Genomic DNA, 103,947 nt, shown 5'->3' with positions numbered 1-103,947 from the left:
AAACGAAGTTCTGGAATTGTGGGCAGCCAAAAAGAAAGCCGTCATTTTCATCACTCATGATCTGGACGAAGCCATTGCGATGAGTGACCGTGTTGCCGACAACACGACAACACGGTCACTCATCGCAATGGCTTCGTCCAGATCATGAGTGATGAAAATGACGGCTTTCTTTTTGGCTGCCCACAATTCCAGAACTTCGTTTTCCATCAACTGCCGAGTCTGGATGTCCAGCGCTGAAAAAGGCTCGTCCATCAGGATGATGTCCGGGTCCAGCGCCAGGACTTGCGCCAAAGCTGTCCGTTTACGCATGCCACCGGACAACTGGTGCGGATAACGGTCGCCAAACTCGCTGAGCCCCACACGGTCCAGCCAGGCCTGGGCCTGATCCCTTGCCTGATCGTCAGGGATGCCCCGGTATTGAAGACCCACCATGACGTTGTCGATGGCGTTGCGCCAGGGCATGAGCGCTTCAGTCTGAAACATGTAGCCAGCGCGTGTGTTGATGCCTTGCAGTGTCTTCCCAAAAACCCTGACGGCTCCCGATGAAGGCTCCAGCAAACCCGCACCGATGTTGAGCAGCGTGGACTTTCCGCAACCGGTGGGGCCGACCACGGAGACAAATTCACCCGCACGTACGCGCAAGGTGGTCTCGCCCACGGCTGTATAACTTGCCCCTGCATCGTCTCGCGATCTGAAGGTGCAGGTTACACCGAGCAGTTCAATGGCGTAGTCGGAAGTGACTGCGGGGTTTTCCACCATGAAAAATCTGCCAGAAGCTCAGCAGGCTGCGGACTCAGGCCTTGTACTTTTCCTTGGCACGCCGTGCAAACTCGTTGGTGTAGGTCTTGGCAAGATTGATCTTGTCTGCCTTGATGCTGGGGTCAAAACTGGCCAGCGCCTTGAGCGCCGTTTTTGCACCCTCCTCAGGAATAAGCCCATCAAGTGCAATTGCATCGCGAACCTTGCTGAACGAGGCCAGGTACAGCGCCCGATCACCCAGCAGATAACTGTCGGGAACGGTTTTGATGAGGTCGCTTGGGCCGGCGGTCTGTAGCCACTTCAACCCGTGCACGATGGCGTTCGTCAGCGCCTGGCAGGTGTTGGGATTTTTCTGGATGAATTCCATAGGGGCGTACAGACATGCTGCGGGCATGGGCCCGCCAAAAACATCAACCGTGCCTTTAAGCGTGCGTGTGTCAGAAATGATTTTCACTTCGCCTTTTTGCTCCAGCATGGTCATCACCGGGTCGGTGTTGCTCATTGCATCGATCTGCCCTGACCGCAGTGCGGCCAACGCGCCGGCTGCTGTGCCCACACCGATAAAACTGACATCGCTGGGTTTGAGCCCGGCGCGGGACAACACCAGATTGGCCATCATGTTGGTTGATGAGCCGGGAGCAGATATGCCGATTCTTTTGCCTTTGAGGTCAGCCACCGTCTTGTAGCCGGGCATGTTTTTGGTGGACACACCAAAAGCGATTTGGGGTGCCCTGCCCTGCAACACAAATGCCTGAAACATCTGGTTTTTGGACTGCAGGTTGATGGTGTGTTCGTAAGCGCCCGAGACCACATCGGCGGAGCCGCCCACCACCGCCTGCAAAGCGCGCGCGCCGCCGGCAAAGTCGCTGATCTCCACTTCCAGGCCCTCAGCCTTGAAGTAACCCAGTTGCTCGCTGATGGTCAGCGGCAGGTAATAAAAGGCAGCCTTGCCCCCGACGGCCAGTGCGACTTTTGTTTTCTCGGGCTTGCCCTGAGCGTGCAGCGCCGGCAAGGCCAGCGCAGAAGCGGCACCCGCGCAGGCAGCAGCAAAAGCTCTACGGGTAAGGTTGCAGGTGGAGGTCATGCTGGGTATTTCGCTGATTTTTATTGATTGAAAACAGCATAGCCAGCGATGAAAAAACCCACATCGGTATCATCCCGTGCGGGTTTGTACGGAACGGATGGGGTAAGGCTTACCGATAGCCCAGAAACAGAATCCCGATGTTGACCAGCAGGGCCAGAAACCAGATCACGCTACGGGTATTGGCCATATCAGCGATGTACATGATGATGTAGGCGATTCGCAAAACAACAAAAACAAAGGCAAACACGTCCAGCCTGATCTGGGAGGCCTGCAGCTGGTGCGCAATAATCACTGCAGCAAAGAAAAATGGAAGCGCTTCGAAAGTATTGGCTTGGGCATGGTTGGCCCGTGCCTTCCATCCGGTCTGCCGTGCAAACCAGTCGCGTGGATTGTTGTTGTCAAAGCTGTCGCGGCGCCCCCCCGGTCCGGCAGACGCGAACTTCGCAATCGCTGCGCAGATGATGGGCAGGAGAGCTGCGACCAGGAGACAGCCGTAAGCCACGGTAAAACGTGCGTAAGTCATTTTTAGTGGCCCTTCAGGCTCTGAGTTGTGAGTAACACCGACCAAATCCTGGCGTCAGCGGCGATCAACCAGCGCATGCGCAATCGTGCCCAGGTCGACATATTCCAGTTCGCTTCCCACGGGTACGCCGCGGGCCAGACGCGTGACCTGCACACCTCTGCTCCGCAAGGCTTGCCCAATCACGTGTGCAGTGGCTTCGCCTTCCGCCGTGAAATTGGTAGCCAAAATAACTTCTTCCACGCCGCGCGCCGCAACAGGCACCGCTGCGCCCTGCGCGTCTTTGGGGAGCACACGGTCAAACAGTTTTTGCAGGCCGATGTCATTGGGGCCGATACCGTCAAGCGGACTGAGCTTGCCCATCAGCACAAAGTAGAGACCGCGGTAGGCCAGCGTGCGCTCAAGGGCGGCCTGGTCGGCGGGCGTTTCGACCACACAGAGCTTGGTCTGGTCGCGGGACGGATTGGCGCAGGTGCTGCACAACTCCAGCTCGGTCAGGGTGTTGCACAGTGTGCAATGTTTAACGCTGTGCACCGCATGCTCCATGGCTCGCGCAATCTGCAAGGCGCCCGGCTTGTCGTGCTGCAGCAGGTGAAACGCCATACGTGCGGCGGATTTGGCGCCCACACCCGGCAATCGGCGCAGCGCCTGAGTCAGGCCTTCAAGCGCGTTGGAGTCAGCCATGGTGGATGTATTTCACCGTTCGGGCTGAGCCTGTCGAAGCCTGCATTTCGACAAGCTCAATGCGAACGGAACTTATCAAAACGGAAGTTTCATGCCACCGGGCAAACCTGGCATGCCGGCTGTGAGCTTGCCCATTTTTTCCTGGCTCAGCTCTTCAGCCTTGCGCACCGCCGCATTGAAAGCTGCAGCCACCAGGTCTTCCAGCATGTCCTTGTCGTCGCCCAGCAAGCTGGGGTCGATCTCGACACGCTTGACATCGTGTTTGCAGGTCATGGTGACTTTGACCATGCCGCCGCCGGACTCCGCCGTGACTTCGATAAATGCCAGCTCGTCCTGCGCTTTTTTTAAGTTGTCCTGCATGGCCTGAGCCTGCTTCATCAGGCCGGCGAGTTGTCCTTTGTTGAACATGATTTCTTTCCTTTAAAACCTGTGGTTGATCATATCGGCTTGCTTGCCACGGGCTTGATGCTGCCCGGCACAATTTTGGCTCCCCAGTCGCGCATCATGTCCTGCACAAACGGGTCGTTGTGAATGGTTTCTTCGGCCACGCGCTGCCTCTCCTGCTGGGCGGCGGCGTTGCGACGGGCAGGTGAATCGGCAACCGGCCCCAGCTCCACAACCAGCCTGATCGGCTGGTCATCCGCTGGTGCCGCCGACTGGAGCGCAAGCTGGAGTTTTTCCCGGGCGGCGGCCTGATTCAACGACTCACGCTCAACTCGCAGCGTCCAGACCCCATCAAGCTGCGAGCGCAGTTCGGACTGCAAGGCCAGCTCGCGCGTGAGTGCCGAAATGGCTTCTGCAGCAACCAGACCATTCACGATGGCTGTCCATGTGTGGCCAAGAGGCCCTGAGAATGCGTCGTCTGTAGCAGGAACTTCCGCCTCAACGCTGGCAGCCGGGGGCAGATTTGCTATTATTTCAGGAGCAACCTTCGCCCGTTCTATTTGGGCAGGAGGCTGATTTGCTTCATTATTTTGGGGAGAGACATGCGCCGGAACCGCAACCGCAACCGCAACCGCAGCAGCAACAGTGGGCAGAGGGCGCACAGCGGGCGTCGGCGGGGCAGCCACCGCGACTGGCCTCTCCTCAGGCTGTGGCTTTTTTGGGGGCTCGACGGCGCTCCCCACGGCTGCAGTCGTCACGTCCGACTTCGCCGCAGGCTTGAACGCCAGCAGGCGCAGCAGCACCATGGTCAACGCTGCGTAGTCATCCGGCGCAAGGCCCAGCTCGGCACGGCCGTGCAGGCAAAGGCTGTAGAGCAATTGTGTTTCGTCCGCGGGCAGGGTTTGCGCCAGGCGGGCCGTCGCTGCGATTTCGGGATCCGAGTCGTCATCACCCGAGGCCAACTCAGGCACTGCCTGCAATACCGCCATGCGCTGCAGGACAGTGGCCATCTCTTCCAGGGTGGATGCCGCGCTCAAGCCGTTGAGACGCAGCACTTCAGACGTCTCGACAACGGCCTTGCCGTCACCACGCGCCAGCGCATCCAGCAGCTGAAAGACATAACTTCGATCCACGCTGCCCAGCATCTGGCGCACGCTGGCTTCCTGCAATTGGCCAGAGCCAAACGCAATGGCCTGGTCCGTGAGCGACAGGGCATCCCGCATGGACCCGCGTGCTGCGCGCGCCAGCAGCCGCAAGGCCTGCGGCTCCGACGCCACGCTTTCGGTCTGCAACACCTGCGTCAAATGTTCGTGAATGGTTTCGGGCGCCATGGGCCGCAGGTTGAACTGCAGGCAGCGCGACAAAACAGTGGCTGGTACTTTTTGCGGGTCCGTGGTGGCCAGCACAAATTTGAGGTACTCAGGAGGCTCCTCCAGCGTCTTGAGCATGGCGTTAAACGCCGTGTTCGTCAGCATGTGAACCTCGTCGATCATGAAGACCTTGAAGCGGCCTACGACCGGTTTGTAAACCGCCTGCTCCAGCAGCTGGGCGATTTCGTCCACCCCTCGATTGGACGCCGCATCGAGCTCGGTGTAGTCCACAAAGCGGCCGCTGTCGATGTCGGTACAGGCCTGGCACACGCCGCAAGGCTGGTCGGTAATGCCGCCCTGCCCGTCCGCGCCCAGGCAATTGAGTGACTTTGCCAGAATGCGAGAAATCGTCGTCTTGCCAACGCCCCGTGTGCCCGTAAACAGGTAGGCATGATGCAGGCGCTGGGTGCGCAGTGCGTTGCCAAGGGCTTGCACCACATGTGACTGCCCGACCATTTCAGAAAAATTTCTGGGGCGGTATTTACGGGCAAGCACGAGATAGGACATGGATCGATTCTAAGGGGCGGTCTTTCGGGTTTTTAAGAGGCTGGGTCTTTAAGTCCTGTCATGCGCCCTTACAATACAAAGCGACGGGCCTTCCCGCATGGTAAAGCGGCCAACCGGGTCAGATGGGGAACCAAGCAGCCCTAACTGTGGAGCCAGTGCCGGGGTCAAGGCTCGTCACCTATTCTTTTAAACAGGGCATCGAGGTATGCCCTGTTTTCGTTTGTGCCTTTATTAGCGGTTGAATGTGGCGCTGGCAGCGCTCCAACATACCTCAACCTTGCAATTTCAGGCGCCGTCTGAATGTTTTGCCGCATCGGGCAAGACCACCAAAGTCAGCCAATACCCGGCGATCTGGCTCACCGCTGTAACGAAGTTATTGAAATCGACCGGTTTCGTGATGTAAGAGTTGCAGCGCAGGCTGTACATGCGCTCAATGTCCTTTGCTTCATGCGAGGTCGTCAGCACGATGACGGGCAGATGTTTCAGCTTTTCGTCCTTGACGATCTCTGCCAACACCTCCCGCCCGTCCATCAAGGGCATGTGCAGATCCAGCAAAATGACATCGGGACTTGGCGCCGCAACGTAGTCACCCTGGTTGCGCAGAAACTTGAGGCACTTCTCCCCATCATTGACATGATGAAGATTCACCCGAAACTTGACAGCTTCGAAGGCCTCGCGGATCAAAAAAACGTCGTCTTCGTTGTCTTCGACGAGTAACACCTCGGCGACTCTGCTTTGAGCGAGCGACTTGTTCATGAAGGGAGCTTTCTGGAGATTTCTGAACGAACATCGCCCAGACGGTTGTAACAAATTCCATGCAAATTCATTTGCCTCTGCATAGACGCGGGGCCGCTCCGGCTAGGCGGGAGCCGGCAAGGCGACCAGGTCAAACCAGTACTCCTTCAGCTCCCTGATCATTTCGACAAAATAATCAAAATCGATTGGCTTAACGAGGTAGGAAGTGCAGCGCATGTCATACATGCTCTGGATGTCAGTCGCAGCACTTGAAGTGGTCAGGACCACCACAGGCAAATTTTTGAGCTTGTTGTCTCGCACGATTTCCCTGAGCACCTCGCGCCCGTCCATCACCGGCATGTTGATGTCCAGCAAAATCAGATCAGGCCGGGGTGCGTCGCCATACGCACCCTGAGCGCGAAGAAACTCCAGACATTTCGCGCCGTTGTCGACGTGATGCAAATTCACGACCTGACCGCCCGCATCAAAGGCTTCACGGGTAAAAAAAGCGTCATTTTCATTGTCTTCAACGAGCAGGACATTGATCGCTTTTTTGTTGGTCACGGCAGGTGTCATCAGGCGCCTTGTTCTGTAGCAATATCGGGGATTGTGAAGCAAAAGGCACTGCCCTGGCCGGATTCCGACTCTATCCAGATCCTGCCCTTGTGTCCCGTCACAATGCGGCGGCAAATTGCCAGCCCGATACCGGTCCCCGCATACTCCTGCTGGGTATGCAAACGCTTGAACGGCTCAAATACACGTTCGTAATGCTTTGGGTCTATGCCGATGCCGTTGTCCTTGACAGAAAAAAGCCAGGCGCCATCGTGTCGCAGCGCAGTCACATGCACCTGAGGGGTCCCAGCACAATATTTAATGCCGTTTCCGATGAGATTGAGCATCAAACGAACCAGTTGTGTTTTGTCGCCCTGAACGGTCGGCAAGGGGCCGGCGGTTACCACGGCATTGACGTTATTCAGCGCGGCGTCCAGCAATTGGAGCACCTCGGCGAAAACCTCCTGAAAATCCACCGGAACAAATGGCTTGGTTTCGGACCCGACCCGGGCGTAGGCCAACAGATCGTCCGTGATTTGCTCAAGTCGCGTTGCTGCGGCAGCCGTACGGCGCACCAGGTCCACCGCTTTGGCGTCAAGCTTGCTCGCGTAGTTTTTTTCCAGCAGCTGTACAAACCCGGCGATCGAACGCAACGGTGTTTTCAAATCATGCGAAGCCACATAGGCAAACTGCTGCAGGTCGGTGTTGCTGCGCTCCAAAGCCTCTTGCGCGCGGACACGGGCTGTGACGTCCCGAATAATCAGGGTATGAAAGACGGAGTCGCCCTCCCTCACACTGGAGTAAGACACCTCCACCGGAAACTCTTCGCCGCCGCTGCGCACGCCAACGGCCACGCCGGCCACACCGTAGGCGTCGGCCGCAGCAGCTTGATCCCGCTGGCGCTTGATATAGGCGGCATGACGTTCATGAAAGCGCTCGGGGATAAACCGCACCAGTGGCTGACCTACCGCGTGTTCTGGTGGACAACCGAACATGCCCGCTGCGGCCGCATTGAACAGCACGATCACCTGCCTGTCGTCGACAGTGATGATGGCGTCCATGGCTGATTGCAGGATACTCCGCATGCGCGTTTCACTGCTGCGCAGCGAGCTGCTGGTTGTTTCCAGCACGGCCGACGTGAGCATCATGGCGCGCCCCACTTCGTTGACCTCTCTGATATTGAGCTCCGGAATGGTGACGGATTTACCCCTCGAGATATCAAAGGCAGGCTCAATCAATTTCCCTATGGCACCCGCAATGCGCCCGCCCATCCACCACGAGCCAAACACGCCCAGGCAGATCAGCAGCAACATGACCGCAAGCAGCAGGGCCATCCCGTGACGTAACTCCCGCGTCAACGAATCCTGAGGAATGCCCACAGCCACACCCCACCCGGTTGCCGCCGAGCGGGAAAAGGAACTCAGGACCTGCACGCCCTCCAGGGTCTTCAAATCAATCGCGCCCTCCTGGGATTCTTTGAGCCCGTCGCTCAAGCCGGGGGCAATCGGTTTTCCAAGAAAACGCTCCAGCTCGTGGGAGCGGGCCACCACTGTGCCAGTCTGGTCAAAAATCACCGATATCCGGTCGGGCGGCAAGCCGTAGCCTGTGAGTAGTTTTTCAAAATGGGCGGGAAGAACAACTGCCGAGAGTACCCGTGTGTGGGTACCCGTTTCCCGGGAAATTACGGGAACCATCACGCTTATCAGTGGCCGCTTCAGAGCAGCGCCCATTACCAAGCCCGAAACCAACGGCTTCCCGGTCTGCAACACACGCGGGACCAGGTCTATCAACGCGGTTTTCGGCAAGGGCTGGCCGTAGGGAACAGCGGTGTTAACCAGCTGCTGCCCCGTCGCATCAATCAGCGCAACATTGTTGATAAGGCCACGCTTGAGGACCTCCTGCGCCTGCCCCCGAAAGGCTACATAGTCGGGCGTCTGCAAAGAGGGGGAAGCGCTGAGGACATTTAGCGACACCTCGGCTGAGCCCAGTTCGCTGTCAATGACCCGGCTCAAATTTCTGACCACACTCACCGACTCCCTGACCAGGTCGTTTTGCTGCTGGCGGTAGCTGTACATCAGCGTCAGTGCCGCCATCAGGAATGCAGGGACCATGCACAAAACTGTCAGCAGGACAAGTTGAGAGCGGATGGTGGGAGCTTGGACTGATTTCAAAAATAGGGCCTTGCAGGTACTCCAAAGTATGCACCCATACTGCTGAGCTTCCAAATGTCAAAGAGGGCGGTCCGAATACTGCAGTTTGGCTATCGACAATACACAGGATTGACCCGCGCCACACCGGGCGCTGCCTCCTAAACTGAACCGGAATTGTTGCCCTGAAATACAGACGCAAAACCCAGTTGAGCCAAAGCGCCGCTGGCGGCCAGGCGACCGCTTGCGAAACTTGCCGTCAACAGGTAGCCACCCGTAGGCGCTTCCCAGTCCAGCATCTCACCTGCGCAAAAAACCGGGTGTTTGAGGCCCTCAGTCGCCTTGATCTGCAAGTGCGCATCCAGCGCTTCAAACATCACGCCTCCCGCACTGCTGATGGCCTCGTCAATCGGCCCGGCGGCCGTGACCCGCAGCGGCAATGCCTTGATGGCTCGGGCCAGCCGCACGGGATCGTTCATCTCTTCCTTGCCCAGCAGCTCATGGAGCATGGCGGCCTTGATGCCATCCAGACTCAATCGGCTTTTGAGGTGACTGGAAAGCGAACGTGAGCCACGCGGATGTCGCACCTCCACCAGCACCTGCTCTGGTGTCTTGTCTGGCAGCAAGTCAAGCATAAACGTAGCACTGCCGTGGGCTGCAATTTCGTCCCGCAGCAAGCTGGACGCGGCGTAAATCAGGCTTCCTTCCACGCCTGTGGCCGTTGCGATGAATTCGCCCTTGCGGCTGAAGCTGCGGCCCTTGGAATCCGTGAAATGGATGGCCACCGACTTGAAAGGCTGGCCTGCAAACCGGGTTGAAAAATGTTCAGTCCAGCCTGGCTTCTGCGAAGGCCCCTGCCCAATCAGCTCACGGAAAAACTCCCGGCGGGTTTCACCCTGCTCTGCGGTGGCGACTGCGTGTGGCTCGCTACCCACGTCAAAGCCGCAATTGGAGGGTTGCAAAGGCGCGACCGCCACGCCGCGCTCAGCCAGCAGTGGCACCCATGCGCCATCCGAGCCCAGCCGCGCCCAGCTTGCCCCGCCGAGCGCCAGCACCACGGCATCGACTTGAATCGACAACTCACCGGTGGGGACGGAAAACTTCAATGCGCCCTGCTCATCCCAGCCCACCCAGCGATGGCGCATGTTGAACTGCACACCAGCTGCGCGCAACCGATGAAGCCAGGCACGCAGCAAGGGCGCCGCCTTCATGTCTTTTGGGAACACCCTTCCCGAGCTGCCGACAAATGTTTCCACGCCCAGCTCGCCGGCCCAGGCGCGAAGCTCAGCCGGGCTAAACGCCGCGAGCATGGGCTGCAGCTGCGCGCTGCGCTCACCGTAGCGGCTGAGAAAAGGCTCAGGCGCTTCGGAGTGCGTGAGGTTGAGCCCGCCCTTGCCAGCCAGCAAAAATTTGCGTCCCACAGAAGGCATGGTGTCGTACAACTGCACCTGCAAGCCGGGCACGCCCGCTGCCGCCAGTACTTCTGCAGCCATCAGGCCTGCGGGCCCGCCGCCAATGACGGCAACGCGCCGGGAGTGACCAGCGGGCGCTGATTGGGACGTGGAAGGAGACATCGAATCGTTCAAAAAAAATTTCCTGAAAAGCGCAGTGCCGGTTTGCGTAGCACCGAACACTATATTTTTGATAGCAAACTATTGCCGTTTTGAAAGGGTTAACAGCCAAAATGGCTTGAAAGATCTTCCAATGACCCGGTTTCAGACCATTATGCGGTCTCGCACGCTCCATCGCTGTCAGACCAGTTCCACCACAGCCCCCTGCGCGGTTAAAAACGCCGCCTTGACGGTTTGCCCTTTGTAGAGTGCCTGCAATGCTGCGCGGTAGCGATGCATCTGGCTCACCAGCTCGGGCTGGTCCTGCGGGGTGCCTGCCGATTTGTAGTCAAGCACCCACCAGTGGCCCTCATGCCCGGCGTCCTGTCTCTGCACCAGCCGGTCCAGGCGCAGGGTTTGGCCCTGGTGAACGAGTTCAACTTCATTACCTTGCCAGGCCAGCACATGTGCGTCCCAGGCCCAGGCGCCCGCACCGGACAGCACGCGCCTGGCCATGTCCGCCGCCTGCCGACCCTGTGCCGGGGTCAATCGAAACTCGCGTTGCACGGCGCGGATTTGCGATTCGGACAAGCTGCCCCACTCCAGCAATCGGTGCATGGCCTTGCCAATGCGCGACTGGTCGGTGTCTGCGTCAACCGCTTTCGCAATAACCGCCAGCTCGGGCGCAGCCGGAGCGGCAGGTAGTTGCAGCAGGCAGTCCTGAACCAGAAACTCGGCACCGGCGAGAACTTGCGACTGGGGAGCTGGCCATTCTTCAAGTTGAGCGGCCAAACGCTGCCACCAGCTTTGCGGTGCTTCGCGGTAGGGTGTGATCGACGACAACACGAGGGTCTGGCGGGCCCGCGTCAGCGCCACATACAGCGCATTAAGCTCCTCCCGCCGGCGCGCCTCCTGCTCGTCCAGCAGCAGCGCCTGCGCGCAGGCGGGCGGCCGGCTTTCGCTGATTAAAAATACAAACTTTTCGGGCGCGGCCGCTTCACCCGGCCAGTTAACCAGTACACCCATGCTGTCCGCGTTGCGCTCCGCTGTGTCGGTGTCAAGCAGCAAAACAGCTTTCGCTTCCAGCCCTTTCGCGCCGTGAACGGTCAACAAGCGCACAGCCTCGCTGTCCACCGTGGCGGGTGCCTGCAGGCCACCGGCTTTCAAGGCCCGCACAAAAGCGTAGGGTGTCGCGTACCTGCCGCCATCCAGGCGCAGTGCAGCTGCCAGCACGGCACGCAGATTGGCCAGGACGCTGGCGCGCTGCGCACCAGGCGCAGCGGCGGCAAAACGTGCCAACACATCGCAGTGGTGATAAATAGCCTGCAGCGCGTCATGCGGTGGCAAGGTGTCCAGCCAGCTCTTGTATTGAATAAAAACGGCACCCAGCCCAATGATCGCGGGAATAGTTTGCTCTGAATTCAGAAGCACCTCATACCAGGATCGCGCGGAGTTTCCCTTCGCCAAAGCGATCTGAACAAGCGCTTCGTCGCCAAGGCCAAACAGCGGTGACTTCAGGGCACGGGCGAGTGACAGGTCATGCTGGGGTGAGACCAGCACGTCCAGCAACGCAACAATGTCCAGCACCTCGCAGCAATCAATCAGCTCTGTTTTTTCACCCACCAGTGCCGGAATGTGCAGCGCGCGCAGCTCGTCCTGCATGGTGAGCAAGCCGGCGCGCTTGCGGGACAGAACCATGATCTCAGCTGGCCTGAGACCTTCGGCAACCTGCGCAGAAATCCAGGCGGCGGACTGGCGGGCCTCCAGCGTGCGCAAGGTTTCCTCTGGCACTTCGCGCGGGGTGGTCAGGCTGTCGCGCCAGCCGCCCAGCGGTACGGCGGCATCCTCATCTACCTCCCGAGATCGCGGAATCGGCGGCAGGCGGCCTGTTGCGCCGCCTTCGTCCACCTCGGTGGTGTGCTGGCGGTAACCCTGATACGCACCGCTGTCTTGCGCGGCGCCCATCACGGCGTTCACGGTGGCAATGACTTGTGGGGCATTTCGCCGCGTGTGGTCACAGCTGAGGATTTCACCATCCAGGCCATCTTTCACAAAAGCCTGTGCGGCCCTGAACACCTGCGGCTCCGCTCGCCGGAAGCGGTAAATGCTTTGCTTGGGGTCGCCCACGATAAACACGCTGGGCGCATGTCCGGCACCGCCGTAAGCGCTGAGCCAGGACAGCAGCGCTTGCCATTGCAGCGGGTTGGTGTCCTGAAATTCGTCTATCAGCAAATGACGGATGCGTGCGTCCAGCCGCTCCTGCACCCAGCCCGACATGACTTCATCGCTCAACAGCGCCTTGGCCGCAAGCTCGATATCGTTCATGTCAACCCAGCCGCGCTCCCGTTTGAGCGCCGTGAACGCGGCGATCAACACGCGGGTCAGGCGGGCCATGCGTTGCTGGTGCAACCAGGCGTCGTGTTGCTGGCGCGCGGCCAGCACGCGCAGCACCAATTCTTGGGCGACGCGCACCTGCTCAATACCGACAATCTTTTCGCTGAATTTGCGGGCCGTGCCTTTTTCAGTCAGCAGCGCGGAAAAAACTGCGCCTATGTCGCCTGCGCTCAGGGCCTGTTCCAGCGCCACGCCGCAGGCTGAGAAACTGGCAGCGCTGGCACGGCCCAGCATCGTTGCAGCACCCTGCAGGGTTTGCCATACAGACTCGTTACCCGTGAGGAGTTCCTCAGGCTCGTCCAGCCCGTCAAACGCCGGAAACTGGGCGGTGAAGTGGGCTACCGACAGATCAACAGCACCCTTCGCGTCTGCCAGCGCAAACTCGGTTCGTTTGTCGAGCGCGGTCTGCAAGGCCTTGTCAGTCAGAAAACGGCCATGCGCAAAAACTTCCGCTTCAAAGTCAGCCTTCAGTTCAGGGTGGGTCAACAAAGCCGCATAAAACCGCCGCCAGACCAACGCCTTGGCTGGCGCGTCGTCTTCAAGCAACTCGTAGTTGAGCGGCAGGCCTTGTTGCTGCAACAAGGCAATCGGCGCGTTGCGCAGCAAGGTGGCAAACCAGCCGTGAAAGGTGCGGATCTGCACAGAGCGGCGCGTCTCCAGCATGCGCAGATACAAATCTGATAGCTGCTTGCGCCCGTCCAAAGCGGACTGGGAGCCATTTTGATATGAAATGCCGCGTATTGACAGCTCTTGGGCCAGCGTGGCGTCATCAGCGTGGGCAAATTTCTCAAGCCACTCGTACAGCCGCTCCCGCATCTCGCCAGCGGCACGTTTGGTGAACGTAATTGCCAAAATTTCGTGCGGCTGCGCGCCCGCCAGCAAGGCCCGCACAATGCGCGAGACCAGCATCCAGGTTTTGCCGGCGCCCGCACAAGCCTCCACCGCCACGCTACGGCGCGGGTCGCAGGCAATGGCGTAAAAGGTCTCGGCCGACACCGGCTGACCGTTGTGTTCGTAGGCTGCCGTCACCAGAAATCCTTTCTGCACAAGCCCCTTGCAGAACAGTACGCACATGCCTTGCCTTCGCCGATAGCCGGCATCGTGGCGCCGTGATCAATGCGCGACATGTCCGTGAGGATGCTATCCAGCAACTCGTCACGCAGAGACACGATGTCCAGCTGCTGATAGGTGCGCGTGGCTTCCTTTTCCCCGAGGTTCACATAGGCGGCGGCCAGCGTGTCGTCTTCCAGCAGTCCCGCGTAGAACGCCAGCTGCGTGTCTTCCTGCGGCTGCTTCAACCGGTCTTTGGTGATACCACTGGCTTCGGTTTTATAGTCAATCACCAAGGTGCCGCCGTCAGGCAACCGGTCGATACGGTCAATTTTCCCGATCAAGGTCAACGTGCCCAAGCCCACCTCTCTGGCAACTTCACCGGCGTCAAATGTTGCCCCTTCGGCCTCATGTTTGCCTAGCCACTCGAGATAAGCCGCCCGCACTCGCGGCCAGCTGGCACTAAAGGGCAAAAATTCGCTGTCGCTGAGGGCTAGCTCTCTCGCAGCCGCCTCTGCAGCCTCGTCTATCAAGGCTATTCGCGCCTGCCAATCGGTGGTGGGCGTGCTTTTTAACGCATCGTGAAAAATCTTGAGCACTGTGTGCAGCCAATTCCCAAAATCACGCTTGCCCAACTCGGTGTCCAGCTCATCGGCCTCTTGCAACTTCAACTGGCGCAGCGCAAAAAAGCGATAAGGGCAACGCCGCAAATCTTCATATGCGCTGGCTGAGAGGCGCTTCACCGGGAGCGCTTCGCCGGTCGGCGCAGGACGCGGCGTGGGTTTCAGCTCCAGCATGCGTTGATCGCGCGGGTCGGGCGCGGCGGTCTCTCGGTGTTGCAGCAAAAGCTCTTGCACAAATCCGCTGGGCATCAGGCGCTCACCGTTTTCACTCGTGCGCCACAACAGGTCCATATGCGTAAACCGCAAGGCATACAGCCAGGCAGCGCGCTCCGCATCCGCCAGAACCTCACGAGACGGCAGGCCCAGCAACTCACGCTGCGCTGGCGTCCACTGGCCAGGAGGCTCCGGCGACACTGGCAGGTGTTGTTCGTCACAACCCGGTAGCACCACCGCCTGCAAGGTCCGGCCCAACAACTGGCTCAGCGGCAAAATGATCACCTGCGCATGATCTGGATGTGGCGGGGAGAAACTGGCCGCTTCAAGCGTCTGATTGACCCAGCTGGTAAATGCGGACAAATCCATACGCCCGTCGGCATCTAAAAACTCAGCTTCTGCGCCTTCCTGCAAACGCAGGGCATCCAGCACGGCCTGGCCTGCGACGTCACGCAGCAGGCCATCCCACTGCCCCGCCGTCTGCAGAACGCCACGCAGGTCGCGCAGCCACGTCATCAGGGCGCGAGGGCGTTGAAGGCCGTCGCGCATATCTTGTACCCGCGTCCCAATAGCAGCGCTTGCTACCAGCGAAGGAGTCAGCCCGCGCCAGTCCCGCACGCCGGCGCGGCGTAATTCTTTTTCTGCAGCGGTCAAGGTCGCCGCATCAAAGGCCGGGGCGTTCTTCAACCAGTCCAGCACAGCGTCTGTGGCCGCGTTCCAGCTCAGGGCGCGCAGCAAACCCATAAGCGTGGCGGCGGCTCGGGTGGTGGATAGCTTCCACCCGGTCTCGTCGCGCAGGGCCACGCCCCTCTCACCCAACAGCGCGCGCACCCGGCGGGTTAGCTCACGGTCTTGCGCAATCAACCCGACCGGGCTTCGCCCCTCGGCCAGATGCGCGAGCACGCAGGCGGCTGCGCGCTCGGCCTCGTCTTCAAAATCCTGCGCTGCATGCAAGGCCGGGATCAACGTTTCGCCGGGTAAGTAGAGAGTCAGTGACACGGCTTTGGAAGCAAACTCCGCTTTGAGTGCTGCGGTCATTGCCTCGGTTTGATAACCTTCAATCGTCACCAGCAAGTCCAGGTGCTCCCCGGCCTGCTGCGAAAACAGAACATCCGAGGGATAACTCGAATTGGCCGCCCATGCCAGCGCGATCTGGCCCAGCGCAGCCTCCAGTCTGAGTAGAGGTGAATCCCCACCCGCGCCGAGCAAGACGCCCATGCGGGCGCCCCAGGACGCACGCTGATCAGGCGGGACGGCTGCCGCCAGCCGCGCCAGTGACCAGGCGGCCTCCACCACCCGGGCTGAGAGCGTATCTTTCTGCGCACCCAGACCGGCTTGCACGATCAGTGAGGTGGCGGTCAGCATGTCACGGGCCGCATCCAGACGGATGTCGGTGTCGGACGCCTCAAAGGCACCCAGGCGGGTAGCCCAGTTCATGGTGGTTTCGAAGCGCGGTACAAAGTGCGCGTCCCCGGCCAGGCTGGTCCAGGCGGCTTTGGCTTCCTGCATCAGCTGTGCATAGGGCAACAAGACAACCGCCCGCGAAGCATGCACCCCGCGCGTTTGCAGCAAGGCAAGGAGCTGGGTGGTGACGTGGTGCCAGCAGATCGCTGCCGGGCCGGACGACCGGTCAATGACATTAACTATGGCTGTCATAGGCAAGTCTGGGGATTTGGTATCCGACGGGGGGACTTGCTTTCTGCCACAATGCCTGCAACTTTAGCCTTCATCGTAAAAATTTCCCGAACCCCTTCCTAAGGACACGCCATGGCCAGCGAACTGATCAAACATACCACCGATGCCACCTTCGAGGCCGACGTACTGCAAGCAACCAAGCCGGTGCTGGTGGACTACTGGGCCGAATGGTGCGGTCCCTGCAAGATGATTGCCCCTATTCTTGACGAAGTTGCCACCGGTTACGACGGCCGCCTGCAAATCGCCAAGATGAACGTGGATGAAAACCGCGACATCCCGGCCAAGTTCGGTATCCGCGGCATCCCGACCCTGATGCTGTTCAAGGACGGCCAGTTGGCCGCCACCAAAGTCGGTGCCATGAGCAAGGCTCAGCTCACCGCATTTATCGACCAGCAACTGGCCTAATTCCGGCCACATGAAGCACGCAAAGAACCCCGCCCCCGGCCAGGTTCTTTGCACCCCAGCTTTTCGAGCCCAAGCCCTGTGGCTTGCACCCGGCACCCCTTGATAAACCCCCTGTTTTTCCTGTCATAATGACCTTGTTCGCTGACTGGCCGCTGCCAGTCGGTTCGAGTTCCCGGTTTGTAAGCCTGCTTTTCTGGCACGGCTTCTTTTCAAACCTCCCCCGTTTCCATCAATGAACTCCGCCAAGGAGTAATTCCATGCACTTAAACGAACTCAAGGCACTGCATGTGTCTGAAGTCCTCAAGCAGGCCGAAGCCCTTGAGATTGAAAACGTTGGCCGGATGCGCAAGCAGGAGCTGATGTTTGCCATCATCAAAAAGCGCTCCAAAACCGGTGAAACCATCGTTGCCGATGGCGTGCTGGAAGTGTTGCCCGACGGCTTTGGTTTCCTCCGTGCGCCGGACTCCAGCTACACCGCTTCGACCGATGACATCTACATCAGCCCAAGCCAGATCCGCCGCTTCAACCTGCACACCGGCGACATGATTGAAGGCGAAGTGCGCACCCCGAAAGACGGCGAGCGCTACTTTGCACTGAACAAGCTCGACAAGGTCAACGACGGCGCGCCTGAAGACAACAAACACAAGGTGATGTTCGAGAACTTGACGCCGCTGTTCCCGCGCGAGCAGTTCAAGCTTGAGCGCGACATCAAGGGTGAAGAGAACCTGACCAGCCGGATTATTGACATCATTGCTCCCATCGGCAAAGGCCAGCGCGCCCTGCTGGTAGCGCCCCCCAAGTCCGGCAAGACCGTGATGATGCAGCACATTGCCCACGCCATCACCGCCAACTATCCAGACGTCGTCATGATGGTTTTGCTGGTGGATGAGCGTCCTGAAGAGGTGACGGAGATGCAGCGCAGCGTACGCGGCGAAGTCATCTCCTCTACCTTTGACGAACCCGCTGCCCGCCACGTACACGTTGCCGAAATGGTGATCGAGCGCGCCAAGCGTCTGGTTGAGCTCGGCAAAGACGTTGTGATTCTGCTGGACTCCATCACACGCCTGGCCCGTGCCTATAACAACGTTTTGCCATCGTCAGGCAAAGTCCTGACCGGTGGTGTTGACGCCAACGCCCTGCAGCGCCCTAAGCGCTTCTTTGGCGCAGCCCGCAAGATTGAAGAAGGCGGCAGCCTGACCATCATCGGCACCGCGCTGGTTGACACCGGCAGCCGCATGGACGAGGTGATTTTTGAGGAATTTAAAGGTACCGGCAATTGCGAAATTCACCTGGATCGACGCCTGTACGAAAAACGCGTGTTCCCCGCGATTCATCTGAACCGCAGCGGCACCCGCAAGGAAGAACTGCTTCTCGCACCCGAAATCCTGCAAAAGTCGCGGATTTTGCGCCAGTTCATGTACAACATGGACGAAATCGAGTCCATGGAGCTGATGCTTAAGAACATGAAAGCCACCAAGAACAACCACGAGTTCTTCGACATGATGCGAAGGGGTGGTTGATCAAGCCCCCACGCTTGTCACTTCGTGTACTGCGCTGCCCCCCGAGGGGGCGCTGCGCCTGCGGCCCGGCGAAGCCGGTTCCGCGGCCCCGGCTGGCATAAAGCCTCCAAAATTGCGCTAAGTGGTTGATTCCATGGCATAATGTAAGGCTTCACGGAAAGTGCTCAGAACTGGTTTGAGTGGCTCCCGAAACGAATAAGGAAAGATCATGAAAGAAGGCATTCACCCCAACTATCGCGAAGTTTGTTTTATGGACTTGTCCAACAACTTCAAGTTCGTCACACGCTCCTGCGTGAACACCAAAGAAATGGTGACCATGGACGACGGTCGCGAACTGCCTCTGTACAAGCTGGACACCTCCAGCGAGTCGCACCCTTTTTATACCGGCACACAGAAATCCGTGGACAACATGGGTGGCCGCGTTGAGAAATTCCGCAACCGCTTCGGCAAGACGACTGCCAAAGAAGCTGCAGCTCCTGCTGCTGCCGAGTGAGCTGAGACACTCTCTGTAGCCACACAGAAAAAGCAGCCTGAAATTCAGGCTGCTTTTTTTTGCCCCAAAATCGGGCATTCTCCCGTTGAGCGTTGATATCCATTGAACAAGCCTTCCCCAGCCATCATTGCCCAGTCTGCGGTTCGCCGGCTACCCCGGCTCGCGCTGCTGCTGTTTTGCCTGGCATACGTGTTGCCCGGCTTTTTGGGCCGCGGTCCGTGGAAAAATGCCGACCTTGCCGCCTTTGGCGAAATGCGGGCGCTGGCCGGCGGGCAAACCAGCTGGCTGCATCCGCAGCTCCTGGGGCAATCCGGGCAATTTGAAGCCCTGGCACCCTTGTGGATGGGTGCATTGGCCATCAAACTTTTCCCCTTTCTGGACCCAGCCCTGGCGGTGCGCATCCCTTTTGTGCTCCTGCTAACGCTGACCTTGCTGGCAACCTGGTACGCCATTTATTACCTGGCCCGCAGCCCACAAGCCCAGCCCGTCGCCTTTGCATTTGGTGGCGAAGCCGATCCGGTGGACTATGCCCGCGCGATTGCAGACGCCGGCCTGCTGGCTTTGATTGCGAGCCTGGGTCTTGCACAGTTGTCGCACGAGACGACGCCCGCGCTGGCGCAGCTGGGGTTCACCGCCCTGGTGTTTTACGCCATGGCGGCCAGTGCTTTTCGCAACGCCTATGCCGTCATCGGGCCGGCGCTCGGCTTGGCAGTGGGACTGGCCGGACTGGCCTTGAGTGGCGCACCCACCGTGGCAGCCCTGTTGGGCACAGGCAGCATCCTGATCGCGCTGAACAATTTGCAAAAGGCCTCCTCCGAAAAAAATCAGGCGCCTGTTTGGCGCTGGGTGCTGCTCACGTCGGCACTCACGATTGGCGTCGCGGCCCTGTCCCATGTACTGGACCTGTGGCGCTGGCGTATAGAGATCCCGGGCCTGGATACGTCCGCAGACCGGAAGGAGTGGCGCAGTCTGGCCCGACTGCTGATCTGGTTTACCTGGCCTACCTGGCCCCTGGCGGCCTGGACGCTTTACCGCTGGCGCCGGCATCTGACCAGCCGGCACGTCGCGCTCCCGCTGTGGTTTGCCCTTGTGGCGCTTGCGGCCACGGTTACCACCATCGCTTCAGACCGCAGTCTGCTGCTCAGTCTGCCGCCTCTTGCCGCTCTGGCCGCTTTTGCTCTGCCCACGCTCAAGCGCAGCGTGGCCTCGCTGATTGACTGGTTCACCCTGATTTTTTTCACCGGCTGCGCGTTCATCATCTGGGTAATCTGGATAGCGATGCAAACCGGTATGCCCCGGCAACCTGCAGCCAACGTCGCAAAGCTGGCGCCAGGTTTTGAGCCCAGCTTTTCATGGCTGGCCTTTTTCGCTGCGGTGCTGGCCACGCTGGCCTGGGCATGGCTGGTCAAATGGCGCGCCGGTCGGCAACGCGCTGCAGTCTGGAAATCAATGGTGCTACCGGCCGGTGGCGCGACCCTCTGCTGGCTGCTGCTGATGACGCTCTGGCTTCCGCTGCTTGACTATGCACGCAGCTACGCGCCTTTGTCGCGGCAGGTTGCTGCACGAGTGGACCCCAAATCCTGTGTTGAGGTCTATGGCTTGAACAGCGCTCAGGTCGCGGCCTTTCAGTACCACGGCAGGCTTGATTTGCGGCAGGCCGGGATCAAGGCGAGTTGCCCGTATCTGGTGGTGGACACCGAGTCTCAAGCAACGCTAAGCAACGCGGTGGACATGCCCGAGTGGGCCTATCTGGCAACCCTGCGTCGGCCAACCGACAAAAACGAAAACGTGGCGCTGTACAAAAGAGTCAGTATTCCCGCTGCTGATTCCACTGCAGCGCCGGCGCGCCCGGGTCGCCAGGCTCCGTGAACGAACTGAAAATCATCGGCCAGCATGCCGGCACAGTGCTGGTCGGCCAGCTGGCCGTGATGGCCTTTGGCGTCTCTGATACCGTTATCGCCGGTCGCTACAGTGACGAGGCCCTGGCAGCCTTGTCGGTGGGTTCCGCCATCTACATCAGCGTGTTTGTAGCGCTTATCGGCATTGTTCAGGCGCTGCTACCCATTTGGGCCGAGCTTCAGGGCGGGCGTCAGCATGCGGCGCTGGGACGCTCGCTGCGGCAAAGCCTGTACCTCTGCGCCTGCATCGCGGCCGTTGGTATCACCGCCCTGCTCTTCCCCGGTCCCTTGCTGCGTTGGGCTCAGGTACCCGCAGTCATGCAAGGAGAGATTCACACCTATCTGGCCGTACTGGCAGCGGCCCTCGTGCCCTCCCTGCTGTTTCGCATCTACAGCAGCTTTAACCAGGCGCTGGGACGCCCCCTGCTGGTCACCTGGCTACAGGTGGCAGCGTTGCTGGTCAAGATTCCCCTGTCGATCTGGTTTGTGGCTGGAGGGGCGGGCCTTCAGCCCATGGGTGTGGCGGGCTGCGCCTGGGCCACCCTGGTGGTCAACTATGGCTTGCTGGCACTGGCTTTGACGATGCTGCGCACACAAGACCTGTATCAACCCTATCAGCTGTGGGTGCGCATGGAGGCACCCAACTGGCGTGAGATCAGGGAGTTTGCACGCCTGGGAATCCCGGGCGGCCTGTCCTACCTGGTGGAAGTCACGTCCTTCACCTTGATGGCGGTCTTCATTGCCAGGCTAGGCACCGTCGCCTCAGCCAGCCACCAGATTGCCGCGAGCGTCACGTCCGTGCTATATATGGTGCCGCTGTCGATCGCCATTGCCTGCAGTGCGCGGGTGTCGTTCTGGATCGGTGCCGGGCATCCTTTGCAGGCGGGGCGCGTGGCCTGGATAGGATTCAGGCTTGCTGCCCTTTCAGCATGCGCGTGTGCAGCTACTGTTTTGATAGCAAGCCACTGGCTGGCGAGTCTGTATTCGCCCAATCCCGCGGTCGTCAGTTTGGGAGCCGCCCTTTTGACATGGGTGGCTTTTTATCACCTTGCCGACGCGATTCAGGCCGTTTCATCTTTTCTGCTGCGTTGCTACCGCATCACACTGGTCCCACTGGTTCTGTATGGCGCGCTGCTCTGGGGCATCGGCCTCTTTGGCGGCTACGGTCTGGCGTATGAAAACTGGACGGGCGAAGGCGCGACCCAATCAGCCGTGAGTTTCTGGACTGCCAGCACGGCGGCCCTTGCGCTCGTCGCCATTTGCTTTTCAGCGCTGCTGTGGAGGGCGGTTCGAAAAGCCGGGCACGAAGGCATGCCGCGAGGTCAGGCCACGCGCGCCTCCGGCTGAGACTGCCTAAGGCGCGTGGCCGGAAAAATGATCGAAAATCGCGAGCCCTGGCCCGGCTGGCTTTCAATTTGCAACTCGGCACCGTGGCGCTGGGTGACGTGTTTGACAATCGCCAGACCCAGACCGGTACCGCCGGTTTCACGCGAGCGGCTCCGGTCGATACGGTAAAAACGCTCCGTCAGGCGCGGAATATGCTCTGGTGCGATGCCGGGCCCTGAGTCCTTGACCGAAAACACTGCCCGCCCATCTGGCAATTTTTGCCACCGGACATCAATCGACTCACCCGCAGGCGTATACCGCACCGCGTTGCTCACAAGATTGGACATGGCGCTGAGCAACTCGGAGTGCGACCCGGCAATCTCGCAATTTCCGACCATGCTGAATCGCAGATCGTGACTTTGGGCGACCAGCATTTTTGACAGATCCCGACCGTCCTGTTCGCACAGGAGCATCAGCTCGGCAGCGGTGACCCACTCTGTCGCGCTGGGTGGAGGACTCCCTTCCAGCTTGGAAAGTGTCAGCAGGTCACTCACCAGCGTCTGCATGCGCCGCGCCTGTTGGGCCATCAGTTCCAGATATCTGGCGCGTTCGTCTTCATTCAACGGGAGGGTTTGCAAGGTTTCAACAAAGCCGCTCATGACCGTGAGCGGCGTGCGAATTTCGTGCGAGACGTTGGCGACAAAATCGCGCCGCATCACATCCGCCTGCTCCATGGAGGTGACGTCGCGCGACAGCAAAAGTTTGCGCCCTTCACCATAGCGATGCAGATGAACCGCCAGCTGAACCGGCCGGCTGGACGTGCTGCGCGCCCCGGGGATGACCAGATCACGTGCATAGTCCTCGCTATTGAGGTAGCCCACAAAGCCCGGATCACGCAGCAGGTTACCTATGTGCTGCAACACATCACGTTGCGGGTCAAAGCCGAAATGATCAGCTGCGGTTTCATTGCACCACTCGATGCAACCCTGCGCGTCGAGCAGCACGACGCCATTGGGTGACGCCTGTATCGCCGCCAAAAACTCATTCAGGCGGCTGCGGCTTTCCTCAATCTTTCGCTCCTGGTTTTTGGTCAAACGCCAGGTCCGGTCGGCGACCTCACCCCACAGGCCACTGGCCCTCACCCGGTTACTCGTATCCCCGGTTTTCAACCAGTTCAACAACACCATCCCGCGCCGCAAATCCAGCAACACCCACAGCGCACTGGCCAGACCAATCCCCAGAAGAACCCCGTGAAAGTGGTTATCCAGGGGCAGGAACCCGCCCAAAAGCGCGCCTGTCAGCTGGAAGAGGAAAAAACGGAAAACTCGCCAGACCATGCAGCGATTGTGCAGGAAAGGGCTGACGCTGAGAGCGTCAGGCCGAAGGATGGGCAGTCATGCGATAACCAGCGCCGCGAACCGTTTCCACCATCGCACCGGCAGCACCCAGGGCCTCCCGCAGGCGTTTGACGTGGACGTCAACCGTACGCTCTTCGATGAAAACATGGTCGCCCCAAACTTTGTCGAGCAGTTGCCCGCGGCTATGAACCCGCTCCGCATGTTTCATGAAATAGTGCAGGAGCTTGAACTCGGTAGGACCCAGTTTCAGGTTCTGACCCTGATACGAGACACGATACGTAGCCGCATCAAGTTCCAGGGCATCCAGCGTCACGCTGTCATTACCCTGCTCTGGTGAGCGCCTGCGCAGAACTGCGCGTATGCGGGCCAGCAGTTCCTGCGTGGAAAACGGCTTGGTGATGTAGTCATCCGCGCCGGCATCAAGACCCGCAATCTTGTCGGGCTCGTCACCACGTGCAGTGATCATCAAAATCGGAACTGGTTTGGTCCGTGCGTGAGCGCGCCATTTTTTGGCAAGCGTCAGCCCGCTCTGACCCGGGAGCATCCAGTCCAGCAAGATGACGTCGGGCAGCACCGCATCCAGCTCACGCTGGGCGGCGTCACCATCGATAGCCCAGATGGGTTGAAAGCCGTTGTGCCGAAGGTTGACAGCAATCAACTCCGCAATGGCTGGCTCATCTTCAACGACGAGGACCCGGGGAACGGTTTTCATTGCAATTATTTCTGGTTAACGAACAACGGACTCAATGGCTTCCATCGAGGTGTGGCGGACATCCGCGCCCTTGACCACATAGATGGTGAACTCGGCAATGTTCTTGGCATGGTCACCAATGCGCTCGATGGCTTTGGCCAGGAAGAGCAGATCAAGGCTTGGAGAAATGGTCCGCGGATCTTCCATCATGTAAGTGATCAGCTTGCGCACAAAGCCGTCAAACTCCTTGTCGATCGCGTTGTCTTCCTTGAGGATGGAAACCGCCGAGTTGGCGTCCAGTCGCGCAAATGCGTCAAGCGCCTTGCGGAGCAAGCCGGAGGCCAGGTCGGCAGCGACGCGCAACTCGGAAGCGGGGAGCGCGCGGGCAGAGCCACTTTCGATGATGGAACGAACCATGCGTGCGATTTTTTCTGCCTCGTCACCAGCACGCTCAAGATTGGCGGTGGTCTTTGAAATGGCGATCAGCAAACGCAGATCCCGTGCCGTCGGTTGACGACGCGCGATGATGGATGAGAGCTCCCGGTCAATATCCACTTCCATGGTGTTGACCCGGGTCTCCATGTCGGTCACCTGGTCAGCAGCCTCGCTGCTGAACTGGGCCAGCGCGTAAACCGCGGTACGAATCTGCGATTCAACCAGGCCGCCCATCTCCATGACGCGCGAAGATACACCGCTCAATTCACTGTCAAACTGACTGGACAAATGTTTATCGGTCATGATTTAGCCAAACCTCCCGGTGATGTAATCTTCAGTTTCCTGGCGCTTGGGCTTCATGAAAATGTCCCCCGTCACGCCGTATTCAACCATCTCACCCAGATACATGTAAGACACGTAGTCGGATACACGGGCTGCTTGCTGCATGTTGTGCGTCACGATCAAAATGGTGACCTGGTTCTTGATTTCGCCAATCAGCTCTTCGATGCTGCCGGTGGCAATCGGATCAAGCGCAGAGGTCGGTTCGTCAAACAGAATGATTTCGGGATCGGTAGCCAGTGAACGGGCAATGCACAGGCGCTGCTGCTGTCCGCCCGACAAATTGGTCGCAGACTCCATCATGCGGTCCTTGACCTCGTTCCAGATTGCGGCAGCTTTCAGAGCCGCCTCTACCTTGTCTTCCAGATAGCTTTCTGACTTTTCCCCACGCACGCGCAGGCCGTAGGCGACATTTTCGAAGATCGACTTTGGGAATGGGTTCGGCTTCTGGAACACCATGGAGATGCGCATGCGCACTTCAATGGGGTCGACGGCGTGGTCAAGAATATCCACGTCATCGGGGTAGAGCTCGATTTTTCCGTCATAGCGGTGACCCGGATACAGGTCGTGCATGCGGTTGAAGCAGCGCAAATAAGTTGACTTACCGCAGCCGCTGGGGCCGATCAGAGCCGTCACCTTGTTTTCGTAAATCGGCATGGTGACGCCCTTGAGGGCTTTGAAGGCACCGTAATAGAAGTCGAGGTTCTTCGACTGGGCCTTGAGCGCAGGCGCGTTGTCGGGAAGCGTAATGGTAGATGGCATGGTGTTTTTGATCTCTTGAAGGATTACCACTTGATATTTTTGCGAAGGCGGTAGCGAAGCCAGATGGCGAGCGCGTTCATTCCAACCGTCAGGAACACCAGCACAAGACTCGCGGCTGCCGCATTGGCATGAAACGCCGGGTCAGGCCGGGAAGTCCAGTTGAAAATCTGGATGGGCATCACAGTGAACGGTGAAAACAGCCAGTCAAACAAACCGGCAGGCGTCTCGCCGGTAAAGGGCATGGGCGGCAGGAACGCAATAAAGGTCAGGGCGCCAATGGTGATGATGGGAGCCGTCTCGCCGATGGCGCGCGACAAACCAATGATCACGCCGGTCAGAATGCCGGGCATGCCATAAGGAACCAGATGGTCGCTGACAACCTGCCACTTGGTGGCACCGCAGGCATAAGCACCTTCACGCACCGTCTGTGGGATCGCCCGCAGCGCTTCGCGGGTGGTCACGATCACAATGGGCAAAATCAGCAGCGCCAAGGTCAAGCCGGCCGACAGAATGCTCTGGCCAAAGCCGAAGGTGTAGACAAACAGGCCCAGAGCCAGCAAGCCGTAGACGATGGAAGGCACACCTGCCAGATTGCTGATGTTGATCTCGATCACGTCCGTGAACCAGTTCTTGCGGGCATATTCCTCAAGATAAATCGCGCTGGCAATCCCCACGGGAATTGCAAACAAGGCGGTCACGATCATGACGAAAAATGATCCGACCCAGGCCGAAAGAATGCCGGCTTGTCCAGCCCGGCGCGAAGGGAAACTGGTGAAAAATTCAGACGTGATACGGGGCGCACCGTCGATGACCATTTCCACGAACAAGGCAACAAGGGTCAGAATCGCCAGGGCGATGGACGCCAGGCCTGCCAGGCCGAAAATGACGTCCCAGCGGCGATGCGACTTGATGATGGCACGGAGCTCTTCCGTGCGTTTTGTGTTGCGGTCCATCAATAAGCCTCCCGATATTTGCGGCGCAGCCAGTGGCCTAGAAGATTGAACATCAGTGTGATCAGCAGCAGCGTCAAACCAGCGGCAAAAATCGTCTGGTAGCCAACACTGCCATGAGGCAAGTCACCCAGTGCGACTTGCACAATGAACGATGTGATCGTCGCTGCAGGTTCCAGCGGATTGAGCGACAGATTCGGTTGCATGCCCGCTGCTACAGCCAGAATCATCGTCTCACCCACCGCGCGTGAAATGCCCAGGATGTAAGCCGAAGCGATTCCGGAAAATGCTGCCGGCACGACGACCCGCGTGGCGGTCTGAAAACGAGTGGCTCCCATGGCGTATGAGCCCTCCCGAAGACTCATGGGCACGGCGCGCATGGCATCTTCTGACAGGGAAGACACGTAAGGGATGATCATGATCCCCATCACGATACCGGCGGACAGCACGTTAAACGTCGGCAAACCGGGATAGATTTTTTGAAGCAATGGCGTGATGACCAGCAACGCAAAGAACCCGTAAATAATCGTCGGTACGCCAGACAGAAGCTCCAGCACCGGCTTCAGAATCTCCCGCAATCTATGCTCGGCGAACTCCGACAGGTAAATGGCGATGATGGTACCCAGCGGTATGGCGATGCACAGGGCCACCAGTGAGCTCGACAAGGTGCCCGACAGCAGCACGATGATGCCGAAATGCGCATCGTCAAACAAGGGAGTCCACTGCGTATCGGTCAGGAATGTCCACAAAGGAACATTGCTGAAGAAGACCAGGGACTCTTTGAGAAGAATGTAAACAATGGCCAGCGTGGTGAATACAGACACACATGCCGCCATGAGAAGGACAAATTCAATGATCCGATCAGTGCGTTTGCGTGCGGCTTTGATGTCCGCCAGTTCGGCAAGGCGGGCTGCGCCCGTCAGTCGCTCGGCAATCACAATGCGATCCGGGGTAGTGGAAGCACTCATTAAGGATTCATTTCTGTAAAAAGCGGCTCAACAAAAAAATCTGCCTGCAACTTCCGACAAGTTTGCAGGCAGACGATGTTCAAGCCTTGATATCTAACAGCTTACAGTTTGGCTTCGCGCTTGACCAGCTCTTCGATGCTGATGCCCACTTCGTTCTTGCCGCCGAAAATTGTGCCTCTTTTGTTGTCAGCAATGTGTTTGACATTGGAGGTGTAAATGGCAGCTGGCAGCGGAACGTATTTGACTTCCTTGGCCATCTTGGCGCCCTGGGTCATGTAGAAATCAACAAACTTCTTGACTTCAGGCTTGGCCAGCGATTTGGCATTGATGTAGATGAAAATCGGGCGAGCCAGTGGCTGGTAGGTGCCGGCGATAACAGTCTCGGCGCTTGGCGACACAGCAGGTTTGCCATCCTTTTCAACGATAGGCAGAGCCTTGAGTTTGCTGGTGTTTTCTGCGTAGTACGCAAAACCGAAGTAGCCGAGGGCATTGACATCGCCGGCAACGCCTTGCACCAGCACATTGTCATCTTCCGATGCCGTGAAGTCGCCGCGGCTAGACTTGGACTTGCCGACAATGGCTTCAGTGAAATAGTCAAACGTACCGGAGTCCGAGCCAGCGCCAAACAGCTTCATTGGCTGGTCAGGCCAGGTTGGGTTGATCTGGTTCCAGCGCATGACTTTGCCCTGCGCGGCTGGTTCCCACATTTTTTTCAACTCAGCCACGGTGGCTTGCTTGAGCCAGGTGTTTTTTGGGTTGATAACAACGGTCAGGGCATCAAATGCAACTGGCAGCTCGAAATACTCAACACCAGTCTTCTTGCAATCAGCCATTTCGGAAGCTGTGATTGGGCGTGATGCATTGGAGATGTCAGTTTCGCCGCGGCAAAACTTTTTGAAACCACCGCCGGTACCAGACACACCAACGGTCACTTTCAGACCCTTGTTGGCTTTCTGGAACTCTTCGGCCACAGCCTCAGTAACAGGGTAAACGGTGCTGGAGCCGTCGATCTTGACGACCTGGGCGAAGCTGGCCACGGGCATGGCGCCCAGGAGCGCCAGCGCTGACGTCGCGAGCAGGGATTTGATTGGGAGAGATTTCATGGAGATTCCTTTCGGATTTATTAACTAACTTGAACTACTTTATGTCATAAATATGACAATTCAATGACACTTAGGCGGGTTTGCAGTTTTGGCCTTCGGCTTTCCCGGAGTGCATCAGGGTGACGCCGCCCGCGCCTTTGGTCATCAACGTGTAACCCTCTCCTTCGTACACGCCATCACTTTTCATGTCGAGCTCTGCGCTGCCATGGTGCCCACGCACGCGAACGGTCTTGCTGTCTTGAGCCGCACGTGCGCTGAAGGTTTTTCCACCTTCGCAGGAGAAGCTGACAAACTTTCCAGCGCTCATTCCGGCAGGCACCGATGGGTTAAAGGCGCAGCCTGCCAAAAGCGTGATAGCGACAAGGGGTGCGGTAAAAACAAATTTCATGTGGAGTTCTCCGACAAAGGTTGATAACAAAATGTAGTTTCGAGGCTGTATGTGACAAGGGAGTGACAAATCCGTGAAATATCAACGCCACGGACTGTTGCACACGGCGCGGCCTTAAACCCCGCCAGCTTTCCCCATGCGCACGACCAGATGCGCCTCGTAACGGTCCCACATCATGGGAATCACAAAAGGCGCTGCTTCAAAGCCGGGTGGGGTCACGCCATCCGTCTGGTTGATGACACGGGGCGGCGAAATATCCATGGCTTCGCCAAAATGGCGACGTGCATAACCAGACATCTGGTTGGTAATTTCGCCCACGATGTCGCGGTGGCTCGCATCGGTGTAGCTGCTCTCGCCCATTTTGAGCAACACGTGGGTCAGCAAACCGCGCGGCGCAGAAAAGGTGACGCTGCCGCGGTAATGCCCACTCAAATCGATTCGACCCTGAAAATCATTCCACACGACGGTCTCAGTACCGTCGAGCATGTATGCCGTGCGTACCGCGGCCTTGTGCCCGGTGGTTTGCGCAAAAAAGGCCATGGCCGCATCCGAAAAGATCTTGATGTCTTCCACTTTCAGTCGGGTCGTGCTCATACCATCAACTCCTGAAGGGATTCGACGAGTTGCTCGTCAGAAAAGGGTTTAAGCAAGAAACCATGGGCGCCCTTCCTCATGGCTTTCAGGGCGGTGGCCCTGTCGCTCAGGGCCGAAACCACCAGAACACGCGCATCGGGCAGGAGAGTGCGCAATGCTTCAAGACAAGCTGGCCCGTCCATCACCGGCATCGTCAGGTCCATCGTGACAAAGTCGGGTTTGTGAACCTTGGCCTGTTGAATGGCCTGCTCTCCGTCTTCGGCCGTTGCGACAACCTTGACGCCCGCCAGACGTTGATCCATGGCCAGACGGGATATCCGGTTGCGGAAGATCATGGAGTCATCCACGACCATCAAGCTTCTTGTCTTCATCACGCCACCCCGAACTTCAGGACGAAATGGGTCGAGATATTGGGCTGCGTCATCACCCGCAATTTCGCGCCGGCTTTTTCGGCTATTTGCCGCACAAGGGACAAGCCCACGCCACGCCCGGCGTGCTCGGTCACTTCCGTGGCAGTTGAAAAATGAGGGTCGAAGATAAATCCAAGCACTTGGGAATCAGTAAATTGCTCAGAGTCGGATCGCAGCTGTGCCATGCGGCGTCTGACTTCTGGCACCACAATGCCCCGTCCGTCGTCGCTTACGGTGACCTCAATCAGGCCGTCAGCGGCTCGGCCAATATCAAGGCGGAGTTCACCCACAGGGGGCTTGCTGAGCTTGGCGCGCTCCGATGGCAGCTCAATGCCATGCACCACGGCGTTTCGTACCAGCTGAGGCAAAGCCTCGCGCAACACGCGCTCCACGTGCTCCGGCAGTGGTTTTTCATCCACATAGGCAGTCAGACGGACCTGCTTGCCAAGAGATTGGGCCACCCGCTCAGACAGGGACCGGAGATTGCCCACCATGGCGTCGAGCTTGCGCGGCTCATCGAGTGACGCGTTTGAAGCGGGGCGACCAATACGTGAGAAAACCCGGAACAGGCGGTCAACCTGATCCTGCACGCGGGACAGCTCAAAAACGATGGGAATCAGGTCCTCCCCGGAAAGATCGCGTCGCTTGAGCAAGGGGGCCAGCGCGTTTTCCATCAAGTGAGCCTGGCGTGCAACAGCTGTCAGGCTGAGGGCCGCGCCCTCGCCCTTGATGCCGTGCACGAGCCTGGCCGCCTCATCAACAAGTGCCTGGTAGGCTTCTGGCCGCCGGCCAACCGAACGCATGGACTGGTTGAGGTCGGAAAGTTTTGCGCGCGCGTCGAGCAGAAAGTCCTGAAGCAACACGGGCTCCTGCTCCAGCACACGAATGAGGTCATCCACGTCGCTTTTGGCCGCTTCCTGTGTGGCGGCCAGTTCGCGCTCCAGCTGCACCTTTTGCGTGACATCAAATACCGTCACCAAGAGCTCCACGACCAGGCCGCCCTCCCGCACCTGCGTCATCTGAAAAGTCACAAATCGCGACTTGGCAGACCCGTCCCCCGGCGCCTTGATCTGCACCTCTCTCAGGGGATCAAGCTGAGCCAGCAGACCTGGCTTGACTTTGGGATCAAACATCAGATCGAGAAAACTGTCCGCCTCTTCAGCCCGCTCTTTTGTCAGCATGCCCTGAAGCAGACCCCGAAAACTCTCTCCGGGCAAAACGTCGCGCATAAAGAGGCGGTGCACAGACGCGGACAACTGACTTCCGATGGTGCCATCCGCCTTGACCAGCAACAGCCCTTCCGAAACTGTCCGCAAAATGTCGTCCGTCTCCTGGCGGGCCACTTCCGCCACACGGTCGCTCGCATTCAAACGCCGCAAAAACTTGAAAACGATGTAAACAAAATTGATCAACGCCAGAACAATGGCGGCGATCTGAATCTGGCGCATTCGTTCGGTTTTGGTATTGGCAGCGGCTTCGACACCCACAGCCAGATCGTTGGTCAGCGCCATCAGGCGGATATTTCGTGCCACCGCTTTGGTGGCTGCAATTTCAATATCCTCCAGCGTTGGTTCGGCTGCAGCAATCACCGGGCGGATAGACTCCTCCAGCGGCACCCACTCGCGCTCCAGTTTCTTGAGCATGTCCCGCAACTCGTCGGGATTCAAACCGAAAACGGTGAACTCTGTGTCCTGGGTCATTGAGCTTTTCAGCGAGCTCAAGCCCTGAACAAATGCGGCTGTACCCTGGTTCAGTTGCGCCATGCTGGTCTGGATCGGCAGTTCGCCCTTCTTCTCGATCTGCAAAGTCAACAGCGACTTGGTGATTTGCTGCGTCAACATGCGCAACTCACCAGATGCATTCATTCGGCTGGCATCACGCTCAAGCTGAATGGACGCGTAAAAATTGAAGAACAAAATCCCGAGATCGAGAACAATAAAAAGCAGGATGGCGAAGAGCAGATCGCGGTATTTGCCCAAGCCCAGAGAAGATTTCATAGTTTGTTGTTGTTCATAAAATTGCAGAACACTATCTTGCAATTCCCACATGACGTGCCTATGACAAGCGGGGAAACCAGAAGAAACATCCCATGTGATGAGCAACAGTGCGTGACTGCTCGGCACGGATGCTATGCTGGGTTTGAAAAAACAATCGCTCGCACATGCAAAATGGAACCCGCCTTGCTGCCGTGGACCTCGGCTCCAACAGCTTTCGCCTCGAAATAGGCCGCCTCGATCACGGGCAGATTCACCGCACCGAATACCTCAAGGAAACTGTCCGACAGGGCAACGGACTCGACAAAGACCGCAACCTGACCCCCGACGCCATGCAACGTGGCTGGGATTGCCTGGCGCGTTTTGGCGAACGCCTGGCTGGATTCAAAAAAGGCGAGGTGCGCGCGGTGGCCACTCAAACGCTGCGTGAAGCCCGCAACCGCGACGCTTTTTTGCGCCGCGCCCATGAGGTATTGGGCTTTCCCATCGACGTGATCTCGGGGCGCGAAGAAGCCCGCTTGATCTACCAGGGGGTCGCCCACATGCTTCCGCAGTCTGATGAGCATCGGCTGGTGGTCGACATCGGCGGGCGGTCCACTGAGATGATTCTGGGCCAGGGCCTTACCGCGCTGACCATGGAGTCCTACCGGGTGGGAAGCGTGGCCTGGTCAATGAAATACTTTCCCGAGGGGCAATTCACCGCCAAGGCCTTCCAGACGGCCGAAGTAGCCGCCAAGGCTGTCCTGGAGGAAGCGACCAACGTCTATCGCGCTGGGAGTTGGGAGGTAGCGTACGGGTCATCGGGCACCATAGGGGCCGTCGGCGACGTGCTTGTGGCTGCAGGCATGCCTGCGGGCCTGGTCACACGTGAGGGGCTGGACTGGCTGCTGGACCGGCTGCTCAAGGCGCAAAGCGTAGACCGGCTCAAGATTGAGGGCATGAAGGACGACCGTCGCGCCGTTATTGGCGGTGGTGTCAGCGTGTTGCGTGCGGTGTTTGAATTACTTGGTATTGAGGAAATGCACGCGGCCCAAGGCGCCCTGCGGCACGGCGTGCTGTATGACCTGCTGGACCGTGAACAGGAAACCACCGACCTGCGCTCGACCACGGTGTTGCGTCTGGCGCAGAAATTTGCCGTGGAAACCGCCCAGGCCCAGCGCGTGAGCAAGATCGCCCGATTTCTTTTTCAACAAATCAGCAGCGGGCTGCTGCCTGTAGACCTGGACCGTTTTCAGCGCAAACTGGATTGGGCAGCACAACTGCATGAGATTGGCAGTCACATCTCGCACAGTGATTATCACAAGCATGGGGCCTACATCCTCGACAACGCTGATGCGCCCGGCTTTGCACTGCCGGAACTGCACCGCCTCGGTCTGCTGGTGTTGGGCCACCGCGGCAAGTTGCGCAAGCTTGACGCTGATTTCGAAGATACCGTTTTTATTCAGCAACTGCTGTGCTTGCGGCTCGCGGTCATCCTCTGCCACGCCCGGCGCGACCCGGAGTTCAAGTCAATTCAGCTTGGCTGTGTGGCAGGCCATCAACGCTTTGTGCTCACCTGCCCGCCAGGCTGGAGCACCGCCTATCCACAGTCGGCGCACCTCCTGCGTGAAGAAGTGCTGGCCTGGCAGAAAACACCGTGGACGCTGGCGCTGACAGGGATCTAGACAGGTTGCGTTGACTCGCGGATGCTAAACGGTATAAACTATATACACCGTTTATTTGAAGAAGGAAATTCTCATGGCAACTGCGACAAAACCAGTGACAACAACACCCCGCAAGTCAGGCACCAGTACCAAAAAAGCTGTGACAAAGCGGCCAACCGCCCCCAGCAAGGCAGCCAAAACCGCGAACAGTGGCACGGCGCCCATCGTGAAAAAAACCGGCGCAAAACCGGTTGCACCAAAGAAGGTCTCTGCCAAACCGGCGGTCAAGCTTGAGAAAGCGCCTAAAGCCAAGAAACCAAAACTGGTTCGCGACAGTTTCACCATTCCGAAGGCCGAATTCGTCGTGCTGGAAGAACTCAAACAGCGTGCTGCCAAGCTGGCCCGCCCCGTCAAAAAAAGTGAGCTGCTGCGCGCGGGCATAAAGGCCATTGCAGCCATGCAGGACGCGGCATTTCTGACTGCCCTCAACAACGTCCCCGCCATCAAGACAGGCCGCCCCACGCTCGCTGGATGAGTCGCGCAGGCTACCCCAAGCAACCGCGTCTCATAAATACCGGCTAGGAAGGGACCGAACGCAGAGGGACTCCCAAATGGCCGGCAATTGCACGGCCAACAAGGTCCTGCTCTTGCGCACTCAAGGTGGTAAGCCTGCGTGGAATGCGCAGCTTGGTTGCGCCACTTGTTGTCACCAGCTCGACGACGCGGCGATCTTCGTCCACGCCGCTCCACGACTGCTGGACTGCGCAAACTCCCGCAAGGTCCAGCGCCGTCGATGAACCTCCCAGCACCGACATGCGCTTGACGCTCACCGCGTTCGTCTGCTGATCGAATGTGTAGTGCTCCCGGCAGGTCATCGCGTAGGCGCACCACCCAAAGGCAACGCCGACCGCACCCAGCAGCACCACAGGCATTTGTCTGGCCTGCGGTACCAGAAGAAACACCGCACCCACAATGATCAGCACAACGAGCAAAAACACCGCAAGCTCGCGCCCGCTCTGGCGCAGCTCCAGTTGAAGCTGACGCGGGTGAAGGCGGTCAGCCCTGACCGTTGCGGTCATGGCACCATATGTGGTCGCGCGGTCAAGGGAGCGTCAAACAGATGAATTACTATGATTTTCATAGCACAAGTCGCCCATTACGAAAGGGAGGGACGCCGGTTTTAATCAAAAAATAGAGTTCTGACACTTCAAAGTACTTCAGGCGACTGCACCGTAACGACCACTGTCTGAGCACCGCCCAAACGCTCGCGGTTACGCAGCCACCAGAGGGCGCCCTTCTTCACAGCACAGTCGCTTTCCTGCAAATTCAGCAACTGGGCGATGACCTGGCCTAGCGTGGGCTGATGGCCAATCACCAGGATGGGCAGCTTATTGGACGGCCACTGGACCAGTTCCAGAAGTTGCGACGGCGGCGCGTCGGGGCCCAGCTCCGCACGAATTTTGTATTTGCGTCCCAGGGCGAGTGCTGTTTGTTCGCAGCGGCGCGCGGGGCTTACCAGGATGCGCGCACCTTCGGGCAATTGCCGGTCCAGCCATACAGCCATGCGCGCGGCCTGCTTTTCGCCGCGTGCGGTGAGGGATCTGTCGAGGTCGCTAACGCCGCTGGCGTCCCCAGGTTGCCAGTCTTCGGCTTCCGCATGACGCCAGAGAATCAGGTCCATCTCAGCGCTCCGTGGTTTCGCTGTTCGCGGTGTAGCGGGCCATCAACGCAATTTGAGCGCTATGGTGTTCACCTGGACCCGAACTGTCAACGCGCAAGTAGCTTCCGTCGGCCTGTAAATCCCAGGCGTCCTTGCCGTCATGCAGGTAGGCAACCAGACATTCGTCGACGATGCGCTGACGGATGACCGGATCGGTTACGGTCCAGGCCAGTTCCACACGCCTGAGCATGTTGCGGTTCATCCAGTCTGCACTGGACAGGTACAGCGTTTCTTCGCCGGCACAGCGAAAGTAGAAAACGCGGGAATGCTCCAGAAAACGGCCAATGATTGAGCGGACGCGGATGTTATCAGTCACCCCCGGAAGCTGGGCTGGCAGCATGCATGCGCCCCGCACCACCAGATCAATCTTCACGCCCCGCTGCCCTGCCCGCACCAGCGCCAGCATCATCGCCTCATCGGTCAGCGCATTCATCTTGGCGACGATGCGCGTGTCTTTGCCCTGCGCAGCCGCTTCACCCAAGGCATCAATCTGTTCAATCAACTTGCGGTGCAATTGAAACGGCGCCATGAGCAGGCGATGCAGCTTGGGCAACTTGCTCTGGCTTGCCAGGTGCACAAACACGTTGTCAATGTCGGCCGTCAATGCAGCATCGGCGGTCAGATAACTCACATCGGTATACAGGCGGGCGGTTCGGGGGTTGTAGTTGCCGGTGGACAAATGCGCGTAACGACGCAGGTGATGCCCCTCCCGCCGGGTGACCAGCAGCATCTTGGCGTGCGTCTTGAGGCCTACTACGCCATAGACCACCTGTGCGCCTATGGATTCCAGCATCTCGGCCCAGTTGATGTTGGCTTCTTCGTCAAACCGGGCTTTCAGCTCCAGCACCACCATGACCTCTTTGCCGCGGCGCACGGCCTCGCGCAGCAGGACCATCAACTCGGAGTCTGACCCGGTACGGTAAATGGTTTGCTTGATGGCCAGCACCTGCGGGTCGTTCACGGCCTCACGCAGAAAATCGAGCACGCCGTCAAAGCTCTCGAACGGTTGATGGACAGAGACATCGCCCTGCTTGAGTCGTTCAAAAAATGATTGGCCAGGCGTCAGCTGGATCGGATAGCAGGCTTTGTAAGGCGGGAACAGCAGCTTGGGATCATTGACCAGGTCTACCAATTGGGTCAGTCGGTACAGGTTGACCGGCCCATGCACCCGGTACAGCGACTCGGGCGGCAGGTTGAACTGCGTGAGCAGAAATCCGGAGAGATGCTCCGAACAACCTGCCGACACCTCAAGCCGCACCGCCTGCCCGTAGTGACGTTGCTCCAGCCCGAGACGCAGGGCCGTGCGGAGATTCTTCACGTCGTCTTCGTCAACTGCCAGGTCCGAGTGGCGCGTCACGCGGAATTGTGAAAACTGCCCCACTTCGCGTCCAGGAAACAGCTCATCCAGATGCGCCCGGATGACGCTGGACAAGGAGACAAAACATCGGAGCTTGCCCGACACCTTTTCCGGCATGCGAATCAGGCGCGGCAATACCCGGGGCACCTTGACGATGGCAATGTCGTTTTCGCGGCCAAATGCATCGCGTCCACCCAGGCGAACGATGAAATTAAGCGACTTGTTGGCCACCTGCGGAAAGGGGTGGGAAGGATCAAGTCCGACAGGAATCAACAAAGGCCTGACCTCCCGTTCAAAGTAGGCCTTGACCCAGGCCCTTTGAGCCGCGTTGCGGTCACCGTGGGAAACAATCTTGATGCCATGCTTCTCAAAAGCGGGCATCAACTCGTCGTTGTAAAGCGAATATTGACGCGCCACGATGTCATGCGTGGCAGCTGACAGCTCCTTGAACGACGCGGCGCTGTAAGAGCCCTTTTGCTCTTCGTTTTGCGCAGCCGTCAAATGCAAGGCGGCACGGACTTCAAAAAACTCATCCAGATTGGACGAAACAATGCAGAGAAACCGAAGGCGCTCCAGCAGCGGCACGTCTGCCCGTTTAGCGCCGTCTAGCACCCTTTCATTGAAGGCGAGGATGCTGTGGTCGCGATCCAGAAACTTGACGTTTGCTGTGTCCGCCGACGTGGGCGCTGAAGAATGGGACATCGATTTGAAATGTATTTGTAATAAAACTGACTTTTAGTATTGCCCAGTTAGATGACAAAACCGTGACAAGCCGATTTGCTAAAGCGCGTTTGCGACGATCAACTTCGAATTGGTTTTTTGCCGGGCGGGCACCAGATGCCCCTCAAACAGCCGGGCCGCATGGGCCCAGCTGAAAGCCAGCGCACGGTTGCGGGCCTCCTGCCGGGGGACGGCCAGTGCACTATAACAAGCGCGCTTCAGGTCGTCGTCCATCACCCCACCGTGACAAGCGCCATCTGGCGTGCCCAGCACCTCCAGCGGCCCGTCCACCGGATAGGCCGCTACGGGCGTACCGGTTGCCATCGCTTCCAGCATCACCAGCCCAAAGGTTTCGGATTTGCTTGGAAAGACAAAGACATCCGCCGAGGCATACACCTTGGCCAGTTCAGACCGGGGAAGCACCCCCAGCCATCGGACCTGCGGAAAACGCGCCTTCAAAGTCTCTTCCAGCGGCCCGACACCGCACACAATCTTGGTCCCCGGAATATCCATCTGCAGAAATGCATCGATGTTTTTTTCGTAAGACACCCGGCCCACGAACAACGACACCGGGCGGGCCAATACGCCCACAGGTGGGTACAGCCGGGGCTGCGCACCGAATGGAAAAAGCTCCGTATCCACGCCATGGGTCCAGCTGCGCAGGTTGCGAAAGCCCCGCTGCTTCAGCATGCCCAGCACACCATTGGTGGGCACCATCACGCCTGACGACGGCTTGTGGAAGTAGCGAAACAGCGCATAGCCCCAGGACAGCGGGATTTTCAACGCAGCGTGCAGGATCTCTGGAAACTTGGTGTGAAAAGCGGTGGTAAAACTCAAGCCCCGCTTCAGGCAATAACTCCTGGCAGCCCAGCCCAGCGGGCCTTCTGTCGCGATATGGATCGCATCCGGTTGCATCTCCGTGAGTCTTTGCGTGAGCACGGCTTTGGGCTTGATGGCCAGGTCAATGCCGGCATACCCGGGGCAAGGCCGTGTTTTAAACAGCCCAGGGTGAATAACGTCAACCTGGTGCCCCAGCTTTTCAAGCTCCAGAACAAGCTCGACCAGGGTTGTGACAACACCATTGATCTGGGGCTTCCATGCGTCGGTAATCAAGGCGATCTTCATGCATTCACCGCGCTGACAGTCGGGGCCCGACCAACAGGGGCGACATCAGGTGCCCAGTGCAACAACTCCAGCGTGCCATCAAAATTTTCAACAAGAGCGGTTCGACTTTCGACCCAGTCACCATCATTGCAATAAAGGGTGCCATTGATGTCGCGCATCTCGGCTCGGTGGATGTGCCCGCAGACCACGCCCTGATGGCCCCTGCGGCGTGCTTCGTTGGCAACAGCCACTTCAAAGTCCGTCACGTAGTTCAGAGCGGTCTTGACCTTTTGTTTGAGGTAAGCCGAAAGCGACCAGTACGGCAGGCCCATGCGTGCACGCAGGCCGTTGAGGTAGCGATTGAGTTTGAGCGTGAATTCATACAGGTTGTCCCCCACGATAGCGAGCCACTTGGCACACTGGACAACTGCATCGAAGTAATCACCATGAATGATCCACAGATTGCGGCCGTCCGCAGTGGTGTGGACCGCTTCCTCCATGACTTCGATGCCGCCGAACTGGTGGCCAATAAATTCACGCGCAAACTCATCATGATTGCCGGGCACGTAGATGATTCGGCAGCCCTTGCGGGCGCGCCGCAGCAGCTTTTGCACCACATCGTTGTGCGACTGCGGCCAGAACCATTTGCGGCGCAACTGCCAGCCGTCCACGATGTCCCCTACCAGATAAAGATGTTCGCTGGGGTGAGCCTTCAAAAAGTCCAGCAACTCGCCGGCCTGACAGCCCGGCGTACCCAGGTGTAGATCAGATATGAAAATGCTGCGATAACGCTTGCGCACATCTGCGTCGTCGTGGTCATCGTCCCCTTGTGATGGGTAGCCGTTGTCCATGGCGCCGAGCTTGTCAAACAGCGTCCGCATCAGTCAGCCTTGGCTGAAAAGTGCTTGCGATAACGCGGCGGCAAGTCTGCAATGCGCATCATCATGGGCAGGTCGGCGGAGTTGAAGTCAGGGTCCCAGGCTGGCGCGCCCAGTACCTTGGCGCCAAGGCGCAGATAACCCTTGATTAGTGCAGGTGGCTCAACATTCAGCGAATCATCAAGGCGGTCGACTGGCAGCGCCAGACGCGGCGTGACGTGGTAATCAATAGGAGCCAGATGCGATTGACGAACCTGGCGCCAGATGCTGGCGGCCGCCTGTCCGCTTGAAGCACCCGTGTGCTGCATCGGAATGCTGGCGCAGCCAATCATGGTGTCCAGTTGGTTGCGCGCCATAAATTCGGCCAGAGCGCCCCACAGGGCCAGAATCACGCCGCCGTGACGATGCTCTGCATGCACACAGCTGCGGCCCAGTTCCACCATGCGCGAGCGTAAAAAGCGCAGTCGTGTGAGGTCAAATTCGGTGTCGCTGTAAGTGCTGCCAGCGCGCTTGGCCTGGGTGGGTGTGAGCACGCGGTAGGTGCCTATGACTTCCTGGCTCTCCTCATCGCGCACCAGCAGATGTTCGCAGTAGTCATCAAACAGATCAATGTCATGACCAGGCAAGGTGTTGGGCAGCGTTGCGCCCATCTCGACCGCAAAAACCTGGTACCTCAGACGCTGCGCTTGCCGGACCTCGTCCTGGTGCCTGGCCCAGCCGACCTGGATTTTCCCCACGGCAGGCCTTTGAACAGCGGCTGGAATGGAAGCATGAGAGCTTTGATGAAGTAACCCCCGTGAAAAATGCGCCGGGGCGACTGGCGACAGATCAAATGTGGGATTGGGCAGTTCTTTCATGATGACTCCTTTGATTTATCTCTTTCGACTGACGAAGCAACGCTGTAAAAAAGCCCCGTTGCAGGGGCTGTTGGAAGACCAAATTTCAGTCACGGGCAGTTGAGTAATTCGCCTGACCGAGCCGTCGCTGCGGGGTGGCCAACATGTCGGCGTCAGGCAGACCATCAAGCCAGGGGCGTGCGCCCGGCCTATACCTCAACCCACCCGGACTTGCAGCCATCGCCCTGGCTGTGCACCGCAAAATTCGTAAACACTGGGCATCAAAATCGTTCTCGCCGACAGGGGCAGTCATTTCAGCAACTTGGGTTTCGATGCCCGCATGGATGTCGGTATCGATGTTGTTGTCGGTAGGGGTGTCTCGGTCGAAATCAAATGCCATTGCGCACTCCAGGTCATGCCATGGCGGTGATTCTGCGCAGCGCAAGTGACGTGGCCATGTCATTTGGAAGGCATTTCCATGACACGGCACCGCACCCTGAAAGCAAGGGAGCCCTCCCTTCTTTGTCACCAATTTGTCACACCCATGCATCAGACTGTCGACGCCTTGACGGCTTGCAGCCCTTCTCTTTTTCCAACCCTTTTGAAATATAAAAAATGACGCAAGAAACCCCACGCCCAATCGATTTCTTCAACAACGAAGACTCCAATACCACCGACAACCCCACGTTTGACTCGGTGCTGGGCGCCCGCCTGAGCCGTCGCAACATGCTGCGCGGCGGTGCCAGCGTTGCGGCATCTGCTGTCCTGGGTGGCGCCGCAGTAACGGGTTGCGCGACGGGCGCGGGCGATGCATCGACTTACTCGATGGCACTGCCTGGCGAAAAACTTCTTGGCTTCCCGGCAGTGGCCAAGAGCCTGGCTGACGTCGTCAGCGTGCCGCCCGGCTACAAAGTGGACATCATTTACGCACTGGGTGACCCGATTCTGGGCAATGCGACGCCTTTCAAAAACGACGGCTCCGATGCGGATTTCGACAAGCGTGCTGGCGACCATCACGACGGCATGGAGTGGTTTGGCCTGAGCGAAAACGGTCAACCTTCACGTACCTCGGTAAACCGCGGCCTGCTGGCCGTCAACCACGAAGCCACGACCGACGAAAAACTCAGCTCGTTTTTCATTCATACCGATGGTGGCAAATCCACCCTGCCGCGCCCTGCCGCTGAAGTGGACAAGGAAACAGCCCTTCACGGTATCTCAGTGGTCGAGGTGCGCAAAACTGGCGACAAATGGGCCTATCTGGCCAACTCGTCATTCAACCGCCGCCTGACACAGCAGAGCGATATTGAAATCGCTGGTCCGGCTCGCGGCAACCGCCTGATGGTCACCAAGTACTCTCCTACCGGAACCAAAACACGCGGCACACTTAACAACTGCGGCACCGGCCTGACACCATGGGGCACATTTTTGACCGGTGAAGAAAACTTTGCGGGCTATTTCCACCGCACCGCTGGTGACGATGCGCGCCGCAACAACGACAAGTCCGCCACGTCGCTCCGCCGTTATGGCCGCGGCCAGGGTGCAGCCTCACGCCACGGCTGGGAAACCGGTGGCACAGAAGACAAATACGCCCGCTGGAACAACAGCAAGATCGGTACGTCGGCCGACGGCAGCGACGACTACCGCAATGAAATGAACGGCCAGGGTTATGTGGTTGAGATGGACGTTTATGACGCCACCAAATTGGCTAAAAAGCGCACCGCATTGGGCCGTTACGCCCATGAAAGCGCGGTGTTCAGCAAGGCAGTAGCCGGCCAGCCACTGGCCGTGTACATGGGCGACGATGCGCGTAACGAGTACATCTACAAATATGTATCCAATGCCAATTGGGATCCAGCTGACGCCAACCCTGCCAACCGCATGAACGCAGGCGACAAGTACCTGGACAACGGCAAGCTATACACCGCCAAGTTCAACGCCGACGGCACCGGTCAGTGGATCGAGCTGTCACTCAACACCCCGGCTGTCAAAAACTACACGACCTATCCTTTTGCAGATCAGGCCGACATCGCCGTCAACACACGCCTGGCCGCTGACGCAGTGGGCGCCACCAAGATGGACAGGCCTGAATGGTGCGCCGTCAACCCGAAAAACGGCGAGGTCTACTTCACGCTGACCAACAACAGCAACCGCAGCCTCACACCCACCGGCTCGTCGCAGCTGCTGCCTGATGCAAGCAATCCGCGCGTGTACACCGACATGAAAGACGGCAAGCCACAAAGCGGCAACCCCAATGGCCACATCCTGCGGCTGCGGGAAGCAGGCAACTCCCCAGCGGCCACCACGCTCACCTGGGATATTTACGTTTTTGGCGCAGAGGCAGGTGCCGCCGCCAATCCAGTCAATCTGTCCAACCTGACCGACGACCAGGACATGTCCAGCCCAGACGGCCTGTGGTTCAGCCCATACACCGGCATCTGCTGGATCCAGACCGACGACGGCGCCTACACCGACAAAACAAATTGCATGATGTTGGCCGCCCTGCCAGGGCAAGTAGGTGATGGCAAACAGGTCACCCTGAACTACCCCGGCGCCAATGGCAATCTGGCCGTTCAGACGCAGATTGGCAAGGCGCCAACCGCCAGTACGCTCAAGCGTTTCCTGGTTGGCCCTGCAGGTTGTGAAATCACCGGCGTGTGTGAAACCCCGGACGGCAAGTCGCTGTTCATCAACATTCAGCACCCCGGGGAAGGCACTGCCATGGCTGCGATTTCGGATCCAGCCAAGTACCAGAGCCAATGGCCTGCCAACGCCGGATACGGCGCTGGCAAGCGCCCACGGTCAGCCACAATCGTGATCACTAAAGCGGACGGCGGCCGGATCGGTACCTGACCGGCCAGGATCGGCGGGCAAATGCTATTGAATAGATAGCTGGCCCTGACGTCCTTATAAGGCCTACGCTACGATCTGCATGCAAGAGCCGGGGGGAACTCGGCACGCCATGGCTTGCAGGTCGTTTCAGGCTTAGTCAACAAAAAAGGCTTCAAAACCGAAGTTCTGAAGCCTTTCTGGCTTGTCTCAGCGCAAGGCTGAGACGGCTGGGATGCAGGGCTTAGTAGCCGCCGCGACCACCGCCGCCGCCGTAGCCGCCGCCACCGGAACGGTCACCGCCGCCACCGTAGCCGCCACCGCCAGAGCGATCGCCACCACCGTAGCCGCCACCACCACCGCCGCCGCCGTAACCACCGCTACGTGGAGGACGTGCCTCCATCGGACGGGCTTCATTCACAGTGATGCTGCGGCCGCCGAGCGACTGACCGTTCATGCCGGCGATTGCGGCTTGAGCTTCGGCATCGTTGCCCATTTCGACAAAGCCGAAACCTTTGGAGCGACCGGTGTCACGTTCCATCATGACTTTGGCACTGGTGACAGAGCCGTACTGGCCGAAAGATTGTTGCAGGTCTTCGTCACGAACCGTGTATGGCAGATTGCCGACGTAAAGTTTATTGCCCATGGGGACTCCTAAAGATACATAAAAACAAAAGCGATGGAGTCCCGAAGCACAACAAATCCAAGAAGTACCGCCGTAGCGCGCGAAACTGACCGATCACCAAACAATATGGGTGAATTAACACCCATATACCCCTATTATGACTCATAGCGCGCGTTGCAAGAGAGATCGCCACCACTCCACCTCCCAAGCTGTAGCGCCAATGCTTGAATTGCTATCAATTCTATAGCTATCAGCGCCCATGTATAAAGGGCCAAAGCCCAATTTCTCCGGCAAACTCACAAGCTACGCTGATTCACCCGCTTCGCCAGCGCCTCCGCACTTTCCTTGCGCTCGCTGTAGCGGTCCACCAGATAAGGCGACACATCGCGTGTCAGCAGCGTGAACTTGACGAGTTCTTCCATCACATCCACCACACGGTCGTAAAACGCAGACGGTTTCATGAGCCCTGCTTCGTCAAACTCAAGGAAGGCCTTGGCAACTGACGATTGATTCGGAATGGTCAGCATGCGCATCCAGCGGCCCAGCACACGCAGCTGGTTGACGGCGTTAAATGACTGCGAGCCGCCGCTGACCTGCATGACGGCCAGAGCTTTGCCCTGCGTCGGACGCACCGCGCCGTCGCTCAGCGGAATCCAGTCGATCTGCGACTTCATGATGCCGGTCATGGCGCCGTGGCGTTCGGGTGAGGTCCAGACCATGCCCTCAGCCCACTGCGCCAGTTGCCGCAGCTCCTGCACCTTGGGATGGCTGTCGGGTGCGTCGTCGGGCAGCGGCAGGCCGCGCGGGTCGAAGGTTTTGGTTTCCGCGCCCATGGCCTGGAGCAGGCGTGCGGCCTCCTCGCTCAGCAATCGGCTGTAGGAGCGCTCGCGCACCGAGCCATACAGCAACAGAATGCGCGGTGCATGGGCAGAGGGGCGGAAGGCCTGCAGCGCGCTGGCGGTTGGCGGCGCAAACAGTTCTTTGTCGAGGTTTGGGAGGTCTTCAAGCGCCGGCAACACGTTCTCCTTTGTCATTGACGACGCGCTCGCCATCTTCCTTGGCGAAAGCGCCCTGCTGCCGCTTGGGAAGGATGTCCAGAACGGCTTCGGATGGCCGGCACAGGCGCGTGCCCAGCGGCGTCACAACGATGGGGCGGTTGATCAGAATGGGATGCGTCAGCATGGCGGCTATCAACTGCTCATCGCTGAGCGCGGGATTGTCGAGCTCGAGTTCGGCATACAGCTTTTCTTTGCTGCGGATCAGCTCACGCAGTGGCTGCCCTGTCTGCGCCGCCAGTTGGTGCAGGGTCTTGCGCGTGGGCGGGGTTTGCAGGTACTCGATGACTTCTGGTTCGACCCCGCTGTTTCGAATCAGCGCCAGGGTGTTGCGCGAGGTTCCGCACTGGGGGTTGTGGTAAATCGTGATGTCGGCCATGGGTTGTTTCCTGGGGTAATTCAAAAACGGAGATTGCTGAGATTGCTTTAATTCGATAATTCAATTATATTTGAATTATGAAATCAACACCTCTTGATGAAACCAGCGCCGTCAAAGCCCTCGCGGCACTGGCCCAGGCGCAGCGCCTGCGCACCTTCCGCGCGCTGGTGGTTGCCGGGCCCGACGGCCTGACGCCCGGCGCGATCGCCGAGCAGCTGGAAGTAGCGCCGAGCGCGCTGTCTTTTCACCTCAAGGAACTGGCGCACTCCGGCCTGGTCAGCAGCGAGCCGCGCGGGCGCAACCTGATTTACCGCGCCAATTTCGCCCACATGGTGGAGCTCATGAACTACTTGACCAAACATTGCTGCCAGGGTGAGGCCTGCGAAGCGGCTGACACGGCTTCCTGCGCAGCCTGCTAAACCGCTCACAAAGCTCGCCATGAACATCGCTGAAACCCTGAATCTGGGGTGCCTTTGCCGCACGCTGGACGCTGGCCGCCTGCAACAGCAGCTGGAAACCGACCCCAGCCTGAAGGGCATGGTCAGCGGTATGACCACCACCCACCCCCACCTGTTTTCCCAAACCGCGGTCTTTCTGGACCCGGCCATTCGCACCGTGCTGGACCAGGCGATTGCTGCCATGGAGCGCGTGCTCGCCCTGCCCGCCTACCGGCAGTACACGTTGCAAAACGCACCCGACATCGCACGCCATGATTTCGGCCCAGCAGGCGTCTTCATGGCTTATGACTTTCATCTGGGTGCAGATGGTCCACGCCTCATCGAAATCAACACCAACGCCGGTGGTGCCCTTCTTAACGGCGCGCTTGCGCGCGCGCATCGCGACTGCTGCACGTCCATGCAGGGCCTGATGGATGCGTCGTTTGATCTGACGCAGCTTGACGAGACTTTTGTGAGCATGTTTCGGTCAGAGTGGAGCGCCCAACGCGGTGAGCAGCCCCTGCGCACGGTGCTGATTGTTGACGACGCGCCCGAGGCGCAATACCTGGCGCCGGAATTTGCGCTGGTCCGCCAGCTGTTGCTGCGCCACGGCGTGACGGCTGCGGTTGCGGACGCGCGCGAGTTGCAATGGAAGGATGGCGCCCTGTGGCATCCTGCCCTGCCCGCCGGCCAGCCGGTAGACCTGGTCTACAACCGGTTGACGGATTTCAGCCTGTCCGAGCCAAGCCATGCCGCACTGAGAAACGCCTACGTTGCCGGGGCAACCGTGGTCACGCCGCACCCTCGAGCACATGCGCTCTACGCAGACAAGCGCAACCTCATCACGCTGGGCGATGTGGCATTGCTTGAAAGCTGGGGCGTCAGCGCCGAAGACCGGAAACTGCTGCAAGCAATCATCCCGCGCACTGAGCTGGTCACCGAAAACCACGCGGACGCGCTGTGGGCCAGACGCAGACAGCTGTTCTTCAAACCCGTTGCGGGTTATGGCGCCAAGGCGGCCTACCGCGGCGACAAACTCACCCGCGGGGTTTGGTCTGACATTCTGGCTGGCGGCTTTGTTGCGCAGGCACTGGTGCCGCCCAGCGAGCGCCTGGTTGATGTGGATGGTGCGCCTACCCTGCTGAAGCTGGACTTGCGCGCCTATACCTATCGCGGCCAGGTGCAGCTGCTGGCGGCACGCACCTACTCAGGCCAGACGACGAATCTCCGCACCGCCGGTGGCGGGTTTTCACCGGTCGTCGTGGTGCCAACGGCGAGCCCCCTCGCGAACGCCTGTCCTGCGGTTCCGGTCCCGGCGCCTGTTCCTGCTCCTGTTGCTGTTCCTCTTGTTGTTCCTGTCTGAAACATCAACCTGGAGTTCGCCGTTGAAACATTTTCATGTTCACATGCACGTTGAAGATCTCGGGAAGAACATTGCGTTTTACTCCGCCATGTTTGACCAGCAACCAACTCGTACCGAATCGGATTACGCCAAGTGGATGCTGGAAGACCCTCCGGTCAACTTTGCGATCTCCACCCGTGGCGCCAGCACCGGCGTGGATCACATGGGCATCCAGGTTGAATGGGGCGGCGAGCTAGCCGCACTCAAGGCCAACGCGCAGCGGGCCGACATGACCTTGGTCGACTACGGCGAGACGAACCGCACCTACGCGCGGAGCGACAAATACTGGCTGACGGATCCCCAAGGGATCCCCTGGGAGCAATTCCATATGCTGGACAGCGTTCCAGTGTTCAGCACGGCAATTGCCAAACCAAAAGCGTCTCTCGCCCAGTCTTGCTGCGCCCTCATTGCTACTAAAAACGTAGCAAACGCGCTGAGACTGCGTGCTGCTTGCGGACGAACATCAATCAAAGCCTGCTGCTGAAAGGAACCACCTTGCCCACCAACCCCATCAACGTTCTCTTTTTGTGCACCCACAATTCAGCGCGCAGCGTCCTCGCTGAAGCCGTGCTCAACCACATTGGCCAGGGCCGCTTCAAGGCTTTTTCGGCCGGCAGCAGCCCCCGCGACAAACAGCAGCCCAATCCGCTGGGTCTGCAGGTACTGACTGAAGCCGGCATTGCCACTGACGGGCTGCGCAGTAAAAGCTGGGACGAGTTTGCAGCAACGGGCGCCCCTCACATGGATTTGATCATCACTGTGTGCGACAACGCCGCCGGCGAGGTCTGCCCCTACTGGCCAGGCCAGCCGGCTACCGCCCACTGGGGTTATGCCGACCCGTCCGAGGGCGACGGGGACGATGCGCAAAAGCTCAAGGCCTTTCGGCAAACCCTGGTCGCCATTCGGCATCGGCTGGAGCTGCTGATCAACCTGCCGGCGGAAAAACTGGAGCGGGCCATGGTTGGACGCTCGGCGCGTGAGTTATCCGCATCCAACTGATTCTTTCTTCCAACTTTTATCTCTATTCATGAAATTCATCATCTCCATTGGACTTTTGCCGGGCGCGCTGCTGGTCAGCGTTGGCAGTTTTCTTTATGCCCGCAGCACCGGAGGCAACCTGGAACCAGCCATTCTTCTCAGCAGCCTCGGTGCGCTCGGCCTGGCCATGCTGCTGGAGCGCTACATGCCGCATCACGCTGAATGGAACGCACCGCGCGGCGACCGGCTAACCGACTGGCTGAGTTTTGGCTTGCTGGCTGGCGTCGTGCAACCCGTGCTGAAGTGGCTGTCGCCCCTGGCCGTGGTTGCCGTGTATGGATGGTTGGAGCCAAGTGGCGAGTGGTTTGGCGGCGATTGGCCATTTCTGGTTCAGGTGTTGGTCGTGACGCTCCTCTCCGAGTTGGGCAAATACTGGGTTCACCGCTGGCACCACACGCAGACGGCTCTGTGGTGGCTGCATGCCTTGCACCATGGCAGCGAGCGGCTGTATTCCATCAACAATTTCCGCGTTCATCCGCTTGAGTACGCACTCAAACACGCCCTGAGCATGCTGCCCTTGATGCTGCTAGGCGCACCCGCAGAGGTCCTGCTGGGCTACATCGCCCTCACCCAGCCGGTGCAGATGCTGCAGCACGTCAATTTGCCGTTGCGCCATGGCTGGATGAACTATGTGTTCAGCACCAATGAGTTGCACCGCTGGCACCACTCAACCCGACCCGAAGAAGGCAACAACAACTACGGCAGCGCGTTGATCGTCTGGGATGTGGTGTTTGGCACTTTTCACTATCCGCGCGGAGCCACAGGGCCTGAATCTATCGGACTGTTTGCCACCAGCAAGTACCCCGCGCGCCGGCCTTACTTGGCGCAGGTGCTGTCGATGTTTGGCCCGGCGTGCTGCAAGGCATGAGCAACTCCAACTCACACATTCCAGCATGGCGCGCCCCATTCGCTGAATTTCTCGGCACGGCTGCGCTGCTGTGCGCGGTCATTGGCTCGGGCATCATGGCCGACCGGCTGAGTGCGGGCAACGCCGGTGTTGCCCTTCTGGCCAACACATTCGCCACGGTGTTTGCGCTCTACGTCCTGATCGAAGTGCTCGGACCGGTCAGCGGAGCGCACTTCAACCCGGTTGTGACCCTGACTTTATGGTCAAAAAGCCATCTAACCCAAGAAGGACGGGCGCAGACAGCTATGTTTTTTATAGCATCCCAGCTGCTGGGTGCAGTGGCGGGCGCCTGGCTGGCACACGCCATGTTTGATTTGAATCTACTGCAGGTCAGCAGCAAACTGCGGGACGGCGCTGGCCAGTGGCTGGCTGAAGGCGTTGCCACAGCCGGACTGATTCTGGTGGTTCTTCGATCACCACCGGGCAAAGCGTCAGCACTGGTAGCCTGCTACATCGGCGCGGCATACTGGTTCACCGCCAGCACCTCGTTTGCCAACCCGGCTGCGGTGCTGGGGCGCATGTTGTCGGACAGCTTTGCGGGCATCGCTCCCAGCAGTGCCCCGGGCTTTGTACTGGCCCAGGTGGCAGGCGCAACACTCGGCGTAGTGCTGGATCGTTGCCTCGGCAAAGACAAAAACCCCGCGTAGCCCGGAGCGCACGCATGAGCTACAGCCGCCGCAGCGGCATCGTAATTCGCCTGGGCCTTGCCCAAACCCTGGCCTGGGCGTCAAGCTACTACCTGCCTGCCATGCTGGCAACATCGATGGCGCGCGACCTCGGCGTCAGCACCCCTACGGTGTTTCTGGCGTTCTCGCTGGCCCTGGTAGTGTGCGCCTTGCTGGGCCCCATCGCGGGCAAAGCCATCGATCTGTATGGTGGCAGGCCTGTGCTCACTGCCTCCAGTTTTATTTTTGCGCTGGGTCTGGCGGTGCTCGCCACAGCGCGCGGGCCAACCGGCCTGTTTTTGGGTTGGGCCATTCTGGGCGTGGCGATGGCCGGAGGACTGTATGAGTCGGCTTTCGCTGCGCTGGTTCATCTGTATGGAAAGGACGCACGCAATGCGATCACGGGCATCACCTTGCTCGCTGGCTTTGCAAGTACTGTGGGCTGGCCCTTGTCTGCATGGCTGGAGCTGCAATGGGGCTGGCGTGCGGCTTGCCTGGTCTGGGCTGGTCTGCATCTGGTCGTAGCATTGCCCTTGAACTGGACGCTTCCGGGCTCGCCAGTTGCTGCGGCATCTTCAGTCCCCGAAGTCGACGCGCTTTCGTCGGCGAAGACCCCCACCAGCGCAGAACCGCAGGTGTCACCTCACAACGCCCTGCGTACTGCGAGCCTGCTCGCATTTGTGTTTGCCATCACCTGGTTCATCAGCACGGCCATGGCGGCACATTTACCGCGCTTGCTGCAGGCCCATGGCGTGCCGCTGGCTGCCGCGCTGGTGTTTGCGGGGCTGGTTGGTCCGGCGCAAGTGGGCGGGCGCTTGCTGGAGTTTGGCTTCCTGCGCAATATCCATCCGCTTGTGTCGGCCAGGATTGCGGGCGGCATGCACACGCTCGGTGCGGTGCTGTTCCTCTTTCTGGGTGTGCCGGCGGGTGCGGCCTTCACCGTCCTGCATGGTGCTGGCAACGGTGTGCTGACGATTGCCAAAGGCACCTTGCCGCTGGCGCTTTTTGGCAGCGCCAACTACGGCCAGCGGCAGGGATTACTGATGGTGCCAGCCCGTTTTGCGCAGGCTTTGGCGCCATGGTTATTTGGCCTGGCTATTGACCGGTTTGGTGCAGACGCCTTGTGGTTTTCAGCAGGGTTGGGTGCCTTGGGCTTTGCCGCGCTGATGCTGCTGCGGATGGAATCAGCCCGCCAACACGCTTGAGTAGATGTGATAAACGGCCCGCTCCGATCGTCGGAGCGGTGTTCGGCAAACGGGGTTACGCATTCGTCAGCGCTGTCCGTTCCGGATCAGCCCGTTCTTACCGCCGTAGCCAGTCGCTCGGCGGTTGCCTGCGCCTGCGCGGCCACACGTGCTTCCACCATCACCCGGAGCAGCGGCTCGGTGCCGCTGGCGCGGATCAAGACGCGTCCCTCGTTGCCAAGCTCTTGCTCAACCGCTTTCGTCTCGGACGTCAACAAGGTGTTGCTCGTCCAGTCCTGTCCGGGTTGCAAGCGCACATTGATGAGGGTTTGGGGAAACAGCGTGACATCTGCCAACAATTGCGACAAAGTCTTCTTGCTGCGTACGCAGGCTTGAAGCACCTGCAGAGCGCTGATCAGGCCATCGCCCGTGGTGTGTTTATCCAGCGCCAGCAAGTGGCCCGAGCCTTCGCCGCCCAGCAGCCAGCCATTTTTCTCAAGCTCTTCCAGCACATAACGGTCGCCGACCTTGGCGCGTACAAATTCAACACCGCGGGCTTTCAAGGCAACTTCCACGGCCATGTTGGTCATCAGGGTGCCAACCGCACCGGGGACTTTCTCACCGCGCTCCAGCCGCTCGGCCACCATCAGATACAGCACTTCATCGCCATTGAACAGACGTCCTTGCGCATCCACCAGCTGCAGGCGGTCAGCATCACCATCCAGGGCCACGCCATAGTCCGCGTCGTAGTCTTTTACCGCCTTGATAAGCGCCTCAGGATGGGTGGCACCCACCTCGTGGTTGATATTCAGACCATCGGGTTTGCAGCCGATGCAGATCACATCTGCACCCAGCTCGTGGAAAACTTCAGGCGCAATGTGATAGGCCGCGCCGTGCGCGGCATCGACCACAATTTTCATTCCCTTGAGCGTCAGATCGTTGGCGTAGGTGCTTTTGCAAAATTCAATGTATCGGCCCGCTGCATCTTCAAGCCGGCGCGTTCGCCCAAGGTTGGGCGAGTCGGCCCACATCGGCGGCTCGTCCAGCGTAGCTTCAACTTCCTTCTCCCACGCATCAGACAGCTTGGTGCCCTGTGAGCTGAAGAACTTGATTCCGTTATCGGCGAACGGGTTGTGGCTCGCGCTGATGACCACACCAAGGCTGGCACGCTGGGTGCGTGTGAGGTAGGCAACGCCTGGTGTTGGCAAGGGACCTAACAGCACAACGTCAACTCCGGCTGAGTTAAAACCGGACTCCAGCGCGCTTTCCAGCATGTAACCCGAGATGCGGGTGTCCTTGCCGATCACCACGGTGGGGCGGGATTCTGTTCTCTTGAGTACGCGGCCAACGGCATGCGCCAGACGCAGTATGAAATCAGGGGTGATAGGCGCCTGGCCCACGGTGCCGCGAATGCCGTCGGTACCAAAATATTGTCGTGTCATGTTTTATTCCCTCGTCTGGCATGCCTGTGGAAAGGCTGATTTTTGTGTCCGGGGAATTCTAAGGCTCGCCAAGGGCAAGCCTTGTAGGCGATCACGCCATCGCAGCAGACCACACTTTAAGAGCCTGGACCGTCTGACGTACATCGTGCACGCGGACCACACGGGCGCCGCGATCTACGGCCATCACGGCAGCCGTGACGCTGGGCACCATGCGGTCCACCACATCAAGCTGCGCAACACTTGCCAGCGAGGTAGCACAAACTGCTGCCAGTGATGATTTTCGCGACCATCCGGCGAGCAAGGGATAGCCCGCCGCAAGCAATTCACGCTGACGCGCCAGCAATGTAAAGTTTTGAGCCACGGTTTTTCCGAAACCAACTCCGGGGTCCAGAACGATGCGGCTGGCGGCAACCCCCTGCCCCTGCAAGCCCCTGGCGATTTGCTGCAGGAAAGCCAGCACCTGCGGCACCACGTCGCCCTCCATGGGTGCAGCCTGCATTGTCTGCGGCTCGCGGTGCATATGCATCAGGCAGACGCCGCAGTTGGGGTGCGCGGCAACCAGCTCTGCGGCACCGGGCTGACGCAAGGCCCAGATGTCGTTGATGATGTCCGCGCCCAGGTCCAGTGCGGCCTGCATGACCTCCGGTTTGTAGGTATCGACTGATACCGGCACACCAAGGGTGACCGCGTGGCGCACCACGGGCAGCACGCGAGCCAGCTCTTCGTCCAGCGGCAGCGGCAAGGCACCGGGGCGTGATGATTCGCCCCCAATATCCAGTATGTCGGCCCCGTCTTTCAGCATCTGTTCACTATGCTCCAGTGCCGCCTGCTGGCCGCCGCCGACAGAGAAGTACCTGCCTCCATCGGAAAACGAGTCCGGTGTGACGTTGACGATACCCATGACACGGGGCTGGTTCAGGTCGATGGAAAAGCGGGAGGTTTGCCAGATCAATCAAATGCTCCTGAAAAGGATGCCGGAATCGGGTTGCTCATAAAAAACCGGGGACAGGCCCCGGTTGTTTTGTGTCAGATTCCCTGATTCTTCAAGCGACGTTTGGCGCCGGGTCAGTGTTGACGGCGGGTGTCCCACCGCTGGAGCCGCCGCCACCGACTGACGAATTACGCGGCGTCCAGTCCTTGGGAGGACGTGGCTCCTTGCCGGCGATGATGTCGTCGAGCTGATCGCCATCAATGGTTTCCCACTCAAGCAGCGCCTTGGCCATGGCGTGAATCTTGTCCTGATTGTCCTCAATCAACTTGCGCGCCACGCCATATTGCTGGTCGATGATGCGGCGCACCTCGGTGTCGACCTTCTGCATGGTGGACTCGCTCACGTTGTTGGTCTTGGTGACCGAACGGCCCAAAAACACTTCGCCTTCGTTCTCGGCATACACCATGGGGCCCAGCGCATCGGTCATGCCGTAACGCGTGACCATGTCACGGGCCAGAGCTGTCGCACGCTCAAAGTCGTTGCTGGCGCCAGTGGTCATCTGGTTCATAAAGACTTCTTCAGCGATCCGGCCACCAAACAACATGCTGATCTGACTCAGCATGTACTCGCGGTCATAGCTGTAGCGGTCTTGGGCCGGCAGGCTCATGGTCACACCGAGGGCGCGGCCACGTGGAATGATGGTGACCTTGTGCACCGGGTCGCACTTGGGAAGCATCTTGCCAAGCAGCGCGTGGCCGGACTCGTGATAGGCCGTGTTGCGGCGCTCTTCTTCGGGCATGACCATGCTCTTGCGCTCGGGGCCCATGAGGATTTTGTCCTTGGCTTTTTCAAAGTCCTGCATCTCGACCGTGCGAGCATTGCGGCGCGCGGCCATCAGGGCAGCTTCGTTGCAAAGGTTGGCCAGGTCGGCGCCGGACATGCCTGGCGTGCCGCGGGCAATCACCATCGGGCTGACGTCCTGGCCCAATGGAACCTTGCGCATGTGCACATTGAGAATCTGCTCGCGGCCGCGAATATCGGGCAGCGTCACGTAAACCTGGCGGTCAAATCGGCCGGGGCGCAGCAAGGCAGCATCGAGGATGTCCGGGCGGTTGGTGGCAGCCACCACGATCACGCCGACGTTGGTTTCAAAACCATCCATCTCGACCAGCATCTGGTTCAGCGTCTGCTCGCGCTCGTCATTGCCACCGCCCAGGCCTGCGCCACGCTGACGGCCTACGGCGTCAATCTCGTCAATAAAGATAATGCAGGGCGCGTTTTTCTTGGCGTTGTCAAACATGTCACGCACACGGGATGCACCCACGCCCACAAACATCTCTACAAAGTCAGAACCGGAGATCGAGAAAAACGGTACCTTGGCTTCGCCGGCTATGCTTTTTGCCAGGAGTGTCTTGCCGGTGCCCGGAGGGCCGACCAGCAGCAGGCCGCGCGGAATGCGCCCGCCCAGCTTCTGGAACTTGCTGGGATCTTTCAGGAAGTCGACGACTTCCTTGACCTCTTCCTTGGCTTCGTCGCAACCGGCCACGTCGGCAAAGGTCACGGGATTGGTGGATTCATCGAGCAGTCTCGCCTTGGACTTGCCGAAGCTGAAAGCCCCGCCCTTGCCGCCGCCCTGCATCTGCCGCATGAAGTAGATCCACACGCCGATCAGCAACAGCATCGGGCCCCAGCTGACCAACAGGGTCATCAGCAGCGAGCCTTCTTCGCGCGGTTTGACGTCAAACTTCACATCGTTGGCGATCAGGTCGCCAACGAGGCCGCGGTCCAGATAAGTCGCTGTGGTGCGAATTTTCCGGTCGTCGGTGGTGGTGGCAACGATTTCCGTGCCTCCCTGACCTTCGGCGATGGTTGCGGACTTGATTCGCTTGCTCTTGACCTCGTCAAGAAACTCGGAGTATCCAAGGTAGCTGCTACCAGCGGCGCCGCGCGTATCAAATTGCTTGAACACGGTGAAGAGCACCATGCCTATAACAAGCCAGATTGCAATTTTGGAAAACCACTGATTGTTCAAGGATGACTCCGTTAGGGGAACAAAAGGCACATGGGCCTGATTTTAGGCGTTTCAAGCGCCGGAACCTCATTTGCCGAAAGGGACATCCCTTGGTTTGCCGGGGATTGAGGTATTTTTACCCGTTTCAGGCGACTTCAACCGGTTTGGCGCCCTGCACTTTCAGACCTCTGCCGATCAAAAAGGTTTCGGACGAGTTTGGCCGTGAAGCTTTTGGCTTGAACGGCTTGACCACCTTGAAGGTCTCCTTGAACAGCTTGACCAGCGGGCTGTAAGCGCCCCCGTGAAAAAGTTTGACCACCAGGGCGCCGTCGGCCTTGAGGTGGTTGACCGAAAACTCAACCGCCAGCTCCACCAGGTGGGCAATGCGGGCCGCGTCGGCCGAGTCAATGCCCGAGAGATTCGGCGCCATGTCAGAAATCACCACATCAACCTTGGTGAAACCCTTGTCTGACGCCAAAGTCTGCTCCAGAACTTGTAGCACGTCCGGCTCCCGGAAGTCACCCAGAATGAAGGCGACCCCCTCCACCGGCTCCATGGGCAAGATGTCCAGGGCCACAATGCGCCCGTTCAGGGCACCGGCAGCCGCGCCCGATGGGGACAACTTGCGGCGCACGTACTGGCTCCAGGCGCCGGGCACACTGCCCAGGTCCACCACGCAATCGCCGGGGCGTATCAATCCAAACGAGTCGTCAATTTCCTTGAGCTTGTAGGCAGCCCTGGCGCGAAAACCCTCTTTTTTGGCCAGCTTTACATAGGTATCGTTCACGTGGTCGTTCAGCCACGCCTTGTTGACCTTTTTGCTTTGGGTTTTTACTTTCATGGCCGTATTGTCCTCTCACCGATAATCGGTACATGGCTCAAATACTACTTACCCCCTCCCAGCGCAAAGACCACCGGGCCGAGGCGCACCATCTGGACGCCGTTGTCATGGTCGGTTCAGACGGTCTGACCGATGCGGTCAAAAAAGAAATAGACGCTGCCCTGAAGGCGCACGGACTCATCAAGGTGCGCGTGCAGTCGGACGACCGCACTGGCCGCGAGGCGATGTTCCAGGCGCTGGCGGACGAACTGAACGCTGCACCCATCCAGCACATCGGCAAGTTGCTGGTTTTCTGGCGGCCAAAGCCCGACAAGGAAAAGAAAATCAACGAAGACCGCATGCCCGGCCCCCGCGACGTGAAAGTGCTGAAAAACAGCTCCCGCTACGGCCAGCGCCCTGAAGTCAAAACCCTGCGCGTGCTGGGCAACCAGCGACTGACGCCGGGCGGCACCGTCAAGCGGGCCAAGAAACCGCGCCTTCAAAGCGTCAAGAAAAGGGCGCAGGACTGAGGGCTTTACACCGGGGGGCCGCCATGGCCCCGCAGGTGCAGGAAATTTTTGCACCGAAATAGATTCGGCCTTTAGATTCACCATCTTCGCCCACAACTGCGTGCCATGACCCAAGCCAACCCTCTCCTCGATTTTTCCGACCTGCCTCTCTTTGACCGCATCACGCCGGACCATGTGGGGCCAGCTGTTGATGAGTTGCTTGCGCGGGCCGAAGCCGCGCTGACACAAGTGACAGAGGCTTCCTTTCCATCGAGTTGGGTCGCCATTGCCGGCGTGCTGGATGTGGCAACGGAGAAACTGAGCCGGGCCTGGGGCTCCGTCAGCCACCTGAACGGCGTGGCGGACACACCCGAGCTGCGCGCAGCCTACAACGCGGCCCTGCCGCGGGTCACCGAATTCTGGACACGCCTGGGCGCCGACGAGCGGCTGTATGCCAAATACAAGGCCATTGATGTGTCCACGCTGAATGCCGAGCAGCGTCAGGCGCATAAAAACGCCGTGCGCAACTTCGTACTGTCTGGCGCCGAGCTGCAGGGCGCCGCCAAAGAACGATTCGCAGCCATTCAGGAGCGTCAGGCAGAACTGAGCCAGAAGTTCAGCGAAAACGCGCTTGATGCGACCGACGCCTGGACGTACTACGCCACCTTTGATGAACTGGCCGGCGTACCCGCCGACGTGATTGAAACCGCACGCGCACTGGCCGAGGCAGAAACCAAAGAAGGCTACAAACTCACGCTGAAAATGCCGAGCTACCTCCCGGTGATGCAGTTTGCAGACAGCTCTGCCCTGCGCGAAACCCTGTACCGGGCGTACAGCACGCGCGCCAGCGACCAGTCGCCCCCAGAGTTCAGCCGGTTTGACAACAGCGCCGTGATGCAGGAAATCCTTGCCCTGCGGCTGGAAGAGGCACAGTTGCTGGGCTACCGAAATTTTGGCGAGGTGTCGGTGGTCGCCAAGATGGCCGACTCGCCCGAGCAGGTGATCAGCTTTCTGCGCGACCTGGGCCAGCGCGCCAGACCTTACGGCGTCAAGGATGTGGCCGACCTGCGCGAATTTGCAGCCAGCCAGTTGGGCCTGAAAGACCTGCAGCCCTGGGACTATGCCTACGTCAGTGAAAAGTTAAAGGAAGCTCGTTACGCCTTCAGCGAGCAGGAAGTCAAACAGTATTTCACCGCGCCCAAGGTGCTGGCCGGCCTGTTCAAGATTGTTGAAACCCTGTTTGAAGTGGCCATACGCCCCGACACCGCGCCGGTGTGGAAGCCAGGCGTGGAGTTTTTCCGCATTGAACGAAACAACGAACTTGTCGGGCAGTTCTACCTGGACCAACCAGCCCGCACCGGCAAACGCGGCGGAGCCTGGATGGACGATGTTCGCGCCCGCTGGCTGCGTCCGGATACGGGCAAGCTGCAGACGCCGATTGCCCATCTGGTGTGCAACTTTGCTGACGGCGTAGGCGGCAAGCCAGCCCTGTTGACGCACGACGACGTGACGACTTTGTTCCATGAGTTTGGCCACGGTTTGCACCACATGCTGACCCAGGTCAACGAGCGCGATGTGTCCGGCATCAGCGGCGTGGAGTGGGACGCGGTAGAGCTGCCCAGCCAGTTCATGGAAAACTTTTGCTGGGAGTGGGATGTACTCAAACACATGACCTCTCATGTGGACACGGGTGAGCCCCTGCCGCGCGCCCTGTTTGACAAGATGCTGGCTGCCAAAAACTTCCAGAGCGGCATGCAGACCCTGCGCCAGATCGAGTTTTCGCTCTTCGACATCCTGCTGCACACGCAATACCGGCCAGGCGACGACGTGATGGCTCTGCTGGGGGAGGTGCGTAAACAGTTTGCAGTGGTGACCCCGCCGCCCTACAGCCGGACCGCACATACATTCAGTCACATTTTTTCTGGCGGCTATGCAGCGGGCTATTACAGCTACAAGTGGGCCGAGGTGCTGTCAGCGGACGCCTATGCCGCCTTCGAGGAAAGCGCCTTCACACGTGCTTCACACGGCACCGGTATAACTACCAGTAACGAAACCGGGACCAGCACCGTTGCAGTAGAAACAGGCAGAAAATACCGCGAGGCTATTCTGGAGGCTGGCGGGAGCCGACCGGCCATGGAATCGTTCAAAGCCTTCAGGGGCCGCGAGCCTTCGATTGATGCATTGCTGCGCCACCAGGGCATGGCTTGAACGTTTGAGATTGAGACTGGAGAAACACATGACTTCGACCACGCTGAAATTTTTGACACTGCCCGCTGGCCTTGTGCTGGCGGCCAGCATGCTCTCAACTGCCAGCCATGCGCAGCAGGTCTACCGTATCGTCGGTCCCGACGGAAAAATAACCTTCTCCGATCAACCGCCACCGGCCGCATCCAATGCCAAAGTCACTGCCGGTTCGTCGGAGTCGGCAAGAGCTGCGTCGAATGCTTCTTTGCCGTTTGAACTGCGCAAAGTCGTGGGTCAATACCCTGTCACCCTGTACACCGGTGAAAATTGTGTCCCCTGCGGCTCAGCCCGTTCCCTGCTCGCTGCGCGCGGCATTCCCTTTTCGGAAAAAACAGTCAGTTCCAACGATGACATTCAGGCCCTGCAACGTCTGAGCGGAGACAGCTCGCTTCCGTTTCTGACGATTGGCGGCCAGCAGCTCAAAGGTTTTTCCGATTCCGAGTGGACGCAATTTCTGGATGCGGCGGGTTATCCCAAAACTTCGGCCCTGCCACCCAACTACCGCCGCGAGCCTGCAACACCGCTGGTTGCCGTCGCGGCCCAGCCTGCACCGGCTGAACGCCCGGCGGCGCGCCCTGCGGCTGCGGCACCAGCGGCCCCCGCCCCTGCCGCCCAGAACCCAGCCGGGATTCGGTTCTAAAGCGCTTCTAAAACCGTTTTTTAGAAAGTCAGCGTCTTCACGCCGCTGGCAGTGCCCAGCAGGCACACGTTGGCTTTTTGCACGGCAAACACGCCGACCGTTACCACGCCGGGCCACTGGCTGACCTGGTTTTCAAAAGCCAGAGGGTCGGTGATTCTCAAGCCGGTCACATCCAGAATGTGCTGACCGTTGTCGGTGATCAGCGGCTGCCCATCCTTCAGGCGTATGGTGGCCAGGCCACCCATGGCGGCAAACTGCCGGATCAGCCGCTGGGTGGCCATGGGGACGACTTCCACAGGCAAGGGAAACTGCCCCAGCGCTTCCACCAATTTGCTCTCGTCCGCAATGCAGACAAATTTGCGTGATTGGGCGGCCACAATTTTTTCGCGGGTGAGGGCCGCGCCGCCGCCCTTGACCATATGCCCCGCGTGATCAATCTCGTCGGCGCCATCGATGTACACCGCGAGCTCTTGCACGTCCCCCGCTTCAAACACCTCAATGCCCAGCGCCTTCAGGCGTTCGGTCGATGCGACCGAGCTGGACACCGCGCCCTTGATCGTGTGTTTGATGGCGGCAAGTGCATCAATAAATTTGTTGACGGTTGAACCGGTGCCCACGCCGACGACGCTGCCTGGCTCCACGTAATGCAAAGCGGCCTGGCCGACCAGTGTTTTAAGTTCGTCTTGGGTCATGATGGTCCGGTGGGTAAGGAAGCGGAGGGCTATGAATGGAGGTTTGCGACAATGAGACGTCGCACAGAACAACCCAAATTATCCAATGTCCCTGCTCCCCTACGCCCTCGCCCGCCCTTTTTTATTTGGTCTTGATGCAGAAACCGCTCACGAAGTGACCATGGCGGCGCTGGCAGGGAGCCAGCGCACGCCGCTGTCGCTGGTGTATTGCTCGGGCCGGGTGGACGACCCGGTTGAGATTGCAGGCCTGACCTTTGCTAACCGGGTAGGCCTTGCCGCAGGGCTGGACAAAAACGCGCGCTGCATCGATGGCCTGGCTGCCATGGGTTTTGGCTTCGTGGAAGTCGGCACAGTGACCCCCAAGGCACAGCCGGGCAACCCCAAACCGCGCATGTTCCGGCTGCCCCAATCAAAGGCCCTCATTAACCGACTTGGCTTCAACAATGACGGCCTCGATGCCTTCCTCACCAACGTCCAGACCTCCAAGTTTCGCCGCCAGCAGGTCAAAAACCCCCTGCTGCTCGGTCTGAACATCGGAAAAAACGCCGCAACGCCGATCGAAAACGCGGTCGATGACTACCTGATCTGCCTGGACGGTGTCTATCCACATGCTGATTACGTCACGGTCAATATTTCCAGCCCCAACACCAAAAATCTGCGCGCGCTGCAAAGCGACGACGCGCTGGATGCTCTTCTGGGCCGCATCGCCGAGCGCCGCGAAACGCTGGTTGCCCAGCACGGCAAACGCGTTCCCCTCTTTGTAAAAATAGCCCCCGATCTGGACGAGGCGCAGGTAGAGGTGATTGCCGCCACCCTTAAACGCCACGGCATGGACGGTGTGGTTGCCACCAACACCACCCTCAGCCGTGAAGCGGTTCAGGGCCAGCCCCACGCTGATGAAGCGGGTGGCCTGAGCGGCGCCCCTGTCTTGCAAGCCAGCAACCGGGTGATCAGCCAGTTGCGTGCGGCTTTGGGCAAGGGCTTTCCCATCATTGGTGTGGGCGGCATCATGAGCGGCGAGGATGCGGTCTCCAAAATCAAGGCTGGTGCAGACCTGGTGCAGATCTACACCGGGCTTATCTATCAGGGGCCGGATTTGGTGCCGCAGGCCGCACTTGCGATCAAAAAGAGTCATTAGCCCAATAAATACGGGCGCAAGAAGCTATTTATTTGATAGCAAACGCGTTTCCAGCCAATCAAAGCCCACCCGCTATCATCCATGCGATGCACGAAGCTGACCGCACTGCCACCGACGCTACTGTTCAAGCCGCCGCTTTTGTAGAACGCTGGCAGGGCGTCACCGCCAGCGAACTGTCCACAGCGCAAAGCTTTGTGCGCGAACTGTGTGACTTGCTCGGTGTTGATGTGCCACACGCCACGCCCGAACAAAACTACATGTTTGAGCGGCCCATCACCTTCCGCCACGGCGACGGCACCAGCAGCGCGGGCCGCATTGACTGCTACCGCCGCGGCCACTTTGTGCTGGAGGCCAAAAAGCTCAGGGCGGCCTCGCACACCAAAGGGTTTGACGACGCCTTGCTGCTCGCCCGCTCCCAGGCCGAAAGCTACGCCCGCGCCTTGCCATCAGAAGAAGGCCGCCCGCCTTTCCTGCTGGTGGTGGATGTTGGCAACGTCATTGAGCTGTATGCCGAGTTCACCCGCAGCGGCGCCACCTACACGCCCTTTCCTGATCCGCGCAGCCACCGCATTGCCCTGAGCAGCCTGCTTGAGCCAGCGGTGCGTCAGCGCCTCCAAAGCATCTGGACCGACCCTGAGAGCCTGAACCCCACGCGCGCCAGTGCCCGCGTCACGCGCCAGGTGGCCACGCAACTGGCCGAGCTGGCCAAGTCACTTGAACAATCGGGCCACCGCGCCGACCATGTGGCGGCGTTCCTTACGCGCTGCCTGTTTTCGATGTTTGCGGAAGACGTGGAGCTGCTGCCCAAGTTTGATGGCAAAGGTGGATTTTTGAACCTGCTGCAAACCCACCGCGAGCACCCGGCCAATTTGCAGCAAATGTTGCGCGTGCTCTGGGCCGACATGGACCGTGGCGGCTTTTCAGCCGCACTGGCCACGCAGGTCCTCAAATTCAATGGGAAATTATTCAAGGAGTCCGGCTCCACCGGCTATTCACTGCTGCTCAATCCCGATCAGATTGAGCGCCTGATCAACGCCGCCAAAGCCAACTGGCGCGAAGTTGAACCAGCCATTTTTGGAACCCTGCTGGAGCGCGCACTTGACCCCACCGAGCGCCACGCGCTGGGCGCGCACTACACGCCGCGCGCCTATGTAGAGCGCCTGGTGCTCCCTACCGTGGTCGAGCCCCTGCGCGCCGACTGGGCCAACGCCCAGGCCGCCGCGCTGGTGCTTGCAAAGGAAGCCGTCGAACTGTCAGGCAAGGCCCATGAGCAGAAGATGGAAGAAGCCAGAGCCGAGGTGCGCAAATTTCACCACCAGCTTTGCACCACACGCGTGCTCGACCCGGCCTGCGGCAGCGGCAATTTTTTGTATGTGACGCTGGAGCATTTGAAGCGCCTGGAAGGCGAGGTGCTGAACCAGCTGAGCGACCTGGGCGAAAACCAGGACAAGCTCGGCTTTGAAGGCGAAACCGTCACCCCGCAGCAACTGCTGGGCATTGAGCTGAACGAGCGCGCCGCCGCGCTGGCCGAGCTGGTGCTGTGGATTGGTTACCTGCAGTGGCACATTCGCACACGCAACAACAAAGCCGTGGCCGAACCGGTGGTGCATGACTACGGCAACATCGAGTGCCGCGACGCCGTGCTGGCCTGGGACGACACCGACCTGGCCTACGACGCGGATGGACAGTTGCTCAGCCGCTGGGATGGCGTGACTTTCAAGGCGCACCCTGTCACCGGTGCACAGGTACCCGACGAAACGGCGCAAGTGCCGGAGTGGAAGTACATCAAACCACGCCAGGCTGAATGGCCCACAACTGATTTCATCGTCGGAAACCCGCCCTTTATTGGCGCCAGCACCATGCGCGCCGCCTTGGGCGACGGCTACGTGCAGGCGCTGCGCGGCGCTTGGCCAGAGGTGCCCGAAAGCGCGGACTTTGTGATGTATTGGTGGAGCCGTGCAGCGCACACCACGCGTGCGGGCCAGGCCAGGCGCTTTGGCTTTATCACCACCAACAGCCTTCGCCAGACATTTAACCGGCGGTTGGTGGAGGCGCACATGTCGCCGCCCATCAAGAAAACAACAACCGAGGCGACGCTGCCAATCAGACTCGTTTTCGCCATCCCCGACCATCCGTGGGTGGACAGCACCAACGGCGCGGCCGTACGAATCGCGATGACTGTCGGGGAAAGCGGCCCCCGCACCTCCCCGGTGACCGCCCCGCTACCCTCCCCCGTTCGGGCTGAGCCTGTCGAAGCCGCCTACGCCTCCCGCCTGCTCACCGTCATGGAAGAACAGACTGGCGAATTCGGTGAAGTGAACGTCAAACTGGCCGAGTATTCCGGCGTCATTCATGCCGATCTGAGTGTGGGCGCGCACGTGGCGTCCGCAAACCCGTTGCAGTCGAATGGGCAGATTTCAAATACAGGCGTAAAACTTCATGGAGCCGGCTTCATTGTCACTCCCAACGAAGCTGCAATGTTGGGGTTGGGCACTCAACCGGGTGTGGAACTTCACATTCGAGCCTATCGAAACGGGCGCGACCTAACCGCGGAACCGCGCGGCGTCATGGTGATTGATTTGGCTGGACTGAGCGCCAATGAAGTGAGGCAGCGTTTCCCGTCTATTTACCAGTGGGTGTGGGATCGCGTTAAGCCTGAGCGGGATTTGAACCGCGAAGAATACCGCCGGACAAATTGGTGGCTTTTCGGTCGAAAGAACACCGAGCTACGCGCCGGACTGCTTGGCCTACCCCGCTACATCGCCACGGTCGAGACGGCTAAGCACCGGACCTTCCAGTTTCTCGACGCCAGCATCCTGCCCGACAACAAGCTCATTGCAATCGCGCTGGGCGACTCCTTCAGTCTGGGAGTCTTGTCCAGTCGTGTTCACGTCGAGTGGTCGCTGGCGACCGGCAGTTGGCTTGGCGTTGGAAATGATCCGGTGTACGTCAAATCCCGCTGCTTCGAAACCTTCCCCTTCCCCGACGAAGACACTGGCCTGACGCCAGAACTGCGCGAGCGCGTCGCCTCGCTCGCCGAGCAAATCGACGCCCACCGCAAGCGCCAGCAAGCAACGCACACAGGCCTGACCCTGACCGGCATGTACAACGTGCTGGAAGCGCTGCGTAATGGGCGCGAGCTGACAGCCAAGGAAAAAACCATTCACACGCAAGGTCTGGTGGCCGTGCTCAAAGACCTGCACGACGAACTGGACGCCGCTGTGCTGCAGGCCTACGGGTGGGATGATTTGGCGCAAGCCCTTCAACAAGCTCAGGGCGAACGGGGTCAAAGCGAAGGGGGTCAGGACGAACTGCTCACGCGCCTGGTCGCGCTGAACGCCCGGCGCGCAGCGGAAGAAAAAGCCGGCCACATCCGCTGGCTGCGCCCGGCCTTTCAAAACCCGGCTGCAAGCACATCGCTATCAAATCAGGAGCTACTGGCGCCCGTGGTTAAAGGGCTACAGGCTGAAATAGCACTTGAATCCGAGCCAACCGCGTCCAAAACCGCAAAAAACGACGGTACTCAGCCCTGGCCAAGTGCTCTGCCCGAGCAGGTACGAGCCCTTGCCCAGGTGCTGGCGGGCCAACCAGGCGCGCTGAGCATTGCCGACATAGAAGCCCGCTTCAAAGGCCGCGGTCCGTGGAAACGAAGCCTGCCCCGGATTCTGGAAACGCTGGAAGCCCTGGGCCGCGCCCGGCGCGAGGGAGAAGGCTGGCGCGGGTGACCGTCTCAGTGCTGGCCACAGGCAAACGACCGGCCCGTTCACAAATCAGCTAACGTTCATGCGTCATAAGGATTAAGCAAATTGGCAACTTTCAAGAACACCTTCGAAGAAACACGTTTCATCATAGAAAAAGTCACTTCCATCCTCGTGTGGGCATCTTCGTCAGCTGTAAAGCGCTTAATCTTGCTCTCTCTTTTGGGCGCTTTTTTGCTAACTGCACAATACCTGTACTTAACTCACCTACTCAACGCAACGAAGAAGAGTGGAGAAAATCGAGCACGAGAAACTGAAAGTCTTTCGAAAGAGCATCGATACAAGGCAGCACTGGATTCGATAACGTTATGCACAGACTCGAAGAAAGAGAAACAACAACTTCAAGTTTGGTACTGTCAAAAAGCTATCGTGGAATACAAGCAAGTATCGACCGAACAGCTACAAGATCACGTGAATGAGGTTGCCAACAAGCTGGCGTATGGCGCTATGAGGAACGATGTCTCTCGCTACATAAGGTATCTTGAATTTGATCGACTTCTTCACTCCCCCGCGACTAAAGAGGAGGAGCTTCTCAATTTATTAATCAGCAAAACAGTCATCGGGCTATGGGTATTCGGGCTAGCGCTGCTCATGACAGGTGCATATTTTCTGCTTTGGATATTGCCGAAGCGCAGAAGTCTCACTCTACTTACGGACCAAGGCACTGCACCACCGGTAGCCGAGACTTCCCTGTAGATGGGTTACCAAGAAAACGCCAGCGCTTCAAATGGTCAGCATGGCTGTTCACGCCGCCTTGGGTTTCTTGCGAACCGGCGCCTTGCGCGCGGCCCCCAGCTCTACCCAGACCGGCGCATGATCGCTGGCGTGTTCTTCGCCTCGCACCCAACTGTGCACGCCCGCAGATTTCAGCCTTGGCGCGAGCTCGGCATTGAGCAGGATGTGATCGATGCGCAGGCCGGCATTGCGCTGCCAGTGCTGGCGAAAATAGTCCCAGAAGGTGTAGATGCGCTCTTCGGGATGTGTGTGCCGCAGGCTGTCTAGCCAGCCCTGCGCCAGCAGCTCCTCATAAGCGCTACGCACCTCCGGCTGTATCAAGGCATCCTTTTGCCATGATTTGGGGTTGTAGACATCCAGGTCGGTCGGAATGACATTGAAGTCCCCCGCCAGCACCACCGGGTGGCCCGAATCAAACAGGCTTTGTGCATGTACGTGCAGCCGCTTGAACCAATCCAGCTTGTAATCAAACTTCGGTCCCGGCCGGGGATTACCGTTGGGCAAATACAGACCGGCCACGATGATGCCGTCCACCGCCGCTTCTATGTACCGGCTCTGCTCATCCGAGGGGTCGCCCGGCAACTCGCGGCGGATTTCGAGTGGTGGCGCCCCTTTTGACAGAATCGCCACGCCATTCCATGAACGCTGGCCCTTCCATATGGCCGAGTAGCCGGCGGCGAGCAACTCCGCCTGAGGAAAAGCTCCGTCCAGGGCTTTGAGCTCCTGCAGACAGACGATATCGGGCGCTTCTTTTTCCAGCCAGGCCAGCAGTTGCGGCAGCCTGGTCTTGATCCCGTTGACGTTAAAAGTTGCCAGCTTCATGGGATGAGTCAGGCCGCTTAATTCTTGCGAGCGCGGAAGGCTTCGGCACCGCCGCTGCCGCCGCCATCGGGAAAATCATGCTGCTTGGGGCCACGTGCTGCACCCGGTTTCACGGGCGCTTCAATCAGGGTGCTGGCAGTGTTCTCCACGTCTTCATGCGGGACCGGGCTGGACCGGTTGGGTTCGGTCGGGCCGTCGCCGGTTTTGGCCTGGGTGGGGCTGTTGCTGTTGCGAGTCATGGCTGGCTTTCGTGAAGCAAAAGGCCAACATAGCAGCGGCGCAAAAGCGGGGCTGTCGGACAAAGCCTCAAAGGCCTGCCCAAGGGCTCCACGTGCCGCTCCAGCCACCGTTTCTTGAACAAATCCGCAGTGCGCCCAGGAATGACGGGCAAGAATTGCTATTCTTTTAATAGCGCCCCGGTTTCAGGGTTTGCCCGAGGCCCCGGTAGAGCTTGTCCCCTAGAGCACCGCGTGGCGCCGCATCTGGCAGCTACCATGCAGGCAGTTTTGACTCTCGGACCTGCCAGTGGCCTACACATCTTCTCCCGAATCGTCCCCTTACCCTCACCTGCTGGCCCCGCTGGACCTGGGTTTCACCACCCTTAAAAACCGGGTGTTGATGGGCAGCATGCACACCGGGCTGGAGGACGGTCGCAAACACTTCCCGGCCATGGCGGCGTATTTTGCTGAACGCGCGCGTGGCGGCGTAGGGCTGATGGTGACGGGCGGCTTTGCGCCCAACATCGCCGGCTGGACCAAACCTTTTGCCGGCATGCTGGCCAGCTCAGGGGCAGCGCGACGCCACAAGCAGGTGACCGATGCCGTGCACATTGAGGGCGGCAAGATCGCGCTGCAAATTTTGCACACCGGCCGCTACGGTTATCACCCGCTGTGTGTTGCGCCCTCTCGCATCCAGAGCCCGATTTCGCCTTTTACCCCGCGCGAACTGAGTGTTGGCGGCATTGAGCGGCAGATCCGTGCCTTTATCCGCTGCGCCAAACTGGCGCGCGACGCGGGTTACGACGGCGTTGAGATCATGGGCAGCGAAGGCTATTTCATCAACCAGTTTCTGGTCACCCACACCAACCAGCGCACGGACGACTGGGGCGGCAGCTACGCCAACCGCATGCGCCTGGCGGTCGAGATTGTGCGGCGCACGCGCGAGGCCGTGGGGCCAGATTTCATCATCATCTACCGCCTGTCCATCATTGACCTGATTCCGGACGGCAGCAGCTGGGAAGAAGTTGTGCTGCTGGCCAAGGCGGTGGAAGCCGCTGGCGCCACCCTGATCAACAGCGGTATCGGATGGCACGAGGCGCGCGTGCCAACCATTGCGACCTCCGTGCCGCGCGGTGCGTTTACGTGGGTGACTAAAAAACTCCGCACCGAGCTGCGCGCAGCCGGCGTGATGATTCCGGTGATCACCAGCAACCGGCTCAACATGCCAGAAGTGGCCGAACAGGTGCTGGCAGATGGCAGCGCCGACATGGTCAGCATGGCCCGGCCCTTTCTGGCCGACCCGGAGTTTGTCAACAAGGCTGCGCAGGGCCGCAGCAAAGAGATCAACACCTGCATCGCCTGCAACCAGGCCTGCCTGGACCACGCCTTCAAGGCCAAGCTGGCCAGTTGCCTGGTCAACCCGCGTGCCGGGCATGAGACCGATCTCGTCATCAAAATCGCTTCTGCGAAAAAACGCGTGGCTGTGATTGGCGCAGGCCCTGCCGGCCTGGCTGCCGCTACCACACTGGCAGAACGCGGCCACACGGTGCATCTGTATGACTCTGCGGACAAGATCGGCGGCCAGTTCAACCTGGCCAAACGTGTGCCCGGCAAGGAAGAGTTTGAGGAGACCCTGCGGTACTTTGGCCAGCGCATCCCGCGCACCGGCGTTACCTTGCACCTGAACACGCGCATCAAGGCCGCTGACCTCATCGGCGGACAATTTGACGAGGTGATTCTGGCCACGGGCGTCACGCCGCGCAATCCGCGCATCCCGGGGCAGGAGCATCCCAAGGTGCTCAGTTACATCGACGTTTTGCTGGGCCGTCAGCCCGTGGGTCAGCGTGTGGCGCTGATAGGCGCGGGTGGCATTGGTTTTGACCTAGCCGAGTTTCTGGTCACGCCCTCGGGGCACTCCACCGCGCTGGATCTGCCCGCGTGGCTGGCCGAATGGGGCGTGGCTGATCCGGGTGAGGTGCGCGGCGGCGTTGTGCGCCCCGTGAGCACCCCGCCTGCGCGCCAGGTCACGCTGCTGCAGCGCAAACCCGGCAAGCTTGGGCACAGCCTGGGCAAAACCACGGGCTGGATTCACCGCGCCGCGCTGAAGATGAAAAACGTGGAGATGCTCTCGGGTGTGAACTATGAACGCATAGGCCCCATGAATGGCGAAGGCTCAGACCTCGGCCTGTTCATCACCTTTGGCGAGAAGCGCCAGAACGGCACCGTGCTGGCCGTCGACAACGTCGTGTTGTGCGCCGGGCAGGAGCCTCTGCGCGAATTGCTGGAGCCGCTGCGCGCGGCAGGTGTGCAGACACATTTGATTGGCGGCGCCGACGAAGCGTCCGAGCTGGACGCCAAGCGGGCCATTGATCAGGGGACACGTCTGGCGGCCAGAATTTAAGCCGAATTGGCCTTCTGCCCTTGTTTGACGGGCGCAAACAGCTATCTTTTTAGTAGCATACTGCTTACCCGCTCGCCTATCGCCAGCGAGCTGGTGAGGCCCGGCGACTCGATGCCAAACAGGTTGACCAGCCCCGGCACGCCGTGATCGGCAGGGCCCTGGATCAAAAAGTCCTTGGCGGATTCGTGCGGTGCCTGGATTTTGGGCCTGATGCCGGCATAGCCGGGAATCAGCGCCCCATCCTGCAGGCCCGGCCAGTACTTGCGGACTTCGGCGTAAAAGGCGTCTCCGCGCGCTGGGTCAACCACCATGTCTTCGGGCGAATCGACCCATTGCACATCGGGGCCAAACTTGGCTTGGCCGCCCAGGTCCAGGGTCAGGTGCACGCCAAGACCTGCCGCCTCGGGCACCGGGTAGATCAACCGTTTGAACGGTGAGCGCCCCGACAAGGTGAAGTAGTTACCCTTGGCATAAAAGCTGGGGGGCACGTGCTGTGGCGCCAAGCCTGCAAAACGCCGCGCAAGCGCCTGCGCCTGCAAACCGGCGGCGTTAACCACCGTCTGCGCGACCAGTTCGGTGCCGTCTTCTGCTACAAGAGTAATAGCAGAACCCGCACATACAGCGTGGGCAAGCGGCGAATTTAATGCCACAAGACCGCCCGCATTCTCCAGATCACCCTGCAAAGCCAGCATCAAGGCGTGGCTGTCCACAATACCCGTGCTGGGCGACAAGACGGCGGCTTCGCAGGCCAGGTTCGGCTCCATGGCCATGGCCTGCTCACGCGTCAGCAGCACCAAATCGTCCACGCCATTGGCCGCCGCCTTGGCGATGATGGCTTGCAACTGGGCGACCTGCGCCGAACTGGTGGCAACAATCAATTTGCCGCAACGGCTGTGGCCTATGCCGCGCTCGGCACAGTAGTCGTACAGCATCTGCTTGCCCTGCACACAGAGCGCAGCTTTCAGCGAGCCCTGCGGGTAATAAATGCCGGCGTGAATCACCTCGCTGTTGCGCGAGCTGGTACCCGTGCCTATGGCGTCGGCTGCTTCCAGCACCATCACCTCACGGCCCTGCAAGGCCAGCGCACGCGCAACGGCCAAGCCAACCACACCGGCCCCGATCACCACCACATCGACGTGCTCCATCACTTGCCCGCCTCGAACCCATCCAGCACTTCGACCGCGTTGATACCCAGGGCCTCGGCCGCGTAACCGCCTTCCAGAACAAACACCGTCGGCAATCCAAGCGCCGTCAAGTGCTGCCCGAGCCGCCGGAAGTCGGCAAGCTTCAGTGCAAAGGTGGAAATCGGGTCATCCTCAAAGGTGTCCAGCCCCAGCGACACCACCAGTGCCTGGGCGCCGTATTGCGTGATGCGTTGACAGGCCTTCTCCAGCGCATGAAACCAGGCGCCGACCGTGGCGCCCGCAGGCAGCGGCAGGTTGAGGTTGAAACCCGCCCCCGCGCCCTCGCCGGTTTCATCGGCATGGCCCAGGTAAAACGGGTATTCGGTACGCGGATCGCCGTGCAGGCTGACAAATAACACGTCAGGCCGGTCATAAAAAATGCTTTGCGTGCCGTTGCCATGGTGGTAGTCAACGTCCAGAACTGCCACGCGCTCAAGACCGTTGTTGCGCAGGGCCTGAGCCGCCACGGCGGCGTTGTTCAAAAAACAGTAGCCGCCCATGAAGTCGGCACCCGCGTGGTGGCCAGGCGGGCGGCTGCAGCAAAAAACAGCACGCGCGCCTTCGCCCAGCAAGGCCGCCGCGCTGGCTGCAGCATCGGCTCCGGCCTTGGCCGCTGCCCAGGTGCCTGCGGACAACGGAGAACCGTTGTCCATCGAATAAAGACCGAGCCGGGCCACAAAGTTGGCGGGCTCCACATCGCTGCGCAATGTGCGCACAGGCCACACCGAGGGGAAAGGCTGCTGCGCAGCATTGCCTGGCGCCAGTGCCAGCCAGTTGCTCCAGGCGCTTTCCAGAAACGCGAGGTAACGCGCGCTGTGCACTTGATTCAATACCGCTTGGCTGTCGACGTGCGGCGGGCGCAACTCGTGGCCGGCTTGTAGCAGGCGCGCTTTCACAAAAGCGGCACGCGCCGGTGTTTCAAAACAGGGCACGCGTTCGCCGCGAAAAAATTCAAAGACCGGGGCGTGGTTTTCGTGAAGGTCGCTGTAGAGAGAAATCATGGGTCAGGGAAAAGATGAACACCAGACAGGCGTCGGAATGTTTTACAACTTCCGTGGATCGGTCTGAAGCAAGCGCTCCACCAGTGACTGCAGGCTTGCTTTCAGCGGCACAAACCCTTCGGTCATCTCCAGCGATGCCTCGTTCATGTACAGCTTGCGGTTGATCTCCAGCTGGATGCTGTGCCGGTCTTTTGCCGGGTCACCGTAGCGGCGCACCAGTTCCACGCCTTTGTACGGGTGGTTGTATGCCACGCTGTAGCCCAGACTTTTCAAATGCTCGCAAATCAGCAGGGCAAGTGGCGCGCTGGATGTGGACTCGTCCCGATTGCCAACCACAAAATCAGCATGTGCCTCGCCCGGAAATTCGGTCGCATGACTCGATGCTATGGCCGGCATGGAGTGGCAGTTGATGTGAATGCTGTAGCCGTGCCGGGCATGGGCTGCATCAATGGCCTGCGCCACCGCAGCGTGGTACGGCTGCCAGCACCGGGCGATGCGCGCCTGCACCTCGGCAACACTCAGCTTGCGGTTGTAAATCAGCACGCCGTCGTCAGTGACCCGCCAGATCAGGCCCTTGCCCAGCCGCACCTTGGACAGCACCCCTGGATCCGTCGCCACAGCATCCGGCCAGGCATCGTCAAACAACCCGACATCAATCTCGGTGGTGTCGCGGTTAACGTCCAGATAGCTGCGCGGAAAGAAGGCCTCTACCCAGCCCACACCCAGCCCGGGCGCAAAGTCGTAAAGCTTGTCGACATGCGTGTCCTCTGCGCGGCGCAGGGTGGGCAGCTCGCACGCGTAGGCAAAGTCATCAGGGTAGGCAGTGCCGCTATGCGGCGAATCAAGCACCAGCGCTGTGGCGCCGGGCAAATAGCGAAAAAGGGAGGTCATGCGCTTATTGTGAACGTGTCAGCCGCCCTGCGCCTGTCCGCCTTGTCCACAAGAGTCACCAACCTTCTGAAAGCGCCAGGCAGCCTTCAGGACTGGCTGCTACGCCCGATCTGCCGCGCTTCTGTCGAGTTGCAAATCGTGGGTCTTCGCCACCACAAAAGTCCCGGTTCCGGCGTGGAAGTCCCAGCGATCTACGCGGCAATGAGCAGCTCCGTTGACCGCATCGACGTGCAAGAGGTTCACCGAGTTGGGCGCCTCCTCGCGAATTCGTGACGATAGTGCCGTGCCGGCCTGCACGCACCATATCCGTCGGCCGATACCCCCTACAAGCCCCGCCAGGTCGCAGACGTAGGGCAGGTGGATATGTCCTCCCATCACCACATCAGCGCCCGCCTCGGACCACGCGCGTACGGCGGTGTGTGAACCACGCAAGCGGTCGTGCTCGTCTTCTTCACGCTGGACATGCACAGGCTGGTGCACCACCACCACGCGCAACTGTTCGGGCCTGGCCTTTTGAAGGTGGGCCACCACGCGCTCGATCTGGTCGCTGGAAACCTCGCCGTTTTTGTGCCGCCAGCGCCTTGTGGTCTTGACACCAATCAGGCTCAGCCAGGGCGTCTCAAGAGAGGTCTCAACCTCCGGGCCAAAAAACTGCAGGTAGCGGCTGTAGGGCTTGAAAGCGCGCTGATACAGGTTGTAGAGCGGTATGTCGTGGTTACCCGGCAAGGTGAGCATGCGGGGAATCTCCAGCCGATCACAAAACGCCCTCGCCTGCCTGAATTGCTCTACCCCCGCCCGCTGGGTAATGTCACCGGACAACACCAGCACTTCAGGGCGTTGCTCTCGCGCCATTTGCACCAGCGCATCCATCACCGGTACTTGCGCGGTGCCAAAGTGCGGGTCTGAAATCTGCAGCAATCGGGTCATGCAACCTCCGCCCGGTCGGCTGGAGCCGGAACCAGCAAGAGCAGGGGTTCATCAGCCACCTGAAAAACCAGAGGCGACTGCATCCATACGATTTCGCCATCGGTTGCAACCTTGACGCGCCGCAGACCACGAGGCGTCACCGTCAGACGCCGGAACGTGAAACTGTCAACATTTTCTGCATCGCCCAGCCGCCCAAGCAGGCCGCGCACCAGCAACCCGAACAGTGCCAGCGTGCCGATAGGCCTGACCGCAACACCCGTCAACCGGCCATGCTCCAACGCGTTGACATGCGCCTCTTCGATCCCGACCCTGTCCAGCTGTAGATGGTTGTTACCGATGAAAAGAGTGGGGGTTTTGAATTCGGCAACCTTGTCACCCGATTCGATGCGCAGGCGAAGCTGCTGCCCCCACTGAAGCAGGGTTGCGATGCCAGAGATAAACGCCACGAAGCGGCTGCGGCCCCACTGCGCCTTCCATGCTTCCCGGTCTTCCAGCAACTGGGGGTAAAGACCGAGACTGGCATTAACGAGAAACGACCGCCCGTTCACCTGTCCGACCTGAACCGGCGAAATACTGGCACCAAGCAGGGCCGTGGCCGCGGCGCGAGCATCCTGCGGAATCGCGTTGGCACGGCCAAAGTAATTAAAGGTTCCCTGCGGCAGCACGCCAAATGGGCAACCGCTTCCGAGCACTGCACCGGCAACGGCGTTGATGGTGCCGTCACCGCCGGCAGCCACCACAACCCCACCACGCGCCCTGGCCAACTCAACAGCGCGATGAGCGACCTGCGTGATCTGGCTCGGGTCCGCGACGGGCAAAAACTCGAACTCGCGTCCGGCTTCTGTGAAAACCTCGGCAATGAGCTTGTGCTCTTCCTGGGCATCTTTGGCACCAGCGCCAGCGTTGTGGACGATAAAAAGCGGTCCACGGCGCGCAGCGGTCTGCGCCTGTTCTTCTGAAGATGTCATGCGTCAAGCATAAAGAGCACGGGCTGCGCGGTATGTCAGTCAAGGTCGCTTTTGCGCCGACCGCGGTGACAACACTGCGCGCTCGCGACTTACCTCATCTGGACTGACCCTGATACGTTGACCAGCACGGTGCTTTTACCTGCTTCAACCGGAATGGAAGAGTCCCCCATTTCAGCCTTGGCCTGCATGGCCATCATGCGGGGACGTGGCGTGTAGCCCTGGTCATTGGCATTGATGGACACTTCACGCAAGGTATAGCTGCCAAAGCCAAAGCTTTTGGAAATTTCGGTCGCCTTGGCCTTGAAGCGCTCGATGGCGATAGCCTGAGCTTCCGCTTCCACCTTGGTGCGTTGCTCGCGGCTCAAGGCAAAACCAACATTACCAAGGGTGAGGGTCTGGATCTTGCCGGCGGCCGCCGTGATGCGCGGGAAATCGCGACCTTCAAGAACCAGCTCTGTTGAGCCCTGCCAGCCGTTGATCTTGCCGTCTTTGCCGTGGCGCGGGTAAAGGCTGAAGTTGCCGGTACGCACGTCCATCAATCCGGGTTGGGCGGTTTTTTTGGCTTCGGCAAGGGCCGCGTCGAGCGCAAGCTTCAGCTGGTTCTGAACAGCGGCCGCGTCGGTTCCGTCGCGTGTGGTGTTCATGGTGATGGACAGCAGATCCTGCTGCGCCTCTACCGAGCCGCTGGCCGAAAGTTGCGCGACGTTTTGCAGCGGCGCGTGCATCGGAACAGCCTGCACGTTCTGCGCCCACAGGCCGTTTGCTGCAAGCATCAAGGTGCAGGCTGCCATCAATTTATAAGTGGTGTTCAAGTCTGGCTTTCGATCATTAAGGTTGAGAAATGCGGGTGGTAAAAACCTCCCAGTGCCGGGCAGCATAGAGAGTCCAGAGCAATCTGTCTGTCCTCCTTAAGCTCGTCCGCTTGTCATCCCAAATCCTCATCCAGCTGCACTGGCCGCTTCGAGCCCTGTCTGCACCCGCAAGTCCTGTAACAGTCTGTCAAAGTGCACAGAAAAACTGGAAATGTCGGTTTTAGCCCTCAAAATTGCTCTGTTACAAATTACGATGGTCCTATGACACAAGCAAGCAACACACCTCGTGCCGACAAAATCCTGATTCTTGACGACGATGCCCGGATCCGGGATCTGCTCCGCCGTTACCTGGCCCAAGAGGGCTTTGAAGTCATTCTGGCGGAAGACAGCAAGGCCCTCAACCGCATCATGATGCGCGACGCGGTGGACCTGATCGTTCTGGACTTGATGATGCCCGGGGAAGACGGCCTTTCAATTTGCCGCCGCCTGCGCGCTGCCAATGACCGCACCCCCATCATCATGCTCACCGCCAAAGGCGAAGATGTGGACCGGATCGTTGGCCTGGAAGTCGGCGCCGATGACTACCTCGCCAAACCCTTTAACCCTCGCGAGTTGCTGGCCCGTATTCACGCCGTGCTGCGGCGCCGCCCTGCCGCCGAGGTGCCGGGTGCGCCATCGAGCGACCAGGAAGTAGTGACTTTCGGACCGTTCAGCTTTGATATGGGACTGCGCACCCTGCAGAAAAACGGTGAAGAATTGCCCCTGACAACGGGCGAGTTCGCCATGCTGAAAACCCTTGTACGCCATCCGCGCCAGCCGCTGTCGCGCGAAAAACTGGCTCAGTTGGCGCGTGGTCGCGAGTTCGAGCCGTTTGACCGCAGCCTGGATGTGCAGGTCTCGCGCCTGCGAAAGCTCATCGAAACAGACGCAGCGGTGCCGCGCTACATCCAGACGGTCTGGGGCATTGGTTACGTGTTTGTTCCGGACGGGACAAACTAGCCTTTCAGGACGGCCCTGCGGGGCCCGATAATCGGTCCGACATCTTGCGGCTCCTCCAGTTAACAGGAGCTGCCAACCAGCCGAGCCGCTTTCGTCATGCAAGGTACCAGCCCCGCCCAATTGGAAACTGCCCCCGCGCCGCTGGAAATGCGGCCGCGCGTGGGCTTAAGCCTGTTCTGGCGGACCTTTCTCTTTCTGGCCATTTTGCTATTGGGCTGCATCGTGGCCTGGTTGCAGACCTTCAGGGCGCTGGAGTTTGAACCCCGCGCGATGCAAAGCGCCCAGCAGCTGGCCTCTCTGGTCAACTTGAGCCGGGCCGCACTCAAATACTCAGATTCCATTACCCGCGTCTGGCTGATCAAGACACTGGCCGACGAGGAAGGCGTGCGTATCTCGCCGCGTGAGCCCAAGGACAAGTTCGAGCTGTTCGTCAACGACCCTTTCAGCGAGCGTATTGGCAACGAACTGACCGCACGCATGGGGCCCGGGACAGTCGTCGCCAAGTCGGTCAATGGCGTCAAAGGGCTGTGGGTGGGATTTGCCATCGACGGCGACTCCTACTGGTTGCTGACCGACCCCTCTCGCCTCGGCTCTTTACAGGGCGGCACCTGGCTGATCTGGCTGATCACGGCGGCCATTTTGTCCTTGCTGGGCGCCGCGCTGATTGCCCGCCTGATCAACCGCCCCCTCAAACAGCTCTCATTTGCGGCCAGCCGCATGCGCGATGGTGACTTTGATGCCAGCCTGCTGGATGAGCAGGTCGCCACCAGCGAAATCCGCGAGGTCAACATCGGTTTTAACCGGATGGCCGAGCAGCTCTCAAAAATAGAGGAAGACCGCGTCATCATGCTGGCAGGCATCTCCCACGACTTGCGCACGCCCCTGGCGCGTCTGCGGCTTGAGACCGAGATGAGCGTGGCCGACCCCGAGGCCAGAGCGCACATGGCGGCGGACATCAGTCAGCTCGACGCCATCATTGACAAGTTTCTGGACTACGCGCGCCCTGATCCACCCAAACTGTTTCCGCTGTCACTCAACACCATCGTCGATGCAGCTGTTTATGCGGTGGCCGAGTACACCGACATGAAAGTCAACATCAACCTGCCGCACGAGATTCTGGTGCTGGCCGACGAGGTTGAACTGTCCCGCGTGTTTGCCAACCTGCTGGAAAACGCGCGGCGTTACGGCAAGACGGCGGAGACCGGTATCGCGGTGGTGGACATCGCGGCCAAAGAGCGTGACCAATGGGTTTTGATCAAGGTGCGTGACCATGGCTCGGGCGTTTCACCCCAGGCACTCAACAACCTGACCAAGCCATTTTTCCGCGGTGATGCGGCCCGCACGGCGGCTACTGGCGCCGGTCTGGGCCTGGCGATTGTTGAAAAAACCATGCACCGCATGGGCGGCGTGTTTGCGCTGGCCAACACCGGCTCTGGTGGGCTCGCCGCGCATATCAAGTTGCGAAGGGGTTGACCCCCACGGTCGCTAACCCCGTTCGTCCTGAGCTTGTCGAAGGATGGGTGAGGAGAAGCCCTAAAAGCGGCTCAAAGCCTTTGCGGAGGTGTTTTACTGGAACATGTAAGCGAAATCGGCACTTCGCCATTTAAGGGTGGGCACAGTTCGCTATTAAAACAGTAGCGCCACGGCTCTGGCCTCCATGCTCCGGCCTTCTCCCACCGGGCCCATCTTCTCGGCTGTCTTGGCTTTCACATTGACCTGGCTCACTTGCAGGCCAAGAGTTTGCGCAATCCGCTCTCGCATCGCAGGGATATGGCTGGCCAGCTTGGGTGCCTGGGCGATGACCGTGCTGTCGATATTGCCGATGCGCAGCGCCCGCGCAGCCAGAAGCACGCCGGTCTCGCGCAAGAGAACGATGGAATCCGCGCCCTTGAACCGCTCGTCGGTATCCGGAAAGTGGGCACCTATGTCGCCCAGCCCCGCCGCCCCCAACAGCGCGTCGATGATGGCGTGAACCAGGACGTCCGCGTCTGAATGCCCCAAAAGACCCAGGTGGTACGGCACCGTGACGCCGCCGATGATGAGCGGACGTCCGGACACCAGCGCATGTGTGTCCCAGCCCTCACCAACTCGAAATGGTAATGATGCAGCGGAGGTGTCTGGGTCGGTCATCAGTAAGGCGCCTTCAGTGGAAAGGGTTCGGATTCACGGGTTAATCTGATTTTGATCAGCGCTTCGGCAAGAAGAAAATCTTCCGGATACGTGACCTTGAAGTTGTGTGCGCTGCCGCGCACCAGCTTGGGCGCAAGCCCTGCGGCCTCCATGGCACTGGCTTCGTCAGTGATTGCATCGCCCAGGGTTTCAGCCATTCTTAAAGCCTGCACCAGCGCACCAAGGCGAAACATCTGCGGAGTTTGTGCCAGCCACTTGTTGGCACGCTCCACGGTCGCCTGCACGCGGTCGCCCGCAGCTTGCTTTAGGGTATCGGGCAAGGGTTGCGCCAGCAGGCCGCCAACCGGGTCGCTGTGGCAAGCGTCTATCAAGTCCTCAATCAGCGCTGGCGTGATCAGGCATCGCGCGGCGTCGTGGACCAACACCCAGTCGTCAGGCTCGGCGCCATCACGCGCCAGTTGATCCAGCCCGCCCAGCACGCTAGCGGCGCGGCTGGCACCGCCGCACGCTGCAACCTTAAAGGTGGTGGTATTCTGCCGGGCGAAAAAATCGTCCCCAGGCGCCACAACCACCAGGCAGGAGGTGATGCGTGTTACCGCCGCAAACGCCGCGAGCGTGTGTTGCACCATCGGCATGCCCGCAATGGGCTGGTACTGCTTCGGCAGTTGCACAGCGCCCTCAAGACTTGCCCCTTGACCCAAGGCCCTGCTGCCCAGGCCTGCGCATGGAATCAGCGCGAAAAACCGGGGAATCAGGGATTTGGCGCTGTTTGTGGTCATGGGTTCATCATAGATTCTAAAATCAGGGCTTCTCGTATTGCTCACACCCCACTCTTTCAGATTTGGGGTGTTTACCTTTTGGCTCGCCGGTTCTGCTGCTACTCCTTACCTTTTCCGACTGTTCATGGACCTACCCAAACTGATTCCCGGCAAACGCTACACCCTGCCGCAACCTGCAGGTTCCGCCGACGCCATGTTGCTGGCCCAATTGGGATTGCGCGAAAAATCCGCCGGGCGGCTAACCGCCATCGTTACAGCCGACGCCACCACCGCCCAGCGCCTTCTCGACGAGATTGCCTTTTTTGCACCGGCCTTGCGCTGCGCCCTGTTTCCTGACTGGGAAACCCTGCCCTACGACACCTTTTCTCCGCACCAGGACCTGATCAGCGAGCGGCTGGCGACCCTGTGGCGCATCAGCCAGCGTGACAAGGACAGTGGGGCCGATCTGGTCATCGTCCCGGCCACAACAGCGCTTTACCGTCTGGCGCCGCCAGCTTTTCTGGCTGGCTACACCTTTCACTTCAAGGTCAAGCAAAAGCTGGACGAAGCCCGGCTCAAGAGCCAGCTCACGCTGGCCGGCTACAGCCACGTCACGCAGGTGGTCAGCCCGGGGGAATATGCGGTACGCGGTGGGCTGATCGATCTTTTCCCCATGGGCTCTCCCGTGCCTTACCGGGTTGACCTGTTTGACGACGAGATCGACAGCATTCGCACATTTGACCCGGACAGCCAGCGCAGCCTCTACCCCGTGCCCGAGGTCAGGCTGTTGCCAGGCCGCGAATTTCCGATGGACGACGATGCCAGGGCCCGCTTCAGAAACCGCTGGCGCGAGCTATTGGACGGTGACCCAACCAAAAGCCGCATCTACAAGGACATGGGCAACGGCGTGGCCACAGCCGGTATCGAGTACTACCTGCCCCTCTTTTTTGAAGAAACGGCCACGGTCTTTGACTACCTCGGCACGGAAGCCACTGTGGTGCTGCACGGTGATCTGGATCCGGCCTTTCAGCGCTTTTGGCAGGACACCAAAGATCGCTACCGTCTGGTCAAGGACGCACCCGACCGCCCCGCTTTGCCACCCGAATCGCTGTTTCTGGGGACTGAGCAGTTTTACGCCCGCGCCAATGGCTATGCGCAGCTGGCGATCCGACCGGCCATTGAAGATGTCGCCGACAACGCGCACTTTCAGAAGCTGGGCGAAATGTCCGTGGTGCGCGGGGCCGAAGATCCCCTCGCCCGTCTCAAGGCCCACATACGCAACACGCCGCAGCGTGTTTTGCTGCTGGCCGAGAGTGATGGCAGGCGCGAGAGCCTGCTCGACTTTTTGCGCGCCAGCAGCGTCAGTCCACCTGCATTTGATTCACTCGAAGAATTTCAGCTCAGCCGCGAAAAAATCGGGATTGCAACCGCAGCACTGAACACGGGTTTCAGCTGGCTGGCCGGCGATATTGATTTCGTCACTGAAACTGAGCTGTTTGCTGCAGGCGTGGTCACCCGGCGGCGCAACAAAAAGCAGGAACAGGTCAGCGATGTTGAGGCGCTGATCAAGGACTTGTCCGAGCTCAATGTCGGCGACCCCGTGGTGCACAGTGCCCATGGCATTGGCCGCTACAAAGGCTTGGTCAATATGGATCTGGGTCAGGGCATCACCGAGTTTTTGCATCTGCAGTACGCGGATGACGCGACTCTTTACGTACCCGTCAGTCAGTTGCAGCAGATCAGCCGCTACACCGGGGTCTCGGCCTCCGAGGCGCCTCTGCATCGGCTGGGCAGCGGCCAGTGGGAAAAGGCCAAACGCAAGGCCGCCGAACAGGTGCGCGATTCCGCCGCGGAACTGCTCAACATCTACGCGCGCCGCGCTGCGCGTGAGGGCCATGCTTTCCGTTATTCACCGGACGACTACGAAACCTTTGCCAACGACTTCGGTTTCGAGGAAACGGCAGACCAGCGCGCCGCCATTCATGCCGTCATTCAGGACATGATCAGTCCGCGCCCCATGGACCGGCTGGTTTGCGGCGATGTCGGATTCGGCAAGACCGAGGTTGCGCTGCGCGCCGCTTTTATTGCCATGACTGGCGGCAAACAGGTCGCGCTGCTGGCGCCCACCACCTTGCTGGCCGAGCAGCATTACCAGACGCTGGTGGATCGCTTTGGCAAATGGCCGGTCAAAGTGGCCGAGATGAGCCGCTTTCGTTCGCCCAAAGAAATTACGGCGGCGATCAAGGGCATTGCCGACGGGAGTATTGACATCGTGGTCGGGACCCACAAGCTGCTGAGCCAGGATGTGAAGTTTCAGCGACTGGGTCTGCTCATCATCGATGAAGAGCACCGGTTTGGCGTGCGCCACAAGGAAGCCATGAAGGCGATGCGTGCCGAGGTGGATGTGTTGACGCTGACCGCCACACCGATTCCACGCACGCTGGGCATGGCGTTGGAAGGGCTGCGCGACCTCAGCGTGATCGCGACGGCACCGCAACGGCGGCTGGCCATCAAGACCTTCGTGCGCAGCGAAAGCAATGGCGTGATTCGCGAGGCCGTGCTGCGTGAACTCAAACGCGGTGGACAGGTTTATTTTCTGCACAACGAGGTGGAAACCATCCAGAACCGGCGCGAAAAGCTGGAAGCGTTGTTGCCCGAGGCACGGATTGCCGTGGCGCATGGGCAAATGCCCGAACGCGAACTCGAAAAAGTCATGAAAGACTTTGTCGCGCAGCGCTTCAACCTGCTGCTGTGCTCCACCATCATCGAAACCGGCATTGACGTACCCACCGCCAACACCATTGTCATGAGCCGCGCAGACAAGTTTGGCCTGGCCCAGTTGCACCAGTTGCGCGGCCGGGTCGGCCGCAGCCACCACCAGGCCTACGCCTATCTGATGGTGCCCGACATTGAAGGCCTGACCAAGCAGGCGAGCCAACGGCTGGAAGCGATTCAGCAGATGGAAGAACTGGGTTCCGGTTTTTACCTGGCCATGCACGATCTGGAAATACGCGGCACCGGAGAGGTGCTGGGCGAAAACCAGAGCGGCAACATGATGGAGATCGGTTTTCAGCTCTATAACGAGATGCTCAACGAAGCCGTGTCATCCCTGAAAGCTGGGCGCGAGCCGGACCTCCTGGCGCCACTGAACGTCAGCACCGAGATCAACCTGCACGCCCCTGCCCTTTTGCCCAGCGACTACTGCGGCGACGTTCATTTGCGGCTGAGCTTTTACAAAAAGCTGGCTACCGCAAAGACCACGGACCAGATTGATGCCCTGCTTGAAGAAATTGTGGACCGCTTCGGTAAACTTCCGTCGCAGGCGCAGACCCTGATCGACGTTCACCGTCTGCGCGTGATCGCCAAGCCATACGGTGTGGTCAAGGTTGATGCCGCGCCAACACTGATCAACATCACCTTCAAAAAAGATCCGCCCATCGACTCGATGGCTATCATGCATCTGATCCAGAAAAACAAACACATCAAACTGGCAGGCAACGACAAGCTGCGCGTTGAACGCGAACTGAAAGAACCGAAAGACCGGGCGCAAATGGTGCGCGATGTTTTGCGCTCTCTCGGACAACCCACCACCACGGAAAAAACTGCTGCATGACCCCCACCGAAATCTCTCCCGGGCTTGTTGTCAACATCGCCACACCTGAACTGCGGCTCAGCGATTTCAAGTTAATCGCCTTTGACATGGACTCCACGCTGATCAACATCGAATGCGTCGATGAAATCGCCGACGCCGCCGGGCGCAAGACAGAGGTGGCCGCCATCACTGAAGCTGCCATGCGCGGTGACATCACCGATTACAAGGAAAGTCTGCGTCAGCGTGTGGCCCTGCTCGCCGGGGTCAGTGTTGACAGCATGGAAGAGGTCTATCACCAGAGGCTGCAACTCAACCCCGGCGCGGCAGAGCTGGTTCATGCCTGTAAGGCGGCGGGCATGAAGGTGCTTCTGGTCAGCGGCGGGTTTACGTTTTTCACGGACAGGGTGCGTGATGAGCTCGGAATTGATTACACCCGCTCCAACGTGCTGGAAATCAAGGACGGGCTGCTGACAGGAAAAATGATCGATCAGCCCTGGGGCGACATCTGCGACGGTGCTGAAAAGCGCACCATGCTGCTGCAAACCTGCGACATGCTGAACATCGAGCCATCACAAGCCATTGCAATGGGTGATGGCGCCAACGATTTGCCCATGATGGGTGTTGCAGGCCTCTCGGTGGCCTACCACGCAAAGCCTAAAGTGCGCGAGCAGGCCATGGTCGCCATCAATGAAGGCGGTCTGGACCGACTGCTTGAAGTACTTAAAGCTTCCTGACGCTGCCAGGTCGGCCTAAACCCTTCACCTCAAACGGCGAGTGTCTGAAGGGGTTGCGGCAGGCGAACGCAGAAACACGTTCCGTGGCCCACCGTGCTGACTACTTCGATGGTGCCCCCATGCACGTCCACCGCATTTTTCACGATGGCAAGTCCCAGGCCCGTACCCTGAATGTTGCCCACATTGCTCGCGCGGTGAAAGGATTCGAACAGATGGTCCAGCTCCTCGGGGGGTATGCCGATGCCCTGGTCCGTCACTTCAAACACCGTACCGCTGCCCAATTCTGTTTGCTCCGGAAACACGCGTAAAAGCACCGTACCGCCCGCCGGGGAATATTTGACCGCGTTGGACAAGAGATTGCTGAAAATATGGCGGAGCAGTTTTTCGTCGTAGACACCCGGGCGGAGGTCGTCTGAAAATTCAGTGGCAATCCGGCAGGTGCCCAAAGGCATCTGGTGCGAAGCCTCCGTGATGATTTCCAGACACAGTGATTTCAAATCAACCCGCTCGGGGTTGAACTCCAGCATTTGTGCGTCCGCCTTGCCGATCAGCAACACACGGTCCAGCATGCGCATCATGCGCTGCACGGCGGAGGCGATGGTGTCCAGCGTCTCCTCCTTCTCCGACTCCGGAAGGCGATCGCCATAGTGCTTGAGAATTTCTCCGGACGACAGGATGGTCGCGAGAGGTGTACGGAACTCATGACTGGTCATCGCCACAAAGCGGCTGCGCAACTCGTTGAGCTCCTGCTGCCGCTGCAGGGCCAGCCGGGTATCTTCTTCAGATTTCTTGCGCTCTGTGATGTCCAGAAAAGTCCAGATCACACCGGAATCGGGGTCGCGTGGACGCAGGCAACTACCGCCCATCTGAACCCAGAACAACTCACCATCCCTTCGCCGTAGCTGACGCTCGTGGACAAAGGTACCCAACTGCTGCAGTGCAGCGCGAGCAACCCGCCCAAACTCTTCCCACGCAGCGCTATCGGGGTGAATGTAGGCAGACGAACGTCCAATCAGCTCGTCCCGCGGATAACCCATCATTTCCGCAAATTTTTCGTTGACCCACTCGTGCCGCCGTGCCACCGACAACACAATGCCGACCAGCGCACTGTTGAGAATCGCCTCGCGCTCCGATGACGTACGTACCAGTTCCGCCTCCAGCTCCTTGCGGCGCGTGATGTCGGTCAATACCCAGACCGTGCCCTCACTCAGATCGCCCTGGTTAACCGCCCTGCCCGACAGCGCAATCCAGATGAGCGAACCGTCGCATCGACGCATCTGGATCTCTGTTTGGTAGGCCTGCCCTTCACGGGTGCTGGCCGCCACCTCGCCACCAACACGCAGGTACTCCTCACGTGACAGGTAAAACGGCTCCATGGACGTCTGGGGCTGATCGTCCGCACCAAAAATTTCCAGCATGGTCCGATTGGCCCAGCGAAAGCGGCCGTTTGCCGAGAGGAACGCAATGCCCACCATGGAGCTCTCAAGAATGGTTTCGCGCTCAAGCAGCACCTTGCGATACTGCTCCTGCGACTGGCTGAGCGCCTCCACCATTTCATGCTCTGCCCGGCTCGCAGCCTGCGCCAGCTCCTTTTCGGCACGTGCAACATTGATCCGGTCGGCCAGTGCAAACGACAGCAACACCATCTCCAGGGCCGAACCAATCAGCAGGGCATTGGCTGTCAACAGGTTGGACGGAAGGACGCCCGTGTTGTGCATGACAAGTGTTACAACGCCCAGCAGCAGTACAGCCCAGGCTGTGAGGAAGTAACGGGCGCCGGGATGCCGGTGCCGGACACTGAGAACCCCCGACAGCACCACGGTAGTGACGCTGATCACGGCCAACACGGTCACCATCATTGACGAGGCACGGTAAGGCAGCGACACCGCCGCAAGCAGTGTCAATAGCCAGCCGCCGACCAGTGTCAGCATGCTGCGGTTCATCCAGGGCATATGGCTGGCGCTGTCCAGGAAATTGCGTGCGAACAGAAGTCCAAAAATAGCTGACAGCGACATGCCGACCGGGGGCGACACGCTGTTCCACCAGAGTTGTCCGGACCAGAGAAATTGCCCGCCCAGTCCCGTCAGCGCCGCTTGCGCCAGTGCCATGGAGCCTGCAAAAGCGGCATAAATCAGATAGGCCGCATCACGCACCGAAAGAAAGAGCAGCAGGTTGTAAAGCAGCAGGCCTACCAACAGGCCGAAGTACAGGCTCAAGAGCGAGTATTCAGCCTGATCATTGAGCCACAAGGCCGGGGCCTGCCAGAGCCGTGTGGGCACCGACAGCGTCCCCTGCGACTGCACCCGCAGATAAAGCGTATTCACCTGACCAGCGGTCAGCACGACGGGCAGAACGTGGTTGCGATGCGGAATGACGCGGCTGTCGAATGGCCTGAGGTCACCACCGCTCTGATGGTCAAAATGCCCGTTGGGATTCGACGTGTAGAGGTCGAGCTGATCCAGCGCGGGGTACGCAATCTCCAGCAACCACGCTTCTGGCGTGCCAGCCAGTGTGGGAAGCTGAACCTTCAACCAGTAGGCTGAGCGGGTTAGCCCAAAGTTGGTGGACGAGCCGCCTTGTGCGACCTCTTTGAAGCGCGCCTGCTGGGCGGGCAACAAGACATCTTCGAGCGACATCTGACCGCTGACGTCTTCAAGCACCGTGAAGGCTGACGACAGCTTGTAGCTGTCTTGCAGACCAATGCTGAGAGTACCGTTTTGTGCCAACAGGGCCGGTGATGCGCAAAAAACAAGCAGCGCCAGAAATTTGGTACACCAGGTCCGCATGCAGCCTGCTGAAAGAAAGCGCTGGAGATGAAGCATTGCGGAATGGTGCCTGTTGTTGCAGCCATTATCCCCCGGACAGTGGAGACCGCTGGCTTGACGCTGGACAAGCTTCCCAAGGGTCGGTACGCTTGCGGCAACACTTTCAGGAATGGAATTCAATGGCCCTCATTCATGCCCAACCACTCGATGTGATCGACATAAAGCCACTGGCTCACCAGTTGGGCGACGTGAAGACACATAGCTTGCTCAAGACCGAAAAGCTGCAGTTGATGCGTGTGGTTCTGGCGGCAGGCCAAACCATGCCCGAGCACCATGTGTCAGGCGATATCACCGTTCAATGTCTTGAGGGAGAGGTGTTTGTGACCACGCCGGGGCGCCGCGTCTGTCTCGGCGGCGGAGAGGTAGTTGTCGTGCCCGCCAATGCGCCACATGGCCTGGAGGCCAAAACGGCGACATCCTTGTTGGTCACCGTCCTGCTACACCAATAGCGTCTGAGCGACCCTTTAGCCGGTCAGCAACTTGTCGTTGCCCGGCTGCACCTTGGCCGTCTCCGCAACGCAGTACGCAAAGAACTCGTCCAGCTCATTGGACTTGTCAAACACGGCGTCCGCGCCCATGGCCATGCTGCGCGTGCGAACCTCCGGCGTGGCGTAGTTGGTCAGTACCACGACTTTTTGATAAGACTCGCGCTGCTGGCAGCCGGCCAGCACGCCAAGCCCACTTCCCTCTTGCAGGAACATGTCCACGACGGCCAGATGCCAGTCCCCATCATGAACAGACAGCCAGCGGGTTGCTTCAGCCTCCGTGGCCGCGTGTCCCACCACTTTCACCAGCGCAACCTCCTCCAGCGTTTCGATCAGATTTTCCAGAATGGTCTGGTTGTCTTCCACGAGGTAGGTAATAAGTGGCACGTGATGTTCCATGGTTAAAGGTCTGGATTCGCTAAACAGCTTGATAGTGGGTGAACCGGGTGACCGGTTCAGTTCAAATGACCCGTACGCAGCTGAAGATGGGCTGCCTTGAGGCGCGCATGCGCGGCGTCCAGTGCATCGAAGGCGGCGTCGATGGCAGCCGGGTTGGGGACGGGTGCACGCAGCAGCATGTCATACGTTGCTCTCAAAAAATCGTAGTCGGCCAATGCGCTGGTAGGCCGAACGTGTGAAGTAAAAACTTGTGCCTGCATTCACATCTCCCGGTTGGTTGTTTCACTTGCTGTCGCCGGCTCCAGATATTTTGAAACCTTGCGACTCATTTTCTGAAGCTATTGACGTCGAGACATAGGCCAACCGGGTCAGCGCGTGTCGGCGTATGCCTACCCTCCGACCGGTAGCAGGCAAGGTTCACAGGGGGCGCAACCGAGTAGGTGAATCGTGATCACCCATCGCATGTTTGAATCGGGTGTGCGCTTCATCCATGGCGACCATGGCTGCATTGACTGCGTTGAAGTCAGGCGGATCCATGCTCAGAAATTTCATGTAATCCGCTCTCGCCTGGTCATAGTCAGCAAGCGCCGATTGAACAACGGATTGGTCGACAGCCATATCAATTCCTCGCCGATTTAAATGACTGGTTTCGCAGGACCTGGCTCATCTGGCTGAGCCAGCGGCGGAACGGGACCCAGGTCGGGCTCGACCGGCAGGTTGTTGGGATTGGACTCTGGCTCCGTGCCTGGCGACTGTGCCGGCAGGGGTTGTGTGTGGCTTGACGGTCTGGTCATGATGCACTTTTCAGAACACAGTGACAAAGACCGCAAGCGGCACGTCTGCACTCACCAGGGCTGCAGCCGCAGCAACGCTGCCGGAAACAACCGAGCAATAAACCATCACAGCAACCGCGACCCGCCGGGCGGTCCAGCGACGCGGAGGCGAAATAAATGCTTGCTGTGGTGATTGATGTGCGGTCATGGTGCTGTCCTGGGCTTTGGAAGGTAATACATTAATCATGGACCTCGTATGGCAGAAAAGACATCAGGGAACAGACCGTCCCGCTGTGAGCACCGGCTGACAGTCCCGGTCAACCGGATGACGCAAACGCGCGCTTACGGCTTGGGGATTCGGAGTGTCTTGCTCAGCATCAAGCTGCCCGACAGAACAAACAGGAGTACCAGCGGATGCAAGGTCCAGGTACCAATCACCCAAGCGCCACCATAAATCTGCTCATTCAAACGGCCTTGCCAAGCCGCGAAGGTCAAAATGGCCGTCAGCAACACGCTTGTCGGAATCGGCGTTCCCTCGAAATACGCAACTTTGTCTGCGCCTTCCGACAATGCCTCTGCGGTCACATTGTAACGCGCCAGTCGACTCACCCCGCAGCATACGAAATAGATCAGCGCCACCCAGTCCCAGCCACCTCTCAGACCAGCAGCAAAGGCAAGTGCAGCGGGCGCCACGCCAAACGAAATGATGTCGGCAAGGGAGTCGAGTTCGCGGCCCAACGCTGAATGCTGGCGCCGCCAGCGCGCAACGCGGCCGTCAAGCACATCAAAAATGAAAGCCGCTGGCGCCATGGCCGCGGCGCCATAAAAATAGCTGAGGTCTCCCTCTGCCATGTAAAGCATGGCCAGAAAGACTCCCGCGACGCCGCAAGCAGCATTGCAAAGCGTTAAAAAATCCGCCAGGTGAAAACCCCGCAGCATGGAAAAATGTTTGGGGGCTTCGGACACTGGCGTTTATCCTGTTGATTTGGAAGACCGTCAGGCGCTCATCACGCCTAAACGCGCTGCTTACTGCTTGGGAACCTCAATGAGAAGGACCGGCGCCTCGGTTTTGGGTTCAATGCGGACGGTGTCTGCGCCCGCGGGCACCACCACCGTTTCCACCTGGCGAATGACGCCGCCGCCAGCCACGCTTCCGCTGGCATTGCCATAACCTGTCACGCGGGCTTCGCAGGCAACGCGATCTTCCCCTGTCAGCACCTCACAACGCTGGCGAGCGTTGGCATCGAACTGACCTGTCTGGTTGTCGAGGCGGCCGCGGCGCTTTTCAGCGGCGGAATTGTTAACTTCTCTCAAGCAAGTGGCCTGGTCTTGCTGGGTACGGCCAGTCATGCAGGCTGCGCGCTCTTTTTGTGAATCGCCGGAATTGTCGATACCCGTATTGCCCGGGGTCGTGATAGGCGTTTGGGCCATGGCAGCCGTCGCCGCCAACAACAGGGAGAGGCCGAAACCAGAAACGGTGCGGCGAAGTTGAAAGGAACTGAATGTAGTCATGCTGGACTCCTGAGCTTTGAAGATGACCAAGTCTAAAAAGCACGCTCACGCTAAGCTGCGGGACGTCACGCCCTGACACGCGGGCCGCAGGTCCCGAGTGCCTGTAGGACAGTACTTTCAGTGAACGGCGCTGCCAGTATGAACTGGAGAAAGTGAGGTCGCCAATCAGGCGTCGAAGTCATCGAATCCGTATCGGGCCGGTGCATCCGACGAACATGTACGAAACACAATTTCGCCGCTAGGCACATGAACGACCCGAACCTCCTGCCCTGCCGCTCGAGCCACACTTTTGGCGGCAATCGCCACAGCCAAAGCTCTGTCCTCAAACATATCGGGAAGCTTGGACAGCGGCAACAGCCGGCTCGTTAACGGGCGATTGCTCTCGATTCGGTAATGAGCGGATGCCATGTGAACCCCTTGGAGCGGAGGACCACTTTAGGCTTCGGCCAAGACAAGGTGGCGACAATTTGCAACAAATTGCATCAGCCAGCCCTGGGGCCGATCATTCAGGACAATTTGGCAGGCCTGCTGTCGTTGCCCATGGTGAAGGAATCTTCAAACTGAACCGGATAACGCGACTTCTCGCGCGTCATGAACGAGCCAGTTCCGTCGGGATTGAAACCCACGTCGCGCGTCTTTGTACGCGACTCTGCGTCTGGCGCCTCTTTGGCCCTGAGCTCCCTGATCGCTGCTTCTTTTGCCGCCTTGACCTTTTCGCTCGTGAATTCATTGAGCGCGGCGTGAAAGCTGCTGTCGCCGCCACGCGTTTCTTCCGCGTCGTTCTCTACCACTGCGGGCTCGCCCAAAAATGCGGTGCGCATGGCGCTACCGGCGGGCAGGCTACCGCCCCGAACTGTGGTGTAGCCAATGCCGCACTCCTGCAAAAGGCCTTCCTTCATCTCCCGCTGGGCGCGTGTCAATCCACGCTTGCCGGGTACGTCCACACAGCCCACGACCTTGCCGTCGAGATTGCTAACCGTGAAAGTGCAATACACACCATTGAGCAACTCGTGCCAGTTTTGCTTTTTGTTTTGCGCCTGATCCCTTGTACTGGGGACCGTAAAACGCATCACCGGGACCTTGACCATCACCACATGGTCCGCAAAGGCCTGACGAAGCCACTTCCATACTTCGAGCTCTTCCGTCGTCACCAGGCCTCGGGCATTCAACAGCCAGCGCGACGGGATACGCTGTTTTTCTTCTGCACGAAAACGAAGCCATCCCCAATGCAAGCCAAACCCAAGGCCTACGGCGAGTATCAACATCAGCCCAGTGATTGCATTTTCCATGTGTCATCCTCGTATCAAAACGTTGCCCGGAGTCGCAGGCGCTGCCGGAGCATAAATCACAAAGGCACGCCGGGCCCGAAAACTGCCTCCCGGTTGGTTACAAAATGAAGCTCTTTGACAACACACACGCAAAGTGCGCTTCCCCGGCGTCATCAGGGAGCCAGCAAAAACTGCATGGCAGTCCCGCCAAGCTCCAGCACATCATTGTGGGCAAGTGGCAGGCCTTCGGCGTCGACCACCTTGCCGTTGAGGGTGGGAGGCACGCGGCCCTTGATGTGGGCAACGTGAAAACCATACCGGCGGTGGGAGACCGATACGAGACAGACATCCGGATTCCCGAAGGCATTGACCGCTTTGAGCACGGGCACTTCCAGGCCGGCTGACGAGCCCGACAACAACCTGAAACTGCCGTGCATTGCCGCCCCGGCGCCGGGCCGGGCGAGTGGATCGAGCTTCATGGCAGACGTCTCGTGATAACCGGACTCTTCAGAAGCACTCAGGTATTGAATCCTGAAACTGCCAATCACAATGACGTCGTTATCGTGAAGCAGCTGACGCGCCTTGATCATCTTGCCATTGACGCAGGTGCCGTTGGTACTGCCCAGATCTTCAACGTACACATCGGCCAGGCCCTGAAGTTCAAACACACAATGCTGGCCGCTAACCACCATGTTGTTGAAGACGATGTCATTTTCTGCCCTGCGCCCAAGCGTGGTGCGATCCTTGTGCAGGTATACCCGCTTGATTTCAACCCCCTCAACCGAAGCAATGAGTTGCGGCATAAAGGCCCCCAGGCAGCGTCAGCAAAGGTCCATGGTAGCCCTCTTGCCCCGGGGAAACAAGGCTCCCGCCAAGGGTGATCAGCCTCCGGCCTGCTTGACGGTCCGCCCCTGCTTCTTCAGGACATCCATGATCAGCACCAGATGGTCGCCCTGCACCTCAATCACGCCTTCCTTGACCGTGCCACCCGACCCACAGGCCGCCTTGAGTTGCTTGCCCAGCGCGGTCAGTTCACCCTCGTCCAGCGCAAGGCCTTTGACAAGCGTGACGCACTTGCCGCCCCGCCCTTTTGTTTCACGCGACACACGCACGATGCCGTCGCCCGAAGCCGGTGACCTGACTTTGCCGCAAATACATTGCGCGACGGGCTGGCGACAAGCTGGGCACATCCGGCCTGTCTCGGTCGAATAAACAAGACCCCCGCTCGATTTATCTTTTCTCATGGCTTTTCCAGTTACCTAGCCTCCAGCTTCCACACGCAGTTGCCGCACCTTGCGATTCAGCCGTATGGACATGATCCGGTTTCGCATCAATGCCCATATCCATCCCGACAGTGATGCCTGCTTGAGCTGCCGCAAATACTCAAGCGGATCGTCGTACACGCCCAGGTATTGGGATGGCGTTGGACCTTTGGAGCGGTCGGGCACAAACATGATCAGTGCGTCGTCGATCCCGTTCCATGTCGTTTGTCCATCGAGATGAACTCCGAAGCCGGCACGCCACCCCCGGCGCGAAACCGCTTCCAGAGCTGTTGCAAGATAAGGCGGATCGTAGACATAGTTATCCGTGATCACCCATTTTTCCCGTATCCAGATTTCCACCACGGGCAACACGAATTGCTGGCGCGTTTTGGCCATGCCCTGAAAAAACCCGGGCTCGACCTGAAACATCCGAATGCGTGCCGGGAAGCCGGCCACACGCAGCATCGCCAAAAACAACCCTGCCTTGCTGTACCAGCCCACGGCAGGCCTGTGCGTCAGGGTCTTGCGCGTCTTGCGTATGCCGGCGAAAGCGGGAACGTTGAAGGGGATGGACGCGACGTAGTTGCAAATGCATTTAAGCTTCTCGGCGTCGTTCCTGCTGAATTGCGTCACGGTCTTGACCCGCAGGCGCAATTTGTCGTCCCGCAGGTTAAGCACGGGCGTATCCCCCAGCCAGCGCCGGGGATCTGCTTCATCCAGGCGATCCGATGAGTCATCCATGAAAGTGTCGCGCCGTGTGCTTAACGCGCGGCTGCGGCCTCCCTGAAAAAGCGCACCCGTTCCGCGTCAGGTGGATGGGAGGCAAAAGCCATCCCCAGCCATGAGTCGCTGGCGCCTGGGCTCTTTGGTGGCCCATCATTTTCCGCCTTGTCGTTGTGCTTGCCTTCCTGCTGCCCCGCCTTTTTTCGCTCCGGATCTTCCTTGATCCGCTGTTCCTCCAGCTTGTCAAACAGGGCGACCATGACATCTGGTGATATGTTTGCAGCTCTCAAAACGCGGACGGCTTCAACATCAGCCTCGTGCTCCGCATCGCGCGAATAGCTGGCTTGACCCAGCAACACAGGCACGCTGGCCAGCAGGGTGCTGAAATCTCCAAGTACCACCGCAGAAAGCGCACTCAGGATGGTGACCTGAACGATGGCGCGCACTCCGTGGCGATGCTTTACGTGCCCAAGTTCGTGCGCCAGAACCGCCGTGATCACCTTCTCGTCCCGGCCCACCAGTTCGACCAGTTCATCGGTCATGATGAGCGTGCCGCCAGGCAGGGCCAGTGCGTTGGGACCCATGCGACTCTGGCGAAACTCCAGCCGCCACGCGGGAAAGGCGCCAGACGGCATGGCGCTGACGGCCTGCTCCAGCGCAGCCCGAAGGCGCGCCTGCTCGGCCGCAGGAAGCTCGCTCGGACGCATCAGATGTTCGTCAACCAGCGCAAGTGACGCCTCACCGAGGGAGGCGTCCACTGTCGAGGGCGTCACGGCAACGAGTGCTCGTGAAGCCACCGGCAGGCCCCACCGCTGTAACGCAACACCCAGGACAAGCAGCATCACCATACTGGCCACCACCCAACGCCAGCTTTGCTGCATTCGCACGACCAGCGGTTCACGCTGGCCGCTGGCCGCGCACCACTCATCCCACGCCACGGGATTGGCGCATTGCACGGAGCCTCCTGTCCTGAAATGCGCGACCCGCATCCCATGCCGGGTGCGCTCTGGCCACTGCACGTCGCCAAGCGTCACGACGCGATTCACACCCTCGCCGCTGATATTCAGCGCGTCCTTGTCAAGTTCAAGCGTGACGGGATGGGCGCGCGCACTGACACCATCAAAATAATTGGCGTTGAGCTGGGGTGAACGCGTGGCATCCATACAGGTCACTCAAAACCCGATGTCGAGACCAAACAGGTCGCCGGCTGCTTCCCCGGCTGCGTCGCCCTCAACGGCCTTCACCTGCGTTACCAGGGTATCCGGACTGACACGCGTCTTGACAGTGACCGCTTCCAGCCGGAGGCGCGCCATGGCCACGGCCGCAAATGGCCAATAAAAACCGAGAGTCACAATCACAAGCAGCCAGTTCTTGATCGTGAGCCACAGCATCGCCCTGAAGCCGAGTTCGCTGCGAAAACGCAGCGAGGCATTGCCGGTGCGTGTCCACACGAGGTTTTGCATTCGCGAAACCACATAGGGCTTGACCACCACCAGCATCGCAAGCACGGCGGCCAGGGATCCGAGAAGTCCGGCAATCATCGCAAAGCCAACCGCTTTCCCCGAAAGGCCTCCGGATTTGACTGCAAAGAAAGTCCCGACAAGCAGCGCTGCAGTCAGCGTCGCAGCAACCAGCATCACGCCAAAAGTTTTGAAGAAAACTTTATAAAAAGAGCCCACCGTCGCCTTGAAGGTGGTTTGAAGTGACGCCAGTGCGTAATGGTTGTGCTGGTACTGCTTGAGACTCCACAGCAGCCAGGGCGCCACCGCCATGCTTACCCCCATCACCGCCAGCACCGTATAGACATACCAGTTTGGCGGTTTGTCGGGATCGACCACTCCGATGACAGCCCCCAAAATAACCAGACCCGGAAGAAACATGGGGACCACGGCCCGATACGCGTCACCCAGAGAACCCCTGAAACCAAAACGCAAACCGCGCCAGCTGGTGTTGGCCAGACGAAACTGCATCGAAGACTTCAGGAGTGCGGGCCAAATGGCCACCAGGATCAGAAAGGCCACAAACCCTGCGGTGGCTGAGAATTTTCCTGCAGCTGAATACAGCGTGAACAACACGCCCACCAGAAAATAGCCCTTCAGCATCTTTTTGGGGTCGCCATGAAATCCCAGCGGTTCACCATCAACCAGCGTGTTGCCGTAAAAGTAGCGCAGGCGGCGCACCTTGGCCCACGGGAAGTAGATGCCCAGAGTCACCAGCAACAGCAGCAAGTTGACAATCCAGATTCTGAAATACTCGCTCCCGGACCCCGTGAATTCGACTCTCAGGTGATGTCCCCGGTGGTCGTGGGCAACTGAATCGGTCATAAAGCTCCTCGTTGTTTTTGTGGATAGGTGCATGGCGCGCCCTCCTGGCGAATAATGTAACCCCGGTGGACACGGCAACGAACAAGGCGGCGCATCCGCCGGCTGCGCCCGCCGGCCCAAACGCAGCATCCGGCGAAAAAAAAGCATCAAATCGCCCTTCTGCCCTTGTTTTACATGCGCCTCCAGCTATTACTTTTATAGCGAAACCCACCATAAACCAGCGACCCGGTTCGCGGGCTTTCCGCTGCGTTTTGCCAGATCGCTGTTCTGTCGCTATGCTGGCTTTTTTCAAGGAGCACCCCATGCAGCGCAAAACCGCCCAGGATTTTGACCAGGACCTGCTGATCCTGTTTGACGCATATGTCCACGGCACCATTGACAGGCGCGCCTTTCTGGACCGTGCGCAAAAGTTCGCGGTTGGCGGCATGACTGCAGGCATGTTGCTCACGGCGCTCAGTCCCAACTTCGCAGCGGCGCAGGTTGTTCCAAAAGACGATCCCCGCATCAAGACGGAAACACTGCAGTTCGCCTCTCCCAACGGCTCTGGAACCATGAAGGGTTACCTGGCCAGGCCCGCCAATGCCGGCAGCCGCCTGCCCGGCGTCCTCGTCATCCATGAAAACCGGGGCCTTAACCCGCACATAGAAGACATCACGCGCCGACTGGCGCTGGACAACTTCGTCGCCTTCGCGCCTGACGCACTCACACCGCTCGGCGGCTACCCGGGCGATGAAGACAAAGCCCGCGAACTCTTCGCCAGGCTGGATCAGTCCAAAACCATTGAGGATTTTGTGGCCGCAGCCGGCGTCCTCAAGAGTCGACCCGAGTGCACGGGCAATTACGGCGTGGTGGGATTTTGTTATGGCGGAGGCGTCTCGCACACCCTGTCCATACGCTTGACCGACTTGAAAGCCGCAGTTCCCTTCTACGGCAACCACCCCAAACCGGAAGACGCGGCCAGGGTCAAGGCGCCGCTCTTGATTCATTTTGCGGCGGTTGATGAGCGCATCAACGCGGCCTGGCCGGCCTACGAGGCTGCATTGAAAGCCGCCTCGGTGCCTTATACCGCCCATCAGTACGCAGGAACACAGCACGGATTCAACAACGACACGACGCCGCGATATGACGCAGCAGCAGCCAAACTGGCGTGGGAGCGCACGGTTGCTTTTTTCAAAGCCCGCCTTTAGCCCCCAGGGACGCCGCATGGCGGTGGCATCGACGGCTTTCGTTGCGCCAGGCTTGCGTCGCACCCCGTGTTCACGCTCCTTCGCGTCCGGGGTCAGCTTTACGGGCTACTAGATGTGACCTGGCGGCACCGGTGTATGCCGCAAATGCAGCGACAGATCCAGTGCCTCCATGTGGTTGCGATTCCGCCCGAGGACCCTTTGCGCCATCGGAAGAAAGTGATCTTCCTCATAACGCGCGTGTGCGTTGTAGGCTTGTACCAGCGCTTCCACGGCGGCCAGGTCAAGATCACCCCCGCGCAACTTTGCAACCGCCCGGACGTCCGGCTCGATCTTTCTCCACAAGGCCTCAATCTGGCGGTGCTCACCGGTCAGGCGAAATACCATGGCCTCAGCAACATCGAACTCCTTGCCTCGGGTGGCGCTGCGCAACACGGCCGGGAACAACTCGCGCTCCTCATCCGCATGGTGTTCGATGACAGCGTCCCGAAACAAGGCCAGCGTCTGGTTGGCCACTGTTCGGGCCTGGGCTGCAGCGGCCTGCAGCCCGGGCAGTTCCATGAAAGCCTCAAGCTTCGACAGGATGCCCAAATGGCACTGCGAGAAGCTGGTCAGCGGTTCGCTGGAATAGCCCTTACCGGACGGGGCGACAGAGGTGGTCATGCGATCAATGTAGTCCGCCCTCCGCGCAGCCTACTTGATGCATATCAACAAATCCCGGCGCGCGGCACAACCGCCGCGGCACCTCCTCAGGTGAACCTGACAGTCAGATCAGCAAGTGGCGGGTCAAAGGCCGCCTTCCATTGCTCGCCCGGTGCCACCGGCCAGGCGTCTGTCCATGTCCCCGTCGTCACAACATCACCGGCTTGCAGGTCGGGGGCACCAGGACAGGCGCGCAGCTCGTTCAGGAAATGCAGCAGCGCGTGAAGCGGACCGTCCAGCACGTTGGCACCCGTTCCCTGGTCCACGGGCCGACCACCGCAAGTCAGCGTCACGCGCGCTGACGACAGAATCTTGTTCAAGCTCGCGGCATCGCCGGCCAGCTTGTGGGCGGGTACACCGGCGCCTACCAGCAAGCTGGCGTGCAAAGCCCCATCTGCCACCGCATGGGGTGCGGCAAATTTCCATTCAGGCTGGTGCGACTGAACGATTTCAAAACCGGGCGCCACCCAATCCAGACAGTGGAACAAGCCCTCGAGGGTCACGCCGGCAGGCGGCGTGCTGCGCATGCAAAACACCGCCTCGGGCTCAATGCGCGGCTGGCAGGTATTGTCCAGGGCAATCTCCCCGTTGCCGTCGCACAGATACAAAGAAGATCTCCAGACCGGGCCCCAGATGGGCGCAAACACGTTGTAGCGCTGCCAGATGTGGCGGTTGGTGAACCCGATTTTGTAGCCCGCCGGTTGTTCGCCGCGCGCCACGCGCAACGCACGGACCGCCAGGGCCTGCTGATAAGCAGCCGCCAGATCAAACCCCGGTGCTGACAAGGCTGACGAAGACCACAAGCTGGCCTTGTCAAAGTGTTCAAGCAACTCTTGCGGACTCATCATGCATCGTGCTCCAAAAGCAGAATGGTGAATGGTGACATGACGAAGGTGAGCCGGGTTGAACAAACCGGCGGCGTGCTGAAAAAAATTCAAGTCCTGCCGGGCAACATGTCAGGCCTTCGTCTGCGCAGCCTTGCGGTCAGCTACCACCTTCTGGGCGGAAGGACGCTCGCCAATGAGTTTCAAATAGGGTTTGTAGTCCACACCGCCTGCCACCAGCAGATCCTCACCAAACACCACTTTGCTGGCCATACCCACCAGCGGCAAGCTGGCGTAGGCAGAGCAGTCAGCCTGGGTGAACTCGTCGCCAGCCACATAGGGCGAAAATTTTGCAAGTTTCCTGAATGCCGCAATGTGGTTTTCAAGTTGTTTTCGAATGCGCACCTGACTGGACTCGGGCAAGGCAGCACCACCAAAAAAGGCCTGGCCATACAGTTGGCGAGCGGTGATCTCCAGGTGCCAGTCAATGAAGGTGGTCAGTTCGCGCACCTTGGCCGCCGCAAATGCGTCGGCAGGCAAGAGCGCGGGTTGCGGCCAGGTGGCCTCCACATAATCCAGAATGACCTGGCTCTCGCAAAGCGCGCCGTCCCCGGTCCGGATGAAAGGGATTTTTGCGAGTGGCGACGCATTGATAACTGCAGGGTCGGTGCTGTGGGTGTAGACGTATTCCTCTGCAAAAGGAGCGCCTTTTTCAAGCAGCGCCAGCTTGACCTTGTTGTAGTAGTTCGAAACCGGGGAGCCGCAAAGCGTGAGCATGGTGATGTCTCCTGAGTAACTGTTAACCTGGATAAGCGCGCCGAGTTTATGCGGCGTCTCAGGCTACCCCTGTACCAACGGAGACAGCAGCGTGCTAAATCTGCTCGGGAAACAAGGGCTCCATCAGACGCACGGCCACATTAAAACTTTCACCTGCATTCGATACCCTGACCACCTCCGCCTCGCAAGGCAAGGGGTGCACGCGGGTACTCCCCGGAAACTCCAGCACCAGCTCCATCACGCTACCCACTTCGTAGCTCCGGTCCGATTCAAAGTAGAGGCCGGACGCGCTCAGATCGTGGGTAATGCCCTCGCCGCCTGCAATGGTCAGGCGCAACGCCACGCCAAACCGCTGTGCCGCCCGTTGATTGACAACGACAGCTTTTTTTTCGCCAAGCCCGGAAACTTTCATGCTTTATCTTTCCCTTTCTGTCTGGTCTGTCCTTTTGAGACGTGACCTATACCTTAAGCGACAGGAGAGGCAAGCGTGTAGGTCAAAGGCGTAGACAGGCGTGGGCATATCGAATCGGTAGCCTTGGGGCACATCCGAAAATCAGGCCTGCCACACGCCATAGCCTTGCTCCCGCAACGCGATACCCAGCTCCACCTCCATATCACGCGCGCCTTCATAGGGCATGGGGTTGTACATGGTGTAGAGCTGCGGCAGCAGGCGAACGCCGTACTTCATCACATAGATGTTGGCCTGGATGCCGGCCTTGTGTTTGTCAAAACGAACATCGGGGTCCAGGCCCGTCATACCGACATAAACAAACGGTTTGCCCAGCATGTAATCCGGATTGGCCCGGCGAAAACGCCCGACATTCCACACCTCGTCAGACAGTTCAATCACATACACGTGGTAGTGATGGCTGCGAGGCGTTGCCGCGCTTCGACTCTTCGTTGGCTTGGGTCCGGCACTGGCCACGGGAATGCGCTATCTGCCTAGTCGGGAACAAACCGGGTTTTGAACTTGAGCTCGTCCTCGGGCAACTCCAGCGTCACCAGTTGACCCATTTTGTTGTCGCTGAGCCGGCAGGCGGCAAAGAGGCTGTACTTGCCCTTGAAGTAGTAACTCTCCAGGTCAATCAGCATGTAGGGATAAGGCACAAAGACCTGGTACAGAAATATCGCGCGATGCCGGTTGCGTGGAGACGGAAAAAGCTTGTAGTCGTCGGTGCTGATGCCCTTTGCTGATGCCATGGTGTTTTGCTTGCGTGCTTGCTTGGTGGAGAGGGCGAAGTCTTCGATTGAAGCACAGGATTGAAGCGTCAAGGAAGCGTCCAACCCCGTTTCCAATCCTTACAAACCATCCTCAAACCATCCCATAAACATCTACTTGGATGGTGATAAGATGGCATCATGCCCAACATCAGCAAAACATCCCAAATCGCCCCCCCCAAGCCGGCCGACGAGAAGCTGACCATCAATCTCGGCTGTGTGGACTTGGGCCAGATTGACCTGCTGGTGCAGGAAGGTTTCTACGCCAACCGCACCGACATGATCCGAACGGCCATACGCAACCAGCTAGGCACCCATAGCGAGGTGGTGCGTGAGGTTGTTTCGCGAAAAACACTGGTGCTGGGCATTCAGCACTACACCCGGGCCGACTTGCTGGCGGTGCAGGCCTCGGGCGAGAAACTTCAGATCCGTGTATTGGGACTGGCTTCAATTGCTCCCGACGTCACCCCTGCCCTGGCCCTTGCCACCATTGAATCTTTAACCGTACTGGGTGCCCTGCATGCCAGTCCAGCCGTCAAAACAGCACTTATAGCGCGCATTCGCTAAGTCGCATGCGCTGAACCCTCACACATGAATGAACACATGAAAGAAAACATGAACTCCCATCTCAAAAGCCTGATGAGCCAGGCTATGCAGCTCACACGTAGCGGCAACCTGCAAGCCGCCACGGCCGCCATCCAGGCGGCCCTCGGCAACCAGACACAGGCCTCGCCAGCAGCGAACATGCCGGCACGATCCGAATCAGACGTTATTGACGTCACAGCGCGTGAGGTGCCTGGCACCGGACCTGAAAGCGAAGCCAGTGTTCCGCCACGATCAGAAAGCAGCACTCCTGCCGCTGGCCGTTTCATCTCGGGAAGCCACCGCGATGCTGCCGGCAGCCGCGACTTCAAACTCTACATTCCACCTACAGCGGGCGACAAACCCCTGCCCCTGGTGGTCATGCTGCATGGCTGCACCCAGAACCCGGATGACTTTGCAGCCGGCACCACCATGAACGAGGCAGCGCGAGCGCAGGGCTTTTTTGTTCTATACCCCCAACAGTCCACGCAAATGAATCCGCAGCGCTGCTGGAACTGGTTCAAACACAGCCACCAGACACGCGGACGTGGGGAGCCCGGCCTGCTGGCCGGCATGACGCGCGAGGTGATGTCCCAACACGCCATTGACCCGGACAGGGTGTATGTCGCCGGCCTGTCTGCAGGTGGCGCCATGGCGGCCATTCTGGGCGAGAGCTACCCCGACTTGTTTGCAGCGGTAGGCGTGCATTCCGGTCTTGCTGCGGGCATGGCCACAGACCTTCCCTCAGCGTTAAGTGCCATGAAAGGCGGCGGAAGCAGAACGCGGGCACAGGCCAGCGGCATGCCCACCATCGTTTTCCACGGCGACGCGGACAACACCGTTCACCCGCTCAACGGCGAGCAGGTCATCTCGGCCAGCACAGGCAAGGCGGCCCATGTCGAAGTCCAGCAGGTGAAATCCGCCGGCGTCAGGACAGCCACGCGCAGCACCCACCGGGCCGCTGACGGGACGGTGGCAGCTGAGCACTGGCTGGTGCATGGCTCAGCACACGCCTGGTCAGGCGGCAGTGCCCAAGGCTCCTACACCGACAGCCGCGGACCCGACGCCAGCGCCGAGATGATGCGGTTTTTTATGGAGCACCCGCGCAGGCGGGCGCATTGAGCCGGCCATTCGGCAGTCGGCCGCTTGGGACTTACCGGTCGCCGCCTGAAAAGTCAATCGGTGGCGGTTTGCGGTTAGAAGTTCCGCCTCCCCCAGCATCGGCCGGACGACTGGGCACCGGCACAAAACGGGGATCGTTATTCGCCGCTCCTCCTGAGGGCATGACCACTCCGGGTTGGGGCTGCGGCTGTATCACCACACCCGGTTGCCCGGTCGGCGGCTCAGGCGGCCATTGATCGACGCGCTGCTGCGGCGATGGCTGCCCTGCAGGGTTTGGCGGAAACAGTTTCTGGAACCAGTCGTTGACTTGCCCCAATATTGGCTCAAGCGCCCCCCCCGTGTTTTGCGGTTGGGCAAAACGGGCTTGCGGGTCAACCACACGTGAGCGAAGCGCCTGTGCAAAAAAATCTCCCACCATCGGCAAGGCGCTGCGTGCGCCCTGCCCCCAGCCGTCACCCATGGTGATCCGGTTGTCGTTAAAACCAACCCACGCACCTGCCACCAGCTGGGGATGCATCAAAATAAACCAGCCATCGGTGTTGTCCTGGGTGGTGCCGGTTTTGCCGGCCACATCGGCCTGAATGCCAAAGCGGCTGCGGATGCCGGTGCCCGTGCCCCGATCCACAACGCCGCGCATGGCGTCCACCAGCGTCTGTGCGGTTGCAACCGACAAGGCCTGCTCAGGCGCCCTGGTCTGAAATGTTTCCAATACCTTGCCGTCCTTGTCTTCCACGCTCAGTACCAGGATGGGCTCGATATAAACCCCGTCATTGGCAAGGGTGCTGTAGCTGGCAACCATTTCCTTCAGGGTGACCGGGCTGGTACCCAGCGCCAGGGAAGGGACTTCTTCCAGCTTGCTCTCGCGCACGCCTGCCGCGCGTGCCAGTGATGCAACACGCGCCGGCCCGACCGTCTGCATCACCTGCGCAGTGATCGTATTTTTGGAGTACACCAGTCCATCGCGCATGGACATGGTTTGTCCGCTGGGGGGCGTTGCATCGCCGGGTCTCCAGACCACGCCGCCGCCCATGGGAATCGCCACTTCCTGGTCCACGAATCCGTCATTGGGGCGCGCGCCATTTTCAAATGCTGCGCCATAGACAAACGGCTTGAAGGTTGAACCCGGCTGTCTGCGCGCTTGCGCCACGTGGTCAAACGGATCACGCGCGAAATCCCGGCTCCCCACCCAGGCCATCACATGCCCGTTGCGCGGGTCCAGCGCCAGAAAACCAGCCTGCAGCCTCGTTTTTTCCTGACGCAAAGCAAGCATGAAAGCCGTATCCGCCTGCAGCTGCTTGAGCGCCTCCTCTTCGGTCTGCCCGGCCTCCAGCGCGGCCTTGTACTCTTTTGTTTCGCGTATAAAGGCGCGCACCATGTCGCGCTGGGCACCCCAGGCGCGTGGCCCCCAGTCGGCGTTGGCCTGGGTCTGCAGACCCACAGACTGACGGGCAACAGCCTGGTTGGCCAGATTCTGCAGGCGCGAGTCTATGGTGGTGCGTATCACCAGGCCATCAGCATAGATGTTGTAGTCACGCCGGTCCGCCCACTCAATCAACCACCGGCGCAGCTGCTGCGTGACGTGCGGCGCCGCGCCAAGGGGCTCGCTCTGGCGTTCAAAGTCAACCTTGAGTGGGCGCTTTTTAAGCGCGTCCAGCCTTTTGGGATCCAGCTTGTCATGCTTGACCATTTGACCCAGCACGATGTTGCGCCTTTGTTTGGCGCGGTCAGGGTTGATCACCGGGTTGTAGTAGCTGGTGCCCTTGAGCATGCCAATCAGCGTCGCGCTTTCCAGCACATCCAGCTTGTCGGCCGACTTGTCAAAATACGTCCGCGCCGCCATTTCAATGCCGTAGGCGTTGTACAAAAAAGGCACGGTGTTGAGGTAGGTCTCCAGAATCTCTTCTTTGGTATAGACCGCTTCAATCTTGAGCGCGGTAATGACCTCCTTGATCTTGCGGGTGAGGCTTCGCGCGCGGCCCACTTCCTCAGGGTACAGATTGCGGGCCAGCTGCTGCGAGATCGTTGACCCACCCTGGGTGTCGCCGGTAACGGTGTGAAATACCGCGGAAAAAGACCGTTTGATATCAATGCCGTGGTGCTCGTAAAACCTGTGGTCCTCTGTGGCCACCAAGGCCGCCACCACATGCGGCGAAATGTCCTTCAGCTTGACCCGCTCGCGGTTGGCACGCTGAAAAAGTGCAAGCTCCTTGCCGTCAATGGACATCACCTTGGCTGGCTTTTCCAGCTTGGTCTTTTTGATATCCCAGATGCTGGGCGTAAAGGGAATCAGGATTAGCACATACAGCAGCACCAGCAGAGGCACGGCGGCAATGGACAAGGCGATACCACGCCGCGTCGGATTGCGAACGTGGTGCAGTGCCTGGGCGGCGAAAAGCTTGAGTCGGGCGAGGATGGTATTGATCACCCGGGTAGTCTAGGACATCCCGCGCCCCCACCTGTAACCATTCAGGACGGCCCTAACGTGCTGGCACAGCTGCAGGCGCCGGCAGCTCTGACAACGGAAAGCTGGGCGGCACCGCCGGCTCCGCCCGCTCCGTCCGCTCGATCCGAAGCACTGGCGTGGGTTCCACAGGGGCAGGCGCAGGCGGCAGGACGATGAGCTGGGGCTCACGCGTTTCACGTGGTTCACGTGGTTCACGCGCGGCAGGCGTTACACCCCCGGCCGGCAACTGAATCGTCACATATTTGATGGGCGGTGGGCTCAAGACACCCGAGGCTGCCGGCAGTGCCGCGGGGCTTGTGGTGCTTGCCGGATTCCCCGCCTGCATCTCGGCCTCAGGCATCGGCTCGACCACCAACGGGGGCGGGACCAGCGCCAGCGGCGGCCCCATGTTGCTCAGGCCTTGCGTTGCCGTGAACCGTGCGCGCTGATCGATGGCTTTGGCTTTGATCGCCTGTTGATAGAAGTCTCC

99 protein-coding genes, 1 other RNA gene and 3 pseudogenes are annotated in these 103,947 nt (G+C 59.5%); 32 read left to right on the top strand and 71 right to left on the bottom strand.

Annotated elements, in window-relative coordinates:
• Window positions 1-94: pseudogene (locus tag VE934_RS18100) on the top strand (ABC transporter ATP-binding protein); the annotation flags it as partial.
• On the opposite strand, the pseudogene VE934_RS18095 reads toward VE934_RS18100, so the two are convergent.
• From VE934_RS18095 to dnaX, 6 genes and pseudogenes are all read right to left on the bottom strand, one after another.
• Window positions 94-759 (bottom strand): annotated as a pseudogene (locus tag VE934_RS18095) (ABC transporter ATP-binding protein); the annotation flags it as partial. The pseudogenes VE934_RS18100 and VE934_RS18095 overlap by 1 nt on opposite strands.
• 34 nt (window positions 760-793) lie before the next feature.
• Window positions 794-1,843, bottom strand: coding sequence for an ABC transporter substrate-binding protein (locus tag VE934_RS18090; protein ID WP_324890151.1), 1,050 nt, complete (start codon window positions 1,841-1,843; stop codon window positions 794-796).
• Between the two features lie 109 nt (window positions 1,844-1,952).
• Complete coding sequence (locus VE934_RS18085; protein WP_324890149.1) at window positions 1,953-2,366, bottom strand: MAPEG family protein; 414 nt, start codon at window positions 2,364-2,366, stop codon at window positions 1,953-1,955.
• Between the two features lie 54 nt (window positions 2,367-2,420).
• Window positions 2,421-3,047, bottom strand: coding sequence for a recombination mediator RecR (gene recR / locus VE934_RS18080; protein ID WP_324890147.1), 627 nt, complete (start codon window positions 3,045-3,047; stop codon window positions 2,421-2,423).
• A gap of 75 nt (window positions 3,048-3,122) precedes the next feature.
• Window positions 3,123-3,455 (bottom strand): YbaB/EbfC family nucleoid-associated protein, encoded by a 333-nt coding sequence (locus VE934_RS18075; RefSeq protein ID WP_324890144.1) that lies wholly within the window; start codon window positions 3,453-3,455, stop codon window positions 3,123-3,125.
• 29 nt (window positions 3,456-3,484) lie between these two features.
• Window positions 3,485-5,308, bottom strand: coding sequence for a DNA polymerase III subunit gamma/tau (gene dnaX / locus VE934_RS18070; protein WP_324890142.1), 1,824 nt, complete (start codon window positions 5,306-5,308; stop codon window positions 3,485-3,487).
• An 82-nt stretch (window positions 5,309-5,390) separates the two neighbouring features.
• Here dnaX and ffs point away from each other — a divergent pair.
• An RNA gene (gene ffs / locus VE934_RS18065) (signal recognition particle sRNA small type) lies at window positions 5,391-5,487 on the top strand.
• Between the two features lie 106 nt (window positions 5,488-5,593).
• Here ffs and VE934_RS18060 read toward each other — a convergent pair.
• The 6 genes from VE934_RS18060 to VE934_RS18035 form a co-directional block, all read right to left on the bottom strand.
• The gene (locus tag VE934_RS18060; protein ID WP_324890140.1) at window positions 5,594-6,064 is read right to left on the bottom strand and encodes a response regulator; all 471 of its coding nucleotides are present in this window, start codon (window positions 6,062-6,064) and stop codon (window positions 5,594-5,596) included.
• Window positions 6,065-6,166: 102 nt separating this feature from the next.
• Complete coding sequence (locus VE934_RS18055; RefSeq protein ID WP_324890138.1) at window positions 6,167-6,619, bottom strand: response regulator; 453 nt, start codon at window positions 6,617-6,619, stop codon at window positions 6,167-6,169.
• Window positions 6,619-8,766, bottom strand: coding sequence for a sensor histidine kinase (locus tag VE934_RS18050; protein ID WP_324890136.1), 2,148 nt, complete (start codon window positions 8,764-8,766; stop codon window positions 6,619-6,621). Before VE934_RS18050 ends, VE934_RS18055 begins: the two co-directional genes overlap by 1 nt.
• A gap of 137 nt (window positions 8,767-8,903) precedes the next feature.
• On the bottom strand, window positions 8,904-10,316 hold the full coding sequence (locus tag VE934_RS18045; RefSeq protein ID WP_324890159.1) for a TIGR03862 family flavoprotein: 1,413 nt from the start codon (window positions 10,314-10,316) through the stop codon (window positions 8,904-8,906).
• A 177-nt stretch (window positions 10,317-10,493) separates the two neighbouring features.
• Window positions 10,494-13,760 (bottom strand): UvrD-helicase domain-containing protein, encoded by a 3,267-nt coding sequence (locus VE934_RS18040; protein ID WP_324890134.1) that lies wholly within the window; start codon window positions 13,758-13,760, stop codon window positions 10,494-10,496.
• Window positions 13,712-16,228 carry a PD-(D/E)XK nuclease family protein gene (locus VE934_RS18035; protein WP_324890132.1) on the bottom strand — a complete coding sequence of 839 codons (2,517 nt, stop codon included), beginning with the start codon at window positions 16,226-16,228 and terminating at the stop codon, window positions 13,712-13,714. The genes VE934_RS18040 and VE934_RS18035 overlap by 49 nt, the downstream gene beginning before the upstream one ends.
• Window positions 16,229-16,339: 111 nt before the next feature.
• On the opposite strand from VE934_RS18035, the gene trxA reads away from it, so the two are divergent.
• From trxA to VE934_RS18010, 5 genes are all read left to right on the top strand, one after another.
• A complete protein-coding gene (trxA, locus tag VE934_RS18030; protein WP_305348010.1) occupies window positions 16,340-16,672 on the top strand; it encodes a thioredoxin TrxA in 333 nt (110 codons plus the stop codon).
• Window positions 16,673-16,929: 257 nt separating this feature from the next.
• Entirely contained in the window at window positions 16,930-18,192 is a 1,263-nt protein-coding gene (rho, locus tag VE934_RS18025) for a transcription termination factor Rho (protein ID WP_324890128.1), read from the top strand.
• A 208-nt stretch (window positions 18,193-18,400) separates the two neighbouring features.
• Window positions 18,401-18,685 (top strand): type B 50S ribosomal protein L31, encoded by a 285-nt coding sequence (locus VE934_RS18020; protein WP_324890126.1) that lies wholly within the window; start codon window positions 18,401-18,403, stop codon window positions 18,683-18,685.
• 102 nt (window positions 18,686-18,787) lie between these two features.
• Window positions 18,788-20,554 (top strand): hypothetical protein, encoded by a 1,767-nt coding sequence (locus VE934_RS18015; protein WP_324890123.1) that lies wholly within the window; start codon window positions 18,788-18,790, stop codon window positions 20,552-20,554.
• Complete coding sequence (locus VE934_RS18010; protein WP_324890122.1) at window positions 20,551-21,930, top strand: MATE family efflux transporter; 1,380 nt, start codon at window positions 20,551-20,553, stop codon at window positions 21,928-21,930. The genes VE934_RS18015 and VE934_RS18010 overlap by 4 nt, the downstream gene beginning before the upstream one ends.
• Here the strand turns inward: VE934_RS18010 and phoR are convergent.
• The 11 genes from phoR to VE934_RS17955 form a co-directional block, all read right to left on the bottom strand.
• A complete protein-coding gene (phoR, locus tag VE934_RS18005; RefSeq protein ID WP_324890120.1) occupies window positions 21,906-23,246 on the bottom strand; it encodes a phosphate regulon sensor histidine kinase PhoR in 1,341 nt (446 codons plus the stop codon). The two genes, VE934_RS18010 and phoR, sit on opposite strands and share 25 nt — an antisense overlap.
• Window positions 23,247-23,283: 37 nt before the next feature.
• Window positions 23,284-23,979 carry a phosphate regulon transcriptional regulator PhoB gene (gene phoB / locus VE934_RS18000; protein ID WP_324890118.1) on the bottom strand — a complete coding sequence of 232 codons (696 nt, stop codon included), beginning with the start codon at window positions 23,977-23,979 and terminating at the stop codon, window positions 23,284-23,286.
• A 15-nt stretch (window positions 23,980-23,994) separates the two neighbouring features.
• The gene (phoU, locus tag VE934_RS17995) at window positions 23,995-24,696 is read right to left on the bottom strand and encodes a phosphate signaling complex protein PhoU (protein ID WP_324890117.1); all 702 of its coding nucleotides are present in this window, start codon (window positions 24,694-24,696) and stop codon (window positions 23,995-23,997) included.
• 3 nt (window positions 24,697-24,699) lie between these two features.
• Window positions 24,700-25,494 carry a phosphate ABC transporter ATP-binding protein PstB gene (gene pstB, locus VE934_RS17990; protein WP_324890115.1) on the bottom strand — a complete coding sequence of 265 codons (795 nt, stop codon included), beginning with the start codon at window positions 25,492-25,494 and terminating at the stop codon, window positions 24,700-24,702.
• Window positions 25,495-25,517: 23 nt separating this feature from the next.
• Window positions 25,518-26,447 carry a phosphate ABC transporter permease PstA gene (gene pstA, locus VE934_RS17985; RefSeq protein WP_324890113.1) on the bottom strand — a complete coding sequence of 310 codons (930 nt, stop codon included), beginning with the start codon at window positions 26,445-26,447 and terminating at the stop codon, window positions 25,518-25,520.
• Window positions 26,447-27,412 carry a phosphate ABC transporter permease subunit PstC gene (pstC, locus tag VE934_RS17980; protein WP_324890111.1) on the bottom strand — a complete coding sequence of 322 codons (966 nt, stop codon included), beginning with the start codon at window positions 27,410-27,412 and terminating at the stop codon, window positions 26,447-26,449. The genes pstA and pstC overlap by 1 nt, the downstream gene beginning before the upstream one ends.
• Before the next feature lie 101 nt (window positions 27,413-27,513).
• Window positions 27,514-28,515, bottom strand: coding sequence for a PstS family phosphate ABC transporter substrate-binding protein (locus tag VE934_RS17975; protein WP_324890109.1), 1,002 nt, complete (start codon window positions 28,513-28,515; stop codon window positions 27,514-27,516).
• Window positions 28,516-28,585: 70 nt separating this feature from the next.
• Window positions 28,586-28,903: a hypothetical protein gene (locus VE934_RS17970; protein ID WP_324890107.1), complete on the bottom strand. Its 318-nt coding sequence runs from the start codon at window positions 28,901-28,903 to the stop codon at window positions 28,586-28,588.
• 114 nt (window positions 28,904-29,017) lie between these two features.
• Window positions 29,018-29,497: a chemotaxis protein CheX gene (locus tag VE934_RS17965; RefSeq protein WP_324890104.1), complete on the bottom strand. Its 480-nt coding sequence runs from the start codon at window positions 29,495-29,497 to the stop codon at window positions 29,018-29,020.
• On the bottom strand, window positions 29,494-29,868 hold the full coding sequence (locus tag VE934_RS17960) for a response regulator (protein ID WP_324890102.1): 375 nt from the start codon (window positions 29,866-29,868) through the stop codon (window positions 29,494-29,496). The genes VE934_RS17965 and VE934_RS17960 overlap by 4 nt, the downstream gene beginning before the upstream one ends.
• A complete protein-coding gene (locus VE934_RS17955; protein ID WP_324890100.1) occupies window positions 29,868-31,904 on the bottom strand; it encodes a type IV pili methyl-accepting chemotaxis transducer N-terminal domain-containing protein in 2,037 nt (678 codons plus the stop codon). Before VE934_RS17955 ends, VE934_RS17960 begins: the two co-directional genes overlap by 1 nt.
• Before the next feature lie 164 nt (window positions 31,905-32,068).
• On the opposite strand from VE934_RS17955, the gene ppx reads away from it, so the two are divergent.
• Window positions 32,069-33,565 (top strand): exopolyphosphatase, encoded by a 1,497-nt coding sequence (gene ppx / locus VE934_RS17950; protein WP_324890099.1) that lies wholly within the window; start codon window positions 32,069-32,071, stop codon window positions 33,563-33,565.
• A gap of 73 nt (window positions 33,566-33,638) precedes the next feature.
• Window positions 33,639-34,079, top strand: coding sequence for a hypothetical protein (locus tag VE934_RS17945; protein ID WP_324890096.1), 441 nt, complete (start codon window positions 33,639-33,641; stop codon window positions 34,077-34,079).
• Between the two features lie 43 nt (window positions 34,080-34,122).
• On the opposite strand, the gene VE934_RS17940 is transcribed toward VE934_RS17945, so the two are convergent.
• From VE934_RS17940 to VE934_RS17910, 7 genes are all read right to left on the bottom strand, one after another.
• Complete coding sequence (locus VE934_RS17940) at window positions 34,123-34,623, bottom strand: hypothetical protein (protein WP_324890094.1); 501 nt, start codon at window positions 34,621-34,623, stop codon at window positions 34,123-34,125.
• A gap of 128 nt (window positions 34,624-34,751) precedes the next feature.
• On the bottom strand, window positions 34,752-35,225 hold the full coding sequence (locus VE934_RS17935) for a SixA phosphatase family protein (RefSeq protein ID WP_324890092.1): 474 nt from the start codon (window positions 35,223-35,225) through the stop codon (window positions 34,752-34,754).
• Window position 35,226: 1 nt separating this feature from the next.
• Entirely contained in the window at window positions 35,227-37,323 is a 2,097-nt protein-coding gene (ppk1, locus tag VE934_RS17930) for a polyphosphate kinase 1 (RefSeq protein WP_324890090.1), read from the bottom strand.
• Window positions 37,324-37,401: 78 nt separating this feature from the next.
• Entirely contained in the window at window positions 37,402-38,466 is a 1,065-nt protein-coding gene (locus VE934_RS17925) for a glycosyltransferase family 1 protein (protein WP_324890088.1), read from the bottom strand.
• The gene (locus tag VE934_RS17920; protein WP_324890085.1) at window positions 38,463-39,326 is read right to left on the bottom strand and encodes a UDP-2,3-diacylglucosamine diphosphatase; all 864 of its coding nucleotides are present in this window, start codon (window positions 39,324-39,326) and stop codon (window positions 38,463-38,465) included. Before VE934_RS17920 ends, VE934_RS17925 begins: the two co-directional genes overlap by 4 nt.
• Window positions 39,326-40,180 (bottom strand): GNAT family N-acetyltransferase, encoded by an 855-nt coding sequence (locus VE934_RS17915; RefSeq protein ID WP_324890083.1) that lies wholly within the window; start codon window positions 40,178-40,180, stop codon window positions 39,326-39,328. Before VE934_RS17915 ends, VE934_RS17920 begins: the two co-directional genes overlap by 1 nt.
• Window positions 40,181-40,265: 85 nt before the next feature.
• Window positions 40,266-40,559, bottom strand: a complete 294-nt coding sequence (locus tag VE934_RS17910; protein WP_324890081.1) for a hypothetical protein — start codon at window positions 40,557-40,559, stop codon at window positions 40,266-40,268.
• 215 nt (window positions 40,560-40,774) lie between these two features.
• Here VE934_RS17910 and VE934_RS17905 point away from each other — a divergent pair, with 215 nt between their 5' ends.
• Window positions 40,775-43,009, top strand: coding sequence for a PhoX family phosphatase (locus tag VE934_RS17905; RefSeq protein WP_324890079.1), 2,235 nt, complete (start codon window positions 40,775-40,777; stop codon window positions 43,007-43,009).
• 220 nt (window positions 43,010-43,229) lie between these two features.
• Here VE934_RS17905 and VE934_RS17900 read toward each other — a convergent pair whose 3' ends face one another.
• The 3 genes from VE934_RS17900 to arsC form a co-directional block, all read right to left on the bottom strand.
• Entirely contained in the window at window positions 43,230-43,631 is a 402-nt protein-coding gene (locus VE934_RS17900; protein ID WP_324890077.1) for an RNA-binding protein, read from the bottom strand.
• Between the two features lie 275 nt (window positions 43,632-43,906).
• Window positions 43,907-44,644, bottom strand: coding sequence for an arsenical resistance protein ArsH (arsH, locus tag VE934_RS17895; protein ID WP_324890075.1), 738 nt, complete (start codon window positions 44,642-44,644; stop codon window positions 43,907-43,909).
• A complete protein-coding gene (arsC, locus tag VE934_RS17890) occupies window positions 44,613-45,044 on the bottom strand; it encodes an arsenate reductase (glutaredoxin) (RefSeq protein WP_324890073.1) in 432 nt (143 codons plus the stop codon). The genes arsH and arsC overlap by 32 nt, the downstream gene beginning before the upstream one ends.
• A 77-nt stretch (window positions 45,045-45,121) precedes the next feature.
• Here arsC and VE934_RS17885 point away from each other — a divergent pair, with 77 nt between their 5' ends.
• The 7 genes from VE934_RS17885 to VE934_RS17855 are packed head-to-tail and all read left to right on the top strand — an operon-like array spanning window position 45,122 to window position 50,698.
• Complete coding sequence (locus VE934_RS17885) at window positions 45,122-45,463, top strand: metalloregulator ArsR/SmtB family transcription factor (RefSeq protein ID WP_324890071.1); 342 nt, start codon at window positions 45,122-45,124, stop codon at window positions 45,461-45,463.
• 19 nt (window positions 45,464-45,482) lie between these two features.
• Window positions 45,483-46,844, top strand: coding sequence for a hypothetical protein (locus VE934_RS17880; RefSeq protein ID WP_324890069.1), 1,362 nt, complete (start codon window positions 45,483-45,485; stop codon window positions 46,842-46,844).
• Window positions 46,845-46,866: 22 nt separating this feature from the next.
• The gene (locus VE934_RS17875; protein ID WP_324890067.1) at window positions 46,867-47,367 is read left to right on the top strand and encodes a glyoxalase/bleomycin resistance/dioxygenase family protein; all 501 of its coding nucleotides are present in this window, start codon (window positions 46,867-46,869) and stop codon (window positions 47,365-47,367) included.
• Between the two features lie 11 nt (window positions 47,368-47,378).
• Window positions 47,379-47,882 carry an arsenate reductase ArsC gene (locus tag VE934_RS17870; RefSeq protein WP_324890065.1) on the top strand — a complete coding sequence of 168 codons (504 nt, stop codon included), beginning with the start codon at window positions 47,379-47,381 and terminating at the stop codon, window positions 47,880-47,882.
• A 28-nt stretch (window positions 47,883-47,910) separates the two neighbouring features.
• Window positions 47,911-48,789 carry a sterol desaturase family protein gene (locus tag VE934_RS17865; protein ID WP_324890063.1) on the top strand — a complete coding sequence of 293 codons (879 nt, stop codon included), beginning with the start codon at window positions 47,911-47,913 and terminating at the stop codon, window positions 48,787-48,789.
• Window positions 48,786-49,475 carry an MIP/aquaporin family protein gene (locus VE934_RS17860; RefSeq protein WP_324890061.1) on the top strand — a complete coding sequence of 230 codons (690 nt, stop codon included), beginning with the start codon at window positions 48,786-48,788 and terminating at the stop codon, window positions 49,473-49,475. Before VE934_RS17865 ends, VE934_RS17860 begins: the two co-directional genes overlap by 4 nt.
• A 14-nt stretch (window positions 49,476-49,489) precedes the next feature.
• A complete protein-coding gene (locus VE934_RS17855) occupies window positions 49,490-50,698 on the top strand; it encodes an MFS transporter (protein WP_324890059.1) in 1,209 nt (402 codons plus the stop codon).
• Between the two features lie 86 nt (window positions 50,699-50,784).
• Here VE934_RS17855 and glmM read toward each other — a convergent pair whose 3' ends face one another.
• From glmM to VE934_RS17835, 4 genes are all read right to left on the bottom strand, one after another.
• Window positions 50,785-52,119: a phosphoglucosamine mutase gene (gene glmM / locus VE934_RS17850; RefSeq protein WP_324890057.1), complete on the bottom strand. Its 1,335-nt coding sequence runs from the start codon at window positions 52,117-52,119 to the stop codon at window positions 50,785-50,787.
• A 91-nt stretch (window positions 52,120-52,210) separates the two neighbouring features.
• Window positions 52,211-53,071: a dihydropteroate synthase gene (folP, locus tag VE934_RS17845; protein ID WP_324890055.1), complete on the bottom strand. Its 861-nt coding sequence runs from the start codon at window positions 53,069-53,071 to the stop codon at window positions 52,211-52,213.
• 91 nt (window positions 53,072-53,162) lie between these two features.
• Window positions 53,163-55,082: an ATP-dependent zinc metalloprotease FtsH gene (gene ftsH / locus VE934_RS17840; RefSeq protein WP_324890053.1), complete on the bottom strand. Its 1,920-nt coding sequence runs from the start codon at window positions 55,080-55,082 to the stop codon at window positions 53,163-53,165.
• Between the two features lie 124 nt (window positions 55,083-55,206).
• Entirely contained in the window at window positions 55,207-55,902 is a 696-nt protein-coding gene (locus VE934_RS17835; protein ID WP_324890051.1) for an RlmE family RNA methyltransferase, read from the bottom strand.
• 32 nt (window positions 55,903-55,934) lie between these two features.
• On the opposite strand from VE934_RS17835, the gene VE934_RS17830 reads away from it, so the two are divergent.
• The 3 genes from VE934_RS17830 (at window position 55,935) to VE934_RS17820 (ending at window position 59,274) form a co-directional block, all read left to right on the top strand.
• Complete coding sequence (locus tag VE934_RS17830; protein WP_324890049.1) at window positions 55,935-56,411, top strand: YhbY family RNA-binding protein; 477 nt, start codon at window positions 55,935-55,937, stop codon at window positions 56,409-56,411.
• Window positions 56,412-56,516: 105 nt separating this feature from the next.
• Window positions 56,517-58,598 carry a M3 family metallopeptidase gene (locus VE934_RS17825; protein ID WP_324890047.1) on the top strand — a complete coding sequence of 694 codons (2,082 nt, stop codon included), beginning with the start codon at window positions 56,517-56,519 and terminating at the stop codon, window positions 58,596-58,598.
• Window positions 58,599-58,626: 28 nt separating this feature from the next.
• Entirely contained in the window at window positions 58,627-59,274 is a 648-nt protein-coding gene (locus tag VE934_RS17820; RefSeq protein ID WP_324890045.1) for a glutaredoxin family protein, read from the top strand.
• A gap of 20 nt (window positions 59,275-59,294) precedes the next feature.
• On the opposite strand, the gene rpiA is transcribed toward VE934_RS17820, so the two are convergent.
• Complete coding sequence (gene rpiA, locus VE934_RS17815; protein ID WP_324890043.1) at window positions 59,295-59,966, bottom strand: ribose-5-phosphate isomerase RpiA; 672 nt, start codon at window positions 59,964-59,966, stop codon at window positions 59,295-59,297.
• A gap of 85 nt (window positions 59,967-60,051) precedes the next feature.
• Between rpiA and VE934_RS17810 the strand changes: the two genes are divergently transcribed.
• The 3 genes from VE934_RS17810 (at window position 60,052) to VE934_RS17800 (ending at window position 65,558) form a co-directional block, all read left to right on the top strand.
• Entirely contained in the window at window positions 60,052-61,104 is a 1,053-nt protein-coding gene (locus tag VE934_RS17810) for a quinone-dependent dihydroorotate dehydrogenase (RefSeq protein ID WP_324890041.1), read from the top strand.
• 86 nt (window positions 61,105-61,190) lie between these two features.
• Entirely contained in the window at window positions 61,191-64,829 is a 3,639-nt protein-coding gene (locus VE934_RS17805) for a class I SAM-dependent DNA methyltransferase (RefSeq protein WP_324890039.1), read from the top strand.
• Window positions 64,830-64,910: 81 nt separating this feature from the next.
• A complete protein-coding gene (locus VE934_RS17800; RefSeq protein ID WP_324890037.1) occupies window positions 64,911-65,558 on the top strand; it encodes a hypothetical protein in 648 nt (215 codons plus the stop codon).
• 48 nt (window positions 65,559-65,606) lie between these two features.
• Here the strand turns inward: VE934_RS17800 and xth are convergent, their stop codons facing one another.
• Together xth and VE934_RS17790 are read right to left on the bottom strand one after the other, a co-directional pair.
• Window positions 65,607-66,419, bottom strand: a complete 813-nt coding sequence (gene xth / locus VE934_RS17795; protein ID WP_324890034.1) for an exodeoxyribonuclease III — start codon at window positions 66,417-66,419, stop codon at window positions 65,607-65,609.
• A gap of 17 nt (window positions 66,420-66,436) precedes the next feature.
• On the bottom strand, window positions 66,437-66,658 hold the full coding sequence (locus tag VE934_RS17790) for a hypothetical protein (protein WP_324890032.1): 222 nt from the start codon (window positions 66,656-66,658) through the stop codon (window positions 66,437-66,439).
• A gap of 286 nt (window positions 66,659-66,944) precedes the next feature.
• Here VE934_RS17790 and VE934_RS17785 point away from each other — a divergent pair, with 286 nt between their 5' ends.
• Window positions 66,945-69,038, top strand: a complete 2,094-nt coding sequence (locus tag VE934_RS17785; protein WP_324890030.1) for an NADPH-dependent 2,4-dienoyl-CoA reductase — start codon at window positions 66,945-66,947, stop codon at window positions 69,036-69,038.
• A gap of 41 nt (window positions 69,039-69,079) precedes the next feature.
• Here the strand turns inward: VE934_RS17785 and VE934_RS17780 are convergent, their stop codons facing one another.
• From VE934_RS17780 to VE934_RS17755, 6 genes are all read right to left on the bottom strand, one after another.
• The gene (locus VE934_RS17780; RefSeq protein ID WP_414693876.1) at window positions 69,080-70,183 is read right to left on the bottom strand and encodes an NAD(P)/FAD-dependent oxidoreductase; all 1,104 of its coding nucleotides are present in this window, start codon (window positions 70,181-70,183) and stop codon (window positions 69,080-69,082) included.
• Window positions 70,183-71,223, bottom strand: a complete 1,041-nt coding sequence (locus VE934_RS17775; protein ID WP_324890026.1) for a histone deacetylase family protein — start codon at window positions 71,221-71,223, stop codon at window positions 70,183-70,185. The genes VE934_RS17780 and VE934_RS17775 overlap by 1 nt, the downstream gene beginning before the upstream one ends.
• A 42-nt stretch (window positions 71,224-71,265) precedes the next feature.
• The gene (locus VE934_RS17770) at window positions 71,266-72,114 is read right to left on the bottom strand and encodes an N-formylglutamate amidohydrolase (RefSeq protein WP_324890024.1); all 849 of its coding nucleotides are present in this window, start codon (window positions 72,112-72,114) and stop codon (window positions 71,266-71,268) included.
• 99 nt (window positions 72,115-72,213) lie between these two features.
• Window positions 72,214-73,041 (bottom strand): metallophosphoesterase family protein, encoded by an 828-nt coding sequence (locus VE934_RS17765; protein ID WP_324890022.1) that lies wholly within the window; start codon window positions 73,039-73,041, stop codon window positions 72,214-72,216.
• The gene (locus tag VE934_RS17760; RefSeq protein ID WP_324890020.1) at window positions 73,038-74,009 is read right to left on the bottom strand and encodes a diacylglycerol/lipid kinase family protein; all 972 of its coding nucleotides are present in this window, start codon (window positions 74,007-74,009) and stop codon (window positions 73,038-73,040) included. Before VE934_RS17760 ends, VE934_RS17765 begins: the two co-directional genes overlap by 4 nt.
• An 89-nt stretch (window positions 74,010-74,098) precedes the next feature.
• On the bottom strand, window positions 74,099-74,782 hold the full coding sequence (locus tag VE934_RS17755) for an SIMPL domain-containing protein (protein WP_324890157.1): 684 nt from the start codon (window positions 74,780-74,782) through the stop codon (window positions 74,099-74,101).
• A 300-nt stretch (window positions 74,783-75,082) separates the two neighbouring features.
• Here VE934_RS17755 and ompR point away from each other — a divergent pair, with 300 nt between their 5' ends.
• Window positions 75,083-75,820, top strand: a complete 738-nt coding sequence (gene ompR, locus VE934_RS17750; protein ID WP_324890018.1) for a two-component system response regulator OmpR — start codon at window positions 75,083-75,085, stop codon at window positions 75,818-75,820.
• 96 nt (window positions 75,821-75,916) lie between these two features.
• The gene (locus tag VE934_RS17745) at window positions 75,917-77,293 is read left to right on the top strand and encodes a sensor histidine kinase (protein ID WP_324890015.1); all 1,377 of its coding nucleotides are present in this window, start codon (window positions 75,917-75,919) and stop codon (window positions 77,291-77,293) included.
• Between the two features lie 153 nt (window positions 77,294-77,446).
• On the opposite strand, the gene ispF is transcribed toward VE934_RS17745, so the two are convergent.
• Complete coding sequence (gene ispF / locus VE934_RS17740; protein ID WP_324890013.1) at window positions 77,447-77,950, bottom strand: 2-C-methyl-D-erythritol 2,4-cyclodiphosphate synthase; 504 nt, start codon at window positions 77,948-77,950, stop codon at window positions 77,447-77,449.
• Window positions 77,950-78,729: a 2-C-methyl-D-erythritol 4-phosphate cytidylyltransferase gene (gene ispD / locus VE934_RS17735; protein ID WP_324890011.1), complete on the bottom strand. Its 780-nt coding sequence runs from the start codon at window positions 78,727-78,729 to the stop codon at window positions 77,950-77,952. Before ispD ends, ispF begins: the two co-directional genes overlap by 1 nt.
• Before the next feature lie 124 nt (window positions 78,730-78,853).
• Here ispD and mfd point away from each other — a divergent pair, with 124 nt between their 5' ends.
• Complete coding sequence (gene mfd, locus VE934_RS17730; protein ID WP_324890009.1) at window positions 78,854-82,321, top strand: transcription-repair coupling factor; 3,468 nt, start codon at window positions 78,854-78,856, stop codon at window positions 82,319-82,321.
• Complete coding sequence (gene serB, locus VE934_RS17725; RefSeq protein ID WP_324890007.1) at window positions 82,318-83,034, top strand: phosphoserine phosphatase SerB; 717 nt, start codon at window positions 82,318-82,320, stop codon at window positions 83,032-83,034. Before mfd ends, serB begins: the two co-directional genes overlap by 4 nt.
• Before the next feature lie 29 nt (window positions 83,035-83,063).
• Here the strand turns inward: serB and VE934_RS17720 are convergent, their stop codons facing one another.
• A complete protein-coding gene (locus VE934_RS17720; RefSeq protein ID WP_324890005.1) occupies window positions 83,064-85,856 on the bottom strand; it encodes a 7TM diverse intracellular signaling domain-containing protein in 2,793 nt (930 codons plus the stop codon).
• Window positions 85,857-85,978: 122 nt separating this feature from the next.
• On the opposite strand from VE934_RS17720, the gene VE934_RS17715 reads away from it, so the two are divergent.
• Window positions 85,979-86,308: a cupin domain-containing protein gene (locus VE934_RS17715; RefSeq protein WP_324890003.1), complete on the top strand. Its 330-nt coding sequence runs from the start codon at window positions 85,979-85,981 to the stop codon at window positions 86,306-86,308.
• 15 nt (window positions 86,309-86,323) lie between these two features.
• On the opposite strand, the gene VE934_RS17710 is transcribed toward VE934_RS17715, so the two are convergent.
• The 14 genes from VE934_RS17710 to VE934_RS17645 form a co-directional block, all read right to left on the bottom strand.
• Entirely contained in the window at window positions 86,324-86,743 is a 420-nt protein-coding gene (locus VE934_RS17710) for a response regulator (RefSeq protein ID WP_324890001.1), read from the bottom strand.
• Between the two features lie 56 nt (window positions 86,744-86,799).
• Complete coding sequence (locus tag VE934_RS17705) at window positions 86,800-87,003, bottom strand: hypothetical protein (RefSeq protein WP_324889999.1); 204 nt, start codon at window positions 87,001-87,003, stop codon at window positions 86,800-86,802.
• Between the two features lie 157 nt (window positions 87,004-87,160).
• Window positions 87,161-87,361, bottom strand: a complete 201-nt coding sequence (locus VE934_RS17700) for a hypothetical protein (RefSeq protein WP_324889997.1) — start codon at window positions 87,359-87,361, stop codon at window positions 87,161-87,163.
• 17 nt (window positions 87,362-87,378) lie between these two features.
• Window positions 87,379-87,537 (bottom strand): hypothetical protein, encoded by a 159-nt coding sequence (locus tag VE934_RS17695; protein ID WP_324889995.1) that lies wholly within the window; start codon window positions 87,535-87,537, stop codon window positions 87,379-87,381.
• A 10-nt stretch (window positions 87,538-87,547) separates the two neighbouring features.
• On the bottom strand, window positions 87,548-87,724 hold the full coding sequence (locus VE934_RS17690; RefSeq protein WP_324889992.1) for a hypothetical protein: 177 nt from the start codon (window positions 87,722-87,724) through the stop codon (window positions 87,548-87,550).
• A gap of 134 nt (window positions 87,725-87,858) precedes the next feature.
• Window positions 87,859-88,455, bottom strand: coding sequence for a CDP-alcohol phosphatidyltransferase family protein (locus tag VE934_RS17685; protein ID WP_324890155.1), 597 nt, complete (start codon window positions 88,453-88,455; stop codon window positions 87,859-87,861).
• Window positions 88,456-88,542: 87 nt separating this feature from the next.
• Window positions 88,543-89,028, bottom strand: a complete 486-nt coding sequence (locus VE934_RS17680) for a hypothetical protein (protein ID WP_324889990.1) — start codon at window positions 89,026-89,028, stop codon at window positions 88,543-88,545.
• Window positions 89,029-89,193: 165 nt separating this feature from the next.
• Window positions 89,194-89,436: a hypothetical protein gene (locus VE934_RS17675; RefSeq protein ID WP_324889988.1), complete on the bottom strand. Its 243-nt coding sequence runs from the start codon at window positions 89,434-89,436 to the stop codon at window positions 89,194-89,196.
• A gap of 98 nt (window positions 89,437-89,534) precedes the next feature.
• On the bottom strand, window positions 89,535-90,317 hold the full coding sequence (locus tag VE934_RS17670; RefSeq protein ID WP_324889986.1) for a DUF2726 domain-containing protein: 783 nt from the start codon (window positions 90,315-90,317) through the stop codon (window positions 89,535-89,537).
• A 152-nt stretch (window positions 90,318-90,469) separates the two neighbouring features.
• Window positions 90,470-91,099, bottom strand: a complete 630-nt coding sequence (locus VE934_RS17665) for an FHA domain-containing protein (RefSeq protein WP_324889984.1) — start codon at window positions 91,097-91,099, stop codon at window positions 90,470-90,472.
• 78 nt (window positions 91,100-91,177) lie between these two features.
• Window positions 91,178-91,540, bottom strand: a complete 363-nt coding sequence (locus tag VE934_RS17660) for a translation initiation factor Sui1 (RefSeq protein ID WP_324889982.1) — start codon at window positions 91,538-91,540, stop codon at window positions 91,178-91,180.
• Window positions 91,541-91,555: 15 nt separating this feature from the next.
• Entirely contained in the window at window positions 91,556-92,299 is a 744-nt protein-coding gene (locus VE934_RS17655) for a transglutaminase-like domain-containing protein (RefSeq protein ID WP_324889980.1), read from the bottom strand.
• A gap of 20 nt (window positions 92,300-92,319) precedes the next feature.
• Window positions 92,320-93,444 carry a M48 family metallopeptidase gene (locus VE934_RS17650; protein ID WP_324889978.1) on the bottom strand — a complete coding sequence of 375 codons (1,125 nt, stop codon included), beginning with the start codon at window positions 93,442-93,444 and terminating at the stop codon, window positions 92,320-92,322.
• A gap of 9 nt (window positions 93,445-93,453) precedes the next feature.
• Window positions 93,454-94,605: a YjgN family protein gene (locus VE934_RS17645; protein ID WP_324889976.1), complete on the bottom strand. Its 1,152-nt coding sequence runs from the start codon at window positions 94,603-94,605 to the stop codon at window positions 93,454-93,456.
• Between the two features lie 302 nt (window positions 94,606-94,907).
• On the opposite strand from VE934_RS17645, the gene VE934_RS17640 reads away from it, so the two are divergent.
• Window positions 94,908-95,792, top strand: coding sequence for a dienelactone hydrolase family protein (locus VE934_RS17640; RefSeq protein WP_324889974.1), 885 nt, complete (start codon window positions 94,908-94,910; stop codon window positions 95,790-95,792).
• 108 nt (window positions 95,793-95,900) lie between these two features.
• Here VE934_RS17640 and VE934_RS17635 read toward each other — a convergent pair whose 3' ends face one another.
• The 6 genes from VE934_RS17635 to VE934_RS17610 all read right to left on the bottom strand — a co-directional run bounded on the left by VE934_RS17635 (window position 95,901) and on the right by VE934_RS17610 (window position 99,292).
• Window positions 95,901-96,452, bottom strand: a complete 552-nt coding sequence (locus VE934_RS17635; protein WP_324889972.1) for a hemerythrin domain-containing protein — start codon at window positions 96,450-96,452, stop codon at window positions 95,901-95,903.
• 86 nt (window positions 96,453-96,538) lie between these two features.
• Window positions 96,539-97,339, bottom strand: coding sequence for a hydratase (locus tag VE934_RS17630; RefSeq protein ID WP_324889969.1), 801 nt, complete (start codon window positions 97,337-97,339; stop codon window positions 96,539-96,541).
• A 108-nt stretch (window positions 97,340-97,447) separates the two neighbouring features.
• Complete coding sequence (locus VE934_RS17625) at window positions 97,448-98,092, bottom strand: glutathione S-transferase (RefSeq protein ID WP_324889967.1); 645 nt, start codon at window positions 98,090-98,092, stop codon at window positions 97,448-97,450.
• A 94-nt stretch (window positions 98,093-98,186) separates the two neighbouring features.
• Window positions 98,187-98,504, bottom strand: coding sequence for a PilZ domain-containing protein (locus tag VE934_RS17620; protein WP_324889965.1), 318 nt, complete (start codon window positions 98,502-98,504; stop codon window positions 98,187-98,189).
• A 141-nt stretch (window positions 98,505-98,645) separates the two neighbouring features.
• Window positions 98,646-99,017 (bottom strand): hypothetical protein, encoded by a 372-nt coding sequence (locus VE934_RS17615; protein ID WP_324889963.1) that lies wholly within the window; start codon window positions 99,015-99,017, stop codon window positions 98,646-98,648.
• 17 nt (window positions 99,018-99,034) lie between these two features.
• A complete protein-coding gene (locus tag VE934_RS17610; RefSeq protein WP_324889961.1) occupies window positions 99,035-99,292 on the bottom strand; it encodes a hypothetical protein in 258 nt (85 codons plus the stop codon).
• Between the two features lie 159 nt (window positions 99,293-99,451).
• Between VE934_RS17610 and VE934_RS17605 the strand changes: the two genes are divergently transcribed.
• Together VE934_RS17605 and VE934_RS17600 are read left to right on the top strand one after the other, a co-directional pair.
• The gene (locus VE934_RS17605; RefSeq protein WP_324889958.1) at window positions 99,452-99,877 is read left to right on the top strand and encodes a CopG family transcriptional regulator; all 426 of its coding nucleotides are present in this window, start codon (window positions 99,452-99,454) and stop codon (window positions 99,875-99,877) included.
• Between the two features lie 48 nt (window positions 99,878-99,925).
• Window positions 99,926-101,014 (top strand): PHB depolymerase family esterase, encoded by a 1,089-nt coding sequence (locus VE934_RS17600; RefSeq protein ID WP_324889956.1) that lies wholly within the window; start codon window positions 99,926-99,928, stop codon window positions 101,012-101,014.
• A gap of 31 nt (window positions 101,015-101,045) precedes the next feature.
• Here the strand turns inward: VE934_RS17600 and VE934_RS17595 are convergent, their stop codons facing one another.
• Window positions 101,046-103,436 carry a penicillin-binding protein 1A gene (locus VE934_RS17595; protein ID WP_324890153.1) on the bottom strand — a complete coding sequence of 797 codons (2,391 nt, stop codon included), beginning with the start codon at window positions 103,434-103,436 and terminating at the stop codon, window positions 101,046-101,048.
• 55 nt (window positions 103,437-103,491) lie between these two features.
• Window positions 103,492-103,947: pseudogene (locus VE934_RS17590) on the bottom strand (hypothetical protein); the annotation flags it as partial.

Origin of the sequence: Polaromonas sp. (genome assembly GCF_035638815.1) — a bacterium.
In the GTDB taxonomy this organism is placed as follows: domain Bacteria; phylum Pseudomonadota; class Gammaproteobacteria; order Burkholderiales; family Burkholderiaceae_C; genus Polaromonas.
This window is presented reverse-complemented; position numbering and strand designations above follow the sequence as displayed.

Coding starts and splice junctions, on each gene's coding strand:
- VE934_RS18090 (WP_324890151.1), bottom strand. CDS start 1,843: ATGACCTCCACCTGCAACCTTACCCGTAGAGCTTTTGCTGCTGCCTGC.
- VE934_RS18085 (WP_324890149.1), bottom strand. CDS start 2,366: ATGACTTACGCACGTTTTACCGTGGCTTACGGCTGTCTCCTGGTCGCA.
- recR (WP_324890147.1), bottom strand. CDS start 3,047: ATGGCTGACTCCAACGCGCTTGAAGGCCTGACTCAGGCGCTGCGCCGA.
- VE934_RS18075 (WP_324890144.1), bottom strand. CDS start 3,455: ATGTTCAACAAAGGACAACTCGCCGGCCTGATGAAGCAGGCTCAGGCC.
- dnaX (WP_324890142.1), bottom strand. CDS start 5,308: ATGTCCTATCTCGTGCTTGCCCGTAAATACCGCCCCAGAAATTTTTCT.
- VE934_RS18060 (WP_324890140.1), bottom strand. CDS start 6,064: ATGAACAAGTCGCTCGCTCAAAGCAGAGTCGCCGAGGTGTTACTCGTC.
- VE934_RS18055 (WP_324890138.1), bottom strand. CDS start 6,619: ATGACACCTGCCGTGACCAACAAAAAAGCGATCAATGTCCTGCTCGTT.
- VE934_RS18045 (WP_324890159.1), bottom strand. CDS start 10,316: ATGTCTCCTTCCACGTCCCAATCAGCGCCCGCTGGTCACTCCCGGCGC.
- VE934_RS18040 (WP_324890134.1), bottom strand. CDS start 13,760: ATGTGCGTACTGTTCTGCAAGGGGCTTGTGCAGAAAGGATTTCTGGTG.
- VE934_RS18035 (WP_324890132.1), bottom strand. CDS start 16,228: ATGACAGCCATAGTTAATGTCATTGACCGGTCGTCCGGCCCGGCAGCG.
- trxA (WP_305348010.1), top strand. CDS start 16,340: ATGGCCAGCGAACTGATCAAACATACCACCGATGCCACCTTCGAGGCC.
- rho (WP_324890128.1), top strand. CDS start 16,930: ATGCACTTAAACGAACTCAAGGCACTGCATGTGTCTGAAGTCCTCAAG.
- VE934_RS18020 (WP_324890126.1), top strand. CDS start 18,401: ATGAAAGAAGGCATTCACCCCAACTATCGCGAAGTTTGTTTTATGGAC.
- phoR (WP_324890120.1), bottom strand. CDS start 23,246: ATGGTCTGGCGAGTTTTCCGTTTTTTCCTCTTCCAGCTGACAGGCGCG.
- phoB (WP_324890118.1), bottom strand. CDS start 23,979: ATGAAAACCGTTCCCCGGGTCCTCGTCGTTGAAGATGAGCCAGCCATT.
- phoU (WP_324890117.1), bottom strand. CDS start 24,696: ATGACCGATAAACATTTGTCCAGTCAGTTTGACAGTGAATTGAGCGGT.
- pstB (WP_324890115.1), bottom strand. CDS start 25,494: ATGCCATCTACCATTACGCTTCCCGACAACGCGCCTGCGCTCAAGGCC.
- pstA (WP_324890113.1), bottom strand. CDS start 26,447: ATGGACCGCAACACAAAACGCACGGAAGAGCTCCGTGCCATCATCAAG.
- pstC (WP_324890111.1), bottom strand. CDS start 27,412: ATGAGTGCTTCCACTACCCCGGATCGCATTGTGATTGCCGAGCGACTG.
- VE934_RS17975 (WP_324890109.1), bottom strand. CDS start 28,515: ATGAAATCTCTCCCAATCAAATCCCTGCTCGCGACGTCAGCGCTGGCG.
- VE934_RS17970 (WP_324890107.1), bottom strand. CDS start 28,903: ATGAAATTTGTTTTTACCGCACCCCTTGTCGCTATCACGCTTTTGGCA.
- VE934_RS17965 (WP_324890104.1), bottom strand. CDS start 29,497: ATGAGCACGACCCGACTGAAAGTGGAAGACATCAAGATCTTTTCGGAT.
- VE934_RS17960 (WP_324890102.1), bottom strand. CDS start 29,868: ATGAAGACAAGAAGCTTGATGGTCGTGGATGACTCCATGATCTTCCGC.
- VE934_RS17955 (WP_324890100.1), bottom strand. CDS start 31,904: ATGAAATCTTCTCTGGGCTTGGGCAAATACCGCGATCTGCTCTTCGCC.
- ppx (WP_324890099.1), top strand. CDS start 32,069: ATGCAAAATGGAACCCGCCTTGCTGCCGTGGACCTCGGCTCCAACAGC.
- VE934_RS17945 (WP_324890096.1), top strand. CDS start 33,639: ATGGCAACTGCGACAAAACCAGTGACAACAACACCCCGCAAGTCAGGC.
- VE934_RS17940 (WP_324890094.1), bottom strand. CDS start 34,623: ATGACCGCAACGGTCAGGGCTGACCGCCTTCACCCGCGTCAGCTTCAA.
- VE934_RS17935 (WP_324890092.1), bottom strand. CDS start 35,225: ATGGACCTGATTCTCTGGCGTCATGCGGAAGCCGAAGACTGGCAACCT.
- ppk1 (WP_324890090.1), bottom strand. CDS start 37,323: ATGTCCCATTCTTCAGCGCCCACGTCGGCGGACACAGCAAACGTCAAG.
- VE934_RS17925 (WP_324890088.1), bottom strand. CDS start 38,466: ATGAAGATCGCCTTGATTACCGACGCATGGAAGCCCCAGATCAATGGT.
- VE934_RS17920 (WP_324890085.1), bottom strand. CDS start 39,326: ATGCGGACGCTGTTTGACAAGCTCGGCGCCATGGACAACGGCTACCCA.
- VE934_RS17915 (WP_324890083.1), bottom strand. CDS start 40,180: ATGAAAGAACTGCCCAATCCCACATTTGATCTGTCGCCAGTCGCCCCG.
- VE934_RS17910 (WP_324890081.1), bottom strand. CDS start 40,559: ATGGCATTTGATTTCGACCGAGACACCCCTACCGACAACAACATCGAT.
- VE934_RS17905 (WP_324890079.1), top strand. CDS start 40,775: ATGACGCAAGAAACCCCACGCCCAATCGATTTCTTCAACAACGAAGAC.
- VE934_RS17900 (WP_324890077.1), bottom strand. CDS start 43,631: ATGGGCAATAAACTTTACGTCGGCAATCTGCCATACACGGTTCGTGAC.
- arsH (WP_324890075.1), bottom strand. CDS start 44,644: ATGACAAAGGAGAACGTGTTGCCGGCGCTTGAAGACCTCCCAAACCTC.
- arsC (WP_324890073.1), bottom strand. CDS start 45,044: ATGGCCGACATCACGATTTACCACAACCCCCAGTGCGGAACCTCGCGC.
- VE934_RS17885 (WP_324890071.1), top strand. CDS start 45,122: ATGAAATCAACACCTCTTGATGAAACCAGCGCCGTCAAAGCCCTCGCG.
- VE934_RS17880 (WP_324890069.1), top strand. CDS start 45,483: ATGAACATCGCTGAAACCCTGAATCTGGGGTGCCTTTGCCGCACGCTG.
- VE934_RS17865 (WP_324890063.1), top strand. CDS start 47,911: ATGAAATTCATCATCTCCATTGGACTTTTGCCGGGCGCGCTGCTGGTC.
- VE934_RS17860 (WP_324890061.1), top strand. CDS start 48,786: ATGAGCAACTCCAACTCACACATTCCAGCATGGCGCGCCCCATTCGCT.
- VE934_RS17855 (WP_324890059.1), top strand. CDS start 49,490: ATGAGCTACAGCCGCCGCAGCGGCATCGTAATTCGCCTGGGCCTTGCC.
- glmM (WP_324890057.1), bottom strand. CDS start 52,119: ATGACACGACAATATTTTGGTACCGACGGCATTCGCGGCACCGTGGGC.
- VE934_RS17835 (WP_324890051.1), bottom strand. CDS start 55,902: ATGAAAGTAAAAACCCAAAGCAAAAAGGTCAACAAGGCGTGGCTGAAC.
- VE934_RS17830 (WP_324890049.1), top strand. CDS start 55,935: ATGGCTCAAATACTACTTACCCCCTCCCAGCGCAAAGACCACCGGGCC.
- VE934_RS17825 (WP_324890047.1), top strand. CDS start 56,517: ATGACCCAAGCCAACCCTCTCCTCGATTTTTCCGACCTGCCTCTCTTT.
- VE934_RS17820 (WP_324890045.1), top strand. CDS start 58,627: ATGACTTCGACCACGCTGAAATTTTTGACACTGCCCGCTGGCCTTGTG.
- rpiA (WP_324890043.1), bottom strand. CDS start 59,966: ATGACCCAAGACGAACTTAAAACACTGGTCGGCCAGGCCGCTTTGCAT.
- VE934_RS17810 (WP_324890041.1), top strand. CDS start 60,052: ATGTCCCTGCTCCCCTACGCCCTCGCCCGCCCTTTTTTATTTGGTCTT.
- VE934_RS17805 (WP_324890039.1), top strand. CDS start 61,191: ATGCACGAAGCTGACCGCACTGCCACCGACGCTACTGTTCAAGCCGCC.
- xth (WP_324890034.1), bottom strand. CDS start 66,419: ATGAAGCTGGCAACTTTTAACGTCAACGGGATCAAGACCAGGCTGCCG.
- VE934_RS17790 (WP_324890032.1), bottom strand. CDS start 66,658: ATGACTCGCAACAGCAACAGCCCCACCCAGGCCAAAACCGGCGACGGC.
- VE934_RS17780 (WP_414693876.1), bottom strand. CDS start 70,183: ATGGAGCACGTCGATGTGGTGGTGATCGGGGCCGGTGTGGTTGGCTTG.
- VE934_RS17775 (WP_324890026.1), bottom strand. CDS start 71,223: ATGATTTCTCTCTACAGCGACCTTCACGAAAACCACGCCCCGGTCTTT.
- VE934_RS17770 (WP_324890024.1), bottom strand. CDS start 72,114: ATGACCTCCCTTTTTCGCTATTTGCCCGGCGCCACAGCGCTGGTGCTT.
- VE934_RS17765 (WP_324890022.1), bottom strand. CDS start 73,041: ATGACCCGATTGCTGCAGATTTCAGACCCGCACTTTGGCACCGCGCAA.
- VE934_RS17760 (WP_324890020.1), bottom strand. CDS start 74,009: ATGACATCTTCAGAAGAACAGGCGCAGACCGCTGCGCGCCGTGGACCG.
- VE934_RS17755 (WP_324890157.1), bottom strand. CDS start 74,782: ATGCTTGCAGCAAACGGCCTGTGGGCGCAGAACGTGCAGGCTGTTCCG.
- ompR (WP_324890018.1), top strand. CDS start 75,083: ATGACACAAGCAAGCAACACACCTCGTGCCGACAAAATCCTGATTCTT.
- VE934_RS17745 (WP_324890015.1), top strand. CDS start 75,917: ATGCAAGGTACCAGCCCCGCCCAATTGGAAACTGCCCCCGCGCCGCTG.
- ispF (WP_324890013.1), bottom strand. CDS start 77,950: ATGACCGACCCAGACACCTCCGCTGCATCATTACCATTTCGAGTTGGT.
- ispD (WP_324890011.1), bottom strand. CDS start 78,729: ATGACCACAAACAGCGCCAAATCCCTGATTCCCCGGTTTTTCGCGCTG.
- mfd (WP_324890009.1), top strand. CDS start 78,854: ATGGACCTACCCAAACTGATTCCCGGCAAACGCTACACCCTGCCGCAA.
- serB (WP_324890007.1), top strand. CDS start 82,318: ATGACCCCCACCGAAATCTCTCCCGGGCTTGTTGTCAACATCGCCACA.
- VE934_RS17720 (WP_324890005.1), bottom strand. CDS start 85,856: ATGCTTCATCTCCAGCGCTTTCTTTCAGCAGGCTGCATGCGGACCTGG.
- VE934_RS17715 (WP_324890003.1), top strand. CDS start 85,979: ATGGCCCTCATTCATGCCCAACCACTCGATGTGATCGACATAAAGCCA.
- VE934_RS17710 (WP_324890001.1), bottom strand. CDS start 86,743: ATGGAACATCACGTGCCACTTATTACCTACCTCGTGGAAGACAACCAG.
- VE934_RS17705 (WP_324889999.1), bottom strand. CDS start 87,003: ATGCAGGCACAAGTTTTTACTTCACACGTTCGGCCTACCAGCGCATTG.
- VE934_RS17700 (WP_324889997.1), bottom strand. CDS start 87,361: ATGGCTGTCGACCAATCCGTTGTTCAATCGGCGCTTGCTGACTATGAC.
- VE934_RS17695 (WP_324889995.1), bottom strand. CDS start 87,537: ATGACCAGACCGTCAAGCCACACACAACCCCTGCCGGCACAGTCGCCA.
- VE934_RS17690 (WP_324889992.1), bottom strand. CDS start 87,724: ATGACCGCACATCAATCACCACAGCAAGCATTTATTTCGCCTCCGCGT.
- VE934_RS17685 (WP_324890155.1), bottom strand. CDS start 88,455: ATGCTGCGGGGTTTTCACCTGGCGGATTTTTTAACGCTTTGCAATGCT.
- VE934_RS17680 (WP_324889990.1), bottom strand. CDS start 89,028: ATGACTACATTCAGTTCCTTTCAACTTCGCCGCACCGTTTCTGGTTTC.
- VE934_RS17675 (WP_324889988.1), bottom strand. CDS start 89,436: ATGGCATCCGCTCATTACCGAATCGAGAGCAATCGCCCGTTAACGAGC.
- VE934_RS17670 (WP_324889986.1), bottom strand. CDS start 90,317: ATGGAAAATGCAATCACTGGGCTGATGTTGATACTCGCCGTAGGCCTT.
- VE934_RS17665 (WP_324889984.1), bottom strand. CDS start 91,099: ATGCCGCAACTCATTGCTTCGGTTGAGGGGGTTGAAATCAAGCGGGTA.
- VE934_RS17660 (WP_324889982.1), bottom strand. CDS start 91,540: ATGAGAAAAGATAAATCGAGCGGGGGTCTTGTTTATTCGACCGAGACA.
- VE934_RS17655 (WP_324889980.1), bottom strand. CDS start 92,299: ATGGATGACTCATCGGATCGCCTGGATGAAGCAGATCCCCGGCGCTGG.
- VE934_RS17650 (WP_324889978.1), bottom strand. CDS start 93,444: ATGGATGCCACGCGTTCACCCCAGCTCAACGCCAATTATTTTGATGGT.
- VE934_RS17645 (WP_324889976.1), bottom strand. CDS start 94,605: ATGACCGATTCAGTTGCCCACGACCACCGGGGACATCACCTGAGAGTC.
- VE934_RS17640 (WP_324889974.1), top strand. CDS start 94,908: ATGCAGCGCAAAACCGCCCAGGATTTTGACCAGGACCTGCTGATCCTG.
- VE934_RS17635 (WP_324889972.1), bottom strand. CDS start 96,452: ATGACCACCTCTGTCGCCCCGTCCGGTAAGGGCTATTCCAGCGAACCG.
- VE934_RS17630 (WP_324889969.1), bottom strand. CDS start 97,339: ATGATGAGTCCGCAAGAGTTGCTTGAACACTTTGACAAGGCCAGCTTG.
- VE934_RS17625 (WP_324889967.1), bottom strand. CDS start 98,092: ATGCTCACGCTTTGCGGCTCCCCGGTTTCGAACTACTACAACAAGGTC.
- VE934_RS17620 (WP_324889965.1), bottom strand. CDS start 98,504: ATGAAAGTTTCCGGGCTTGGCGAAAAAAAAGCTGTCGTTGTCAATCAA.
- VE934_RS17610 (WP_324889961.1), bottom strand. CDS start 99,292: ATGGCATCAGCAAAGGGCATCAGCACCGACGACTACAAGCTTTTTCCG.
- VE934_RS17605 (WP_324889958.1), top strand. CDS start 99,452: ATGCCCAACATCAGCAAAACATCCCAAATCGCCCCCCCCAAGCCGGCC.
- VE934_RS17600 (WP_324889956.1), top strand. CDS start 99,926: ATGAACTCCCATCTCAAAAGCCTGATGAGCCAGGCTATGCAGCTCACA.